Consider the following 114551-nt stretch of genomic DNA (forward strand, 5'->3'; position numbering starts at 1 on the left):
TGCGCAGGGGCACCCAAGCAGCGTCAGCGCCGTCGTCGACTTCTACGGCGTGTCTTCGCTGGTGGACATCCCGCCAATAGTCACCCCGGACGGGCTCTTTCCCCCTTCCTTGACTGCCGCTGTCCCGCCGGGAATGTCGCTGCAGCCCGAGCAGATGCTGGTGGGCGGGTCGGACGACCCGAAACTGCTGGCCGCGGCCAGCCCCGTCATCTACGTATCGGCGGATGCCGCCCCGTTCCTCCTGGTCCACGGCGATTCGGATGGACTGGTCCCGCACTCGCAGACCGAGCTTCTGGCCGCCGCGCTCGCTGGCGCCGGCGTGGAACATGACGTCATGACCATCACGGGCGGCGACCACTGCTTCTTCGGCGCCGAGGACCAGCTGGATACCATCCTGGCCACAGCCGTTGACTACTTCTCACGGAAGTTGGGAACACCATGACACCCCGCACAAAACCAGACGTGGCTTCCCCCGACGCCACCCCGGCCGGCCCACAGGGGGAGGCCGCCGCCGGTTTCGCTGAGTACCTGGCCAGCCCGGAAGGACCGCAGTTCCTTAACCCGGACGCCCTGCGCTCACCCGGGCCGGACGTCCCCATCCGCGCCGTGACGGCCGACGGCCGGCACGGGCCGGTGGCCATCCGGATCTACGGGGAACCAGCCGGCGCGGACAGCCCCGCCCTCGTGTGGCTGCACGGCGGCGGATTCGTCAGCGGCAGCGTGGATAGCCCGGAGTCGGATTACCTGGCGCGGGTGTTCGCGAACCAGGGCACGCCGGTGCTGTCCGTGGACTACCGGCTGGCCCGCGACGGCGTGTCCTTCCCCATCCCGCACGACGACGCCCTGGCCGGCTGGTTTTGGGCCCGGAAGAACGCCGAAAGCCTGGGGCTGGATCCGGACCTGCTCTGCCTGGGCGGTGCCGGTGCCGGTGGCAACCTGGCGGTGGGCGCCGCGCTCTACCTGATTGACGCCGGAAAGCCGCTGCCCGCCAAGCTCCTGCTGGCCTACCCCTTCCTGCACGCGGAACTCCCGCCGCCGGCCGGGGGACTGGATCAGCGGGTCATGGCCGGGCTGCCCCGGCACCTGCGGTTCACCGTGGAGGACTGCATCCGGACGGCCGAGAACTACGTGGGCGGCCCCGTCAGCATGGCATCGTCCTATGCGATGCCCGGCTACGCGGACCCTGCCGGACTGCCGCCCACGGCCTTGCTCGCCTGCGAGTACGACGACGCCCGCGGCTCCACAGAGCTGTTTGCTGCTGAGCTGGAACGCGCAGGGGTTCCGGTGTCCTGCTTCCTCGCCCAGGGCGCGGTCCACGGCCACCTCAACCACACCGCCGGCCTGCCGGAAGGGCAGGCGGCCCTGGATTTCCTGGCGGGTGAGCTGCTGGCAGTCCGGCGGGCGTAACGCTTCCGGCGTCCGCTGGTGCTGCCGGCACCTGGCTTACCCGGGGTTGGCCGCGCCGTCGTTGACGGAAGCATGGCTGCTGGACCAGATGTCACCCATCTCCTCGGTGGACTGCTCCACAATTCGGCTCATGGCGGCATGCGCGGCGGCTGCCTGGCCCCGCTGGATGGCGCTGGCCACATCCACGTGCATCTGCAGTGCCTCATGGTCCGGAAGATGGGGCATCAGGCCGTGCTGGGTCCGCCCCGCCAGCACTTCCGCCACGAGTTTATGCAGCTGCGAAAACATCAGGTTGCCGGAGGCGTTGAGGACAGCGGCATGGAATTCGATGTCCAGGCGCAGGAAATCCTCCTGGTCTCCCCGCTGCCCGGCGGCCCAAAGCCGGGCTGCCATGGAAACAAGGTCGCTGGCCTGGTCGAGTGAAGCGCGCTCGGCCGCGAGCCGGGCGGCCTGCGGCTCAATGGCGCCGCGCAGTTCATTCAGGGACCGCAACTGCTCCAGCCGCTTGGCCGAGGCCAGCCGCCACCGGATCACCTGGGGGTCATAGAGGTTCCAGCTGGCTTCCGGCTGAACCACCGTTCCCAGTCGGCGGCGCGATTCCAGCATGCCCATCGACGACAGGACACGGGTGGCCTCCCGGATCACGGAGCGGGACACCTTGTGCTGCGCCTCCAGCTCATCCAAGCGCAGGATCGAATTCGGGGCCAGCGTTCCCTCGGCAATGGCGAGCCCCAGGTTCTCGACCAGCGATGAATGCAGGTCTGGGGACAACGCCGCCTTTGGGATGGTCATGAATAAATCATATGGGGGCATGGCAAGGTCTTGTATATGTCTGCCTTATTTGTTTATGCTCGCTGAACACAACAGACGTAACGAGGCGTCTGTCACCCGCCCGCGAAGCTGCGGGCCTGAAGGCAAAGGAAGTCGTAATGAAGCGGCATTCAATTGTGAAGTACGCGGCAATTGCCGCAGCGATGTCGCTGGGGCTGACCGCCTGCAGCGGCGGCGGAGGCGGCAGCGACCAGGCCAAGCAGTCCGGCACCGTCCGTGTCACCCTGGCCAACCACGTGTGGACCGAGGGCATCAAGGCCGCGATTCCGGAATTCGAGAAGTCCAGCGGGCTCAAGGTGGAGCTGACCCAGCTCGGCGAGGACCAGCTCTCCGACCAGTACAACGTCAAGCTCAACGCAGGCAGCGACGAGATCGACGTGATGATGTACCGCCCGCTGCAGGAAGGCAAGGCTTTTGCCAAGAACGCTTACCTTGCGGACCTGACCAAGAACGTCTCATCGGACTCGGGCTGGGACTGGAAGGATTACCAGGAGGGCCCGGTCAAGGCCACCACCGTTGACGGCAAGGTGGTTGGTGTTCCGATCATCACCGAGCGCGAAGTCCTGTACTACCGCAAGGACCTGCTGCAGGCCGCAGGCCTCCAGGTCCCCAAGACCATGGAGGAACTGGAAGCGGCGGCCAAGGCCATCAAGGCGTCCTCCCCTGACACCGCAGGCTTCGTGGCCCGCACCGGCAAGTCCGCCGCGGTGACCCAGTTCTCCAGCTTCCTGTACAGCTTTGGCGGCGACTTCATGGACTCCAGCGGCAAGGCCACTGTCAACACCGACGCCGCCAAGAAGGCCTACGCCTACTACGGCGGCCTGATCCGCAACTACGGTCCCGCCAACGTCAGCACGGACATGAGCTGGCCGGAGGCGATGGCCATCTTCACCCAGGGCGGTGCCGCCTTCTACACGGAGGCAGATTCGCTCTACAAGAACGCCACCGACCCCGCCAAGTCCAAGGTTGCGGACAAGGTTGGATTCGCTGCGCTGCCTGCCGGTCCCGCCGGTTCCAAGCCGTACAACATCCCCTCCTGGGCGCTGGGCGTGAACCAGAACTCCAGCAACCAGGACAACGCCTGGAAGTTCATCCAGTGGGCAACCAGCAAGGAACGCACCCTGGCAGCCCAGAAGGCCGGCGTCCCGGGCCCGCGCACCTCCGTCTGGTCCAACCCTGACGGAACCTCCACCTACCCGAAGGACCTTGCCGACGCGATCTCCGCCAGCGCCAAGAACGGCGTGGGCCACGACCGGCCCGAGGTTGTCACCGTAGGCAAGGCACGCGAAATCGTGGGCGCCCCGATTGTCGCCACCATCACCGGCGGGGACGCCGCCGCAGCGGCAAACGACGCCCAGACTGCTTTCCAGACCTTCCTGGACAGCGAAAAGAAGTAGGACACCGGGCGCCTATCGCGCACCAACATCCCGCCGGGACGGCCCATGGCCGTCCCGGCGCGGCCCACTTCACCCCCAAACTCCTTAGGTGAACCATGTCTGTATTGAACCCTCCCCGCAGCGCCCGCACCCGCCGGCCCGGTGGCCCCGCCGGTGCCGGGGGGAACTTTTCCGCCTGGGCCAACCGGCACCGAAAGTGGCTCTTCGCGGCACCGGCAATGATCTTCGTCGGCGTCCTGATCATCTTTCCGCTGGCCTGGACCGTGTACCTCAGCCTCACCGACTCCCAGGGATCCGTGCGGGCCGCAACGGAGTTCATCGGGCTGCAGAACTACATCACGGTCCTCAGCGATACCGAGCGTTTCTGGCCCGCCGTGGGCCGCACCCTTTCCTTCACCGGCGTCGCCCTGGCCTTCGAAGTGGTGCTGGGCATGGGCGTGGCGCTGCTTCTGTGGCGGCCCTTCCGGGGTGAAAAGTGGGTCCGGGTGGCCATCCTGCTGCCGCTCGTGGCCACGCCCGTAGCGGTGGGCATGATGTGGCGGCTGATCTTCGATCCCAACATCGGCTTCGTCAACCAGCTCCTGGGCATGGTGGGCATTCCGCCCCAGCCGTGGCTGTCCGGCCAGGACACCGCCCTGGGCACCACCATCTTCATGGACGTGTGGCAGTGGACCCCCATGGTGGTCCTGATCCTGCTGGCCGGGCTGACCTCGCTGTCCGACGAACCGGACGAGGCCGCCCGCGTGGACGGCGCCAACGCCTTCCAGCGGTTCTTCTACATCACGCTGCCCCTCATGATGCCCACCGTGATCGTGGCCATCCTGCTGCGCGGCATCGATGCGCTGAAGACCTTCGACATCCTTTACGCCACCAAGGGCAAGGGCGGCGGCTCGTTCCACGAAGTGGAGACGCTGAACGTCTACGCCTACGGACTCAGCTTCGACTACAACCAGTACGGGCTTTCCTCGGCGGTGCTGATCCTGTTCTTCATGATCATCATCGGCTCCATGTGGCTGCTCACCATGCGCAAGAAAGCGGTAAGCAAATGACCGTCATGACAGATTCCGCCGCCACCGCCGCGGACCGCCGGCCCCCGCGCCGCCGCAAGCCCCTGGCCACGCGCGCCTACAAGGTGTTCCGGGTCGTCGCCCTCATCCTTGTGGTGCTGTTCCTGCTTGCGCCGCTCTTCTGGATGCTGCTGGCATCGCTGAAGACCAACGTGGATATCTACGACACCGGCAAGGCGTTCCTGTTCTCGCCCACCATCGAGAACTACGCCAACGTGCTGCAGCGCAACAACTACTTCGTGTTCATCTTCAACAGCTTCTGGGTTGCCTTCGTCTCCACCGCGCTGTCAATCGTCCTCGGCGTCCCGGCTGCCTACGCCATGAGCCGGTTCACCATGCACCGCTCGGCGCTGGTGGTCCTGATGGCCCGGGTCATTCCCGGCGTCTCACTCCTGGTGCCTTGGTACTACGTCTTCTCCAACCTGCGGATGGTGGGGAAGTTCGAGGTGCTGATCCTCAGCCACATGTTCGTGGCCCTCCCGCTGATCGTGTACATCATGATGAGCTACTTCGACTCGCTGCCCCTGGAGCTGGAGGAATCAGCCGAAGTGGACGGGCTTACGCCGATCGGTGCGTTCCGGCTGATCACGCTTCCGCTGGCGGTGTCCGGCATCGCCACAGCCGGCATCCTGTCCTTTATCTTCTCCTGGAACAACTTCATGTTCGCGCTGGTGCTCTCCGGCTCCAAGACCAAGACCCTGCCGGTGGCGATCTTCGACTTCGTCTCCTACGCCAGCATCGACTGGGGCGGGCTGATGGCCGCGGCGACTGTTGTCACCATCCCCATCATGATCATTGCGCTCTTCACGCAGAAGTACATCGTCTCCGGCCTGACCGCCGGCGCCACCAAGGGTTAGGACCGCGGCGTGACCGTCATCAGCCGGATCGAAACATTCCTTGTTCCACCCCGCTGGCTCTTTGTCCGGGTCGAGACCGAAAGCGGCATCGTGGGGTGGGGCGAGGCCACCTGCGAGGGACGCAGCGAGACGGTGCGCGCCGCCGTCGGGCAACTCTCGGAGCTGCTCATCGGACGGGACGCCCTCCGGATCGAAGACCACTGGCAGGTGATGACCAAGGGGTCCTTCTACCGGGGCGGACCCATCCTTGCCAGTGCCGTCTCCGGCCTGGACCAGGCGCTGTGGGACATCGCGGGCAAGCACTTCAACACTCCGGTGCACCAGCTGCTGGGCGGCCACGTCCGCGACCGCATCCGGATGTACGGCTGGGTGGGCGGCGACGAGCCGAACGAGGTGGCGGACCAGATCAGCGCCCAGCTGGACGTGGGCCTCACTGCCGTCAAAATGAACGCCAGCGGACGGATGAGCCCGGTGGCGTCGGTGGCAGAGATCGACGGCGTCATCCGCCGTGTTGCCGCGGCCCGGCAGGTCCTGGGCGACCACCGGGACGTCGCCGTTGACTTCCACGGCCGGTTCAGCCTGGCCAACGCCAGGCGGGTGGCCCCCTTGCTGGAACCCTTCCGGCCCTTCTTCCTCGAAGAGCCCGTGGTGCCGGAAAACACCCACCTGCTCCGGGAATTCACCGCGTCCACCACCACCCCGGTGTCCACGGGGGAGCGGCTGTACAGCCGGCAGGAGTTCCTGCCGGCGCTGCAGGCGGGCATCGCGGTGGCCCAGCCGGACCTCTCCCATGCCGGCGGCATCACCGAGGTCCGGAAGATCGCGGCCCTGGCCGAGGTCTACGAAGTCCAGCTGGCACCGCACTGCCCGCTGGGACCGCTGGCGCTGGCCGCCTGCCTCCAGGTGGGCTTCGCCACGCCCAACTTCCTCATCCAGGAACAAAGCATCGGCATCCACTACAACCAGGGCGCCGAAGTCCTGGACTACGTGGTGGACAAGACGCCGTTCAAGTTCGTAAACGGCCACATCGAGCGTCTCACCGGGCCCGGACTGGGCGTCGAAATCGACGAGGCCGTGGTGCGGGCAGCGGACAAGCGCGGCCATGCCTGGCGCGGACCTGTGTGGCGCCACCCCGACGGATCCTTCGCAGAATGGTGAATCCCATGACATCCCAAAATCCAGCCGTCACCTCCGCCGGCCTGCTGGCCGGCATCCGGCAGTCGCGGCTTGTCGGCATTGTCCGCGGGAACGACGGCGGTGCTGCCGCCAAGGCGGCGCTGGCCGCCATGGAGGTAGGCTTCCGGTACGTGGAGATCGCCCTCACCACGCCCAACGCGCTGGAGGCAATCCGCGAGGTCCGCGCGGCTGCGCCGGCCGGCTGCCTGGTGGGCGCCGGCACCGTCCTGAGCGAGGCCGACGTCGAACACGTCACCGCTGCCGGCGGCCAGTTCATCGTCACCCCCTCCCTTGCCCCCTCCATCAGCGAGGCGGCCAGTGCCGGCATCCCGGTCCTGGCCGGCGCGCTGACCCCCACCGAGGCCTATGAGGCGATGGAACGCGGTGCCACCGCCATCAAGCTTTTCCCGGCATCGATCGGCGGGCCCGGCTACCTGAAGGCAGTCCGCGATCCCTTCCCGGACATCCCCTTCATCGCCGTGGGCGGCGTGGGCCTCGGCGAGGCGGCCGGGTACTGGGAAGCCGGGGCGATCGCCGTCGGCCTGGGCGGTCCGCTGTTCGGCAGCGCAGCCTCCGGCGGCGACCTCACGGAAATGCGGGAACGTGCCCGCAGCTTCGTGGCCCTTGCGGCCGAATTTGCTGCCCGTGCCGGAACCGGGACCCCTTCATGAGCGTTTGCCTGCTGACCTTCGGCGAGTCCATGGTCTCACTCCGCGCCGGCGGCCCCCTGGCGAACGGCGGCACCCTGAACATGCAGGTGGCGGGGGCAGAATCGAACGTTGCCATCGGCGTCGCACGGCTTGGCCACAGCGCTGCCTGGGCCGGGGCAGTGGGCGCGGACCCGCACGGCGAGTTCATCGTGAAGCAACTGCGCGGCGAAGGCGTCCAGCTGAACCACACCGTGCATGCGGACCGGAGCACCGGGGTGATGTTCCTGGAGCAGCGCACCGCCGACCTCAGCCGGGCTTTCTACTACCGCGCCGGATCGGCGGGAGCCACCATCTCCCGCGGCCAGGTTGCTGCGGCCCTGGATGGCGGAACACGGATCCTCCACCTGACCGGCATCACCCCGGCACTCAGTCCAGAAGCGCGGGACGCGGTGGAGTACGCCGCGGAACGGGCAGCGGCTGAAGGCGTGGTGGTCTCCCTGGACGTGAACTACCGGAGCAAGCTTTGGTCCCGGGACCAGGCGGGAGCCGTGCTCGGCCCCCTGGCCCGGCACGCCACCATCGTCATAGCGTCCGACGACGAACTCGACCTCGTTGCCGTCCCGCGGGATGGGAGCGGGGAGGCCACGTCCCCGGCCGATGAGGCCCGTGCGGCCGTGCACCTGTTGGAGCTGGGGGTCAGCGAGGTGGTGGTGAAGCGCGGCGCCGCGGGGGCCGCGGTCCATACAGCCGACGGCCTTCTTGAAGCTCCGGCCATCCCGGTGACGTGCGTGGACACTGTGGGGGCCGGGGACGCGTTCACCGCCGGTTACCTTTCCGCCCTGCTCGACGGCGAAGACGTCGCCGGCCGACTCAAGCGCGGCATCCTCGCCGGTGCTTTCGCCGTCAGCACCCGCGGTGACTGGGAGGGCCTGCCCCGCCGCGAAGAACTTGCGCTGCTCGACGCAGCCCGGGGCAGCACCCAGCGCTGACACCTTTGTCCCACCCCAACGGGAAATTCCCATCAACCCAAAGCCCCTACCCGAAAGCCAGCTGTGAAGATTATTGCCGCGGAAGTGTTTGTGACCAGCCCCACCCGGAACTTCGTGACCCTCCGGATCACGACTGAGGATGGTGTGACCGGGATTGGTGATGCCACCCTGAACGGCCGCGAGCTGGCTGTGGCCGCCTACCTGAAGGAACATGTGGCGCAGTTGCTCATTGGCAAGGATCCGCACCGGATTGAGGATACGTGGCAGTTCCTGTACCGGAGTGCGTATTGGCGGCGGGGTCCGGTGACGATGGCGGCGATCGCTGCGGTGGATATGGCGTTGTGGGATATCAAGGGCAAGGTGGCCGGGTTGCCGGTGTACCAGTTGCTCGGTGGTGCGTCGCGGAACGGGTTGCGGGCGTATGGGCATGCTTCGGGTGCGGATATTGAGTCGTTGTTTGATTCGGTGCGGGAGCATCTGGAGTTGGGGTACAAGTCGATCCGGATCCAGACGGCGATCCCGGGGATCAAGGCCGTGTATGGGGTGGCGGCGCAGGCGCAGGCGTCGGGGGAGCGGTATGACTATGAGCCGGCCGGGCGGGGTGCGTTCCCGCAGGAGGAGGACTGGGATACCCGGGCGTATCTGCGGCACCTGCCCACGGTCTTCGAGGCGGTGCGGAACGAGTTCGGCCCGGAGATCCCGTTGCTGCATGACGGGCATCACCGGATGACGCCGATCCAGGCGGCGAAGCTGGGCAAGGCGCTGGAGCCGTATGACTTGTTCTGGCTGGAGGACTGCACGCCGGCGGAGAACCAGGAGGGGCTGCGCCTGGTGCGGCAGCACACCACCACGCCGTTGGCGATCGGGGAGATCTTCAATACGGTGTTTGACTTCCAGACGCTGATCAAGGAGCAGTTGATTGATTATGTGCGGGCGGCGTCCACGCATTTCGGTGGGATCAGTCCGTTGAAGAAGGTGATGGATTTCGCGGCGCAGTACCAGATCAAGTCCGGTTTCCACGGTCCGACCGATATTTCCCCGGTGGGCTTCGCGGCGCAGCTGCACGTGGGGTTGGCGATCCATAACTACGGGATCCAGGAGTACATGCAGCACTCGGCCAAGACCAACGAGGTCTTCGAGCAGTCCATGACGTTCGTGGATGGGTACCTGCACCCGGGCGACAAACCGGGCATCGGCGTCGAATTCAACGAAGAAGCCGCCGCGGCCTACCCCTACCAGCAGGCCTACCTGCCCTACAACCGCCTCGTCGACGGCACCGTCCACGACTGGTAAGACCGCCACGACTGGTAAGGACCGCCACGACGCGTGAGGCTGGCCACGACCTGCAAGCCGCTGCTTGCGGGGGCGCCCTAACCCTTGAGCCGGAAGGCCCGGCTCTCCCCGGCGAGTTCGGGGGCGAGCCGGGCTACCGTCTCCTCCGCGTAGGAGGCAGCCCTCTCCATCAGTGAGTTGTAGAGGGTGACGAAAATCCGGCGCGCCTCGAACAGTGGAAAATCGTGGGGCAACAGGTCCGGAGGCAAGCCCGGGTCCTCCCAGGGGAAAGCGCGCCACGCATCCATCACCTCGGTCCTCAGCCGGAAGGCCTCCTCCCCGCTCAGGCGCTGGGCGTCAAGTGTCTGGGCCTTCCCACGGTAGGCATCGATAAAGGGTGCGTACTGCCCGCGGAGTTCGTCCAGGTCCCAGGCCTCGATCAACGGCCGGCCGCGTAGTTCCTCCTCAGGCGTGCGGAAGATGGCATAGTTGTCCACGCCCAGATGCCGGCAGGAGTCCTCCAGATCCTGCACCGTGTCCCACGCGGAAACCCAGACCGCGCCGTACAGCGGAGCGAAACCAAGCCACTTGAGCCGGCTGCGGAGCAGGTCACGCACCTCCCTGGAACTCTCGGGAACGGTGAAGGCCATGACAGTCCACATTCTGTCCCACCGGCGGTCCTCGGAACCGAAACCACTGACCTGGCCCACACCCACGTCGAGGCGGGCCTGGGCTTCCGGCGTGAAGCGGTAACGGGACGTTCGTCCCGCGCTCGACTGTTCCAGCACCCCGCGTCCGGCCAGGCGGCTCAGCGCCGTAGAGGCGGCCGACGCGCTGACGCCCAGTGCTCCCGCCAGGGCCACGATCAGTCGTGAGGGCAGCCATCCGGTGTACTCCCGCCAATAGTCCGCCATCATCGTCACCACCAGGTGCTGGGAAGCGGATCCCTTCAACGGCCGCGGGAAATTGACCTGCTCGGCGGCAACGCGGTGTGCGGCGGGGTCGCCGGAGTGGACGTGGAGGTTGCTGGTCACGGTCCATCTTCTCAGGAGGAGAGGGAACGGCAAATTGAACCTTGCAGTTTTCTTGACGGCCGTTGCGATAAGCGCATAATATCTATCCAAGTGATCCGGCCCACCCCCCGCGCCGGTAGCTTTTCCCGCCGCAGGAGCGAGTCAGGCCCTGCTTCAAAACTTTCCAGGAGATCCGCAATGACCGCAGGTCCCGGTCCGCTGACGCCGTTGTCACCGGACACCGTTTCCGTCCCCGCCACAGCTTCCAAGGGCAACGCCAACGCCCGCCGTGCCGCTGCCGCAAGCTTCATTGGCAGCACCCTCGAGTACTACGACTTCTTCATCTACGGCTCTGCTTCGGCGTTGATATTCAACAAAATCTTCTTTCCCGGCATCGACCCATCCCTGGGCATGGTCCTTTCCATGGCCACGATCGGCATCGGCTACGTGGTGCGGCCCCTGGCCGCCGGCGTGATTGGCCACTTTGGTGACCGCATAGGCCGCCGCCAGATGCTGGTCCTGACCCTGGTCCTCATGGGAGTCGCCACGTTCCTGATCGGCTGCCTTCCGCCCGTGTCGGTGATCGGCGCCGCCGCCCCGATCCTGCTGGTACTCCTGCGCGCACTGCAGGGGGCTTCGGCCGCCGGCGAGTCCGTGGGTGCCGTGACCATGACCATGGAACACGCCCCTACCCACAGGAGGGCCTTCTACGCCAGCTGGGTCAACACGGGAGCGGTGGCCGGCATCATGCTGGCGTCGCTCGCGTTCCTTGCGGTATCGCTGCTGCCGCAGGACGATTTGCTCGCATGGGGATGGCGCCTGCCGTTCCTTGCCAGCATCCTGGTTGTCGTGGTGGGCCTGTACATCAGGCTCCGCCTCCCGGAATCGGAAGTGTTCGAGGCCGCCAAGGAATCTGCGGGCGCCCAGGAACTGCCCATCAAGGTGGTCCTGCGCGACCATTGGGCCACCATCCTCAAGGTGATCCTGTTCGGTCTCTGGAGCGTCGTTTCCTCGGTGTTCGCGGCCTTCGGTCTTGCCTACGCCGGCAAGCTCGGAGTCCCCGCGGCCGTCATGCTCACCGTCACTATCGTCACCGCGGCCCTGGGCATCGTCGTCCAGCCGTACGCAGGCATCCTGGCCGACCGGATCGGACGTAAACCGGTGTTCATCACCGGCAACATCGTCTGCGCGGCGTCGGTGTTCGCGTTCTTCTGGTCGATCAGCGCCGGCTCCATCCCGCTGATCTTTGCCACGGCCATCCTCTTCATGACCGTCGGCTACGGCATGGTCAACCCGCTTGGCCCATCCATGACCGCGGAAATGTTCGAAACCAGGATCCGCTACACCGGAGCTGCCACTGCCTCCCAGCTGGGGCTCGTCGTCACCGGCTTTGCTCCCGCCATTGCCGCCGCCATCGTCCAGCCCGGCCCTGACGGGTGGCTGCCCGTTGCCTTTTTCACGGCCGCCTGCTGCCTCGTCTCCGCCGTCGTGACCGCCGTGTGGGTCAAGGAGACCTACCGGACCCGGACCGAAGACCTCGGCAAGCAACCCGCCTCCGCGGCCTAGCACCCCCACCCAAACGAAAGGCACCCACGTGCGCTACCTTGTCGTCGTCGACGGCGATGTTGAAGCAACCATGACCGACGGAACCATCCTCCGGTCCACCGTCTACCGGCCGGACGCGCCGGATGAAACCTTCCCGGTGCTGCTCACGCGCACGCCCTACGGGCGGGACCTGGCGGTCAACTCGGCGTACTTCAATCCGCTGACCGTTGCGGCGGCCGGGTACGTGGTGGTGATGCAGGACTGCCGCGGCAGGTTCGGCTCGGACGGCAGGTTTGAGCCTTCGGTCAATGAAGCGTCCGACGGCGCCACAACAGTGGAGTGGGCCGCGCGCCTTCCGTGGTCCAACGGCAGGGTGGGCATGTGGGGCCGGTCCTACTTCGCGGAAACCCAGTGGCGTGCCGCCCGGTACGCTCCGGCCGGGCTCAAGGCCCTGGCGCCGGGGGTCTCGGCGGGCGGCAACGCCAACAACGGTGCGCTGTACAGGGGCGGTGCCCATGAGCTGGGCAGCCGCCTGGCCTGGGGGCACGCCTCGATTTCCCTGAATGAACTGATGCGGGAACATGCTGACGATCCCGAGCGGCGCGCGAAGGAGCTCCAGGAATGGCTTGCCCTGGACACTGGATTTGCCGATGGTTCCTGCTACGGAGTCCTCCCGCTGCGGGACCTGGAACCCAGGCTGGGCACCTTCCTTCGCAACGAGGTCACCCCGTCCGCGGGGGAGGGGCCGGGGAGTGATTTCTGCCGGTTGTGGGATGCCGCTTCCGATGCGGCGGTGCCGCTGCCAACGCTGCACATCGGCGGCTGGTTCGATATCTTCGCCCCGAACACGCTGGACCAGTACCGCCGCCAGGCGGTCCTCAGCAAGACCTTCCCCGGCATTGAACCCCGCCTCATCCTTGGCCCCTGGACACACACCAACCTCACGGGCGGGTACCCGGACATCCACTTCGGCGCAGCCGCGTCCTCCGGCATCGTCGATGGCCGCGGAGATCTGTCGTCCCTCCACACGGCCTGGTTCGACGCCGTCCTCAAGGAGGACGGAGCGGCCATCGCCGCGGTCCCCAAGGTGCTGCTGTATTTCCTGGGCGAGAACCGCTGGCGCGGCTTTGATGAACTGCCGGTTCCCGCCGGGCAGAGGTCGTGGTTCCTTTCCGCCGAGGGGGACCTGCTGGACCAGGCGGGTGTGGACGGAAACGTTGAGTACGCCTACGACCCCCTGGATCCCGTGCCCACTACGGGCGGGGCCACCATGCTCGCCGGCGCCTTTCCCGCGGGTCCGGCGCGGCAGGACGCCGTCGAGGCGCGCACCGACGTCGCCGTCTTCACCACGGAGCCCTTCACCGAAACCACCACCATCTTCGGTGCCGTCACCGCCACCTTGTTTGCATCTTCCAGTGCCGTGGACACGGACTGGGTGGTCCGGCTTTGCAGGGTGTCAGCGGACGGGGTTTCCCTGGGGATTGCCGACGGGATCGTCCGGGCGTCCTGGCGCGACGCGTACGCCGGTACCGGGCTCTTCGAGGAAGGGCATCCGCCGTCTCCCATCGAGCCAGGCCAGGTCTACGAGTACACCATCAGCCTTTGGGAGACGGCTCTGACTCTCGCCCCGGGGGAGCGCCTGCGCGTCCAGGTCACGTCGAGCTGCCACCCGCGCTGGGACCGCAACCTCAACACCGGCAAACTGGCCTACGAATCGGGAGTTGCCGTAACCGCCAACCAGCGCATCCATGTGGGCGCCTCCCACCCCAGCCGCCTGACAGTGGGCCTGCTGTGAGCGCACCTTTACGGCCGCGCCTGGAGTTCCTGACGGAGCTGAACGTAACGGTGGAAACACCCATTGATGTTGGGCCCGCCCCCACCGGCCACCGCAGGATCATACCGATCACCGGCGGAACGATGACGGGGCCCGCCCTCCGCGGCACGGTGCTGCCCGGCGGCGCGGATTTCCAGACCCTGCACAGCCCGGAACTCACCGAGCTTGATGCCCGCTACGTTGTCGAGGCGGAGGACGGGGCATTGATCCACGTGCACAACAGCGCCGTCCGGCACGGCTCAGCGGCCGATATCGCACGGCTGAACCGCGGTGAACCAGTGGATCCGGCCGCCATCTACTTCCGGTGTTCACTCCGGTTCTCCACGGCGTCCAGGGAATGGTCGTGGCTCAACCACGTGGTTGCCGTCGGTACCGGCGAGCGGTACCAGGACGCAGTGAGGATCGCCGTCTTCATCGTCCGCTGACGCCGTTACGGAAGGGTTGTCGTCCCCGGGCTCCATTCCTGCTCCGCGCCCCACAGCGGTTTCCCGAATGCACCCCGGCGGGGATGGCAGGCAGATGCGTGTGGACTAAACACGCCACCTGGCAAGGGCTTCCCGTTGACCCCGCCGTCACCCGGTGTGAGGATGGCGCCATGAATGAGGTTTCGGCCTTTTATACCGGCCCCGGTCAGCTTTTGGCGGCCATCAGTTCTGCCCTGGATGCGGCCGGCGTGGACCGTTCGGCGCTGCGGCCGGCCGACCTCGGTGCTGTCGACGAATTCCATATCCGTGGACGCAGGGCGACGCTGGAAATCATCGAAGCGCTCGGCCTTACTGCAGATTCCCAAGTGCTCGATCTCGGAAGCGGATTGGGCGGCCCCGCCCGGACGCTCGCCGAGATGACGGGGTGCACGGTGACAGGGGTGGACCTGACACCGGAGTTCTGCCAGGTAGCGACGGCGCTTTCGGAGTGGACAGGCTTGTCCGGCCGCACCCGCTTCCACGTTGGGGACGCCACAGCCACCGGCCTTCCGGACGAGTCTGTGGATGCTGCGATGACAGTGCATGTGGCGATGAACATCCCGGACAAGCACGCGCTGTATGCCGAGGCCTTCCGGGTCCTGCGGCCGGCCGGCAGGTTGGTGGTTTACGACGTGCTGCAGGGTGAAGGCGGGGAGGTGCATTACCCGGTGCCGTGGGCCGCTGACCCCTCAACGAGCTTTCCCGCGACCCTGGAGGACATGCGCCGTCTCCTCCCTTCGGCAGGTTTCGACGTCATCTCGGAGGTCGACTCCTCGGACGAAAGCCTTTCCTGGTTCCAGCACATGCGTGCCAAAATCCAGCGGGAAGGGCCAGCACCGGTGACCTTCGCGACCTTCCTTGGCGACAGCTTCGCACAGATGGCAGCCAACCAGGTGGCCAACCTCGCCGAGCGGCGCATCCGGACGGTCATGTTCGTGTGCTCGCGGCCGTGACTTGCGTGCGGGGCTCTGGCGCCCGGGTCTCATAGGTTCCGGCGGCCTTCAGCCTTTACTCGTAGCCGTGTGGTGCGGGGCTCCAGCCTTTGTGCGGTCCCTCGAAACCCTAGGGTTTCGAGGCAACTTTGTGTGTAGCGTATAGGGCACCCCGGGTTCTGTTGATCGAAGCAACACCCCAAACCAGGGAGTTCCTTCGATGTGTCAACAGTTCGATTCGCCCACCGGTGTCAGGTTTCTTGCTCTCATCAAGGAAGGCAAGAGTTTCAGACAATCAGTACGGGTGACCGGGATAGGTAAGGAGACCGGTTACCGGTGGCTGCGTGATGAGTACCTCCGATTCCGCAGCAAAGGCCTCAACCACGCAGCAGCCCAGGTCGAACTGGGATTCACCTCACGCAATGCCGAGAAATGGAACGAACGCTTCCTGAGAAGCTCCGGGCGCCATCACTTCCAAGTCGACCCAGCTGTTGAGGAAGCGTTCTGGTCCTCATACTCCACCGGCATGAGCGTATTGGCTGCTGCAACATCGGCAGGCGTAAAGCACACGACAGGGTACCGGTGGGTCTACCGTCGTTTCATCGCTCTGCGAAGTGGACTTCCGCTGGCAGAGGTTGTCGATGCGTTACGACTGTCCCCGGGGACAACCGTTAGATGGGAAGCCCAACGGAGAAAAGAACTGGAAGCCGAAAAAGCACGCCTGCTGAAAGCCGAGCGGGACGCAATCCGGACCGCGAGAATCGTCGCCGAGAGGGTTGCAGCTCCTTTGTCTCCAGCACAAAAGCGACGCGCGTTACGGGAGACACGATATTGGGAGTTGGTGAGCTCCGGTGCTTCCAATGCTGCCGCCTGCAGGATGTTGGGCATGAGCAGGGTTATCGGGACAAGGCTTCGGAACCAGAGAGCGCAACAGCCACGGGCCAGCCTCAAACCACCATCGGGCAGGTACTTGTGCCTGCGCGAAAGGCTTCAAATGGCGGACCTGCTCCGCATGGGATGTTCTCTACGGCAAATTGGGAGGGATCTGGGGAGGCATGCCTCGACCATCAAACGGGAGCTTGACCGGCACCGTGATCCCCGTGGGCGCTACTTGCCCCATATCGCCGATCACGAAGCGCGCAGCCAGCGACGTCGGCCGAGGGAGCGGAAATTGCACGCTAATCCACGCCTGCACGCAATGGTGCAAACAAAGCTAACCAGCCACTGGTCCCCGGAGCAGATCTGCGGGTGGTTGGCGCTGGAATTTCCCGCTGAACCTGGCCTGAGGCTCTGCCCGGAGACAATCTACCAGGCACTATTGTTCGGCGACCATGGCGGGCTAAGAACGGCTGGCAAGCCACGGCTGCGCACAGGGCGAAAGATCCGTAAGCACCGGTGGCGGACAGGATCCGGCCACGGATCGGTCGTGAAGAACATGACCATGATTAGTGAAAGACCGCCCGAGGTCGAGACCAAAGAAGAGGCCGGCCACTGGGAAGGTGACCTCATCGTGGGGGTTGGTTCCGCATCCGCTATGGTCACCTTACGGGAACGAAAGACCCACTACGGAATCATCATCAACCTCCCGCACGGACACACCGCAGCGCAGACCAACCAAGCGATCATCGCTGCCTTCTCAGCCTTGCCGGCTCACCTGAAGCAGACACTGACCTGGGATCAAGGCGTGGAAATGGCCCGTCATCAGGAATTAGCGGCCGCTACCGGACTGCGGATCTACTTCGCGGAGCGGTCCAGCCCCTGGCAACGCGGCGCGAATGAGAACTTTAATGGCCTCGCGCGCCAATACTTCCCAAAGGGTACGGATCTCTCCGTCCATTCAGAGGACCACGTCAAACAGGTCTGCGTAGAGCTGAACAGCAGGCCACGCAAAAGCCTCGGCTACCTCACTCCGGCAGCAATCTTTCAATTCTCGAAGGACGGATAGGCTCCCACGCCAAGAGCCTCCAGCTGCCGACTGGTGACGCCTCTCCCGCGTCCCGTCAGTCTGCCCCTATCCTCCGGTTCACAACGTGGGCTGCAGTGGCAGCATTCTTCAGTAGATCTTCAAGGCGGTTCCTAAAAGACTGTTCTGCGCCGAAGAACGTTCGGTCCGTCAAACGCCACCCGAAAGTGTCAAAAGCGCGTGCCTGAAGCTTGCACCCGTCATCGATTGCTGTCGCCGTAATCTCCAGGGCAACTGGAAGGACTTTCTCACTCGAAAGGAGGTTACCGAGGATCCTATAAACCCAACTAGAACCAGCATGGATACGTACTGCACCGCCATCGATTTCAACCTTCGCGCGTGACTTAGCGCATGATCTCGCAATGGCTTCGATGGCGGCCTTGGCGCCCAAGGGGGATCGCCAGTGCTCAGTTATCTCCACGATTGGTTTTCCCTTGAAACCATCAGCGCCCACGACAACGCCCCCTTCATTGCGGAAGGACGTGTTCTTTGGACGTCCCGGTACCGAATTTACAGGCGATCTTTCTAATAAGGGATAACCTCTTTGCGCAGCCTATCCAGGAGGCCGTTCTACAGCTCCCTTCGTACTCTCGTAGACTTCAACCACAGGGCGATAGAGCCCGAAAGTAGCCCGTTGTTGCGTCGACCACTTGAATCCGCCGCACCTCCACCGGGCAGTTTTGCGGGCGGGTCTTACGGGAATCTGGGAACCCTTGAACGCCGGGAATTTTGACGCGGGCTATTGGGCCTTGAATGGCGGTCGGTGGAGGACCGGCTAACGGGCGCCTCCAACCGCTTTCCCGATTGTGAGAAGGTCGGCGAGGTGCTCATGGACATCAAGTTGGATTTTCCGACAACGGAGATCTAGCGAGGAGCATTTCTTCCGATATAGAGAAGATGTCCCGCAGTCCCGAGGAGGCTGGGGTCCGTTGCGGTGGCCTTCAAGACTTCGAGTGTCGAAACGTAGGCGTCGGGGTCTTCGCTTCTGAGGTTTTCGATTTGGTCTTCCAACCCTGTGGCGAACCCATGGGTGGACGCGACGATCTCTGTTATCAGCCCTGCTTCCTCGAAGGACTTTGCGGCCTTGGATGGTTCCACACCGTATCCTTCGGTGAAGCGGCCAGGAATGGGATTGTCGTAGGTGCCGCGGCTGAGTAGTGCTTCCACGAAGGACGCTTCGGCCATTCTGTGTCGTTCATCCCGGATAGAGAGGGTCCGGCGTAGCAGGGCGTACTTGGACATTAGAGCAACGGCGATTGTTCCCCCGGGCATGGTGACGCGCATGAGCTCCTCAAGAGCCTTCCGCCGGTCGGCTGCAGAGGTTAGGTGATAGAACGGGCCCAGAGCGATTGTCGAATCAAAGGTGTTGTCCGACCAACGGGAAAGATCGCGGACATCCGCCTCAACGATTTCCCGGATCCGATCTTCACCGAACTCCGCCCGCGCTATGTCGAGGAGGTTAGGCGAAAGGTCTGCCAATGTGGCTTGATAGCCCATGTCGCATAGCCAGCGGCTGTAGCGGCCAGGGCCCCCGCCAATATCCAGTACACGCCCCGATTCCGGCATTGTCTTCGCTAGAAAGTGAGTGGTGAGTTCAAACTCAATGCGGCCCTGGGGCGTCTCTAGCCGCTCCCACTCTCGCCGATCGAAACTCGCGTAATAGCCTCTTGTTCCCCCAAGGTCAGTCATCCGCCGATTATGGCATGCAGAGTTGTCGGCCGATTGAGATGAATCCGTTTGCCGGGAAGAAGAACCTTGTCTTCTGATCCTCTCTAGGAACAGATTGCAATGATCTTGCGGTTAGTCAATGTATTTCCAGGAGTCCGGTGGACGATCCCTCACCGAACATCGCTCACTCGTCCTTCTCAGCCTCCGCATGACTCTTAAGTGAGGGGGTCGGCCCGCCCGTCTCCTCCGGCACGTCGCTTCGGGCTTGACCGTCCTGAACGAAAGTAATCCTAATTTGGCTCCCCCGCTCAAGGAACGACCCGGCAGACGGATCTTGGGAAGTCACCCAGAACAGCCCTGGCCACGTACGCGAACGGAGCCCCGGCCCGTCAGGGTCCCCGGACGCGAGACCAAACCCAATGTTCGCCGCCATCTCTTGGGCAATGTGCACAGGCTGCCCAACCAGATCGGGAACAGCCAGCTTCTGACGATCATCCATCTCTGCAACTCCTTTGAGCCTGACCAGCTAGAACGGTGAAACCAACCTTCTTCGTCACCAAAATACTGCCGGTGGTAAGGCGGGCCTGGCCAACCCGATTTCTTGGTTCCAAAAGCGCGCTGGGTGCCCTTTGGAGGATCCTTCAGCGGACGCTCGGATGACGTGTACTGCATAGGCGGTGACTAGGCGGCTCTGCCGTGGGGACCCGGCGTTTGACGGGAGGCGTCAGGGGATTCTGAGTCGTCCGAAACCTCGTCGAAGAAACGTCGGGGTCGTGGTAGCCACAGCGGGACGATGAGAATTACAGAAATCCAGGCAGCTGCCTACTCCGCCGCGCCCCACAGCGCCTTGCGCAGCAGCCGCTTCAATTCCTGCGACTCCCCGTCGGAAAGCCCGGCCAGCTGGTTCAGCTCGGCCGCGTCCATGGCGGTGCGGGCCTTCGCGTGCATCTTCCGCCCCTCGGCAGTGGAGACGATGATCTTGGCGCGCCGGTCCTGCTTCCCCTGCGCCCGCTCCACCAGTCCGCGGCGTTCCAGGTCGTCCACCAGCGTGACCACCTGGCTCGGGTCCAGGCTGAGGAAGTCGGCAAGCTCCCGCTGCGTCGGCTCCAGCCCGCTGCACGCCAGTGTCAGGACCGAGAAGGAGCGCTCCCGCAGGCCGAAGTCGGCCAGTGCCTTGTTGTTCAGGACCGAGCCTGCGGCATGCAGCTTCGCCAGCAGCAGTCCCACGTCACTGCCGATCCTGGCTGCCGCAAGGCGCGGGGTCTGAACGTCTGTGCCCAAGGTGGCCATCACAACTCCGGTACTGGTAAAAAACAATCGTTGACTTTTTCAATGATCCGTAATTTCATTGAATCCAACAAGGATCTCACACCGCAGTGGGACCAGCCCAACGGCTTCGGCCGGCGCATGCGAAGGAGCAGGCCATGAGCTTGAACGGCAAAGTTGCAATCGTCACCGGGAGCGGGCAGGGCCTCGGCCTCGCCTACGCAAGGGAACTGGCCCGCCAGGGTGCCGCCGTCGTTATCAATGACGTCAACGCTGAAACCGCCGCGCAGGCTGTGGCCCGGATCGAGGCCGACGGAGGCCGGGCCACCGCTGTGGTGGTTCCGGTGGGAACCACGGACGCGGCCAAGGCCCTGGTGGCCGGCGCCGTCGACGCGTTCGGGCGGCTGGACATCCTGGTCACCAACGCCGGGATCCTGCGGGACAAGTCCCTGCTGAAGATGACTGACGAGGACTTCGACCTGGTCATCAACGTGCACCTCAAGGGCACCTTCACCTGCGTCCGGGAGGCGTTTGGCTACTTCAAGGAAAACAACGTGCAGGGCCGCATCATCACCATCGGTTCCCCCACGGGCCAGCGCGGCAACTTCGGCCAGACCAACTATGCTGCGGCGAAGGCCGGGATCGTGGGCATGGTCCGCACCTGGGCGCTGGAAATGAAGAAGGCGGGCGTGACGGTCAACAGCGTCATTCCGGTGGCCGCCACCGCCATGACCAAGACCGTGCCGTACTTCCAGAAGGCAGTGGAGGCGGACGAGCGTGGCGAGGCCATGCCGTCATTCTTCCGCCATGACCTCGGCTTTGGAACGGCCGACGACGTCTCCGGACTGGTTGCCTTCCTCGCCTCCGACGAGGCAGCCAACATCACCGGCCAGGCCATCGGCGCCGGCGGTGACCGTCTGCAGGTCTGGACCCACCCGGAAGCGGCCACCACGGAATACCGCGACGGCGGCTGGACCTATGAGGCCCTGCTGGACAACGTCGGCCAGCTGTTCAACCGGGACACGCTGCAGGGCTACGGCGAGGAATTCCTGCTGCTGCCTGCAGAACTGCAGCCCGAACCGGTCCAGGCGCGCTGATCATGGCAGACCGTTACGAACTGGGCGTCGACCCCGCCAAACTCGAGGCGATCGACATGCACGTACACCTCGAGGTGGACAGCTGCGGGCACGGGTCGCTGCCTGAGGCATTGACCGAAGCATCGGCCAAGTACTTCAAGGCTGAAGACCGCACCCCGTCCCTGGACCGCATCGCCGAGGTCTACCGCGGACTGAACATGGCCGCCGTCGTCTTCACCGTGGACGCCCGCACCCAGCTCAAGCATGAGCCCAACAGCATCCCCGAACTCATCGCCGGCGCCGCCCGGAACAACGACGTACTGATTCCGTTCGGCAGTGTCGACCCGCGCACGGGTGAGGACGCCATCGCCGGGGCCAAGCACCAGGCGGTGGAGCTCGGTGCCCGCGGCTTCAAGTTCCATCCGTCCCTCCAGGGCTTCGACCCCTCGAACGAGCGCTTCTACCCCCTGTGGGGGACGCTCCAGGAACTGGGCCTGCCCGCCATCTTCCATACCGGCCAAAACGGCATGGGAGCGGGCCTGCCCGGCGGGTATGGCATCAAGCTCGCTTACTCCAACCCGTTGCTGCTGGACGCCGTGGCCGCCGATTTCCCGGGCCTGCAGATCATCATGGCCCACCCGTCGGTGCCGTGGCAGGACGAGGCAAACTCCATCGCCACGCACAAGGCCAACGTCTTCATCGACCTCTCCGGCTGGTCGCCCAAGTACTTCCCGGAGTCGCTGGTCAAGGCCTCCAACTCCTACCTTCAGGACAAGGTGCTGTTTGGCACCGACTTCCCGCTGATCACCCCGCAGAAATGGCTGGGAGCGTTCGCCGACCTCCCGCTGAAGGACGAGGTCCGGCCCAAGATCCTCAAGGACAACGCGGTCCGCCTGCTCGGGCTGGGCGGCTGACATGGGCACGCTGACGACGGCGGATGCCGCCCTGGGTGCCCGGCTTTACGAAGCAGCGGATTGGTACGACGCCGAGTCCCTGCTCACGCTCGAGGAGCGCCAGGTCATGTCCCGGCTGCGGTCATTCCTGGACGCGGAAGCCAGGCCGCTCCTGGCCGAGTACTGGGAACGCGGCGAGTTTCCCGAACAGCTGGCGCGGCCGCTGATCGACCTGGACCTGATGGAACCGGCCGGGCTCACGGCGGACGGACCCGCACGGGGCATCTACCAGGGCTTCCGGATCTTTGAACTTGCCCGCACCGACGCGTCCCTGGCCACCTGGTATACCGCCCAGGCCGGCCTGTTCCGGACGGCCATCCGCGTGGGTGCCTCGGCGGAACAGCAGGCCGAATGGATGCCCAGGGTCATCGACTTCTCGCTCAAGGGCGTCTTCTCGCTGACCGAACCCGGGTCCGGTTCGGACATCGCCGGCGGACTGTCCACCACCGCCCGGCGGCAGGCTGACGGCAGCTGGGTCCTTGACGGCGCCAAGCGCTGGATCGGGGGCGCAGCCACCGCGGACGTCCTGGCCGTGTTTGCCCGGGACGCCGCGGACGGGCAGGTCAAGGCCTTCCTCCTGGACCGCGCCGCGGACGGAATCACGCTGGAAAAGATCCACGGAAAGACGTCGCTCAGGATGATGCAGAACGCCCACATCACCCTCACCGGTGTCCGCGTCCCTGAGTCGATGCGCCTGCAGAACGTGAACTCCTTCAGGGACGTCGCGGCAATGCTCCGGGCCATGCGCTCGGATGTGGCCTGGATCGCCACCGGCATCGCCGCCGGCGCGTTCGAGGCCGCGCTGGCCTACGTCAACGAACGCCGGCAGTTCGGACGCACCCTTGGTTCCTTCCAGCTGGTCCAGGAAAAACTGGCCCGCATGCTGGGGAACGTCACCTCCGCCCTGTCCCTGGTGGTCCGGCTTACCGAGCAGCAGGCCAAAGGCATCTACCGTGACCAGGACTCTGCTTTGGCAAAGATGCAGACGTCCCTTTTCATGCGTGACACCGTAGCCCTTGCCCGCGAGGTGGTGGGCGGCAACGGCATCACGCTGGCCACGGATGTGGCCCGCTTCCACGCCGACGCCGAAGCCGTCTACTCCTACGAGGGCACCCACGAGATCAACGCCCTCATCATCGGCCGCGCCCTCACGGGCGAAAGCGCCTTCACCCGCTGAACCACCCACCCGCTGAACCTAACTTCCACACCCAACAAACAACTCCCAGGAGGCAACGATGCCCAATCTCGTCGTCGATTTCGACACCCTGCTCACCCTGTCCGGCAAGGACCTCGGCACCACCGACTACCGCCAGATCACCCAGGAACAAATCAACCTCTTCGCCGACGCCACCGACGACCAGCAGTGGATCCACACCGACCCCGAACGCGCCAAGGACGGCCCGTTCGGCGCCCCCATCGCCCATGGCTTCCTCACCCTGTCGCTGATCATCCCGTTCTGGGGCGAGCTGTTCGACGTGGACGGCGTCACCACCAAGGTCAACTACGGCCTGGACAAAGTCCGCTTCACCTCCCCGGTGACGGTCGGCTCCAAGGTCCGCATGCAGGCCACCATCGCCGAGGTCACCGAGGTCAAGGGCGGCGCCCAGATCAAGGTCAACGCCACCATCGAAATCGAAGGCCAGGAACGCCCCGCCGTCGTCGCCGAATTCCTCGCCCGCTTCTACAAGTAGGCCGCGCTACCAGCAGTAACCCCTTCACCACGACGGCGGCACCACACGGAGCCGCCTCTTCAGGCAACCCCAAAATCCCCTTCCCTCCGTACCCCATTCCCCAAACCCTAGGAACAGCCATGTCCGGACACACCACGCTCGCACCCGCGGGCACGGCCGCCAAGCGCAAGGAAGCGCGCACGGTCATCCTGTCCAGCTATCTGGGCAGCACCATCGAGTTCTACGACTTCCTGCTGTACGCCACGGCCGCAGCAGTAGCTTTCCCCAAGGTCTTCTTCGCCGGCACGGACGAATGGGTGGGCGTGGTGGCGGCCTACGCCACCTTCGCCGCCGGGTACTTGGCCAGGCCGCTGGGCGGCATCATCTTCGGCCACTTCGGTGACAAGGTGGGCCGCAAGGGAATGCTGATCATCTCCATGGCCATGATGGGCATCGCCTCCACCCTCATCGGCCTGATTCCCGGCGCCGGCGTCATCGGGCCGTGGGGCGCCGTGATCCTGGTGCTCCTGCGCGTCTGCCAGGGCATCGCCGTCGGCGGTGAATGGGGCGGTGCCGCGCTCATGGCCCTGGAGCACGCCGACCCCAGGCGGCGCGGTTTCGCCGCCTCCTTCGTCAACGCCGGCGCCCCCACCGGCGCCGTGCTGGGCACCGTGGTGATGGGCATCTTCTCGGCATTGCCGCAGGACGCGTTCCTGGCCTGGGGGTGGCGGGTGCCGTTCCTGCTGTCCTTCGTGCTGCTGATCGTGGGCATGTTTGTCCGCCTGCGGGTCTCGGAGAGCCCCATCTTCGCCGAGGCCGTGGCCAAGGAAGAGGCCCAGGCAACCACCAAGCGCAAGATCCCGCTGCTTGAGGTGCTGCGCCGGCCCAAGGCCCTGATCATGATCATGTTCGCCGGCGCCGCCGGGTTCGGGCTGCAGGTGGTACTGCCCACGTTCTCAGTGACGTATGCCGTGTCCAAGGGGGCGCCGCAGCAGGGCGTGCTTTACGCCTTCGCCGGAGCCTCGGCCATCTCCATCATCTTCGTCCTCCTGGGCGGCCGCCTGTCCGACCGTTTTGGCCGCAGGCCCGTGATGATTGCCGGACTGGCCCTGTTCATCGCCTACCTTTTCCCCATGTTCGGCATGCTGGGCTCCGGCAACGTCGGGCTTGTCTTCGTGGCCTTTACCGTGGCACTGGTCCTGCACTCATCCCTGTACGGGCCGCTGGCAGCCTTCGTCTCCGAACAGTTCGGCACCACGTCCCGCTACACCGGCGCTGCGGTCGGCTACCAGCTGGCCACCCTGATCGGGGCGGGTTTCACCCCCGGCATCCTGGCCGGGCTCTACAAGGACTCCGGCCAGAGCATCGTTCCCGTGGTGGTGTTCCTGTCCGTCATGGCCCTCGTCTCGATTGTCTTCATCGCCCTGACGCGCGAGTCTAAGAACAACGACCTCACCACGGTCCGTTAGGAGAACCATGGACAACAACGGAGTTGGATCCTGGCTGCACCGCCGCCGCCGGAAGTCAGGCGCCAAGGCAGCCATCCTGTCCGGAGCCCGCACGCTGAGCTATGAAGAGTTGGCCGACAGGACCGACCGCCTGGCCAGCGCGCTCCGGGACAGGGGAGTGGCAAAGGGCGACCGGGTGGCCTACCTGGGCGAGAACCACCCTTCCTTCGTGGAAACGTTCTTTGCCTGCGGTCTGCTCGGTGCCATCTTCGTGCCGCTCAACACCCGGCTGGCTCCGCCGGAACTGCAGTTCCAGCTGCAGGATTCCGGGGCCCGGCTCCTGGTCAACGCCGGCGCCCTGGGGGCGTCTGCCGCTGCTGCCCTGGAAGGTACGGGCGTCACCCACCGGCTGGTTGTAGCGGCCGACGGCGGGACTGAACCTTCCGCCGGCACCTCACCCGCCGCCGTCGTTCCCTGTGAGGTGGCACCCTACGAGGAGGCGCTGCAGGCTGCGGCACCGGATCCCGCCGACGTGCCGGTGGGGCACGATGACGCGGCGATGATCCTCTACACCTCCGGCACCACGGGCAAGCCCAAGGGTGCCCTGCTGACCCACGGGAACATCACGTGGAACTGCATCAACACCATCGTGGACATGGACCTGAACCGAAACGATGTGGCGCTGATGATCTCGCCGCTGTTCCATGTGGCGTCGCTGGACATGGGCCTGCTGCCGATGCTGCTGAAGGGTGCCACCGTGGTGCTTGAGGCGAAGTTCGATCCCGCCAGGGTCCTGGAACTCATCCAGGAGCACAAGGTGACCACCCTTAACGGCGTGCCCACCACGTTCCAGCTCCTCTGCGAGCATCCGGGATGGGCCGCGGCGGACGTCAGCTCCCTGGACAAGCTCACCTGCGGCGGCTCCGCCATCCCCCGCCGCGTCCTGGATGCGTACGAGGACCGCGGCATCGGCTTCACCAGCTGCTACGGCATGACCGAAACAGCGCCGGGCGCCACCATGCTTCCAGTCGACAGGTCCCGGGACAAAGCGGGCTCGGCAGGCCTGCCGCACTTCTTCACGGACGTCCGGATCGCCGACCCGATGGGCGGTGCAGTGGACCCGGGCGGGGTGGGGGAGATCCAGATCTCCGGCCCCAATGTGATCAAGGAGTACTGGAACCGGCCGGAGGCCACCGCCGCCAGCTACGCGGACGGGGCCTGGTTCCGCTCCGGGGACATGGGCTACCGGGACCAGGAAGGCTTCCTGTTCGTCTCGGACCGGCTCAAGGACATGATCATCTCCGGCGGGGAAAACATCTACCCGGCCGAGGTGGAAGCCGTGATCGCGGAGCACAGGGCTGTCAGCAGCGTGGCGGTCATCGGGGTTAGCGATGACAAATGGGGCGAGGTTCCCCAGGCCATCGTGACCCTGCGGGAGGGCGAATCGCTGACGGAGGAGCAGCTGCGCAGCTTCCTGGACGGCCGGCTGGCCCGGTACAAGATTCCCAAGTCGCTGGTGGTGGTGGCGGACATGCCCCGCACGGCCAGCGGCAAGATCCGCAAGATGGAGCTCCGCAAGCAGCTCTGAGCACCAAAACGGGGCAGGTGCCCGCTGGCCCGTATGGTTCCGCCGTTGTTACCGTTCACGGTCATCAATTGGCGGAACCATACCAGCCGGTGACAGCATGGTTGGATGCTTGAGGCAACTAAATCCCATAATTCCCCGGACGGGACACCCGTCAACCCTGCGCTGCAAGCGGAGAGCAAGATCGCCCGCATCGCGGTGACGATGTTCCCCATCCTGGTGGTGGCCGCAGGTGTCATCGGCTTCCTGCTCCCCGGGGTCTTCAAACCCATGGCGCCCAGCGTGCCCTACCTGCTGGGCATCATCATGTTCTGCATGGGCCTGACCCTGACTCCGCCGGACTTCGCCGCCGTGGCCAAGCGTCCGTGGGCGGTGGCACTGGGCATCGTTGCCCACTACATCATCATGCCCGGGGCCGGCTGGCTGATCGCCGGCGCCCTCAACCTCGAGCCCGAGCTGGCCGTCGGCGTCATCCTGGTGGGATGCGCACCCTCCGGTACGGCCTCCAACGTGATGGCGTTCCTGGCCAAGGGCGACGTTGCCCTCTCGGTGGCGGTGGCATCCGTCTCCACCCTGATCGCCCCGATCGTAACCCCGCTGCTGGTCCTGTTCCTGGCCGGTTCCTACCTTCAGATCGACGCCGCCGGCATGGTCCTGGACATCGTCAAGACCGTGCTGCTGCCGGTGGTGGCAGGCCTGCTCGCCCGGCTCTTCCTCAAGAAGCTCGTCGCAAAGGTGCTGCCCGCACTGCCGTGGGCGTCCGCCGTCGTGATCTCCCTGATCGTGGCCATCGTGGTGGCCGGCAGCGCCGGCAAGATCATCGGGGCCGGCGCCATTGTGTTCCTTGCCGTGGTGCTGCACAACGGCTTTGGCCTGGGCCTGGGCTACCTCGCCGGCAAAATCGGACGCCTGGACGACAAGGCGCGCCGAGCCCTCGCCTTCGAGGTGGGCATGCAGAACTCCGGCCTGGCGGCGACCCTGGCCACCGCCCACTTCAGCCCGCTGGCGGCGCTCCCGTCCGCCGTCTTCTCCCTGTGGCACAACATTTCCGGCGCCATCGTGGCTGCCTGGCTCGCCCGGCGCCCGCTGCAGGAAAAGCAGGCCTGACCAGCGCCGTCACGCTCCACGGCCCGGAAGCCGGCCTGTTTCCATCCGTACTTCGTGGGTACAGGACCGGGTAGGGACAACGTCGTTCCCGATGTTGCCTGCCGGTTCCGGACAGGAGATGGACAGATGGCTCGGATTGACCGAATAGCTGAACCATGGGGGACAAGGACACCGTACGGCAGTGGCGGTGAGTGGCCGGTCAGGGTGGACACCCACCTGGCCGAAGGGGTGGCCCCGGAGGACGTGGACAGGTGGGTCCAGACGGCGTCCCTCCTGCACTCCAACGGCGACGCCATGGACATCGCGGTCAAGGACAACCGCATTGTCGGGGTGCGCGGCCGGGCTGTGGACCGCGTCAACCACGGCCGGCTGGGACCGAAGGACCTGTACGGCTGGCAGGCGAACGCGTCAGCCGACCGGCTAACCACGCCCCTGATCCGCGAGGGCGGAAAGCTGGTGGAAACCGACTGGGACACGGCCATGCAGCGCGTGGTGGACCGTTCCAAGGCGCTGCTGGCCGAACAGGGCCCCAGCGCCATTGGCTTTTACACCACGGGCCAGCTCTTTTCCGAGGAGTACTACACCTTGGGGACCCTGGCGCACGGCGGCATCGGCACCAATCACGTGGACGGAAACACCCGCCTGTGCACTGCCACTGCCGGAGAGGCGCTGAAGGAATCATTCGGCTGCGACGGCCAGCCCGGCTCCTACACGGACGTGGACCACGCGGACGTGATCGCCCTCTACGGGCACAACGTGGCGGAAACCCAGACCGTCCTCTGGACCAGGATGCTGGACCGCCTGGCCGGACCCAACCCGCCCAAGATCATCTGCGTGGATCCCCGCCTCACCCCCGTGGCCAAGGCGGCCACCCTGCATCTGGCGCCACGGCCGGGCACCAACGTGGCCCTGATGAATGGGATCCTGCACGACATCATCGCCAACGGCTGGGTGGACCACGAGTACATCAAGGCCCACACGGTGGGGTTCCCGGAGCTCGAAAAAGAGGTCAGGAACTACCCGCCCGCACTGGTGGCGGAGATCTGCGGCGTCCCGGCGGAGCAGATCTCCGAAGCCGCCCGTATCATCGGCCACGCCGAGCGGCTGCTGTCCACGGTGCTTCAGGGTTTCTACCAGTCCAACCAGGCCACCGCCGCCGCTGTCCAGGTCAACAACATCAACATCATCCGCGGCATGCTGGGCAAGCCAGGCTGCGGCATCCTGCAGATGAACGGCCAGCCCACCGCGGAGAACACCCGCGAATGCGGGGCCGACGGCGACCTGGCCGCCTTCCGCAACTGGTCCAACGACGCCCACATCCAGGACCTCGCCAGGGTGTGGAACATCGACCCCATGTCCATCCCGCACTACTCACCGCCAACGCACGTCATGCAGATGATGCGGTACGCGGAGGACGGCTCCATCCGGATGCTGTGGGTCAGCGGCACCAACCCCGCCGTTTCGCTGCCCGAACTGAAGCGGATCCGCAGCATCCTGGAACAGGACCGCCTGTTCCTGGTGGTGCAGGACATCTTCCTGTCCGAGACCGCCCAGCTGGCCGATGTCGTGCTTCCAGCTGCGACCTGGGGCGAAAAGACGGGCACCTTCACCAACGTGGACCGTACCGTCCACCTGTCGGAGAAGGCCGTGGACCCACCCGGTGAGGCCCGGCCCGACCTGGAAATCTTCATCGACTACGCCCACCGGATGGGCCTGCAGGACAGGGACGGGCAGCCGCTGATCAAGTGGCACGATCCAGAGTCCGCCTTCGAAGCGTGGAAGGAATGCACCCGCGGCCGCCCCTGCGACTACACCGGCATCACCTATGACAAGCTGCGCGGCGGCTCCGGCATCCAGTGGCCGTGCAACGAGGAAAACCCGGACGGCACGGAGCGCATCTATGCCGACGGGAAGTTCTGGGCCCACCCGGAGTACTGCGAAACGTACGGCCGCGACCTGATCACCGGGGCGCCCGTGGAGCCGTCCGAATACAAGGCCCTCAACCCGGAGGGCAAGGCCATCATCAAAGCCGCCGAGTACATGCCGCCGCACGAGCTGCCCAGCCGGGACTTCCCGCTCCAGCTCATCACCGGCCGCACGCTCTACCAGTTCCACACCCGCACCAAGACAGGCCGGGCGCCGGAGCTGCAGGCGGCCGCGCCGGACGTCTGGGTGGAGTTGTCAGCGGACGACGCCGGCGCGTACGGGATTGCCGAGGGCGACCTTGCAGAGGTGGAGACACCCCGCGGTTCAGTCCGTGCCAGGGTGCGGATCAGCGGGATCCGGAACGGGGTGCTGTTCCTGCCGTTCCACTACGGCTACTGGGACACCAACGGCGGCCACCGGCCGGACGGCCCGGGCCGGGCGGCCAATGAGCTGACCATCACGGACTGGGACGCCGCCTCCAAGCAGCCCATCTTCAAGACAGCGGCGGCGCGCATTACCCGGGTTTCCGGCGGTGACGGGCCGTCCCTGGCGCCCACCACCACGGCGTCGGCTCCCGTCGGCGACTTCCCGGAAGAGGCCAGGACCAAGGGGACCGCCGCCGCCCTGGCTGACGAAGAAACCGGCACGGCAGGAGGGGCACGATGAAATTCGGGCTTGTACTTCAGGAAATGCACCGCTCCGAGAACGACCTGGCACACCACCTGCTGGTCATCTCGGAGCGCCACAAAGTGGACCACGAGATCTACCATCTGGCCCGTGACCTGGCGCGCTGGTCCCAGCAGCACGTGCGGGACATCGCGGAGATCGGCAGGAACTACGGCCAGGACCTGGACCCGGAGCCGCGCGGCGAAGCGGGGCTGATGGAGACCCTTCGCGAGAAGGGCAGTGAGATGGTGGGCCGGCGTCCGGAAACCGGGATGCTGCTGCTGCGGGACCTCCGGGAGCTGTACCTGATGGCGTGTGGGGTCTCGGCCGACTGGGAGCTGCTGGCCCAGGCTGCCCAGGGAATGAAGGACAAGGACCTGCTGGCCCTGGCCGAAAAGTGCCATCCCCAGACGATCCGCCAGATGAAGTGGGCCAACGGCAAGCTGAAGGAATCCGCCACCCAGGTCCTGGTCAGCTGAGGGGCTGGGTTAGCTGAGGTCCCGGTCAGCTGAGGGGCCTGGTCAGCGGGTTATCCCGCCTCACGGGCTTCCTGCAGGTGAGCCACCAGTGCCTGCATCTGCTGCACCGTCCACGGCAGGTCCTTGCTGAGTTCGGCGCTGTTGTCGCTCCACATGGCGCGGGCGGCCGCCTTGGTGCCCTCGCTGCTGTGGAACCGGGAGCCCAGCTCATCCCAGCGGCGCACCAGCTCCCTCGCCTCCGGGCTGTTGGCAGGGACACCGGCGTCCACCTGGCGCAGGCCCTCCTTGACCATCCCGGCCCATTCGGTCCGGGATTCCTCAGTGGCTTCCGGGCCCAGCCGTTTGCGCTGTTCCTCGAGCTCCCGGCGCTGGTCCTCGGTGAAGTAGTTCTCGAACATCGTCATCCTTTCCAAAACGGTCATGAAATAAGCAGGGGCGGCGTCCCCCTGGTTGATGCGGCCCAGCAGGTCCCTGATGGTCCGCTGGAGCTGCCCGAGCTGGAGAGCCTGCCCGTCCAGTGCGTCCAGTTGGCGCTGCAGGAGATCCCGCATGGACTCCGGACTGCCACCCGACCGGTCCAGCACGGCGGCGATCCCGCCCAGCGGCACCCCCAGGCTCCGCAGGGCCCGGATGCTGTAGAGGCGCCTGAGGTCCTGGCCTGTATAGCGGCGGTGGCCTGCCGCGGTCCGGGCGCTTGCCTGGAGCAGCCCGATGCTGTCGTAGTGGTGCAGCGCCCTGACAGTGACCCCCGTGGCCGCGGCCAGTTCGCCAATGCTCCAGCGCGGTTCATCCAGATGTTCCATACCGCCAACGGTAGGACCTGACGCCGCGTCAGGTTCAAGTCCTGGGACGGCGCTCCTTGAACAGACGGCGCTCCTTGAACAGAAGGCGCTGCTCGAACAGAAGGAAGGTGCAGCCGAAGGGGTTTCATTCAGTGAAACCGGCGGCGCGTCCGGAGCCGTCCATGGCCCAGAGTTGAGTCCATGAACGCGGAGCCCGGGATTGGCCCGCTCAAAGGCACACAGGACAGAAACGGCGCGGCATACATGGAGTCAACGATGACGGTACTGCGGATCCAACGGGGGATCGAGTTCGCCCGGCCCCAAAACGCAGTCCCGCTGCTGCTGGACCTCTACCTTCCCGGTACTCCCGGGGAGGGCCCGGACCAGGACGGACGCCCTGCCGTGATCCACTTCCACGGGGGCGGCTGGCGGATGGGTGAGCGCTCCTCGCTGGGGCCCGGGGTGGACGGTTTCGGCCTCAGCCCCATCGAACAGCTGGTGGACGCCGGGTTCGTGGTGGCCTCCGCCGACTACCGCCTGACGGACGTTGCCACCTTCCCTGCCCAGCTGCTGGACGCCAGGGCGGCGGTCCGCTGGCTCCGCGCCCACGCTGCCCACTATGGCGTGGATCCGCGCCGGATCTACGCCTGGGGCGATTCGGCAGGCGGCCACCTGGCCGCGCTCCTCGGCCTGACTGGCGGATCCTCCCAACCGGCCGGCAGCCTGGACGCCGGCACCCTGGACCGCGACGGCAGGGACCAGGTTGCCGCCGTCGTGGCCTGGTACCCGCCCACGGACCTGGAACGCATGGGCGAACAGGCCAGGACGGATGCCATAGCCCGCGCCGATGACCCCGGCTCCCGTGAAGCGCTGTTGATCGGAGCGCAGCCGGCCGACGCCCCGGACAAGGCCAGGGCGGCCAGCCCCCTCACCTATGTGCATCCAGGCGTGCCTCCCTTCCTCCTGATCCACGGAACGGCGGACCGGTTCGTCCCCGTGGAGCAGTCCACCAGCCTCGCCGCAGCGCTGGAAGGTGCCGGTGCAGCCGTCGAACTTCTCCTGCTGGAAGACGCGGACCACATGTGGCAGCTGCCGGACGGCGGCAGCTCGGCGGCCGGGCAGGCAACCGCCGCCACCATTGATTTCCTTTGCCGACAGGCAAAGCAGCACTGATTTCCCCACTTCCTTCGGTGCGCCATGCGCCCGGAACACACCCGAAAGGCACCTCCATGCAGTTCATTGGCATCACGCACCACGGCGAACCCTGGGCAGCAGCGCTCGCCGGTTCCCGCGTCCTCCCGCTGGCACCCGTCGCCGGCTTCTGGACCGACGCGGAAGGCTGGCAGGACAAAGCGGCATCGTTGGTTGCCGGCGCGGCAGAGCATGACGCGTCCGACGCCGGCGCCTGGCTGGAGCGCGGCACCGTCACCGAGGTGCCGCTCGTCCCGGCGTCCGCACGGGTCATCTGCGTGGGCCTGAACTACAAGGCGCACGTGGCGGAAGGCAGCTTCAAGGACCAGGAACTGCCGCCGTACCCCACCCTGTTTGCCCGCTGGACGGCGTCCCTGTCCGTGGGCAACGTCCCGGTTCCCGTCCCGGCCGGCGAGTCGGGACTGGACTGGGAGGGCGAAGTGGCCGCCTACATCGGCCGGCGCGTCGAGTCCGCGGATGAGGTAACAGCTGCCGGCGCCGTCTTTGGTTACTCCACCTTCAACGACATCACCTCCCGCAGGGCCCAGAAACTGACGTCGCAGTGGACCCTGGGCAAGAACGGCGACTTCAGCGGACCCCTTGGTCCACTGGTCAGCCGCGACGAGGTGGGCGACTTGCGGGACGGGCTGCAGGTGCGCACGCGCGTGAACGGAATCGAAGCCCAAAACGGCAACACCCGCGACATGATCTTCTCCGTCCCGGCCATCATCGCGCTCATCAGCCAAACGTTCACCCTGCACCCGGGCGACGTCATTGCCACCGGAACACCGGAAGGCGTGGGGTACGCCCGCACCCCGCAGTGGCTGCTGCAGCCCGGTGACACCGTCGAGGTGGAGATCGAGAAGCTCGGCACCCTGACCACGCCCGTAGGCGATCCCTCCCTCCGGAGCCGTGCCTGATGAGCACGTTCCAGAACGCCGGCCCCGCGGACATCCCGGAGGAGGCGCGGGTCCTGGTTTCCGGCGGCGGCCCCAGCGGGCTGTTCCTGGCCCTGGACCTGGCATCCCGCGGGGTCCCCAGCACCGTCATCGATCCCCGGACCGCCGTGGACCCCACCCGGCCCCGGGCCAAGACCACCAATGCCCGCACCATGACGCACCTGCGCCGGCTGGGCCTTGCCGACGCGCTCCGGAAGGCTTCGCCGCTGCCGGTGGACTACGCCCGGGACGTCATCTTCTGCACCGCGCTCACCGGGCCTTCCGCACATGAACTCCGCCGGTTCCGGCACGCCTTCCAGCTGGTTCCCGGCACCTACGGGCCCCAGCCGGAGTGCGGCCAGCAGGTGCCGCAGCCGGTCCTCGAAGAGGTGCTCCGCGCGGCTGTCGCGGACAACCCGCTGGTCACGTTTGTGACCGGGTGGTCCGTCCAGGAGGTCCAGGAGGTTCAGGGGCCGGGCGCCCGCGGAGACGAAGCCGGCAGCCATCACGCCGGACTTTCCCACGCCGCCGCTCCCGAAGATGCCGCTGATCCGGAAGGCGTGGCAGCCACGGCGCCGTACGCCGTCGTCATCGCCGATGTTTCCGGTACCTGCCGCACCATCCGCGCGAACTACGTTATCGGCGCCGACGGCGGATCCTCTGCGGTGCGCCGCAGCCTGGGGATGCGCCTGGAGGGCGGCTCCGCAGCCCTGTCCAACATCAGCATCCTGTTCCGTTCACGGTCACTGGCCTCCGCCGTCTCGCTGGATCCTGCCGTGCAGTATTGGGTGGTGGGATCGGAGACCTCGGGAATGGTGGGGCCCATGGACCGCACCGACACCTGGTGGGCGATTGTCCAGGGCGTGGATCCGGCCGTGACCGTCACCGCCGCCGATGCTGCCGCGATGGTCCGGGCGCTGGTAGGCACTGAGGTGGACGTCGAAGTGGTGGCCACGGACCCCTGGACGGCCCGCATGCTGCTGGCCCCGGAGTACAGCCGCGGCAACATCTTCCTGGTGGGCGACGCCGCCCACCTCAACCCGCCATGGGGCGGCCACGGCTTCAACACCTGCATCGGCGACGCCGCCAACCTGGCCTGGAAGCTCGCCGCCGCCGTCAACGGCTGGGCAGGCCCCGGCCTCCTGCCCAGCTACGGGGAAGAACGCCGGCCCGTGGCAGCCCGCACCATCCGCGACGCCGCGGAGAACGGCAAGGCCCTGGCGTACCATTTTGCGGATCCGCACCTGGCGCTTGCCGGGACCCGTGGTGACGCTGCGCGCCGGGCTGCCCACGACGCGCTCGCCGTGAAGCAGAGCGAGTTCGACTCCCTGGGCCTGGTCCTGGGCTACTCGTACGCGGAGTCGGCCCTCGTGGTTCCCGACGGCCTGCCAGTCCCGGCCGAAGACCCCATCCGCTACGTACCTTCCGCCAGCCCGGGCGCCCTGCTGCCGCACGCATGGCTGGCGGACGGCACCTCCCTGTACAGCCATCTGGGCACCGGATTCACCTTGCTGGTGGACGCCGGCGCGGCAGGCGCGACCGCGGCTGAAGTCGCCCAGCCGGTGTTGGCGGCCGCCGCCCGAACGGGCGTTCCGGTGACCGTCGCAGTCGTCGGACCTTCCGACGACGGCAGGCCCCTTTCCCACGTGTGGGGCGCCAACGCCGTGCTGGTCCGCCCGGACCAGCACGTGGCCTGGCGCGGAAATTCCGCCCCCGCCGCGGGCGCAGCCCTATCCGTGGCGGCCGGATGGTCGCCCACTTCCCTTGAGAACACCAGGAGTAACCGTGTCGACGCCGTCATTCCGTGATTACCTGTTTCCTCCGGACCACCCGCGCGTGGCGGACATCCGGGGCCTGAACGCCCGCGAGTACGCAGAAGCTGCCAAGACCGACGCGTTCGCCGGGCCCATGATCGAAGGCTGGCAGAAGCTGTACCCGCAGCCCTTCACCGGCATCACCAGCGACGGCGTGCGCCGGGAAGGCCTGTACCCGCTGGCACCGGCCGGGCCCGGGGAGGAAGCGCCTGCCGCGGAGATGGTGGCCGCGGCCCGCAAGCTGCTGGGCACCGTCACTGCGGACCAGGCGCGGAAGCTCAGCTACGCCGTGGATGCGCCCGAGTGGCAAAGCTGGGCCAACCCCGAATTCATGCAGCACGATACCGGGCTGCGCCTGGATGAGCTGGAACCACCGGTCCGCGACGCTGCCCTGGGCGTGGTGGAAGCAAGCCTGAGCCCGCAGGGGTTTGAGCTGGTGCGGAACCTGATGCGCATCAACGGGTTCCTGGGCGACCTGGTGGAGCTGCCGCTGCTCATGAACGAGTTCAGCTACAACTTTGCCCTCTACGGCGAACCGTCCGAGACCGAACCGTGGGGGTGGCAGCTCTTCGGCCACCACGCGGCGCTGAACTGCCTGGTGGCGGGGACGCAGCTGGTGGTGTCGCCAGTGTTCATGGGCGCCGAACCGGACATGATCGACGCCGGCCCGCACCGGGGCGTGAAGGTGTTCAAGGAGCGCATCGCCCTGGCCCGGCAGCTGATGGGCGCGCTGCCCCCCCAGCTCCGGGCTGGCGCCACCGTCTACGCGTCGATGGTGGACGCGGCCATGCCCGAAGGCCGCCTCCACCCGGGCGACGAGCGGCACCTTGGCGGGTGCTTCCAGGATAACCGGGTGATCCCCTGTGAGGGCATCCCCGTGCGGGATATGCCCCCGGAGGCCCGGGAACTGCTGGACGCGGTGGTGGATGACTTCATCGCCTACCTGCCGGACGGGCCCCGCGCCGCGCGGCGCCGGGAGATCCAGCAGCACTACGGTGAATCGTTCTTCAGCTGGATCGGCGGCTGGGAGGGGGAGGAAGCCTTCTACTTCCGCCTGCAAAGCCCTGTGGTGGTGCTGGAACTGGACCACCACACCGGCGTGTTCCTCAGCAACGACGAACCTGCCCCGTTCCACATGCACACCGTGGTCCGCACCCCCAACGGCAACGACTACGGCCGCGAACTGGTCAGGCAATACCCATCGGCTGCTCCGTAACTGCCGTTTTTGAGTGTCCGGAACGGCCGCTACGGAGCAATGGATTGATGACAAAGCCAGGGCCCGGATTTCCTTTCGGAAGTCCGGGCCCTGGCCTTGGGAGCAGCGGTTAGGGGATGTCCAGTGCCGCGCGGCGCTGGGGCGGCGGCCCCACCACGGTCAGGTCCATTTCGGCCTGGGCGCGGCCGAAACCTTCCAGGTCCATGTAGGGTTCGCCGCCCTCGGTGTACATGTAGTCCTCGGTGGGCTGGTTGAAGTACTCGAAGAACCCGTTGAACACGGACGGCGTCAGGAACCCCACCATCTGGGTGTTGTGGGCATCAAACGCGAACGAGTGGATGGTTCCCGCGGGGGCGTGCACAAAGTCTCCCTTGGTCAGCAGCATTTCCCGGCCGTTGGCGTACAGCCACATCCGGCCCTCGGTGCACAGGAAGTTTTCCGTGTGCTGTGAGTGGAAGTGCAGCGGGATGTAGGGGGACTTGGCGCCCTTGGTGTGCACGGCGAAGTAGCTCGAACCGGTGTTGGCCGGCCGGGACAGGTAGGTGAACATGGTCTGGTAGCTGACCAGTCGCTCACCCTCCCCGGCACTCAGGAAGTAGGGGCTCTGGGCAGGCGGGAGGCCGGCGTCGTTCTTGAACGACGGCGCCACGCGCTGGACGTCGGGGAAGGTGATGCCGAACTCGGCGCCCACCTCGGCCTGCTCCTGCAGGCTGGCCTTGTGTCCGGCGCGCACCGGCGGGACGTGCGAATCAATGGGCGTTCCCACCCGCTCGTAGTACTTTTCGCCGCCGCCGGGCGTCATCCAGTTCAGGAACCGGGTGTAGTGGCTTGCCATCCGGTAGGCGTGCGGGGTGTTCGGCGGGATGACCACCGAGTCTCCGGGGGTGAGGATCCTGCTCTCGCCGGGCAGCCAGACGTGCAGGATTCCGTCGAAGACGTAGAGGGTCTTGTGTTCGATGCTGTGGCTGACAAAGGGGGATTCGGCCCCCATTCCGCCGGAGATGTAGGCCGCGCTGAAGATGCCGCCCGTATCGGCGGCGCGGGCGATGACCGTTACTAACTGGCCGTTGATTTCGTAGCGCGCGCCCTCGCCCGACGCCATGTAATACGGGACTGCCTCTCCGGGCAGCACGTTGGCCGCCGGGAGCTGCTTGTTCATTTCCTCAACGCTGAGGGACATGGTTTCCTTCTTTCCAGTCGGCCGGCCTTTGCCGGAGCGTGACCTACATCATGGCTGTCCATCGCTCCGGCCACGAGTGCAGATTCCAATGGTTGGAAACCGAACGCTGCCGGCCGTCGTGCCCCTGCTAGCCCTCACATTCCTTGCAGTACTTCTTGCCATCCTTCTCGCGCGCCAACTGGCTGCGGTGGTGGACCAGGAAGCAGGACATACAGGTGAATTCGTCTGCCTGCACCGGGACCACCTGAATGAGGAGTTCCTCGTTGGAGAGGTCCGCGCCGGGCAGCTCGAAGCTGTCCGCCAGGTCCGTTTCGTCCATGTCGGGAGCTGCCTCCCGGCGGCCGGACTTATCGGACTTCAGCTCCTCCAGGGCGACGTTCGGCTCTTCCTCGGGCGTGACCCGTGGAGCGTCGTAGTCAACTGACATGTGGTGTGTTCTCCTGTCCAGCTGCTGATGTCCAGATTGTTCTGGACAGATCGACAACGCCGGACGCGGGCAACAAATTCCCGTGCCCCGGCATCCGGCGCCGCCCCGGCATGCGGGGCTGCCCCGGCATGCGGCGCGTGCGGCGGCCATGCACGGCGACGCTCACCGGAAGTCAGTCCCCGCCAGGCCGGCACAGGCGTCCCACAGCCGCCGCCGCGCCTCCGGGTCAGAACCCATGCCGGGGGTGGGAAGCTCTTTCCGGCCTGCCCACAGCTTGCCGGTCAGCACCGCCGTCTCGGGTGAGGTTGCCAGCCAGAGCGGCGTGTCGGCAGCCTTCTCTGCCGACTTTCCCAGGGTGTTCGTGATCCACCGGAACGGGCCGCCCACGTCCTGCAACAGCCCCGTGTTCTTCACCAGTCCGGGATGGACGGCGTTGACCACCACCCCTGTTCCACGCAGCCTGGCGGCGAATTCCTGGGTCAGGAGGACCCGGCCCAGCATGGTGGGCGGCGTGGAACGGAGGAAGCTGTATTTCCCCTTCGCCGTCTGCAGGTCATCGAACGGGATCCGGACATTGCCGTACTTGGACGCGATGTTGATGACGCGCGACGGCAGGGCGGCGGACGCACCCTTCCTGAGATCGTCCAGCAGGAGCCCGGTGACCAGGTAGTAGGACATCACGTTGGTGGCGAAGGTGAGCTCCAGCCCTTCGGCAGTTTCAAGGCGTTCCTTGCGGAACACGCCGGCCGCGTTCACCAGCACATGCAAGCTGCCATGACGGGAGCGGAACCCGTCCACGGCAGAGCGGATCGAAGACTGCAGTGACAGGTCGCAGGCCAGCGGCTCAAGCTCCGCGCCCGGAACGCGGGTCCGGATATCGGCCATCGCCGCCTGGGCACGCGCCACGGTCCGGCCCACCACCACGACAGTTGCGCCTTCGCGGGCAAGGCCGGCAGCCACTGCCCGCCCGATCCCACCGGTGGCACCGGTCACCAACGCAATACGCCCGTTCAACCGTGCCATGCCCATCGCCTCCACATCGCCAGCAGTTGCCGGCACTATCCCAGCACTTATTGGGGCGGCGGGCCAGGGTCTTCCGGACCGGACTCAGGTGCCCGGGCCGTTACGGTGCAGCGATGCCCCTGGTCAGCTTGCGGATCCCGTCGTGCTTCGGGCCGGTGGCCGCGGCCGTTGAAGTTTTGGTTGGCGTGCTGCAGCCAGCCGGAGCGGCCCTGGCGACAGGAAGACCTCTTAGTGGTTGGCTGTTGGTGCCGTCATTAAGAGGTCTTCACTTGTTCACAACTGAATCAACGTTGTGGGACGTTCAGCGAGTCCGTGATCATCTCAAGGGAGATATCCCGTCATCCCGCTTTTGGGTCTAACCAGCGAGGCCGCGGGCAGCTGAGCTTGGGGACATGGCCGCGGCCGTGAGGACGGACGTTTCCCGTTCGCTCTGCTGCACCTCGTCGAGCTCCTTGAGGGTGTACTTTTTGGTCTCCTTGGCGGTCAGGGCTGAGGCTCCGGCCAGGACCATGAACCCGAGCGCGACCATGGACGGTCCGACCCAATCTTTCAGGTCGGGGCCAGCGAGGGCTGTCGAGAGAACGGGGCCGATGACGCCCGAGATGGCGAAGCCGACCTGAGTCCCAAGGGCGAGTCCGGAGACGCGCAGGCGGCCGGGGAACATCTCCGCGAAGAATGACGGCCAGGACGCGTTCACCATTGAGTAGAAGAGGGAGTAGTTGATGATGCCGAACAGGAAGATCAGCGACCAGTTCCCGGTCGTGATTGACCACAGGTAGGGGACCATCGTGACGCCCACGCCGCCCGTTGCGATGAGGAACATCGTTTTGCGGCCGATCTTGTCCACAAGGAATCCTGCCAGGGGCGTGATGCCGAGCGCGATCACGGCCGAGACTGTGGTCGTCAGGAGCATGGTCGGCTTATCCAGCTTGTAGCCGGCGGTACCGAATGCCACCGAGAAGGTCTGCATCATGTAGCTCGTGCCCGCGATGAGGGCACAAAACACGATCCGCAGCACCGCACGCCAGTGGAAGCGCAGAAGGTGCCGGAGGGGAGCAACGTTCACCTTGGCGGCCTGGGCCTTTACGAACTCCGGCGGCTCCTCAATGTGGCGGCGGATCAGGTAGGCGGCGACGACTACGAGGGCGGAGGCCCAGAACGGCAGCCGCCAACCCCAGCTCAGCAACTGCTCCGAGGGCATGGCGGCGATCGGGATGAAGACCAGCAGAGTGAGCAGCGTGCCCGAGGAGGAACCCAAAGTGGTGAAGCTCGCGAGGAACCCGCGCCGGCCTTCGGAAGCATGCTCCAGGCTCATGGTGATGGCACTGGGCTGCTCGCCGGAAAGGCACAGTCCCTGGATGACGCGGATCAGCACGAGCAGGACTGGAGCAAGAGGCCCGATTTGGGCGTATGTGGGGAGGCACCCGATCAGGAAGGTGCAGCCGCCGATGCCGAACAGCGTGATCATCATGACGAACTTGCGGCCGCGACGATCGCCCAGCGGCCCCAGGATGAGGGAGCCGAGGGGGCGCACCGCGTAGCCGACCGCGAAGGTGATCATGGCGAGCAGTACGCTGAGGCCCTGGGGCAGCTCGGGTGAAAAGAAGAGCACGTTCAGAACCAGCGCCGACGAGGTGCCGTACACCGCGAAGTCGTAGTACTCCAACGTCGTACCGATCCAGGCCGCGATTGCGGCCTTGACCGGGGTCTTCCTGGGAAGTGTGGTTTCTGTCATTTCGTCTCCGTGGGTGATGGGTGAACACCGGTTGCCGCTAAACCTGGGCTCTCGGAAAGAGATCTTGAGTGGAATGTCCTGTTGGTCCTGCTGTGAGCTCTCTCGCAAATCGTGTTTACGGCTTTGCGGACCGGCCTCAAACATCAAGTTAACGTTTGCGGTATGGGTCACACAAAGTCGGCTTTTATGTACCTACATAGCGATTTGTTATGGCTTGGAGTCGAAGGACCGGAGACCTTGGACAACACGGAAGCTCGCCGTGGAACGGGGATGGGAGGGCGGAAGGCCCGCCGGCCCGCCGGCCGGGGATCAGGCGGGACCATTACTGCGGCTGGGCCACACGCAAGCCGACGCCCCTGGTCATTTTGCGGATTTCGTCGGACTTAAGCCCGCTTGCCCCGGCAAGTTGGTAGTCGTCAAGGAGCCGGGATTTCCTGGCCAGGGCCAGAACCTGCGTTCGTTGTTCTTCCGCGTCGTTCCGGGCGCCTTCTGCTGCCGCCAGCTCTGAAGCCAATCCCGCAATGAGGTGAAGATGCCCGCTCCGGGTTTGGCCGGACGGGTACAGCTCGCCGCGTGCCAGCGCGGCAGACCGGATACTTGCTGCAGGCTGTCCGGCGGCCTTCGCGACGGCGGCAACCTTCACGCCATCGCACACGGCCTGGGCAAGGCAATCACCCAACTCGGCGGTGAGGGCACGTACCCTGCTGGACCGAAGTGCGAGGGTCGTCCTCAGCTGGGCCAGCATGGCCAGGACTTGTTGGGCTCGGGCCGTGGCGGGGTCCGGCTTCGGGACGCCGCGGTACCGGTACGCTGCCGCGCCGGCCGCGCCCGTGCCGGTCCTGGCTGAACGCGGAGGTATCCGATCGTGAATTTTTCTGCCGGGCACCTCTGCTCCTCGTCTCCGTTGGTGTTCGCCTGCCCGCGCGGCTTCCCGCCGGCAGGCATAAACCTCCTGCGGTGCAGCCCGTCGGACGTGGAGGCGTCGCGGGGGCCGGCGGTGTGCCTTCATTGGGCCCGTTATCCACCCTGCAGGTTACGCCCCGGTCAAACCGGCAGGGCAATACCGAAAGTACTTGGAGCAATAGGCGAAAGTTCTAGGTGCTCCGTCATAAGGGCTGCTTATCTGTCCACGCACTTTAGGTCTTATCCAAGGGGGCGGCTCCTTCCCTAGGCTCAAATGAACCACCCCCATCCGTACCGGAAGCCTGGAAGACACCATGCCTGAATTCGTGCCCGCATCACGCGTAACCCGTATCAAATCCTCACCCAGCGTTGCCGCGGCGGCCCGTGTCCGGGAGCTCAAGGCCGAGGGCCGCCGGATCCTGGACCTGACGGTCGGCGAGCCGGACTTCGACACGCCCCAGCACATCAAGGACGCTGCCGTCGCGGCCATCGACCGTGGTGAAACCAAGTACACATCGGTCACCGGGACGCCGGAACTGCAAAAGGCCATCCTGCAGACGCTGCACCGCAAAACAGGGCAGCAGTACACCGCCGGCGAAATCACCATCGGGGGAGGCGGCAAGCAGGTCATCTTCACCGCGTTCATGGCCACCCTCGATCCGGGCGACGAAGTTGTCATTCCAGCGCCGTACTGGGTCTCCTACCCGGACATGGTGCTCGCCAACGAAGGCACCCCCGTCATCGTTTCCTGTGGTGAGGACACCGGTTTCAAACTAACCCCCGAGGCACTGGCAGGCGCACTGACGGAGCACACCAAGTGGGTCATCCTCAACACGCCCTCCAACCCCACCGGAGCGGTCTACTCCCGCCAAGAACTGGCAGGCCTGGCCGCCGTCCTCAAGGACCACCCTGACGTCTATGTCCTCACCGATGAGATCTACGACGAGATCCACTTCGGCGAAGAGCCCATAACGGGTCTCGTGGCCGTTGCCCCTGAGCTTAAGGACCGCGTGCTGGTCACCAACGGGGTCTCCAAGGCCTACGCGATGACCGGATGGCGGCTGGGTTACGCCGGCGGCCCGGCGCCCCTGGTGGCTGCCATTAACAAGCTGCAGTCCCAAATGTCCTCCTGCCCGTCCTCGATCAGCCAGGCGGCTGCCGCCGCGGCACTCACGGGAGACCATGCGTTCGTCCGCGAAAGCGTGGAGGTGTACCGCGAACGGCGTGATGCGGCAGTCGCCGGGCTTAACGCGGTCAATGGCCTGCAGTGCGCGACGCCGGAAGGCGCCTTTTACGCGTACGTCAACTGCGCCGGGGTCATCGGCAAGACGACACCCGACGGCAGGCGGATCAGCAACGACGAGGACTTCACGTTGTATCTCCTGGAAGCGGCGTCCGTTGCCGTCATCCAGGGTTCGGCGTACGGACTAAGCCCCTACTTCCGGATTTCCTATGCCACCGGCCTGCCGGTGATCGAGGATTCCATCGCTGCCATCGAAAAGGCCGTCAGGGCGCTGGCCTGACCCAATCACTGCTTTGCCCACGCTTTCTACAAAACAGGAGCACCTCATGATCCATGTCAAAACAAAATTCGACCGCCCTTCCGAAGATGCCGTTCAGCGGCTCTCCAAGTTCTCCTCTGCCACAGTGCATGAAGCCCAGGGCCGCAAAGGTGCGTTGAGTTCGAAGATCAAGCCGATTGACCGCAGCATGTCCTTCTGCGGCCCGGCCGTTACCGTGGTCTGTGCACCGCGGGACAACCTGATGCTTCAGGTGGCCATTCACTACGCCAAGCAGGGCGACGTTGTCCTGGTGGCAGCCGGTGAGTACGAGGAAGCCGGGACATTCGGCGATGTGCTGGGCAACGCCATGAAGGCGAAAGGCCTGGCGGGTATGGTTACGGATTCAGGCGTCCGCGACACCAAGGACCTGATTGAACTCGGATTGCCGGTGTTCTCCGGCAGTGTCTGCATCAAGGGGACCGTCAAGGAAACCATTGGCCCGATCAACCATCCCCTGGTGTTCGGCGGCGAAATTGTCTACCCGGGCGATGTCCTGCTGGGTGATGCCGACGGTGTGGTGGTGGTCCGCAAGGATGAGATCGAGGAAGTCATCAGGCTGTCGCAGGCACGCGTGGACGCTGAGGACGACCTCATCCGCCGCTACAAGGAGGGTGGCACCACCATCGAGTTGTGCAAGCTGACCGAGGTCCTGAAGGCAAAGGGGCTGCTGGTGGAAGACGCCGAATTGGAGCCCGCGCTGTAGCTCACACCGATGGGGTTAAACCACAGAGGCCCGGAGTTCCTTCTGGAACTCCGGGCCTTCTGTTGGCCGCCGGCGGGGCGGTGGTTCAAGCCACCTCAGTTGATCCCGGGAAGAAGGTACGCAGGCGGCCCCACCTGGGAGTCGTCCAGGTACCACATGGTGGATCCCCGCTTGCCCGGCGGCATCATGCTGCCCTCGAAGACAAACACCGGATCCGAGGCAGCGCCGTCCTCGGCCCGCCAGAAACCATTGGTGGGGCAATGCGAACCGGTGCTGGCCTTAAGCTGGATCCTTCGTTCCGAGGATTTCCGGTATTGCAGGCTGGTGATCTTTTTCATGCTGGGCTCCAAGGGAATCATTTGTGCCGGGTAAACGCCGTTGGCGAACCTTTATGGCTTTTATCCTAGGACGCAGCAAATTCCATGGATAAGACTTATGGAGCGTGACCTGATAAGGGCCGCTTATGATGCGCCCGCGCCAGCTGAGGGTGTTCCGCTGGAAAGCGGCTGGTATTTGCTGCGCAGCATTTCCTGGAGCATTTCCTTCAGCACCAGCAGAACGGCGGAACCGGCCTCAGAGAGCGGTTCGTGGTCCGGAGTGCACAGCGCGATCTTGCACTGGAGTGCAGGCCCGGTGATCCGCAGGACCCGGAAGTCCTCCTCATGGAACAGGGCATCCGCGGCCGACTTTGGCAGGATGGTCGCACCCAGGTCGCTGCGCAGCAGCCTGGTCAGGGACGGCACCGATTCCACTTCCCCCACCAGGTGCAGCGTGAGGCCCTTGCTGTCGAAGCCCGCCTCCACCACCTGGCGGAGGGTGTGGATCCGTTCGGGCAGGAACAGGCCCAGCGTGGCCGCCGCTTCCAGGGCGATGGTGCCGGCCCCGGGATCCACCGGAAGCTCCCGCGCGGCGTTGACCACCAGGTACAGGTCCTCGACGATGAGGGTGGTGAATTGCACACCCCGGATGGGCCCCGGTTCATAGATGAGGGCCATGTCCAGCCGCCCGTTCTTGATGGCCTCGCTGAGTACGCCGCCGTATATCTCGGTCAGGTGCAGCACGATGTCGGGGTAGCGCCGCCCTACTTCGCGGATAATCCGCGGGGTAAGGCTTGAGGCCATGCTGTAGGGAGCGATTGCTATGGAGACGCGCCCGGAAGGTGCCGCTCCTGAAGCTGCCACATCGATCCTTGCCTGCTCCACTTGGCGCAGGATGGTTTGGGCGTGCCGGTAGAGGGTATGGCCGGCCGCCGTGGGCTCCACGCCCTGCTTGCTCCGGATCAGGAGCCGCTGCTTCAGCTCCGTTTCCAGGGCCGACACCTGCTGGCTCAGCGCCGGCTGGGCGACGTGGAGGGCGGCGGCCGCCTTGGTGATGCTTCCTGAGTCGACGATCTTCACGAAGTACGCCAGCTTCCGGGTGTCCATAGCGCTCCTCTTTTCCAGCCGGGGACGGCACAGCCTGCGGGGTCATACGTTGGCGCTATGGCGGGACAGGCAATACGTCTTTGTGTGATCCGAGTCTCGGGCATAGGTTAATTGCAGATGACTTTTCCAATGACCAGATCATTCTATCCCGGCCCAAGCCATCGCCGGTTTTGATGCCGGCATATGTTTTGTGCATAAGCAGGAAAAAATTTGTTGGAAAAGCCAGTCTTGTTGTTACGAAATAAGGGCCGCTTGAATTTTTCGGGGTCGCCAATAGCGCCCCTAAAGGTCATAACTGTTCCCTATAGCGTGATACCGCATTCGTCTTTGTGTGGCTCCAATCCCGATGCCACACTGATTTACACCCGCAGCACCAGCAGAGGAAGGCCCGCAATGCCCACAGTTGATCTCGTAGCGGATCTTGGTGAAGGTTTTGGCGCCTACTCGATCGGCGACGACAACGCCCTCCTGGAAATCGTCTCCAGCGCCAACATCGCCTGCGGCTTCCACGCGGGGGACCCTGACATCATGGACGCCACCGTGGCTGAATGTGTCAGGACGGGAGTCGGCATCGGCGCCCACCCGAGCTTCCCGGATCTTCGCGGCTTCGGCCGCCGGGCCATGGACCTCACGGCTGACGAAGTCCGCAACGATGTGCTCTACCAGCTGGGTGCCCTGTCGGCGTTTGCCGCCTACCACGGCGGTACCGTCTCCCACCTGGCTCCCCACGGCCGCCTGGGCAACCTGGTGGCCACCCGCGCGGACTACGCCCGAGCCGTAGCAGATGCCGCCGCCCGGGTGGACCCGAAGCTGATCATCCTGGCGCAGGACGGTGAACTCGCCACTGCGGCGGCGGAGCGCGGCCTGCGGGTGGCCATCGTTGGCATCGCGGACCGCGCCTACCAGGATGACGGTACTCTGGTGCCGCGCAGCCGGCCCGGCGCCGTGATCCACGACCCTTCCGTCATTGTCCGGCGCACTGTGCGGATGGTGACCGAAGGACTCATCGAAACAGTCTCCGGCAGCGACATCGCCATCCATGCCGACACGGTGCTGCTCCACGGCGACAATCCGGGCGCCGTCGAACTTGCCCGCCTGGTTCGCAGCGAACTGATCGCCGCAGGCGTCACCATTGCCCCGTTGGCACAAGTGCTCGCCGCAAAGCAAAAGGTTTCCTGACCATGGCCGCCCCAACGACAACCAGCCGGACAACGCTGGACATCTACGAGTCAGGCGACGCCGCCCTGCGTGTGGTGGCACAGGCCGGTGACGCAGAAGCCAACTGGGCCACGGTCCACTCCCTGGCCGGCTGGCTGGCGACCGCCGGCGTCGAAGGCATCCATGGCGCCGTTCCCACCTACGACTCCGTCCTGGTCGAATTCGACCCCTACCTCACCTCCGCCCGCCAGGTCAGGGCGTTCATCCTCCTGGGGATGCGCCAGCTGGACTTTGTTGGCACCACCCTGCGCGAGCCGCGCCGCTTCGAGGTGCCGGTCGTGTACGGGGGCAGCTACGGGCCGGACCTGGAAAGCGTGGCAGAACACCAGGGCCTGGATGTCCAGCACGTTATCGCCCGGCACACGGCCAAGACCTACGTCATCCGCTGCCTCGGAGCGCCGGCAGGCTCGCCCATGATGGACGGACCAGACTTCCCGGTCCCCGTCCCCAGGCTCAAGGACCCGCGGCTGTCCGTACCCGCCGGTGCAGTATCCGTGGCCGGACGCCAAGCCGTGATCGCGCCCGCCGTCGCACCAGGAGGATGGTGCGTCATCGGCCAGACCCCCCTGACGGTCCTGGACGCAGCACGCGAACCCCTGGTGCCCTACGTCCCCGGCGATGAACTGCGCTTCTACCGCATTCCCGCGGAGGACTTCGGAAAGTATGAGGGGCAGTTCCTGGAGGCCCGGCCATGACCGGGTCACTTGTCGTCCTTCAGCCCGGACACTCCGTCGTCACCGATCTTGGCCGGACGAAGGGTCCTGCATTCGGACTTCCCGTCAACGGCGCCCTGGACCAGTTTTCGGCCAAGGCCGCGAACATCCTGGCCGGCAACGGGGACAACGATCCGCTGCTGGAACTAACCGCCCTGGACTTCAGGATGCGCGCCACCACGGACCTGCTGATCGCCGTGACCGGCGCGCCGCTGGACCTCTCGGTGGGCGGCCGCGACTGCCCCCAGTGGGAGCCCGTCTCCGTACGGGCCGGCGAAACAGTGACGGTCCGCGGAATCCGCACCGGTCTCCGGGCCTACATCGCCGTCCGCGGATCCTTCACTGTCCCCACGCTGCTGGGCAGTTGCGCACCGGACACGGTCGTGGGCTTCGGACTGAAACTTGTTGAGGGCACCCGGCTTGCAACGCAAAAGACCACCGCGCCCCTCACTCAGCCATACTTCGGCTTGCCCCTGTTCCGGCTGGGGCTGGCAAAGCCGGAATTCACCACCCACCCGGTCATCGACGTCACCGACGGGCCGGACGTAGCCGAATTCGGCGACACCGCAGACCTGCTTTTCACCACGCAGTACACCGTGAGCCCCCGAAGCAACCACATCGGACTCCGGCTCGGCGGCGCACTTCCCGAACGCCAACTCACCTCCGAGGTCCTCTCCCGCGGTGTCCCGGTGGGGGCCATCGAGGTTCCGTCCCGGGACGAACTGCTGGTCCTGCACCGGGGACGCGGCGTTACGGCGGGCTATCCGGTCATGGGGGTCGTCACAAGCCGCTCCCTGGATGTCCTGGCACAGTCCAGGCCCGGACACACCGTCACCTTCAGAAAGACAACCGTGGCTGAAGCAACAGCCATGCACCGCACAGCCTGCCTGGAGCTGGACAGACTCCGGAACACCGTGAACACAGTCTTCGGACTCCTGGGGGTCGGCGCCGGCCAGCGCTGGCACGAACTCAGCCCGGCGTCAGGAGCCTGAACATCATGAATGCCCGTCCCACCGCCCGGGACCGCACCCACAAACCGCTACGCGATCCCTAACCCCCTGCCAACCACTACGCCCAGCCCATCGCCGGACCTAAGAGCCCCGCCATTTACCACTTATTGGAGTCCCTGTGCCTTTTTCCGACTACACCACAGCCCTCGTCACCGGAGCGTCCACCGGCATGGGCGCGGCCATCGCCGAACGTCTCGCCAAGCGCGGATTGACCGTGCACGCGGTGGCCCGCAACGAGGAACGCCTCGCCGAACTGGCCGACCGCACGGGAGCAGTCCCGCATGTGGTGGACCTGACCGACACCGCCGCCCTGGCCGGCGTCGTCCGCGACCTCAAGGTGGACGTCCTGGTGAACTGCGCCGGGGTCTCCCGGACCGGCAACATCCTGGACTCCTCCGAGCAGGACATCGACGAACTCATCGACGTCAACCTCCGCGGCCTGCTGCAGCTCACCCGGCTGGTGCTGCCCGGCATGGTGGAGCGGGACCTGGGCCACGTGGTCAACATCAGTTCGATCGCCGGGCTCTACAACTTCTACGGCCACACCGCGTACCACGCCACCAAGGCCGCCGTGCACCAGATCTCCCGGCAGTTGCGCAACGACACGGTCGGCAAGCGCATCCGCGTCACCGAAATCTGCCCCGGCCGGGTGGAGACCGAAATCTTCGGCCGCAACCTGGGCGGCAGCCCCGAGGCCATGGAAGAAGCCTGGCAGACCTACTACGAGGGCTACGAGTCGCTCACCACCGACGACATCGTCAATGCCCTTGATTACGCCATTGAAACCCCGCGCCACGTGAATGTGGGCATGCTCGAGCTCATGCCCACCTTCCAGGTCCCCGGCGGACTGACCTTCGACCGCCGCGACGCATAACGATCCGCCCGCAGCACCTTCCCACCAACCGATAGGCCTTCAACGATGCAGCACGTGCAAACCGTCAGTTTCCCCGAACCCCAGCTCCTGGCCGATTTGTCCCCGCTCCCGGAGGGACTGACGGGAGTGGTGTGGGACATGCAGGGGGCCCCTGACGAGGCCCACGGAAGCATCGACGGGGTCATCCTGCCGTACCTCAATGCCGGCGCGGTCCTGGCGAACCTTGGCAAGGTCCCGGACCTGAAGTTCGTGCAAACTCAGTCAACAGGGTTCGACGGCGTCCGCGAGGCAGCGGGTCCGGCCGCCGCCGTGGCAAACGCCTCGGGCGTCCATGCAGCTGCCACCGCGGAGCTGGCCGTTGGCCTCATCCTCGCCAAGCTCCGCGGCATCGACCAGGCCGCCCGCGATCAACAGGCCGAACGCTGGAACCCGCAACGCCGCCAGTCGCTGGCCGACCGGAAGGTCCTGCTGCTGGGCATCGGCGGAATCGGGAAGGAGCTGGCCCGCCGCCTGGAGCCCTTCGAAGTCACACTGACCCGGGTGGGAAGCGCCGCACGGACCGATGCGGACGGCCAGGTCCATGGTCCGGATGAACTCGTGGCGCTCGCCGCCGGCCACGACATCCTGGTCTCCGTCCTTCCCCTCACCGAGGCGACCCACCACCTGGTGGGAGCCAAGGTCCTGGCCGCCCTGCCGGACGGCGCCCTGGTGGTCAACGTCGGCCGCGGCGCCGTGATCGACACCGACGCCCTAACGGCTGAAGTGGTGTCCGGCCGCCTGCACTGCGCCATCGACGTTGTCGACCCCGAACCGCTGCCCGCCGGCCACCCGCTCTGGTCGTCGGAGAACGCCCTCATCACCCCCCACGTTGGCGGCAACGCCTCAGCGTTCGAACCACGGATCCTGAAACTCCTGAAACGGCAGCTTGAGGCCCTCGCCGTCGGCGAAACCCCGGTCAACCTGGTGCAGCAGGGACCGTTCGCATGAGCTCACTGTTTGACCTCACCGGCCGCGTCGCATTGGTCACCGGCTCCAGCCGCGGCATCGGCTCGTCACTCGCCCGGGCACTGGCCGACGCCGGTGCCACGGTTGTGCTGAATGGCATCAACCCGGAGCGGCTCAAGGAAGCCGAAGCCGCGCTCGCCGCCGACTTCCCGGCCGGCCGCATCGCCAGCATCGCGTTTGACGTCACCGACGGCGAGGCGGCAGCCCGCAGCATCGCGTGGATCGAAGAGCACGTGGGTCCGTTGGAGATTCTGGTGAACAACGCCGGGATCCAGCACCGGGTGCCGATGCTGGACCTTGAGGTGGCGGATTGGGAGCGGGTCATTTCCACGGACCTGACCAGTGCGTTCCTGGTGGGGCGGGAGGCGGCCCGGCACATGATTCCGCGCGGCCGGGGCAAGATCATCAACATCTGCTCGGTGCAGACGGACCTGGCCCGCCCCACTATCGCCCCGTATGTTGCCGCCAAGGGCGGGCTGCGGAACCTCACCCGGGCCATGACGGCCGAGTGGGCCGCTTCCGGCCTGCAGGTCAACGGGATCGCGCCGGGGTATATCCACACCGAGATGACGCAGAACCTGGTGGACGACGAACAGTTCAATACCTGGATCCTGGGCCGCACCCCGGCCCACCGCTGGGGCACGCCGAAGGACCTGGCCGGGCCCGTGGTCTGGCTGGCCTCGGACGGGTCGGACTTCGTGAACGGCCAGACCATTTTCATCGACGGCGGAATGACGGTGGTGGTCTGATGCCCGCGAACACACCCGTCCAGCCAGGCCCCAACACGCTGCCCGCCTCCGGGCCGGCCGTGGTGGCCCACGCCGCCGGGGACCTCCGGATCGATGAGGTCCCGCTGGCCCTGCCGGCGGATGACCAGGCCGTCGTCGAGGTCTTGTACGGCGGCATCTGCGGCTCGGACCTGCATTACTGGCTGCACGGCGCGGCCGGGGAATCCATCCTGAAGGCACCCCTGGTCCTGGGCCACGAAATCTCCGGCGTGGTGGTCCGCGCCGCCGCCAACGGCCAGGGACCGCAGCCCGGAACCGCCGTCGCCGTCCACCCCGCCACCCCGGGACCCGGCGCGGCCAGGTACCCCGCGGACCGGCCCAACCTCTCACCCGGCTGCACCTACCTGGGCAGTGCCGCCCGCTACCCGCATACCGACGGCGCCTTCAGCCGGTACGTGAACCTGCCCGTCCGGATGCTGCGGGCCCTGCCCGAGGGCATCGACCTGCGCACGGCCGCCCTGGTCGAACCCGCGTCCGTGGCCTGGCACGCGGTCTCCCGCGCCGGGGACGTGGCAGGGAAGACCGCGCTGGTGATCGGGTCCGGCCCCATCGGTGCCCTCGCTGTCGCGGTCCTCAAACGCGCCGGTGCAGCGCACATCACCGCTGTGGACCTCCATCCCAAGCCGCTGGAGATCGCCAAGGCCGTCGGCGCGGACCAGGTCATCAACGCCGCAGACACGGAAGCGATCGCCGCCGTGGAGGCGGACGTGGTGATCGAATCCTCCGGCAACCACCACGGACTGGCCTCCGCCATCCGCGGCGCGGTGCGGGGCGGGACCGTGGTAATGGTGGGGCTGCTGCCCACCGGCATGCAGCCGCTACCCATCTCGCTGGCCATCACCCGCGAACTGGACCTCAAGGGCTCCTTCCGCTTCAACGACGAAATCGACGAGGTCATCGCGGCGCTTGCCGACGGGTCACTGCACATCGACCCCGTCATCACCCACCAATACCCCGTGGAGGACGCCCTGCACGCCTTCGAGGTGGCCAAGGACTCCACCAGTTCCGGCAAAGTCCTCCTCAGCTTCGACGGGAACGGGGAGGAACGGTGAACGCCCCGTTGCCGCCCCTGGTGGTGATGGGCGTGTCCGGCTCGGGGAAATCCACCATGGGCTCCCTGCTGGGCCTGCGTCTGGACATGCCATTCTTCGATGGCGACGATTTCCATCCGGCCGCCAACAAGCAGAAAATGGGCGCCGGCAAACCGCTCACGGACGTTGACAGGGAGCCCTGGCTTGGCACGCTGGGGGAGCTGCTCGCAGGAAAGGCCGACGGCGTCACAACAGTCCCGCCTATCGTCGCCTGCTCAGCGTTGAAGCGCCGCTACCGGGACCTGCTGCGCAGCGCAGCGCCGGATGTTGTCTTCATCCACCTGACCGGAAGCGCGGGCACCATTGGCGCGCGGATGGAAGCCCGCGCCCACGAGTTCATGCCGCGGACCCTGCTGGAATCCCAGTTCGCAGCCTTGGAGGAACTGGACGAGGACGAGGCCCACCTCCTGGCCGATATCACCGAGCCCCCGGAACTCCTGGTGGAACGGCTGGCCACGGAGCTCCAGGCCGTGTCCGCTAAGGCGGTCCGCACCGCCTGATTCACAAACGGGTGTTCCGCCCTTGTGGTGGTAGTAGGTAGACTGGCCTACCTACTACCACCGCAAGGAGCCCCATGCCTGTGTCACGCGCTTCGGCGACCAGCCGCCGCCCCGCCCGGGTGCTGCTGCTTGAAGCGGCAGCGCGCCTTTTCTATGCCCAGGGGGTGGCCGCCACGGGGATCGACACCATCACTGCCGAGGCGGGCGTTGCCAAAAAAAGCCTCTACAACAACTTCACGTCCAAAGCGGACCTCGTGGCCGCCTACCTGGAAGCACGGCGTGAGGAGTGGCTCGGCCTTTACCGGACGCGGCTGGAAAAGGCCGGGACCCCGTCGGAGCAGGCACTGGCGGTCTTCGACGCCTACCTGGACCACGCAAATGCCGCCTACCAGCACGGATTCCGCGGCTGCGGGCTGCTCAACGCGGCGGCTGAACTGCCCGCAGGGGACCCCGGGCGGACTGCAGTGCGGCTCCACAAGGAGGAAGTGCAGGAACTCCTGGCCCGGCACGTCACGGCACTGTTGCCCGGGAGGGAGGGGCAGGCGCCTGCCGTTGCCGCCCACTTGGCCTTCCTCCTCGAAGGTGCCATGGCCAGGGCAGGCCTGGAGGGCGGCGACGTGCCGCTGCGGCAAGCCCGGGCCATCGCCGGGCAACTGCTGGACGACCTGTGAACAACAAGCCAAACCATCAGCAGGCCCAGCCCTGGGGAGCGCTCTCCATAGTGGCGGCATCCATCCTCTGGGGAACCACCGGAACAGCGGCCACCTTCGCGCCCGCCGTGAGCCCACTGGCCATCGGCGCGGTGGCAATGGGGCTGGGCGGACTGATGCAGGCACTGTACGCCGCACGGCACATTGCCGTTCAGTCGGGCAGCCTGCTTGCGCGATGGCGCCTGGTATCCCTCGGTGCCGTGGCGGTTGCTGTCTACCCCCTGGCCTTCTACAGTTCCATGCGCCTCTCCGGAGTGGCCGTGGGTACGGTGGTTTCCATCGGTTCAGCTCCGGTAGCGGCCGCCCTGATCGAACGTTTCGCGGACGGGAAGCCGCTGAGCCGACGCTGGATTCTCGGGGCGCTGCTGGGAATTGGCGGCGCAGCCCTGCTGTCCCTTGCCGGGCACTCGCCGGCAGCACCCGCACACGGGGCTGCTGGCGCCGGGGCTGATTCCTGGAACTCGACTTCCTTGACTTTGACTTCCTTGGCGCCGACGGCGGGAATCCTGCTGGGGCTGCTGGCCGGAACTACTTATGCTCTGTACTCCTGGGCGGCACACCGGCTGACCGGTGACGGGGTCTCTTCACGGGCGGCCATGGGCGCCGTTTTCGGACTCGGCGGGCTCCTCCTGGTGCCTGTCCTTGCCGCAACGGGACGCCCGCTGCTGGAGTCCTGGACCAGCGTCAGCGTCGGCGCCTACATGGCGGCGGTCCCCATGTTTGCCGGGTACCTGCTGTTCGGGTGGGGCCTGGCCCGGGTAGGGGCGAGCACGGCCACCGGCATCTCGCTGCTCGAAACCGTGGTGGCCGCCGTCCTGGCCGTGCTCGTGGTGGGAGAACGGCTCCCAGCACTTGCCTGGCTTGGCGCCGCCGTCGTCCTGGCAAGCATGTTCATCCTGGCGCCGCGGCGGCAAACTGCTGCGGCACCCGGGGGCCGCGCAGGTGCACCACCACGGCCATCAGCCGGTGGTCTGCCGGCCGCCGCTCCGGGCCAGCACCGTGGGACCGAGCAGCAGGCAGGCGCCCAGCCCCAGCAACAGAATCCCTAGCACCACCGCACCGGGAGCCGGCAGCCCGGCCCCCGCGATAATGAGCACCACACCAATCAGTGCCGCCGCCATGCCCGGGAACAGGCCTGCGGGGAGACGGCGTGCCGGATAGCCGGACAGCAGTTCCATGGCCAGGTGGGGATCGTCCGCGATCAGCCCCAGTTCCAGCTCCTTGAGCAGGCGTCGCTCCTCATCGGACATTGGCATGGCAGGCCCCGGCTTCCTTGGGCGGCGGTATCGGTATCGACCGTAGGAGCCTTCAACCGGTTAGTCAATAGTCCGGGGTCCGGGCTGGAAGCCGCCTACCGGCGTCGTAATTCCGCGAACTCGATGGACGGCACGATTGCGCCCGCGTCCCGCTCCACAAAGTTGGTTCCCGGCGGCACCAGGTCGTCGATGGCATCCAGTACGGTCTCGCCAAGCTGGACATCCGCCGCGCGCAGGTACGCCCGGAGGTGTTCCTCGCTGCGCGGGCCGATGATCACGCTGCTGATGGCGGGATGGGTCAGGGCAAACCCCACGGCCAGGTCCACCAGGGACATTTCCAGCTTGTCCGCCAGCCGGGCCAGCGAGTCCGCGGCCAGCAGCTTCCGCTCGCTGGATGGCCCGGAGATGTCGTACCGGCCGGACAGTGTGTGGACCCGGGTGGGCGGCTTGCCCGATTCGAGGACGAAGCTGCCGGACAGCCAACCGCCCGCCAGTGGGCCGTAGGCAAGCACGCCCAGGCCATACTGCTGGGCGATGGGCAGGACGTCCCGCTCGTTGCCGCGGACCAGCATGGAGTACGGAACCTGGTTGCCCAGCGGCGGGATCAGATGGTTTGTGGTGGCCAGCCACTGGGCCTCCACCAGCTGGGCCGGCGTGAACACCGAGGTCCCGTAATACAGGATCTTGCCCTGGCGGATCAGGTCGTTGAGGGTGGTGATGGTCTCCAGGACGTCGGTGTTGTAGTCCGGCCGGTGCGCCTGGTACAGGTCGATGCGGTCCGTCTGCAGGCGCCGGAGGCTGCCCTCCACGGCCTGGGTGATCCAGCGCCGCGAGTTCCCGGAGTGCGCCGGGTTGGGGCTCATCTGGCCGTGGAACTTGGTGGCCAGGAAGACATCGTCCCGGCGGCCGCGGAGGGCCCGGCCCACCACCTGTTCGGACTCACCCTGGGAGTAGACATCAGCGGTGTCGATTGCGGTGATGCCGGCGTCCAGGGCTTCATGGATGATCCGGATGCTCTCGTCCGCGCCGGTGGGGGCGCCCTGGGAGCTGCCGTTCCCCTCGCCGAAGTTCATGGTGCCAAGGGTGAGGGGACTGATGGGGGTTCCCGACCGTCCGAACACCCGCAGTTCGCTCAGGCTCATCTGCGGCCTCCTCCATTCAGTTGCCGTGCCTTGGATCGTCACGAGGCTACACAGATTCGGCAGGCCGCCACAGATTCCCGCCTTAGTCCTTCTCTTTTCGTCGTACGGAGTAACCGGCGCCCCGCAAATGACGTTTTGTGGCGCGCACGCGGCACTCCATAGCGCCTATATTGAGGGATGGGCTCCTCCAATAGTGACGACCAGTTCGTCCAGTTGCATGACATCATCATGGGCAGCGGCAATGTTGCTGATTTCCTGACTGAGCTGTCCTCTGTTGCAGCCTCCGCCGTCAGCGAGGACGCGGGCGTGTTCGTCGAGTGCGGCGTGACCCTCCAGCGCCGCAAACGCAGTGCCACCATTGCGGGCAGCAGTGAACGCGCCGTTGTCCTGGACAAGCTGGAGCAGGTCCTGGGTGAAGGTCCGTGCATTGCGGCGCTGGAGGCCATGACGCCCGTCATCCTTTCCAATGTGGAGACCGATACCCGCTGGCCCAAGTACCAGAAGTTGCTGGCCGAGAACGGCTGCCGCAGCGTCCTGGGCGTCCCGCTTGCCCTGGACGGGCACCAGTCCGCCGCGTTGAATTTTTTCGCTTCGGAACCGGACGTGTTCGCTGACGAAGTCGTTCGCAGGGCTGAGGGGTTTGCTGACCTCGCGGGCCGCGCATTGAGGCTGGCACTGCGGATCGCCGACGCCCAGAACCTGGCGGACGACCTGAGGGCCGCAATGGCCAACCGCACCACGATCGACCTGGCGTGCGGGGTGATCATGGCCCAGAACCGGTGCAGCCAGGATGAAGCCATGGCCCTGCTCACCAAGGCGTCCAGCCACCGGAACCAGAAGCTGCGGGACCTGGCAGCGGGAGTCATCGGCCGGGTCAGCGACGGAGCCGTGACCACGCACTTCGATCCGTAACGTCCACCTCCGGAACCCGTCCTGATCCGCCTGGATGCCGTCCCGGTTTCGCCTCCGCGCCGCCCTGCAATAATCTGAACCAACGGTTGTGCACGGGGGTGTCAGCGCCCGGTACAACAGCACTGTAAGTTCCGGGACCATCACAGACGAGGCGGACACCCATGACGGCTTCAGACCAGCAGCACGCACCAGGCCCAGCGATCCCAGCAGGCCCTCCCGCCGCTGCGGCCGGGCCAGTCGATCCGCACCTGCTGCAGCAGCTGGCCGACGCGCATGGTGTGGGTACGTCCTTCCAGGGCTGGGATGGGCTGCCGCATTCCGTTGCCCAGGAGACGCTGGTCAAGGTGCTGGCAGCCCTCGGTGTTGAGGCACACACCAACAGTCACATTGAGGCTGCCCTGGCCGAAGCCGAACTGGCGCCGTGGCGGCGGATGCTGCCGCCCGCCGTCGTCATTAAGCAGGGCGAACCGGCCCAAGTGCCGGTCCACGTGCGCGACGGCGCCACCGCGCGCCTGACCGTCACCTTGGAAGCTGGAACCGAACAGCGCGAAGCGGTCCAGCAGGATGTCTGGGTCCAGCCCCGGGAGGTGGACGGCGTCTCCACGGGACGTGCCACCTTCGCGCTTCCCCAGGACCTGCCCTTGGGCTGGCACACGCTGCACGTCGAGTCGGAGGGCGCTACGGCCAGCGCCGCCCTGGTGGTAACCCCTGCGCGGCTGGCCACGGCAAAGCCGCTGGAGGAACGCCGCGGCTGGGGGCTGGCCACGCAGCTGTATTCGGTCCGCTCAAAGCGGTCGTGGGGCATCGGCGACTTTGCGGACCTGGCGGACCTGGCCGCGATCAGTGGTGCGCGCGGCGCCGACTACGTGCTGGTCAACCCGCTGCACGCGGCCGAGCCGGTACCGCCGGTCCAGCCGTCGCCCTACTCGCCGTCCACCCGCCGGTTCTTCAATCCGCTGTACATCCGCATCGAGGCCATTCCCGAGCTGGCATACCTCCGGCCGCGGAAACGTGCGGCGCTGGAAAAGCTGCACGAGGAAGTGGCAGGGCTGAACCGGGAAGGCACCCGCCTCGACCGCAATGCCGTGTACGCGGCCAAGCTGCAGGCGCTGGAAATGCTTTATCACACGCGCCGTTCACCGGCCCGGCAGGCCGCCTTCGATGAGTTCTGCCGCAGCTCCGGCCGCGGCCTGGAGGACTTCGCGCTCTGGTCAGCCATCCGCGAGGACCTGGCGCCGGACGACCCCCTTTGGACAGACCCGGAGTGCGCCATCGGAACACCGGAAGCCGAAGCCCTCCGGGAGAAGCTGGCGGACCGGATCGGGTTCCACCGCTGGCTGCAGTGGATCTGCGACGAGCAGCTCGAGAACGCCCAGAGGGCCGCGCTCCGGTCGGGGATGCGGCTGGGCGTGGTGCACGACCTTGCAGTAGGCGTGGACCACAGCAGTGCCGACGCCTGGACGCTGCGCGGCGTGCTGACCCCGAACACCAGCGTGGGCGCACCTCCTGACATGTACAACCAGCAGGGGCAGGACTGGGGCCAGCCCCCATGGCACCCCGCACGCCTGGCCGAGGCCGGATATGAACCGTTCCGCAACATGCTGGCCAACGTGCTCAGGCATGCCGGCGGCATCCGCGTGGACCACATCCTGGGACTCTTCCGGCTGTGGTGGATCCCCATGGGGAACGCTCCGGGGGATGGCGCCTACGTCCGCTACGACCACGAGGCCCTGATCGGCATCCTCGCGCTCGAGGCGCACCGCGCCGGTGCCGTGGTGATCGGGGAGGACCTGGGCACTTTCGAGCCCTGGGTGCGTGACTACCTTGCGGCCCGGGGGATCCTGGGCACGTCCATCCTGTGGTTTGAGTACGACGGCGATTCGCCCCTTGCGCCCGAAAAGTACCGCACGCAGGCGCTCGCCAGCGTCAACACCCACGACCTGCCACCCACCGCCGGCTACCTTGCCGGGGACCATGTGGGGCTCCGGAGCCGGCTGGGGCTGCTGGAACGGTCCGAGCAGGAGGAGCGCGCGGAGCACAACGCGTCTTTGGAGAAGATGTTCGCCCTGCTGCGCGAGCGCGGGTACCTCTCCGAGGGTGCCGCCGGCGGCGTGGAGGGGCAGCCGTCCGAGGAGCACACCATCGAGGCGCTGCACCTGCTGCTGGCCCAGGCGCCGTCGGTCCTGCTCGGCGTGGCCCTGGTGGATGCGGTGGGGGAGCGGAGGGTCCAGAACCAGCCCGGAACCACAGAAGCCCTGTACCCCAACTGGCAGGTGCCCCTGGGGGGGCCGGACGGCAAACCCGTCTACCTTGATGACCTCCCCGCCAACAAGCGGTTCAACTCGCTGCTCGCGGCGGTGGAGGGAGCCCTGCGCCGGGCCTAAGCGGCTCTCAAGGCAACAGGCCCCGCCGCTTTTGTAAGCGGCGGGGCCTGTTGCCGTAGTTGCTTTGCCTGGTTTGCCTTGTTCGGCGGGTGAACTAGTTAGCGGCGATCACATGGGTGAAGTGGTCGTACCGGAAGGTGACCGGGCCGCCGTCGTGCTCAAACACTATGTTGGCACCCGGGGAAGCGCCGCCGGCCCCATAACTGATGTCCCAGCTGCGGTTCAGGGCCGCCTTGAACTCGTAGCTTCCCGCAGGAAGGTCCGGAACGGACAGCTTCCACACGAGGTCTGCCGGGTCCAGCACCAATTGCGCCTGGTTACAGGACGGCTCCCAGTCCGAGGCGCAGCCCAGCTCGCTGTCCATGCTTCCGGCTGCCGCCACGGCGGCCGGCTGCTGCGAGGCGTAGACGGCGCTGAGCAGGTGGGTGCTGTTGTCATAACGGAAGGTCACCGGGCCGCCGGGATGGTCCAGCACGATGTTCTGCCCGTTTAGCTGGCCGTCGGCGCCGTAGTTTTCGTCCCAGCCGCCGTTGAGCGCTGCCTTGTATTCGTACTTCCCGGCCGGCAGGTCCACGGTCAGCCGCCAAATGCGGTCCGCCGGGTCCAACACCATCCGGGCCTGGCTGCAGCCTGGATCCCATTGTGCGCTGCAGCCCATCGCCTGGTTCAGTGATCCGGCCACCGTGACCGAGTCGGGCTGCGGGGCCTGGCCCACCGTGACAGTCCTGGTTTCGCTGGTGACGTTGTAGCCGGTGCCGGTCATGGCCGCCCGATATTGGACCTTGGTGCCGTCCGCCAGCCCGGTCACGTCGTCGGTTGCTGAGTAGACGGGCGAGGACGAGTCCGTGCCCACCGCGGTCCAGACCCCGCCGCCAACACTGCGCTCGAAGGACACCACGTGGCTGGCCTTCTCCGGGTCAGCGGTGGCGCTGAGCTCAACCTTGCCTTCCACGCTGCTGCCCTCCGCAGGCTTCTGCAGGGTCAGCACGGGCGCGGGTACGGCCGCGGAGCGGCTTTGGCTGGTGGCGGAATGCCCGCCGTTGTCCAGAACGGTGGCGCGGTACTCCAGCGGTGTGCCGGCATCCAGCGCCGCGACGTCGTGGAAAACCTGGTACGGAGCGGTGTCGTCCGTGCCGATCGGCTGCCACGCGCCGCTCGCCGTCCGGGCTTCAAAGGTGACCTCGTAGAACGAAGCACCGTCGACGTCGGCCGTTACGTTGATGCGTCCGTTGTCACCAGGCGCGGCGGCCGGCTGCCGGAGGGCGACGGCGGGAGCCTCCTTGGAGTGCGGAATGCGGCCCGAGGATTCGTAGACGACGGCGGAAAGCGGCGGCACGGTCACGGTCAGTTTGGCGTCGTCAGAGGTTTTGGCTTCATCGGCGCCTTCGCCGTAAACGCGCATGTAGCTGCGCTTGGCGATGTAGGTGGGGACTTCCACCGTCTGTGTCTGGGTGCTGTTGTTCAGTGCCACCACGTATTCGCGCTGGTCCTTGGCATCGGTGCGGGAGAAGGCGTAGATGCCCGGCCCGTCAGCGGCGTAGCGGTGCTGGTGTGCGCCATTCCGCAGTGCCGGGTGCTCCTTGGTGAGGGCTGCAAGCTCCCGGATTTTGGCGTAAAGCGGGTGGCTTGGGTTGAAGTTGTCCGTGGCGTGGGTGGCGTCCGTGCCCAGCAGGTCGTCGTCCAGGTAGTCCGGGACTTTGCTGGCGAAGAGGGTCTGGCGGGCATCCTGGTCGCCGCCCGGGCCGGTGAAGCCCTGTTCGTCGCCGTAGTACACCACCGGGTTGCCGCGGGAGAAGTACATCAGCTCGTGGGCCAGCTCGTCGCGTGCCACCTTCTCGGCATCGCCTGCGGCGGGGTTGTCCTGGGCGATAAAGCTGCCGATGCGGCCCATGTCGTGGTTGCCCAGGAACGTGGGCAACTCATAGACGTTGGAATCGGCGTCGGTGTACCAGTCGTCACCGGCGAAGAATTCCTGGAGCGCCTTGGCGTCCTGGCTCTTGGAGGCAAAGTTGCGGGCGGCATCCTGGAAGGGGAAGTCCAGCACGGCCTGCATCTTGTTGCGGGTGGTGAACTGGGAAGTGAAGCTCTTGGTGGTGTCGAAGACCTCGCCGAACATGAAGAACTCGTCCTTGCCGTGCTCCTTGGCGTAGCTGAGGACGTTGGGGCCGAATTCCTGCCAGAACTCGTTGTTCACGTGCTTCATGGTGTCGATCCGGAAACCGTCCACGCCAAAGTCGCCGATCCAGGACTTATAGATGTCCTCCATGCCGTGCACCACGGCGGGGTTTTCGGTGAAGAGGTCATCGAGGCCGAAGAAGTCGCCGTACATGGAGTCCTCACCCGTGAAGGTGGTGTCGCCGCGGTTGTGGTACAGCGTGGGGTCGTTCAGCCAGGCGGGAACCTTGAGGTTTTCTTCGCCCGGTGCCAGGACCGGCTTGTAGGGGAATGACGTGTTGGCGTCCAGCCGGGGGAAGGTTCCGGTGCCGGCGTAGTCGCGGTCGTCGAACGCTTCGCCGGAGGCTGTCTTGTAAGGGACTGCGTCCTTTGAGATGTAGCCTTTCCGGTTGCCCTCCTGGTAGCCGATGACGTCGGCCGTGTGGTTGGTGATGATGTCGAAATAGACCTTCATGCCGCGGGCGTGGGCCTCGTCGATCAGGGCCTTGAGCTCACCGTTGGTGCCCAGGTGGGGGTCGATCTGGGTGAAGTCGGTGACCCAGTAGCCGTGGTAGCCGGCCGACTTGTCCTCGGGCTGGACCGCCTTGTTCTTGAAGCTGGGGGTCAGCCAGATGGATGTGGTGCCCAGGCCCTGGATGTAGTCGATCCTGCTGCGCAGGCCGGCCAGGTCGCCGCCGTTGTAGAAGCCCTTCCTGGTGGGATCGAAGCCGGAGACCATGGGATCCGGCCCCAGGCCGCCCTGGTCATTGGCGGTGCTGCCGTTGCTGAACCGGTCTGCCATGACGAAGTAGAAGTTCTCGTCCGTCACGGGACCGCGGAGCGAATGCAGGGCGGTGGAGGATCCCTGGCCCTGGGCGCCGGGATTCTTGGAGCCTGAATCCTTGAGGCCCACCGCGGCATGGGCCGGGAGGACTGCTGCGGAAACGGCTACCGCGGCGGCAAGGAGGCCGGCCGCCGACCTCGCCGTGATTGCCCGGCCCGGGGCCCGGCGGCGGGTTGTGGGGTGCTGTGTTCCTGCGGGCTTTGCCTGCAGTTGGGCGCGTGGGGGCGCGCCGGGAGGGGTGCGGAATAACAAGGGTGAGACCTTCCTGGGAAGCAGCGCTGCTGTACAGGCTTGCCGTTGACAAGGGATGCGGCAGGAGGGTTCGAAGGACAGCATGCAGACCTGTGAACCAAGTCACAACTGTAAGCGCTTGCACTGAATTACTCCAGCGTCTGGGGAAGAGTAAGGGGAGGAAGCCGTAGCGGGCATCGCAGTTAGCCGGCGGACACCAAGGCAGTGGGAGAGGGGGTGCGAAGATCATGAAGCACGGGGCCGGGGAGCCCGGTGACGGGATCCAGTTCAAACGTGGCAATGTTGTCCGACCGTTCGTGGGCCACGTGCAGCCAGCTGCCCCGGACCATGTGGTGCCGCGGCCAGTCCCCGCCGCTGTCGAAGTCCTTGACGGGGATCAGTTCGGTGCCGCCGGCTGCTACTTCCAGGACGCTGAGGAGGTTGGATCCACGCACGCCGGCGTAGGCGAAGTTCCCCTGCGGGCCAAGGCAGATTTCGGCGGCCGAATCACCGTCCTGGCTGCCGCCCGCAGTTGCAGGTCCGCGGAATATCAGCTCATAGGTGCCGGCCTCGGGCCGGACCACGAAGACCTCCACGGAGTACTCCGACACAATGAAGACGTTGCCCGTGGGGTGCTCCACCATGTGCCGGGGACCGGTGCCGCAGGGGAGGACCACCTCGTGGTCGGCTACCAGGCCGGTGCCCGGCTCATAGGTCCAAATGCGGAGGGTGTCGTGGCCCAGATCGGTCGTCATGATGCGCCCGTCGCGCAGCATCAGGCTGGCATGGGCGCGGCTCGGCCTGGGGCTGCCGGGGAAAAGGCCGGCGTGGGGGTCAACCGACGGTGCCGCGGGGAACCGTGCCGTCATGCCGCCGTCGTCATCCAGCTCGTAGAGCAGGACCTGCCCGTCACCCCAGCATGCAGCGGTGACAAACCGGCCGTCCGGGTCCACGGCGACGTGGCAGGTGGCCTCTCCGGCAGGCTCCGGTGCCCCGGACAGTTCCAGCGCAAAGTCACCCCGTCGGCGGTAGGCCTGAACCATTTTGCGCTGCTCCGCCGCTGCGTAAACTAACGGCAGCGTCGGGTGCACGGCCAGGAACGACGGCGACTGTGCCTGGACTGCCGTGCCCAACCATTCAAGGCTTCCGTCCTGATGCTCCCGCACGGCCCCGATGCCATTGGCGCGGCCGCCGCCGTCGGGGGTGTAGGTGCCGATCCAAAGAATGTTGCTGGCTGTTCCCGTGGTCATTAACCCATCCTGCCAAGAGTTGGCATCCATTCCCGAGCACACGGCCACCTATTAGCATGGGATTTCCAGCAGCGGACGAAGGAGGTGGATCCCATTACCGCAGTCACAGTTTTGGGTATTCCCGTTCGGTGCCGTCCGGAGAGCTTGGCCTAGCCGCCATGGGGACGCCCGTCTTCCCACCGAAAGGCGTTGCTGTGCCCCCTCTCGACTCACGGACTGCCGGCAGTCCTGCCCCGTCGCCGGTCTTCGAAGGCATTGTCTCCGCATTGCGGTCCGCCGGCTGCGTTTTCGCGGAGGAAGAGGCCCGCCTGCTGCTGGCGGAGGCCTCACTTCCCGGCGACTTAGCGCGAAATGTCCGGCGCAGGGTGGAAGGCGTCCCCTTGGAACTCATCCTGGGCTGGGCGGAATTTGCGGGCCGGCGCATTCTGGTGGAGCCCGGTGTCTTCGTGCCGCGCCGCCGTACCGGGCTGCTGGTAAATGAGGCCCTCGCCCTGCTGCCGGCGACGTGGCCGGAGGGGCCCCGGCGGAAGCCCGCTGTTGTAGTGGACCTCTGCTGCGGGTCCGGAGCCGTGGGAGCGGCCATTGCTCATGAGGCGCCATGGGCGGAGGTGCATGCGGCGGACATCGATCCTGTGGCCGTCCGGTGCGCCAGGCGGAACGTCGGGCCCGTGGGCGGCCAGGTTCACGCGGGGGACCTGTTCGATGCCCTGCCGCGTGAACTGCGTGGCCGCGTCCGGGTGCTGGTGGTCAATGCTCCCTACGTGCCCACGGAGGCAATCCGCACCATGCCCCCCGAAGCGCGGCTGTACGAACCTGCCGCATCCCTCGATGGCGGTCCTGATGGACTGGACTTCCACCGACGCGTCGCCGCCGGGGGCATCGGATGGCTGGCTCCCGGCGGGCACCTGATCATCGAAACCAGCCAGCGGCAGGCATCCGGCACCTCCGCGATCCTGGCCGCCGCCGGGTTCGGCACCCGGACAGTCCATTCGGAGGAAGTGGACGGCACCGTGGTCGTGGGGCGCGTGGCGGCAGGGACCCACTAACCCCGTCCTCCCGCTCCCCAATATCTTGCCTGCCGCCTGGAGGATCGAGCCAACCAGGCCCAGCAGCCGTGGACCGCACGTAACGGTCCTTCTGAACCGTCCGGAAAACCCCAGGACCGGCCCGTCTGCGTTATCTATTCGTCTTGGGGTTGGGGTGGTGGTGGTTTGAAGTAGTGGTTTTGTTGGGGTTTTTGGATGGGGTCGATGTGGGGTGGGGGGATGAAGGTTGGGGTGTGGTTGGTGGTGGTGATGGTCCATTGTTCTTTGTGGATGAGGTGGTGGTGGTGGCTGCAGAGCAGGACGCCGTTGTTGATGGTGGTGGGTCCGCCGTGTGACCAGTAGGTGATGTGGTGGGCTTCGCACCAGGGTGCGGGGATGGTGCAGTTGGGGAAGGCGCAGCCTTGGTCGCGGGTGGTGAGGGCGGTGCGTTGGGCGGGGGTGAAGAGGCGGGTTTTGCGGCCGAGGTCGAGGATTTCGCCGTGGGTGCCCAGGAGCGCGGGGATGATGTCGGCGTCGCAGGCGATTTTGCGCAGGGTGGTGGCGGCGACGGGTCCGGTGAACGCGAAAGCCCCGGTCCCTGCCTCTGTCCCTGTGCCTGTCTGTGTCCCTGGTGGTGCGGGTCTTCCCGGCCGTTCTCCTGTCGCTGTTGCTGTGGTGTGGGTGGGGAAGAGGTCCCGGTAGTGGATGGTGGCGATGATTTGGGGTTTGTTGCCGCCGGCGGTGGGCAGGGTGTTGGTGGCGAGTGCGGTTTTGGTGGCGGTGATGATGCCGTCGAGTTGTTTTTGGGCGCGGGTGCGCCTGTCCAGGTCAGGCGGGGCCGGCTGGGCGGTGTGGTCGGTTGCGTTGTTCGCCGTTGCGATGGTCCCGGTGCCGGTGGTTGGGGTGGTAGTGCCGGTGCCGGTGCTGGTGTTTGGGGTGGTGGTGCGGGGGTTGGTGGCGGTGTTCATGACGGTGAGGAGGTGTTCGTATTGGTCGGTGGTGGCGAAGATTTCGAGGTGGTGCAGGCCGTGGCGTGGTTTGCGGATGAAGGCGCCTTGCGTGTGGCGGAGGGCTTCTTCGGTGGGTTCGGTGCCGTCGGCGTCGATGGTGTCGGTCCAGCGTTGGGCCAGGCGGGTGAGGAAGTCGGGGTCGGTGCTGGTGGCGGCGGTGGTGAGGTGGTGTTCGATCCGGTCCAGGGTGTCCGGGGTGGTGTGGTGTTGGAGCCGGTCCAGGGTGGCGGTGATGAGGGTCGCGGCGTAGGAGGACACGGCCGGTGCCTGGAGGCTCCCGGTGGGCGGTTGCGTGGTGGTCCCGTCAGTGGCGGGGTGGGGGGTTAGGGCGGTGGCGAGGTGGGGCCGGGTTGGTGGGAGTGGTTGGCCGGTGAGGCTGGTGCGGGGCAGGGTGTGCTGGGCGAGGGTGAGGCGGCGGCGTGCTTCGCGGATGGGGATGCGGAGCCTGAGGCGGAGGAACTCCGCCGTGTTGCGGCAGCCGTCATCGGCAGGGGAGGGCGGGGCCAGGGGTCTGCGGGCTGCTGTGGTCCTGGCCGTGGCCTGGGTGATGGCCTGGGTGCGGGTCCGGTCCACAGTCAGGGCTGAGATGAGTTGCAGATACTCCACGGTGCGGGCAAGGTTCTCGACCCGGGCGGCGTAATCGGCGGCCTCGACATAGGTGGCAGTGGCCAGCACGCCCGGGGCGGCCAGGGCGGCGGTGGCGAGTCCTTCGGCAAGTTCCCCGAGCGTGGCAGGTGTCCGCGGGATGGGCGGAGGCGCGGACAGCTTCGCAGCCGGGTTTTCAGCCGCGGGTACAGGCCAACGGGGGCTGGATCCGTCAAGGCGGGATCCGTCAGGGCTGGATCCCTCACCGCCGGGGACGGCACGAAGGCGGGCCGGACTCACCACCCGGCTGTCGGCGTCGTCAGCGTTCCCGCCGAACAACCCGCCGTACAACCCATCCAGCTGCTCCCCAATGGCCTCCATAACCCAACTCTGCCAGCCACCACCGACAATCAAGAGCCCCCAAAACCCCTATGTGGATAACCTAGGCACGGTGTACGTGCAAGCCTGGTTAAACGCTGCCGGCCGCCGCGTCCCCCAAGGATCGCGACGGCCGGCAAGGCGATTCAGTTGTAGCACAAAGCCCGCATCTTCCCATGTCATACGCACTTCCATGCGTAATGATGAGGGCGGAAGCGGGAATCAGGCCTTTGTGCCCGTCCCGTCGGACGTACCAAGGTTGGTGGTGTCCGGGTGCGTGCTGTGGGCCGGGATGTGGTCTTCGCCCAGGCTGGTGGCATCGCTCCCCACGGAAGAGGCGGTGGGAGTACCTGTGGAAGGCCCGGATGACTGGCTTCCGCTGGAGCTGCCCTCCCGGTGCATCGCAGAGCCAATGACCGTGCCTGCCCGGCGTGCGGCTTCACCCAACTGGTCCGCAACCTCGGGAGCCTTTTCCTTGATGGCCTCGGTGGCCACGGATACCTTGTCCTGGACCGGCTTGCTGTCCCAGATGCCGGCTGCCCGGGCCTTGAGCTTGTCATAGGCGGCACGGCCTGACCGCGAGCCGAGGACATAACCTACAGCAACGCCTACACCCAAAAGAAGCTTGTTTTTCACGATGAACTCCTGCTCTGCGAGAAGGTTGTCAGTCCCGGCCGGCGTATCGGGCGCCCGTTACCGGAGAAAAAGAAAGCCGGCCTGGGGATGGTGTCCCCAGGCCGGCTTCCTGGCTTGCCCGTACAGTTATCCGCGGGCGCTTCGCTTGGTGACCATGCCGTAGATGGCAAGGACGATCAGCGAGCCGACGATCGCCAGCAGCCACGTCTGGATCGAGAAGAACTCCTGCAGTCCGCTGCCGAAGATCATTCCACCCAGCCAGCCACCGAGGAAGGCGCCAACGACGCCCAGGATCAAGGTGATGACCCAGCCGCCACCCTGCCTGCCCGGGAGGATCGCCTTAGCGATCGCACCAGCAATAAGTCCGAGAATCAGAAATGCAATAAATCCCATTTGTTGCTCTCTTCCTGCTTAGAGGAGGCCTCCGGGTTCCGGAGGCACTTCATCCTTCTGCCCCAATAGTAATCATGCTTACTATCTATTTGCCAACCCCGTTTTTGGAAAAAGGTGCAGTTCAGGCGTGTTTTAGTGCCCGGTTTTGTCCGAGTCGTTGCCCGCACCGGGGCCCTCGTCGAGGATCGATAATTCCGCTAGATCCTGCGGGTCCAGGGCGAAATCGAACACGTCCAAATTCTCTGCCATCCGCTCCGGGGAAGCGGTCTTGGGAATCGTTACCAATCCGTTTTGTATGTGCCACCGAAGGACCAGTTGGCCGGGTGTTTTTCCATGCTTTTCCGCCAACTGGGTAAGGATGGGAGCACCCAATAAGCCGGCGCCCGATCCGCCAAGCGGGCTGTAGGATTCCGTGACAATCCCGTGGCGTGCGTGGAATTCACGTTCTGCGGTTCGGGTGATTGCGGGGCTGAGCTGGATCTGGTTCACCGCCGGAACCACATCAGTCTCCGCCATCAGCCGTTCCAGGTGCGCGGGCTTGAAGTTGGACACCCCGATGGACCGGACTTTCCCCTGTGCCTGCAGCCGTTCGAACGTCTGCCACGTGGAGACATACTGGTCCCGTCCCGGCAGCGGCCAGTGGATCAGCAGCAGGTCCACATAATCCAGCCCCAGGCGCTTCAGGGATCCATCCAGGCCCGCCACAGCGCGGTCGTGGCCCTGGAATTCCCCGTCCAGCTTGGTGGTAATGAAGAGTTCGCTCCGGTCCACCCCGCTGGCGCGGATGCCGTTGCCCACGCCGCGTTCGTTGCCGTACTTCACGGCGGTGTCGATGTGCCGGTAGCCGGCTTCCACGGCGTGTACGACGGCGGCAGCCACCTGTTCGTCGTCCAGCGGCCAGGTGCCAAGCCCCAGTTGCGGAATCCTGTTGCCATCATTGAGGTCGATGAGGGGTGCAAGTGTCATGCCATCAGTCTGCCCTCCCACGGCCGTTCCTGTCCCTAGGCGGGGTCCTCAGCCAGCTTCCGCTTCAAAATCTTCCCGCTGGGCCCCAGTGGGAGTTCGGAAAGAATCCTGATCACCCGAGGGTACTTGTACGCCGCGAGCTGGTTGCTGGCGAAATCCATCAGCTCCGTGTCGCTGACGGTTGCCCCGGCATCCAGCACGATCGCCGCTGCGATTTCCTGCCCGTGGACGTCATCGGGGATGCCGTAGACGGCAGCACTCACCACAGCCGGGTGGGTCAGCAGGATTTCCTCCACTTCCCTGGGATAGACGTTGTATCCGTTGCGGATGATCATGTCCTTCTTGCGGTCCACGATGGTGAGGTAGCCGTCGTCGTCCTTCGTCCCCAGGTCACCGGTACGGAACCAGCCGTCCACCACCGCCTCCGCCGTTGCCTCCGGCCGGTTCAGGTACCCCTTCATCAGCAGGTGCCCGCGGATGACGAGTTCACCGAGTTCCCCGTTGGGCAGCAGCTCAATGCTCTCCACCGTCTCCGGGCGGGCGATTTCGATGTCGACGCCCCAGATCGGGATCCCGATCGTTCCGGGCCGCGGCGCCGTGCCCACATGGTTGAAGGCCGCCACCGGGGAGGTCTCCGTCAGGCCGTAGCCTTCATGGATTTCCACCCCGAAGACGTCGCGGAACTTGTCCATGACGGCCAGTGGAAGCGATGCTCCGCCGGAGATGCCGTAGCGGAGCGCCGTGGGCCGGTCCGGCACGGTCTTGGCGGCTTCCAGGAGCGCCACATACATCGTCGGTACGCCCAGGAAGATGTTGACGTTGTGCCGTGCCAGCAGCTTCAGGGCGTCCTCGCCGCTGAAGCGCGGCATAAGCACGATGGTGGCCCCGGCGCGCAGTCCGGTGTTGAGGACCACGGTCTGTCCGAAGGTGTGGAAGAGCGGCAGTCCGCCGAAGAGGACGTCGCCAGGCCGGAAGTCCATCACGCTGGTCAGCAGGACACTGGTCTGTTCCACCAGGGCGAAGTGCGTGCCCAGCGCGCCCTTCGGTTTACCGGTGGTGCCCGAGGTGTACAGGATGGTGGCTGTATCCGACGGGCGGCACGGCTCATACGTCCGGATCGGCTCGGTGCGGGCGGCCTCCGCTTCCAGTCGGCGGAACCCGCCGTCGTCGGGAGCCATCACGGTCAGCACGTCAATGCCGTTGGCCGCCGCGCCGGCGGCCCCCTCCGCCAGCAGGGGAGCGGCGCAGACCAGCAGCTTGGAACCGCTGTCCTGGAGGACGTACTCGATTTCGCGTGCCTTCAGCAGGGCATGCACCGGGACAACGATGGCGCCGAGCGACAGGATGGCGTAGTACACCCGGGCGAAGTCCGGGACGTTGGGGATCAGGACGGCGACGGCGTCTCCCGGGCCGATGCCGCGGGCCCGCAGGGCTCCGGCGTAGGCCCGGGTCTGGCTCCAGAGGTCGGCGTAGCTGACCTGGTCCTCCCCAACGACGAGGGCAATGCTGTCCGGAGTCCTTTTGGCTGATTCAGCCAGGACGGCTGCGACGGAGATGGTGGCGAAGCCGTCGGCGGAGTGGGTATTGGTCATGGCCTGCTTCTTCGGTGGGAGGGTCATGCTTTGAGGATGAGGGCGTCGCCCTGTCCGCCGCCGCCGCAGAGGGCCACGACGCCGGTGCCACCGCCGCGGCGCTTCAGCGCCAGCGCCTGGTGCAGCACCAGGCGTGCGCCCGAGGCGCCAACGGGGTGGCCCAGGGCGATGGCACCGCCTTCGGCGTTCACGGCTTCGGGGTCGATGCCCAGGTCGTTGGCGGACTGGATGAGGACCGAGGCGAACGCCTCGTTGATTTCCACCAGGTCCAGTTCCTGGACCGTGAGCCCCTCGTCCTTGAGGGCGCGTTCGATGGCCCGGGCAGGCTGGGAGTGCAGGGATCCGTCCGGTCCCGCCGTCTGGCCGTGTGCTCCGATCTCGGCGATCCACTCCAGCCCTGCGGCAATGGCGGCCGCCTTGCTGGCGATGACCAGGGCTGCGGCGCCGTCGGAGAGGGGAGACGATGAGCCGGCGGTGATGGTGGCCGTCTCCTCCTTGGAGAACGCAGGGCGGAGCTGCGCCAGTGATTCTGCCGTGGTTTCCGGACGGATGCCCTCATCGTGTTCAAGCGTCACGGCAGGGCCCTTCCGCTGGGGCACCTGGATGGGGGCGATTTCCTCGGCCAGCACCCCGGCGGCCCGGGCCGCTTCGGCGCGCTGGTGGGAGCGGGCCGCCACGGCGTCCTGCCCGGCACGGGTGATCCCGCGCTCGGCGTTGCCGGCGTCGGTGGCCTCGCCCATCAGCTTGCCGCTCACGGGGTCCTGCAGCCCGTCGTGGTTCAGGGAGTCGAGCATGGGAGCGTCGCCGATGACGACGCCGGCGCGAAGCCCGGGGACCAGGTGCGGTGCGTTGGTCATTGACTCCTGGCCGGCGGCGACAATGAAGTCCGCTTCCCCCGTGCGGATCATGCGGGCGGCGTCGATCACGGCCGTGAGGCCGGACAGGCAGAGCTTGTTGATGGTGATCGTGGGAACGTCCCAGCCGATTCCGGCGGCCAGGCTGGCCTGCCGGGCGGGGCCTTGCCCGGCACCGGCCTGGATGACCTGCCCCACGATGACGGCGCCGATCTGCTCCGGGGCAACGCCTGTCCGTTCGAGGGCCGCCCGGATGGCGTGGGCGCCGAGTTGGCTGGAGGAGAAGGGCGTGAGCCCGCCGCGGAACCGCCCGAACGGGGTTCGGGCGCCGCCCAGGATGACGGGGATGTTGGCGTTCTGGTTCAAGAACAGTCCTTTCGGGGATGCGGGGCGGAGATCAGGCGAAGGCGGACATGCCGGTGATGCCCCGGCCGATGATCAGGGCCTGCACAGTCTCGGTGCCTTCGTAGGTGTGGATGGCTTCGATGTCGGCCAGGTGCCGGGCCACGCGGTTTTCCAGCAGGATGCCGTTGCCGCCCAGCAGGTCGCGCGCATTGGACGCTATGCCCCGGGCGGTCCGGGTGCAGGTGTACTTGGCCAGCGACGCCTGCTCCGGGGTGAGTAATCCGGCGTCGTCCAGCCGTGTCATCTGCACCACCATCAGTTGCATGGTGGCCAGTTCGCTGAGCATCCGGGCCAGCCGTTCCTGCACGATCTGGGAGGCGGCCAGCGGCCGCCCGAACTGCTTGCGCTGCCTGGCGTACTGCACGGCGGTCTCGTAGCAGGCGGTGGCGTGCCCGACGGCGGACCAGGCCACGCCCAGGCGGGTGGCCAGGAGGACGCGGGCTGTGTCCTTGAAGGTCCGGGCGCCCGGCAGGACGTTCCCTTCCGGGACAAAGACGTTTTCCAGCCTGATATGGGCCTGCCAAATGGCGCGCAGGGCCAGCTTGCCCTCGATCTTGGTGGCGGTGTAGCCGGGGGAGTCCTGCGGGACCAGGTAGCCATGGACCTGGCCGTCGTCGCCGCGGGCCCACACAACGGTGACGCCACCTACGGAGCCGTTGCCAATCCACTTCTTTTCGCCGTTGAGCAGGAAACCACCGTCGGTACGGGTCGCCGTGCTTTCCAGGGCCACCGAGTCGGAGCCGTGGGTGGGCTCCGTCAGGGCAAAAGCGGCGTACTCGCTGCCCCTGGCGATCGGCGGGAGCCAGCGCTCCCGCTGCGCGGCTGATCCGCATTCCGCCACGGACCGCAGGGCCAGGCCGCCCTGGACGGCGATCATCGTGGCCACGGAGCCGTCCCCGCGGCTGATTTCCATGTTCACCAGCCCGGCGGCCATGCTGCTCATCGGCGCGAAACCGTCAACCGGCACGCCGTCCCGCAGCAGGTCCAGTTCGCCAAGGCGCCGGAGGAGGTGCAGGGGGTACTCGCCCCGCTCCCAGTAGCCGTCGATGACGGGGAGGACCTCATCCTGGACGAAGCGGCGGGCCCGGTCCCAGTACGCGCGGTCCTCATCGCCAATGCGGGTGAAAACGGATGCGGGGTCAGTCCCGAGGGCCTCGGTCAGAAAGTAGTCCGGCTCCACGGTGCCTGCAGGAAAGCCTGCGGGGCTTTCGGTGCGGCCGGACACGTCGGTGGGCGACGTCGTCGTCATTAATCTGCATCCTTTGAATCAGTGGCGGGAAGCATGTGGCTTGCACCACACCGACCAAGGATGCCTTGAAACTCAGTTCCACGTCAAGAAACTGGGTACCACGGAGGGGTGCAGCGGACTAGGGAAGGGCGTCGAGGACGGCCTGGGCGATCGCCTCCCTGCCGGCCTGGCCCGGGAGAACGGTGACGACGACGGTCGGCGCGGGTTGGGCGGTGGCGGCGGCACCAAGGAGTGCAGGCCGGAACGTTTCTGAGAGGGCACGAAGTTCGGCCGCGAGGGCTGCAGCCCTTTCCCGGTCCCCATCGTCGGTTTCCCCGGCGCCGGGCGAGGCGCGCAACCACTGCCGCAGGAAGGCGTTGTGCACGGCCACCACGGCTGCGGCGAAGGCCACGGCCTTGTATCCGCTCCGCTGGTCCTCCGGCAGCCTGTCGTTCAAGTATTTCAGGAATGCCCGCTCGTACCGGTGCGACGTGACCAGTTCGCGGTCCCTGAGGGCCGGAACCGCCTGCAGCAGTCCATACCGGGCCCGGGACGTATCGCGGTTCCGCATATGGTGTTCGAAGACCAGCAGTGCCGCGTCCGCGACGGCGGCCAGGGGCTCGAGCCTGGATTCCGCGAGCCGGTCATTCACCTGGCGCAGGATCCGTTCGTGGTCGGCGAAGACCACGTCCTCCTTTGACCCGAAGCGTCGGAAGAACGTGCTCCGGCTCATGCCCGAGGCCTCGGCAAGCTCCTCAACGGACGTTGCATCGAAACCCTGCGAGGCCAGGAGCGCGATGGCGGCGGCGACAGGCTTATCGACGGGCTGTTCGGAAGGGGGCAACGTCATGCGCCGAAATTAGCACAGCCGGCAGGCATCGCTGGCCCGCCGCTGGATGCGGCGGCCCCAGCGATATCGGCGACGCAGGCTCAGGCGCCCTGGCGGGACCAGCTGGTGAGCTTGTCCGAAAGCTGCATATAGGCTTCGTCCACCTGCTGCAGCTCCGGGTGGCTGTCGTACCAGTCCACAATTTCCCGGGCCCCGTCCGCGAACGGGATGGTTGCGGTGTAGTCCGGGACCAGGGACTTGATCTTGGTGTTGTCAAAGACCACTGAATGGGACCGGTCGCCCAGGAGGTTGGAACCGAGTTCCTGGTCATGGGCGGCGATGGTCTCGGACGCCACGTGCACCAGTTCCGGCTCCCGGATCCCAGCTGCCCGGGCGAACAGCCGGTAGATCTGGTTCCAGGGCAGGTACTCGTCAGAGGTGATGGTGTAGCTCTCGCCCACCGCTTGCGGCCTTCCGAGCAGCCCGACGAACGCCTTGGCGAAGTCCTTGCTGTGCGTCAGCGTCCACAGCGAGGTGCCGTCGCCGTGGACCATGACGGGGAGGCCGCTGCGCATCCGGTGGATGTCCGTCCAGCCGCCCACCATGGCGATCTTGGTGCGGTCGTAGGTATGCGACGGCCGGATGACTGTCAGGGGGAAGTCCTGCTCCCGGTAGGTCCGGAAAAGCAGTTCCTCGCACGCGATCTTGTCCCGGGAGTACTGCCAGAAGGGGTTCTTCAACGGCGTCGACTCCAGGATAGGCAGCCTGGTGGGCGGCTTCTGGTACGCGGAGGCGGAACTGATGAAGACGAACTGGCCAGTCCGCTCCCGGAACAGGTCCATGCTTGTTTGCGCCTGGTCCGGGGTGTAGGAGATGAAGTCCGCGACGGCGTCGAACTCCCTGCCTCCCAGGACCTCCCGGACCGACGCCGCATCCCGGACGTCCGCGTGCAGCACTTCGGTCCCGTCTGTGACCGGCCGGGTGGACCGGCCCCGGTTCAGGATGGTCAGCCGGTGGCCGAGCTCGACGGCCCGTTCCGCCGCCGCGGTGCTGATGACGCCGGTGCCGCCGATGAAGAGGATGCTCCGCGGCGCCACCGTATCGGCAACAGGCGGGGTTACCACGCGTAGTCTTCCGGCGCCGTGCGGTGTCCCGGGAAGATGTCGTCCAGCCGCTTGAGCGCGTCGTCATCGAGGGAGACGTCCAGGGCGCGGATGGCGGCGTCCAGCTGTTCCTGGGTGCGCGGGCCGACGATCGGGGCGGTCACGGCAGGCTGGTGCAGGAGCCACGCCAGGGCAACGTCGCCGGGCTCATGGCCCAGTCCATCGGCGAAGTCCTCGTACTGGCGGATCTGGTCCTGGTGCTTCTTCAGGGTTTCGGCCGCCCGTCCTTCGGTCCGCCGCACGCCCTGGCGTTCCTTCTTCAGCACACCGCCCAGCAGCCCGCCCTGCAGGGGCGACCAGGGGATCAAGCCAAGGCCATATTGCTGTGCCGCCGGGATGACTTCAAGTTCCACCTGGCGCATGAACAGGTTGTAGATGGACTGCTCGCTGACCAGGCCGGTGTAGTTCCGGCGGCGGGCTGCTTCCTGGGCCTGGGCGATGTGCCAGCCGGCAAAATTGCTGCTGCCCGAGTAGAGGATCTTCCCCTGCTGGACGGCAACTTCGATGGCCTGCCAGATCTCGTCCCATGGCGTGTCACGGTCAATGTGGTGGAACTGGTACACGTCGATGTAGTCGGTCTGCAACCGCTTGAGGCTCGCATCCAGGGCCCTGCGGATGTTCAGTGCCGAGAGCTTGGATTCATTGGGCCGGTCCGTCATGGTGCCGTAGAGCTTGGTGGCCAAGACGGTGTGCTCGCGGCGCTCGCCGCCCTTGGCGAACCAGCGCCCAATAATTTCCTCGGTCCAGCCGCGGTGGTCTGCCCCGCCGTAGACGTTGGCGGTGTCAAAGAAGTTGATGCCGGACCCGTGCGCGGAGTCCATGATGCTGTGGGCGTCCGCTTCCTCCGTCTGAGGCCCGAAGTTCATGGTGCCCAGGCAGAGGCGGGAAACTTTCAGGCCGGAGCGGCCAAGGTGCGTGTACTGCATGGAAAATCCTTTCGGTGGCGGAGCGTTCCGGCGGCTGGGTTGCCGGACGCTACATCTGGGTGAAGGCGGCGACGGCGGGATCGGACCCGATGCGGGCACCGGACTCCAGTGCCGTGATGGCGGCCAGTTCGTCCTGGGAAAGCTGCAGGGACGAGGCTGCGAAGTTTTCCCGGATCCTGTCCGGGTTCGCCGACTTGGGAATGACGATGTTTCCGCCGGCAAGGTGCCAGGCGAGCACAACCTGGGCTGCCGTGGCGTTGTGGGCATTGGCGATTGCCGTGACGGCGTTTCCGTTCAGGTCCCCGCCCTGCCCCAGCGGACTGTAGGCCTCCACCGCGATGCCCAGGCCCCGGCACTTGGCTGCGAGGTCCGCCTGCTGGTAGCTGGGGTGCAGTTCGATCTGGTTGACGGCCGGAACGGTTTCAGCCGACTCCAGCAGTGTGTCGAGGTGGTCGGAGAGGAAGTTGGAGACGCCGATGGCGCGGATTTCCTTGTTCTCGTACAACCGCTCCATCTCCTTCCAGGCCTGGACGAAGAGCCCCTGTGAGGGGACCGGCCAGTGGATGAGGTAGAGGTCGATGAAGTCCAGGCCCAGTGCCTTGCGGCTGTTCTGGAACGCTTCCTGCGCCCGGCCCTGCTCGCCGTTGCGGAGTTTGGTGGTGACGAAGATGTCCTCACGTGCTATCCCGGTGGCGGCAAGTGCCGCCCCCACCCCTGCCTCGTTGCGGTAGGCCGCGGCGGTGTCAATGTGGCGGTAGCCCGCTTCCAGCGCGTCCTCCACGGTCCGCTGGGTGTCCTCCGGAGGGACCTGGAAGACGCCGAAGCCAAGCTGCGGGATGGTGACGCCATTATTCAGGGTCAGGTTCGGGGTCAGCTCTGACATGGTGTGCTCCTTGGAAAGTCTGGTGCTGGGATTTAGGGCCGGGTGGGGCGGGGGTATGACGCCGTCCAGAAAGCGGTTTCCACCGGCTCACTCCCGAGCCTATGCACTTTTCGCCATCAAGTCAGCAGGCAAGGCTGTTCCTGTTTTTCCTAGGACTGCCAGTCCTACCTTCGTTGTAGAGGAGGGCAGTCATCGCAGGCAGAATGGTCTGCATGGGTCAAAGCGCGGAGTTCGGAAAGTTCCTCAAAGCCATGCGGTCCCGGTTGAGCCCGGACGTTGCCGGAACGGGTCCCAGCACCGGGGCCCGAAGGGTTCCGGGGCTGCGGCGGGAGGAGGTGGCGCGGCTTGCCGGCGTCAGCACCGACTATTACGTGCGGCTGGAGCAGGGGCGGAACATCCACCCCTCGCGGACGGTCCTGGATGCAGTGGGCAGGGCGCTGCGCCTGGACAGCAGCGAACACGCGCACATGCTGGACCTGCTGGAGAACTGCGCCGGCGCTCCCCGCGAACCCGGCGCGAACACTGCGCAGGGTGTCCGCCCGGCGCTGCGCCAGCTCCTCGACGCCGTGGGGGAGGTGCCCGCGATGGTGCTGGGCCGGCGCAGCGATGTCCTTGCAGGCAACCGGATGGCCTTCCTGTTGTTCACGGACTTCCCGGCACTGCCGCCCGCGGAGCGGAACCTCACCCGCTGGACCATCCTGGACCCCGCAGCCCGGGAACTGTTCAGGGACTGGAAGACGGTCGCGGCGGAGGCCACGGGATCCCTTCGGCTGGACGTGGGACGGCACCCCAACGACCCCCAGGCCAGCCACCTGGTGGGCGAGCTCGCGGTCCACAGTGAACACTTCCGCCAGTGGTGGGCCGGGCACCGGGTGGCCACCCGCTCGGCCGGCACCGTCCGGCTGCACCATCCCGCGGTAGGGGACTTGGAGCTGAACTTCGAAAACCTTGTCCTGCCGGAGGATCCTGACCAGACGCTGCGGGTGTACTCCGCGCGGCCGGGATCGCCGTCGTCGGACGCCCTTGCCCTGCTGGGCAGCCTTGGCGCGGGGACGGACGTCCGCCCGGGCCGCGACCCCGCGGCGGTGGGCGAAAGCGGAGAAGCGGGCTGAAAGCCGCCGTGCTCCTGTACATTCGTCCAGCGAAGGGCGGTGATTCTGGCCAGCCGCCCATTGGCCGTTGACCAGGCGTTTCCTAGGGTGGGAGTACACGTTTTCCCTGCCCAGTCTTCACACCCAGGATGGTCTCAACGATGAAACGCATCGCCCTGCTGAAGGAGCGCCAGGCGTCCGCCGGCGCCGCTTCCACCGCCACCGGTTCGCACTGCCCGGTTTCGGGTCTTTGGAGCCCGGACCTCGATCCGCACACGGTCCTGTCCTTCTTTGAGGGCCACGTTTTCCCCGCGTTCGACGGCGTCCCAACAGTCTGGCGGCGGCGCAGCCAGGGCACAGCGAACTAGGGCGCCTTAAAGCAGAACTGACCCGCAGTCACCGTCGTTAAAACCAGGTTTTGCGACGATGGCTGCGGGTCAGTTGCTTAAGTCAGTGCTCTTCCAGGCGGAAGCCAATCTTGATGGTGACCTGCCAGTCTGCGATCTTCCCGTCCTCCAGGTGGCCGCGGACCTCCTTGACCTCAAACCAGTCAAGGTTCCGCAGGGTCTGGGATGCCTTGGCAATACCGTTGCGGACGGCGTCATCCACGCCCTGGGTGGAGGTGCCGACAATTTCAGAAATGCTGTACGTGTGGTTGGACAACTTCGCTCCTCGTGATCATCGTTGCTCCCGGTTGCGGGCCGTCCCTGAAGCCTAGTGGGACTGCGGGAGCGTTGAACAGACCCTGTCCGCGCGCCGGCTACTTGGCTTCCAGCACCAGTTGCTTCAGGTCGTCGAGGGTTTGCTGCATGTGGGCGTCCATGGCCTGGCGTGACCGGGCTGCATCGCGGGACTCCAGGGCCTCGGCAATGTTCTGGTGATGGCCGATGGCGTGCTCCTGGATTGCCGGAACGGCAGAGGTCTCAGTCCGGCGCTTTTCCAGCACGCGGTGCAGCGGCTCGAACAGGACCGATACGAAGACGTTCCCGGATGCGTGCAGGATGACGTCATGGAAGGCCAGGTCTGCCTCCACGAAGGCCGCGACGTCGTTGATGCTGTGGGCGGCCTTCATTGCCGCGATGTAGTTGAAGAGGGCCTTGATGTCCTCCTCGGCGATCCGTCCGGCCGCAAGCTCGCAGGCTCCCGTTTCGAGCATCCGGCGGAGTTCGATGAGCTGGATGGAGGCGTCTGCATCATTTTTGCCCTCGGACGCGGCCCGGAGCACGGCTTCCAGCGAAGCCCAGCGGCTCAACGGGTTGACGAATGTTCCCCGGCCCCGCTCCACGCTCAGGATGCGTTGGGCCTGCAGCGTCTTCATGGCTTCGCGGACGGTCATTCGGCTGACCTCGTGGCGGGCACTCAGTTCGTGCTCGCCGGGAACGGTGGAACCGGGTGGAAACTCGCCTTCGATGATGCGGTCCAGCAGTTCGTCCGCCACCACGCCTACCAGTGACTTCCGTGCCATGTTGCCCCCCGATCCCTGTGCCCGGCCGACGCCTGGCGGATATGTCAGACAAGTGTACTTGCGCGTCCGTATGCCGTGTGCCACACTAACATTCAAATGCAAGATGTCAGACATCTTACAGTTACCCTTACATCAGGATCCGTCCGCCCGGATCGCTACACAACGGAGTGCACTGTGACGCTTGAAGCAGACGTTCTGGCCGCCTACCCGGCTGACATGGAGATCCCCGCCGGGCTGGTTGCCGGCGCGCTGGCCGCTTCCAACGCGGAGGTTCCCCGTGTCCTGGTAGTGCTCGACGACGACCCCACCGGCACGCAGTCCGTGGCGGACCTGCCCGTTCTCACCCGCTGGGACGTGGAGGACTTCACCTGGGCCTTCGGCCAGGACAAGCCCGCCGTCTACGTCCTCACGAACACCCGCAGCCTCGACCCGGCAGAGGCCGCGGCCCGCAACGGCGAAGTGGTCCGGAACGCCCTGGCAGCAGCAGGTTCCGGCCTGCGCCTAGGCTTCGTCAGCCGCAGCGACTCCACCCTCCGGGGCCACTACCCGCTGGAACCGGACGTCATCGCAGCCACTGTTGCAGCAGTGAGCGGGGAAAAGACCGACGGCGTTGTCCTGGTTCCCGCATTCCCCGACGCCGGCCGGCTCACCATCGGCGGCGTCCACTACATGCGCGGCACTGGTGACGCCAAGGGCACCCTGGTCCCCGTCTCCGAGACCGAGTTCGCCAGGGACGCCTCCTTCGGCTTCAGCACATCCGTCATGGCCGACTACGTGGCGGAAAAGTCGCAGGGCAGGTTCCCCGCAGACTCCGTGATCGTCCTGGACCTGAACATCATCCGTGCAGGCGCCGCCGCGCAGGACCCGGCCATCTCCGCCAAGGCCATTGCCGATGCCATCGAGCCGGCCACCGACTCCACGCCCATCGTGGCCGACATCGTCACCGAGAACGACTTCCGGGCACTGGCCCTGGGCCTTGAAGAAGCGGAACGCCGCGGCAAGAACCTCCTCTACCGCGTCGGCCCCCCATTCGTCCGCGGCCGCATCGGCCAGGAAATCCGCACCGCGCTCACGGCCGAAGAGGCCTATGCCGGCAACACCCCGTCAGAGGCGGGCGGCCTGATCGTGGTGGGCTCGCATGTTGGCCTCACCACCCGGCAGCTGAACGTCCTCACGGCCCAGCACAGCTCCGCGCGCATCATCGAGATCGACGTCGAAAAGCTCCTCGGCGCCGAACCGGACGCCAAGGCGCACCTGGACCAGACGGTGGACGCCGTCGTCGACGCCCTCCGCGCCGGTGACGTCATCGTCCACACCAGCCGCCTGCTCATCAAGACGGACGACCCCGCCGAGAGCCTGCGGATCGCCCGGACCGTCTCCGCCGCCGTCGTGGACGTGGTCAACCGGACCCTGAAGACCTTCCCTCCGCGGTTCGTCATCGCCAAGGGCGGCATCACCTCCTCCGACGTCGCGGCCCACGGCCTGGAAATCCGCCACGCCATTGTCCGCGGCCCCATGCTGCCCGGCATCGTCAGCCTCTGGGAACCGGTGGACGGACCTGCCAAGGGCATCCCGTACATCGTGTTCGCCGGCAACGTTGGCGACGACGACTCCCTGGCCCAGGTCACCCGCAAACTCAGCAACACCTTCTGATCCCCACCCGGCACGAACCCTGATTCCCGCAAGAATTCAATGGAGAACACCATGACCAGCAATTACACCGTCACCGTCCTGGGCCTTGGCGCCATGGGCCTGCCCATGGCCACCCGCCTGGCATCCCAGCTGACCGTCCACGGCTTCGACATCGCCGAGCCCCGCCTCAAGTTGGCGGAAGAAGCCGGCATCGCCACCTTCACCACGGCACGCGAAGCCGCCAAGGGCGCCAACGCAGTCCTCCTGGCCGTCCGCAACGGCGAACAGCTCAACGACGTCCTCTTCGGCGAGAACGGCGTGGCCTCCGTTCTCGAGCCGGGCGCCGTCGTGATCCTCGGCAGCACCGTGGGCACGGACGCCATTCCCGCCACCGTGGCCAAGCTGGCCGAATACGGCGTGGACCTGGTGGACGCCCCGCTGTCCGGCGGACCCAAACGCGCCGGCGAAGGTGACCTGTTGATCGTCGTGGGCGCTTCCCCCGAAGCCCGCGAGAAGGCCGCCCCGGCCCTGGACCTGCTGGCCTCCACGCTCACGGTGGTGGGCGACAACCCCGGCGACGGCCAGGCCCTGAAGACCGTCAACCAGCTCCTGTGCGGCGTCCACATCGCCGCCGCGGCCGAGGCCCTGGCCCTGGCCGACGCGCTGGGACTGGACCAGGCCAAGACCCTCGCCGCCCTGGAGGCCGGCGCCGCAGGTTCCTTCATGCTCTCCAACCGTGGCCCCCGCATCCTTGAGGCCTACGACGAGGACGGCGCCGAGGTCCTGTCCCGCCTGGACATCTTCGTCAAGGACATGGGCATCGTGGGCAAGGCCACCCGTGCCGCCGGCCTGGCAGCCCCCGTTGCCGCCGCCGCCGAGCAGCTCTACCTCCTGGGCCAGGCCCAGGGCCTCGCCGCCGCCGATGACTCCGCCGTCATCAAGGTCGTTGCGCCCACAAAGCGCACCAAGTAGGCCCACCCGGCAGTAGGCCCTCAAACGGTGCGACGACGGCGGTCCCCCCTCCGCCGTCGTCGTACCTCCCAGCGCTGTCGGCTTTGTTCCGCAGCGTTCCATCCCCGCCGTAAGACCTGATGCCCGTCTGCCCCGGACGGCACGTCAAAGGAGACATTTTCCCGTGAACCACCTCATGACCCCGCTGATACAGCGGGCGGCCGACGCCCCGGCCATCAAGCCCGCCGTTGAGCTGGGCACCCCGGTACTGCTCACCATCGCGGCGGTGGGCATTGCCATCCTGCTGGTGATGATCATCCGCTTCAAGATCCAGGCCTTCGTGGCCCTGCTTACCGTCAGCATCCTGGTTGCCGTGGCTGCCACCATCCCGCTGCAGGACATCTTCACGGTGGTGTCCGGCGGCGTGGGCAGCACCATGGGCAAGGTGGCCATCCTGATTGCGCTTGGCGCCGTGCTGGGCCGGATGATCGAGGTGTCCGGCGGCGTCCAGTCCCTCGCGGACCACTTCACCCGCAAGCTGGGCGCCAGGCGGGTGGCCGTAGCGCTCACCGCCGTCGGCTTCCTGGTGGCCATCCCCGTCTTCTTCGAAGTCGGCATCATCGTGCTGGTGCCCATCGTGTACGCGTTCGCGAAGATCGCCAAGGTCCACCCGGTCAAGTTCGGCCTGCCCATGGCCGGCATCATGCTCGCTATCCATGTGGCAGTCCCGCCGCACCCCGGGATTGTGGCCGGTGCGGGCGTGCTGGGTGCCGACATCGGACTCATCGCCCTGATCTCACTGCTGATCTGCATCCCGCTGGGCTTCCTGTCCTACTGGGTTGCCGCCATCATGAACCGCAAGGACTACGAACTGCTGCCGGCCGTCAAGGCCCAGGTGGAGGAGTTCGGCTCCGACTCGCTGGTCAAGGTGGGCCACGACGGCCCCGGTGCCGCCGCCATCGCACCTCCCCGGCCGGCCCTGATCATCTTCCTGATTGCCGCGCCCATCGTGCAGATCCTCCTGGGTACCGCCGGCACCCTCATCCTCCCCAAGTCCCACCCCCTGTATGGCCTGGCGGCCTTCGTTGGCAACCCCTTCCTGGCGCTGCTGGTGGCAGTAGCGCTGTCCTTCTTCCTGCTGGCCGTCCGCCGCGGCTGGTCCTTCAAGGAAACCGGTGAAATCTTCGAAGGCTCCCTGCCTCCCATCGCCTCCATCCTGATGGTGGTGGCCGCCGGCGGCGTGTTCGGCAACGTGCTGCAGGTTTCAGGTATCGGTTCGGCGCTCTCCAAGACCCTGGACACCCTGGGCGTACCCCTGCTGCTCCTTGGCTTCATCATTTCGCTGGCGCTGCGTGCGGCCCAGGGTTCAGCCACGGTGGCCATCGTGACCACCACCGGCCTGTTGTCCGCAGCGGTCAGCGGCGGCGGCTACAGCCCGGCGCAGATCGCCGTGATCGTGATCGCCATCGGCTTCGGCGCCCTGGGCCTGTCCCACGTGACGGACGCCGGCTTCTGGGTTGTGGTCCGATACTACGGGCTCACCGTTTCCGACGGCCTGAAGACCTGGACCGTGCTGACCACCGTCCTGGGCCTGGCCGGCTTCGCGCTGACCTTTGTGGCCTGGATCCTGGTGGGAGGACTGGGCGCCTGATGCAGACCCGACTGGACCACCTGGTCACCTCCGCCCTGCAGCAGGGTTCCGCGGTACCCGCTTTCACCTGCTACGACTTCACCACCGCGCTGGCCGTGGTGGGCGCCGCAGAGGAATCCGGCCGGGGCGTAATCCTGCTGGTGGCACCCAAAACCGCCGCCACCGCGAACGGACTCCGGCTCATCGCGGCGCTGCGCGGCCTGGCCGACGCTGCCGCGGTGCCTGTCGCGGTGCAGCTCGACCACGCCTCCGACCTCAAGGTCATGGCCGACGCCGTCGCGGCAGGGGCGGATTCCGTCCTCGCCGACGGTTCATCCCTTCCGTATGAGGAGAACATCTCACTTGTCCGGGCGGCCCGGGCCCTGCTGGGCGCCGACGTGGTGCTGGAAGCGGAACTGGGCGGCCTTGCAGGCGACGAGGACCGTGCCTTCTCGGCCGAGCAGCCGGCCGGCCAGTCCGGCGTGGACGTGGCAGGACTGACGGACTCGGCGCAGGTGGAGGACTTCGTAGCCCGCACCGGTGCGGAACTGCTGGCAGTGGCCGTTGGAAATGTCCACGGCAAGTACAAGGGTGAGCCGCGGCTGCGCTGGGACGTGCTGCAGGACATCGCGGCGCGGGTCCACATTCCGCTGGTCCTGCACGGCGCCTCCGGCATCCCCTCCGGGGAGCTCGTCAAGGCTGCGGCCATGAACGTGGGCAAGGTCAACTTCAACACCGAGCTCCGGACCGGGGTGCTGGCCACCCTCCAGGACCAGCTTCCCGCCCACCGCGCGGACGGGGAGAACCTGCAGGGCCTGCTGGCCACCTGGAACCGGTCGGCCAAGGGCTTTGCCGCCACCACGCTGGCCACGCTGGCACGCTGACGTCGCAGCAGGCGCCGCCGCTGGATTGGCGGACCCCACAGGGAGGCTAGGATCAAGCAATGGTCCTGGTCTCCCTTCTTTTTGCCTTCCTCGCCGGCGCGTTGCACGTCTTCATCTTCACCATGGAGTCGCTGACCTGGACACGTCCTGCCACCTGGAAGCGCTTCGGCCTGGCCTCCCAGTCCGATGCCGAGACCACCAGGCCCATGGCCTACAACCAGGGCTTCTACAACCTGTTCCTGGCCATCGGAGCATTCATCGGCATAGGACTCGTGGCGCTTGGCGGCCCGGGATCGGCGCAGGACGTGGCAGGGTGGACGCTCATCTTCAGCTGCTGCGGCTCCATGCTGCTGGCGGCCGCCGTCCTGGCCTTGACCGGGCGAAAGTACCTCCGCGCCGCCCTGACGCAGGGCACCACACCGTTGGTCGCCGTCGTGCTGGGACTCCTGGCAACGCTGCAGTAAGGATCCACAACCGGCTTAAGTCCTTAAATCCGCGCGGCCGCCGGGGGCACAATGGTGGCATGGGCAGCGTCAAGTCCTTATAGGCCCCCATGGGAAGCGCCGGGACGCGGGGGACAGTAACCGGAACGGACACGGCAGACCGTGATCCGGCCATCGACCTTGTCCGCCTGGTCTGCCTGGTCCTGGTGGTGGTGGGGCACTCCATGATGGTCAGCCCGGTCCTGCACCCTGATGGGACCGTGACCACCGAGAACACCCTGGCCGAGCAGGACTGGTTCGAGCCCGTCATCTGGATCTTCATGGTGATGCCTCTGTTCTTCGTCACCGGCGGCATCACGGGCCTGCAATCCTGGCGCCGGCTCAAGGCAGGCGGCGGGACGGCGGCCCAGTTCATCCGTGCGCGCCTCCTGCGGCTGGTCCGCCCGGCCACGGCGCTGCTGGCAACCATGGTGGCGGGCCTGTCCGCGGCAGCCGCGCTGGGCGTGGACCGGCAGGTGGTCCAACTCGTGGCCACCGGGGCGGGCATGCCGTTGTGGTTCCTGGCAGCCTACCTCGCGGCGCAGTTGAACATTCCAGTCCTGGCGGCGCTCCACCACCGCGCGCCCTGGCTGACCCTTGCGCTGCTGGCCGGCCTGGTGGTTGCCGTGGACTGCTTCAGGGGGGCGTTGCCGGACCTTGCCAATGTCAACCTGGTGTTCGTGTGGTGCGCCGTACAGCAGCTGGGTTTCCTGGCCGCCGATGGCTACCTGGCCCCGCTCTCCCGCTCCGGACTTGTGGGCGTCGCGGTGGCGGCACATCTGCTGCTGGGGCTGGTGACGGGGCTGGGCCTGTACCGCGGCAACATGCTGGTCAACCTCAACCCGCCCAACCTGACCCTGGTGATCCTGGGCGTTTCCCAGCTGGCGGTGATGGAACTGGCGCGGCCCGTCCTGGCACCCCTCGCCGGGATCCGCTGGATCGCCCGGCTCCTGCAGCTGGCGGGTGCCAGGTCGCTGACGGTCTACCTGTGGCACCTGCCCCTGTTGGGCGCCATGTCCGGGTTGCTGCTCCTGACGCCGGTCCCCAAACCGTCGTCCGGTACCGCTGGATGGTGGTGGTCGCGCCCGCTGGTGGTCCTTGCGCTGGTCCTCCTGCTCCTGCCGGCGACCGCAGCCTTTGGCCGCCTGGAGGAACGGACGACGGCGCCCCAGGCCTTCCGCTGCAGGCCCGCCGCCGCCGGGGCCGCCGTCGTGGTGGTCTTTATTCCCGTGGCGGACGCCGCCCTCAACGGCCTCTCACTGGGCCTGCTGGCAGCGGGTACCGTGTGTTTCACCGTGGCGATCCTCCTGCTGGGCGGTTTGCCGCTGCGGCGGCGGAGAGCCGTCCCCGGGGGCCGGAAGCGGGGTCCGGGGAAGAGGGGCCCAAGGGGCATTGCCAGCGGCGTGAAGTAGTGCCAGTGTCGAACCATGACCGAGAACACCGCGTCCACGGAGGACACCTTCACCGCCAATGTCTCGCTGCAGCGCAATGACGCCGAGCACCGGTATGAGCTTCTGGTGGATGGAAGGCTGGCTGTCAAGGCCTTCTTCCGCGACCTTCCCGGGCACATCGACTTCACCCACACCGAGACCGGTGAGGAGTTTGAAGGCCAGGGCCTTGGCAAGGTCCTGGCGCATTTTGCCCTGGACGACGTGGTGGCCACCGGGAAGCGCATCATTCCGCACTGCCCGTTCATCTCCAGCTACCTCCGCAAGCACGAAGGCTACGGCCAATTCGTCGACTGGCCGGAACGCTGAGCGGAACTAGCTGGCCAGGGCCTGGTCGGTGACGGGCATGGCGGCGCCGGGATCGTCGATGGTGAAGCCGCAGGCGCACCGGTAGGTGACTACGCTCTCCGGGACGGACCCGGGCCGCATGGCAACGATGGAGTTCCCGTCGACGTAAACGGGCTCCCGGACCGGCATCTCCGCATGGTCTACGCGCTGCATCGGCATACGGCAGTGCATGCGGGAATTCAGGGTCATGAGCAGCCCAGCGTCCACGGGTACGGGTACGGTGGTGGCCAAGAGCTGCCCAGCTGCCTCGCTGCGTTCCCCAAACGCCGTCAGCTGGTTTTCCGGTGCGGTGGTCATTATGTTCTTCCTTGGGCTTTTCACGGAACCGCCGGCGTTGGCAGCCCCGCCGCGAACTGCTTGCGGAGGTTCATCTACGCCATAAGCAAAGCATGCTTACTAAATAATGCACAAGTCAGGGCCGCCCATACAGTGGTTGTCCATCCCGTGGTTAGGCTTGCAGCATGACGCCTACCACCTCCCGAACCACAGCACTCGTCACCGGGGCCAGCGCCGGGCTCGGCCACGAATTCGCCAGGCAGCTTGCCGCCCAGGGGCATGACCTGGTCCTGGTGGCGCGCAACGCGTCGCGGCTGGCGGAAACAGCAGAGGACCTCCGTCGCCGGTACGGAATCACGGCTGAGGTGCTTCCCGCAGACCTGACGGACGATGACGACGTTGCCGCCGTCGTCGAACGCCTGGAAGACACCAGCCGCCCGGTGGGAATCCTGGTGAACAACGCAGGGATCGGCCTGCTGCACAACTTCGAGGACAACCACGCGGCAGAGGAGAAGAAGCACCTGAAGCTGCACACGGAAACGGCCATGGTGCTGACACATGCGGCGCTCAAAGGCATGCTGGAGCGCGGGCAGGGCAGGATCATCAACGTGGCCAGCGTGGCGGCGTTCCTGCCGCGCGGCACGTATTCGGCGGCCAAGGCCTGGCTGGTGAGCTTCAGCCGGTGGGCCAACCTGGCTTACCGCAGCCGGGGCATCAAGGTCACGGCGGTCTGCCCCGGCTTCACCCACACCGAGTTCCACGACCGGATGGGGATGGACAAGTCCGTGGCCCCGTCCTGGACGTGGCTGCGGGCGGATCGGGTGGTCCGTGAAGGGCTGGCGGACAACGAGCGCGGCAAGGCCGTGTCCATCCCGTCCAAGCGCTACAAGGTGGTGGCAGCGGTGGCCAAGGTTGCTCCGGCGCGGCTAATGGCGGGGCCGGCGCGGAAACCGAAGTAGCGCCGGGAACGCGGCAGGCGTGCGGGCGCCGGGGCGGCGGACAGCCACCACCACCAGGATCCCCAGCAGTGCGCCCACCAGCGTTTCCACCGCTCGCTCAAGGATCAGGACCTGCGGTTCGGCAGGGAAGGCCAGCTGGGTCATCAGCAGAATCACCGGCGTGAACCAGACCATCGCCAAGCCATAGTGCCGGGTCATGAACAGCTCGGTGGCGAACTGGAAGAGGATGACCAGCAGGGCCAGCACCGTGGCGTGGTGCGCCGGCTCCTCAAAGGCGGGGTAGAGCGCAGCGAGCGCCCAGGGGCCCGGAAGAATGACGACGGCGGTAACCGCCAGGCCAAGGAACGTCCCCACGATGCGGTGGACACCGCGCCGGACGCTGCTGGGCAAGTCTGCGCCGGCGAGCGGTACGGCGGCTGCGGCCATCGCCCAGTGCGGGTGGCCGCTGCCGCTGATGACCCCCACGGTCCCGGCAGCACCGACGGCCAGGACGTACCTGGCAGCGTGGACGGCCAGCTCGCGCCGTCCCGCCGATGAGCGGGCCGGCACGCCCCTGGTGGCGCCGGGTTTCCAGGCCCTCCGGCGCATCCAGCCGCTGAAGCCGATCAGTATGGAGAAGAGCGCGGACCCGCCCGCGATGAGTATGGCGGCGTACCAGGGGACTGTGGTGGGAACGGAGGCGCAGGCACCCAGGGCAAGGATGCCGAAGAAGGGCCCGTTCGGTTTCAGGTGTACCCGGTCCGAGTACACTGAGCCCACTCCAGCCAGCGTGGCTTCCACCGCCACCAGCCACCAAGAGTGGATGTGGTTGATGGACAGCGTCACCCCCACGGCTACCCCGGTGAGCAGCACCAGGGCGGCCTGGCCCTGATGCCGGAGCCGCAGCTGGTGGGGTTCTGACCGGCCGTACATGCCGGTCAATGCGCCGAACACGGCGTAGATCATGAGGTCGGTCCGGCCCGCGGCCAGCAGGAGCAGCGACGGGACCGCCACGCTGAGGGCCACGCGCAGGGCGGCAAGATGGTCGTTGTTGGCAGGTTCAAGCCGGTGCAGCGCGCGGACCTGTTCCATGACGCGCTTCATTTTCCCGACCTGTCCTGTCCTGTTGTCCTGCAGCGGGCCCGGGGCCTTTGGGAACGTACCACCGGCACCGGCCGGAGTCATATTGCCGGCAGTCACACTTGGACATCCGGCAGGAACGCCAAGGCCCGTCCGGCGTGCTTCCCCCAAGGAAACACGCGGGACGGGCCTGTGAGCGTGGGCTACAAGAGTGCCCGGGCGGCCGGCGGGATTATGCTCCCGCCGGAACCTTCCGGCCAGCCTGGGCGTCGATGCCGTCCTGGGTTTCAAACGGCAGTTCGTCCAGGTCGATCAGCGGGTTCTCATCCTGGGTGGCCACCAGTTCCTTCGCCTCCGCCTGGGTGTCCACGCTGGGCATGGAGCCCGGCAGGGGACGGTTGGCGGATTCCTTCAGGAAGTAGATGGCGATGGCGCCCACCAGGGAGGTTGCCATGAGGTAGTAGGCAGGCATCATGTCGTTGCCCGTGGCGCTGATCAGGGCTGCCACGATGAACGGCGTGGTCCCGCCGAAGATGGCCACGGCGAAGTTGTAGGCAATGCCCATGGCTCCGTAGCGGCTGGACGTGGGGAACTGTGCCGGCAGGGCCGAGGCCAGGTTGGCCACGTAGAAGGTCACCGGGAAGGCAATCAGCGAAAGCCCTGCAAGGGTGGACCAGATCTGCCCAATGCCGATCAGCATGAATGCCGGAACAGCCAGGACGATGGTGCTCACGGCGCCGATCCATAGCACCGGGCGGCGGCCGATCCGGTCGGACAGCTTGCCGGTCAGCGGGATGCACAGGCTCATGACCACCAGCACCGGAATGGTGAGCAGCGTGCCGTGGACTTCGTCGTAGCCCTTGGACTCCGTCAGGTAGGTGGGCATGTAGGAGGTGAGGGCGTAACCGGCGGTGTTGGCAGCGGCCACCACCACCATGGCAACGATGATGGGGCGCCAGTAGGCCTTGACGATGCCCACAGGTCCCTTGGCCGTCGCGGTGTCTCCGGCGGATGCATTCTTGGCGTTCTCTTCCTGGGCATCAAGGGTTGCCTGGAACTGCGGCGATTCCTCGATCTTGCTCCGGAAATAGACGGCGATCAGGCCCAGCGGACCTGCCACCAGGAACGGAATGCGCCATCCCCAGTCCTCCATGGTGTCCTGGCCAAGCGTGAGCTGCAGGACGGAAACCAGGGCGGCGCCAATAGCGAAGCCGAGGTAGCTGCCCAGGTCCAGGAAGCTGGCGAAGAAGCCGCGGCGCTTGTCAGCCGCGTATTCGCTCACGAACGTGGTGGCACCGGCATACTCGCCGCCGGTGGAAAAGCCCTGGACGACCTTTAGGAGCACCAGCAGCGCGGCGGCCCACAGCCCGATCTGTGCGTACCCGGGCAGGAGGCCGACGGCGAAGGTGCTTGCCGCCATGATCATCAGCGTGGTGGCCAGGATCTTTTGGCGGCCCACCTTGTCGCCCAGCCAGCCGAAGATGACGCCGCCCAGGGGGCGGGCGATGAAGGTGGCGGCGAAGGTTCCCAGCAGGAACAGCGTCTGGGTGGTGGGGTCGGACTCGGGAAGGAATACCGGCCCCATGGTGGTGATGAGGTAGCCGAAGACGCCTACGTCGTACCATTCCATGGTGTTGCCAACAATGGTTCCGCCGAGCGCCTTTTTGAGCATGGGCTGGTCCACCACGTTGACATCTGATTCCTTGAGCCGGCGGCGCGGCAGCAGCCTGGGCTTCTTGGCAGCCACGGGGGCTGCCAGGTCTGTTCCGCTGGCGTTCCTGGCGCCTGCTGGAGAGTCGGTCCTGCTTCGGTCTGTGGGCATTTGGGCAACTCCTATGGAGGTCATTTGCTTGCGACTTGTAGCTGCCCCGCTCTGGGCAGGCCTTCAATTTTACGGGATTTCTGTAGCGCGTCGGCAGTTCAATGGCGTAGAGTCCGCCCTTTTGGGCCACTCCAGGGGTGGATTCCGCAATTTTTTGTGCCGTGTTTTCCCGCGCCATTACTGGGAAGCACGCTGATCAACGGCGGTGTTACCAAAAATTTTCCGTCCGGAACCGTTTCAGGTCCCATTTTTGGGTGATGGCGGCCGCGAAAGTGATCGGGGCCACGGCGTTTGGAGGGGGTTCACAGGACCCCGTGGCATGCCTATGGTAGAGCGATGAACACACCTCTTTCCGGGTAACAGTCCGCGCGCGCCCGGACGCTTTTCGTTGGCGTTTCGTTTCAAGGAAGAACGAAGGAAAGAAGGGAAGAACCACAATGGGTGAACAGTCCAACCAGTTCCATATCAACCCCGAGGTGGCGGACCACCTTGCGGCGGCCATGGATGCGCCGATGGCCCCGGGCCCCGCGGTCATGGGCACCGGCCCGATGGAGCAGCAAAGTGGATGGCCGGACGGCTACGGGAAGCGCCGGCATCCCAAGGACCGGGCTGCCGGCCATGGCCGGATGGGACATGAGGCGGCCGTGACCGCCGTCCACCGCACCGGCCGGCCGCAGATGCCGCACTCCTCGTAACCGGCACCTAAAGTAACCGGCACCTAAAACCGCCGTCGACCCGCAAATTACCTGGCGCCCCCGAAATCTGGCGGGCGCCAGGTAATTTGCGCGTCGTGGGGTGGTTGGCGCGTCGAAAACCCGGGTCAGGCTTCCCGAACCACTTCGGCCGGGTCCTTGTCCACGCGCCAGCCGCGCCACCGGGGATGCCGCAGCTTGCCCGGCCCGGTCCATTCGCCGTAGGTCACCTCGCCCACGAGTTCCGGCGAGACCCAGTGGGCGTCGGCGGCGTCGGGGCGGGGGACGTCATGGAACGGCGACGTCTTCCGGCCAAGCCGCTCCACCGTCTGCCGCAGTTCCGTGAGTTCGCGCATGCTGAAACCGCTGCCCACCCTGCCGACGTATTGCAGCTTGTCGCCGTCGGGAATTCCCACCAGCAGCGACCCCACCGTGTCCTGGCGTCCGCCCTTTCCCGGCCGCCAGCCGCCCACCACCACTTCCTGGGTCTGTTCTGTCTTGAGCTTGATCCACGTCCGGGTCCGCTGGCCGCTCACGTAGCGGCTGTCCGTCCGCTTGGCCATGATTCCTTCCAGCCCAAGCTCCTGCGCGCTTTCCATGAGGAGGTCCACAGGTTCGTCCAGCACCATGGAGAGTTCCACGGGGCAGCCGGACGGGCGGAAGAATTCCTCCAGCCGGCGCCGCCGGGTGCTGAGCGGCTTGCGCCGGAGGTCTTCTCCGTTGTCGAAGAGCAGGTCGAACAGCATCAGCTGGACCGGGATGGTGGTGCGGGCTTTGGCGACGTCGGCGGCCCGGGTCAGCTTCATCCGTCCCTGCAGCAGGCCGAAGTCGGGTTTCCCGCCGGGCCCGACGGCGATGATCTCACCGTCCGCCACGAAAGGGTGCTCCGGCCAGCAGGCCCGGTCCGTGAACTCGGGATAGGTGCGGCTGACGTCGTTGCCGTTGCGGGAGAAGATCCGGACCCTCTCCCGGTCTGCCACCAGGATGGCCCGGACGCCGTCCCATTTGAGCTCGTACTGCCATGCGCTGCCCTGCAGGTCACTGGTGTTCCCGGAGGTGGCCATCATGGGCTGGTATTCCAGTGGGTCTGCGGGAGCGCCGTTGGCAGGGTCCACAGTTTCAGCAGGCGCGGCGGCCGGTGCAGGGTCCACTGCGCCTGCTTCCTGCGACGGCTCCGTCGCTGCCGGGGCCGCGTGCCGCCGTCGTCCGCCTTGATGCTCCTGGTCCATCAGGTGGACCAGCCACTGGCTCTCGGCGTCCTTGCCCTGTCCGCGGCCCGTATGGATAAGCGCGATCTTCCTGGTCCCGCCAAGGCCGCCGCCCTCCGACCCGGTCAGGGTGACGATGACTTCCTTTCCGTTGATCCACTTGTGCAGTTCGTACGTGCCGGTGTCCCAGATGGTCATGACGCCCGCCCCGTACTGTCCCTTGGGGATTGTGCCGTGGAAGGTGAGGTAGTCCATGGGATGGTCCTCGGTCTGGACCGCCAGGTTGTTCTTGGCCCCGGACTCCGGAATGCCCTTGGGCAGGGCCCACGACACCAGGACACCCTCGTGTTCCAGCCGGAGGTCGTAGTGCAGCCGGCTGGCGTGGTGCTCCTGGATCACAAAGCTGTTGCCACCGGCGGGGATGCCCGCGAAGGGTTCAGGCGTTGCCTTGGGATCGCGCATGGAACGGTACCTGCCCAGGCGGGGATCGCCGTCGTGGGATGCCTCCCCCTGGCCGGGGCCGCCGTCGGGAGTGCCGTCAGCGCCTTCCGCAGCGCCGGCTGCGGCACGGGCCCCGGCATTGACGACGGCGGCGAAAGGGTCCTTGCCGTCGCGCACCCGGCGCAGGACCTCCTGGTAGTCCAGGTGCTTGAGCCCCTGGGATGCGATTTCCCGCCAGGTCCGTGGTGCGGCCACCAGGGGCGTGGGCCGGCCCCGCAGTGAGTAGGGGACCACGGTGGTCTTCGCGGCGTTGTTCTGGCTCCAGTCCACCAGTACCTTTCCCGCACGGAGCGACTTCTTCATGTCGCTGACGGCGAGGTCCGGGTGGTCCGCTTCAAGGGCCCGGGCCAGTTCCCGGGCGAAAGCGGAGATCTGCTCAGAGGTCTGCGTCCCGTCCAGCGCCGCGTAGAGGTGGATGCCCTTGCTGCCGCTGGTGACCGGCACCGGGTCCAGGCCCACATCCTGCAGGATGGACCGCGCCAGGAGGGCCACCTCGCGGCATTCGGGCAGCCCGGCCCCTTCGCCCGGGTCCAGGTCGAGCACCAGCCGGTCCGGGTTGAGTTGGTTGCCATGCGAATCCACCCGCCACTGCGGTACGTGGATTTCGATCGAGTTGATCTGGCCGAACCAGGTCAGGGTGGCGGCGTCGTTGACCAACGGGTAGTAGATGGTCCGGTCCTTGTGGGTGATCGCCGCCCTCGGCAGCCAGCCCGGCGCTGACTCCTCCAGGTCCTTCTGGAAAAACACCTCACCCGGCTTGTCCGCGGTGCCCACGCCGTTGACCCACCGCTTGCGCGTGGCGGGACGGTTGGCCGCCGCCGGGATCAGGACGTGGGCCACCGCGGCGTAGTAGGCCAGCACGTCCGCCTTGGTGGTACCGGTCTCCGGATAGATGATTTTGTCCAGGTTGGTCAGCGTCAGTTCGCGCCCCGCTACCCGGACACGTTCCCTACTCCCGGCCACGGGGCTTCACCTCCGGCCCGCTCTGATGTTGACTGTATGAATGAGAGCCATCTGGAAAGGTGCCATCGCGTTCGGGCTGGTCAACGTGCCCGTCAAGGTCTACAGCGCCACTGAGGATCATGACATCAGTCTGCACCAGGTTCACAATGCCGACGGCGGCAGGATCCGTTACCAGCGCCGGTGCGAAGTGTGCGGCGAGGTGGTGGACTACTCGGACATCGAGAAGGCGTTCGAGGAGGACGGCCGCACGGTGGTCCTGTCCAAGGATGAGCTCAAGTCCATTCCCGCGGAGAACAGCCACGAGATCGAGGTGGTGCAGTTCGTTCCGTCTGAGCAGCTCGAACCCATGATGTTCGAGAAGAGCTACTACCTGGAGCCGGACTCCAAGTCGCCCAAGGCCTACGTGCTGCTCCGCCGGGCCCTGGAGGACACGGACCGGGTGGCCATCGTCCAGTTCGCGCTGCGGGAGAAAACCCGGCTGGGGGCCCTGCGGATCAAGGACGACGTGCTGGTGCTGCAGTCCCTTCTCTGGCCCGACGAGGTACGGGAGGCGAACTTTCCCGCCTTGGACGCCGACATCAGGATCTCCGCCCAGGAACGGGACATGTCCGCGGCGCTGGTGGAGTCCATGGCTGCCGATTTCGACCCCACGTCCTTCACCGACGAGTACCAGGTGCAGCTCCGCCAGCTCATCGAGGCCAAGCTCGAACAGGGTGAATCGCTGGACACGGAGGAGACCTTCGGCGTCGAAGCCGGTGAGGGCGGCAAGGGCGAGGTCATCGACCTGATGGAGGCCCTCAAGCGGAGCCTGGACAGGAAGCGTGGCGGCGGCGAGGCCGCTGCCACGGGGACTTCCGACGACGAAGCAGATACCGGGGAGGAGGAGGCCGAGCCCGCCAAACCGGCGCGGAAAGCGTCCGCGAAGTCCCCGGCTCCGAAAACCGCTGCCGCCAAGTCGAGCGCAGCCAAATCGACGGCTTCCAAGTCAACGGCCGCCAAATCGGGTGCAGCCAAATCAACCGCCTCCAAATCAACAGCGTCTAAATCAGCGGCCAAGTCCACGGACACCAAGTCCACTGGAACCAAGACCGCAGAAAAGCCTGCGGCCAAGGCCACCAGGGCGCGCAAGCCTGCCTGACCCGGGCGCCCAGCCGCAATCCTGCCTTTACAGCGGCCTGTATCGCGTCCACAATGAGTCGCATCGCAGCCTCCGCTGTGCCAACAGTGTGCTGTCGCCCATTTTGAACGGACACGTAGAGGGGCACGGACATGGACAACCAGACCGACGTGATGGACGCTGACCGGGAGCTGAAGAAGAAGCACCGGGCCATGTGGGCGTCAGGTGACTACCCGGCCCTCGCCGATGAGATGCTCCTGGAACTGGGCGCCGTCCTCGTCGAAGCCTCCGGTATCAGGCCGCGCCAGCGGGTCCTCGACGTGGCGGCAGGAACCGGCAATGCAGCCATTCCCGCAGCCATGATGGGTGCCAAAGTGGTGGCCAGCGACCTCACCCCCGAGCTTTTCGAGGCAGGGCGCCGGGAAGCCGCAAACCGCGGCGTCAGCCTGGAGTGGCAGGAAGGCGACGCCGAAGCCCTGCCCTTCGGCGATGCAGAGTTCGACGCTGTGATGTCCTGCATCGGCGTCATGTTCGCGCCGCACCACCAGGCGGCGGCCGACGAGTTGCTCCGGGTGTGCAAGCCGGGAGGGTCCATAGGGCTGCTGTGCTGGACGCCGGAAGGGTTCATCGGGCAGATGTTTACCGCGATGAAGCCGTTCGCTCCACCGCCCCCGCCGGGTGCGCAGCCGGCGCCGCTGTGGGGGAGCGAGGAGCATGTCCGCGAACTGTTGGGCGACAGGGTTACCGAAATCCATACCCGCAAGCAGAACCTGGCGGTCAAGAGCTTCCACCAGCCCGCGGACTTCGTCAGGTACTTCAAGTCCCATTATGGCCCCATGATCTCCGTGTACAAATCACTGGGCGAGGACCAGGACAAGGTCAAGGCACTGGACCAGGCCCTCACGGAGCTGGCGGACTCGTTCGGCGACGCCCACGGTGATGTGCCCTTCCAGATGGAATGGGAGTACCTGCTCTTCACGGCCAGGAAAGCCTGAGCCATGGCGGAGAACCATGTGGCAACGTCCGCCACCACCATCAACGCAAGTCCTGGGCGGGTGTGGGAGGTGATCACGGACCCGGCTGCCGTAAAGGAGTTCATGTTCGGGACCACGCTGGAGACCGACTGGAACGTTGGAAGCCCCATCACCTGGCAGGGCGAGTGGGAAGGAAAGGCGTACCAGGACAAAGGCGAAATCCTGGCGGTTGAACCGGGACGGAAACTGGTCCACACCCATTTCAGCCCGTTGTCCGGCCAGGAGGACGAGCCGGACAACTACCACACACTCGAATGGACGCTCGAGGACCAGGGCGGCGCCACCCGGCTGACACTGGCCCAGGACAGGAACCCCACCGAGGAAGCCGCCGCGCACTCGAAAGCCATGTGGGACAAGCTCCTGGCCGACGTCAAGGCGCTCGCTGAACGCCGCTGACCCGCCCGCCCTTGGAACCAACGCTTAACCGGGGTGCCCAACGCTTAAAAGCCAAGCGGCCGCCGTCGGATGTTCTTCCAATGGGGGAACATCCGACGGCGGCCGCCGGCTTGTGTGCTGCCCTCAGGCAGCGTGGCTGCTGCTAGGCGTCGTGGTCCGTTTCCAGGATCTGCACCAGGTGGTCCAGCGCATCGTCCGCACCGGCACCTTCGGCGCGGAGCACCACCACGTCGCCGTGCGACGCGCCCAGGCTCATAAGGGACAGGATGCTGGCGGCGTCCATCGCCTCGTCGACCGGCTCGCCTTCACGGGCGATGGTGATGTCCAGGTCGTACTCGCCGGCTGCCTCTGCAAAGATGGCGGCGGGGCGGGCGTGCAGGCCCACGCGGCTGGCGACGGTTGCGGTGCGTTCTGGCATTGTTGCTCCTTTAGTCTTTCGGCGTGCTGAGGGTTCAGCGGCCGGTGGGGTATGCGGCTAAGCCGGTTCAGACGGTTACGGGAACCGGTTCAACCGTATCAACGGTCTTCTTGACTGCCCAGCGCTTCAGGGCGATGACCGACAGCGCGGTGATCACCGTGCCGACGGCGATTGAGACGACGAACATCAGGAAGTTGTCGATGGCGAAGAACACGAAGAGTCCGCCGTGGGGTGCTTTGGACCCGACGCCCGCCGCCATCGAGATGGCTCCGGTCACGGCCCCGCCCAGCATGCTGGCGGGGATGACGCGCAGCGGGTCGGCTGCGGCGAAGGGGATTGCACCTTCGGAGATGAAGGAGGCCCCCAGCAGCCAGGCGGCCTTGCCGTTTTCCTGCTCAGCCAGGCTGAAGAGCTTCTTGTTCAGGACGGTGGAGGCCAGTGCCATGGCCAGCGGGGGAACCATGCCGGACGCCATGACGGCTGCCATGATCTGCCACGGTGCCTGGTTGTCCATGGTTGCTGCACCCAGGCCGGCGACGGCGAAGGAGTAGGCAACCTTGTTGACCGGTCCGCCGAGGTCGAAGCACATCATCAGGCCCAGGATTACGCCCAGGGCGATGGCGCCGGCGCCGGTCAGGCCCGACAGCCACGCGTTCAGGCCCTTGGTGATGGCCACGATCGGTCCGCCAAGGATGACGAACATCAGGCCGGAAGCCACCAGGGATGCCAGCAGCGGGATGATGACCACCGGCATCAGGCCGCGCAGCCACCGGGCCACCTGCAGGCGGCCCACCACGTGGGCGATGTAACCGGCGAGCAGGCCGCCGACGATACCGCCGAGGAAGCCGGCTCCCATGAATCCGGCCACTGCACCGGCAACGAAGCCGGGGGCGATACCCGGACGGTCAGCGATCGCGTAGGCGATGTAGCCGGCCAGCGCCGGGACCAGGAAGCCCAGTGAAAGCGCACCGATCTTGAACAGCACCGCGCCCAGGTAGGCGCCCAGCGGGCCCCAGGCGTTGTCAGGGAACTCGGTGGGCAGGTTGAAGAGGCTGTTCTGGACCACTATGTTGTCTGCGTACTTGGTGATCAGGTAGCCGCCCATGAGGAAGCCGAGGGCGATCAGGAGGCCACCACCTGCCACGAACGGAATCATGTAGCTGACACCGGTGAGCAGGGCCTTCTTGAGCTTCTGCCCGATGTGCTCGCCCTTTTCCTCAGCCTCGTGCTCGGCCTGCTCCTCAGCCCCGAAGTGCGGGACGCGCCGGGCATTGGGGTTGTCGGCTGCGGCGAGCGCTTCCTGGACCATCTTGTCCGGCTCGTCGATGCCGCGCTTCACGGGGGCGTTGATGACGGGCTTGCCGGCGAAGCGCTCCTTGCCGCGCACGTCAACGTCCACGGCGAAGATCACGGCGTCCGCCGCGGCGATGACGGCGGGGTCCAGCGCCTTGGCGCCGGAGGAACCCTGGGTTTCCACCTGCAGGTCCACGCCTGCTTCCCTGGCGGCTGCCACGAGGGAATCGGCCGCCATGTAGGTGTGTGCGATGCCGGTGGGGCATGCGGTGACGGCGACGAGGCGCTTCGGGCCCTTGCCGGCGGAACCTGCCGATGCCCCTGCGGGCGCACCGGCAGCAGCCGGGGAACCGGTTGAACCGACGCCGGCGCCAACCGGGACTGCGTCAGCGGGGGCGGGTGCGGCGTGTGCGGCCGGCTTGTCAGCCAGTGCGCCTTCGACCAGTTCCACAATCTCCGTTTCCGATGAAGCGTTGCGGAGGGCTGCGGTGAAGTCCTTCTTGATCAGGGACCGTGCCAGCTTGGACAGCAGCTTCAGGTGCTCCTGGTCCGCGCCGTCCGGAGCGGCAATGAAGAACACCAGGTCTGCCGGTCCGTCCTTGGCGCCGAAGTCCACCTTCGGGTTGAGCCGGGCCATGGCCAGGGTGGGCACGGTGACCGCTGCAGAGCGGCAGTGCGGGATGGCGATGCCGCCGGGGATTCCGGTGGCCGTCTTCTGCTCGCGGGCGAAGGCGTCTGCGAACAGGCCTTCGACTTCTGAGGCGCGTCCGGCGGCAGCTACCTTGCTTGCCAGATGCCGGATCACCGTTTCGGGGGCATTGCCCAGGTTCTGGTCGAGCTCGACCAGTTCCGTGGTGATGAGCTGGGTCACTGTCAATCCTTTCGAAGGGCCGTGATGGTTACGGCATCCGGGGTGGTTTGGTTTACTGCCGGAACAGTGGAACCCGGCAGGGAGGCAGCGGCGGCACCATGGGCCACCGCCTGGCGAAGGCAGTCGGCCGGGGCGGCGCCCCGGCCGTGGGCAAGCAGGTAGCCGGCAAGAGCGGAATCGCCCGCGCCAACCGTGCTGACCGCGGCGACCGGCGGGTGCGTGGCCAGCCACGCGCCGTCGGCCGTAACAAGGACAGCTCCCTTGGAACCGAGAGTTGCCAGCACAGCACCCACACCGGAACGTACGACGGCGGCTGCGGCGGCCGCGGCAGCAGCCGGGTCCGCTTCCAGTTCGTCACCGGAGGCCGGGGCGAAGCCGGCGGCTGCGGCCAGCTCCGCCAGTTCCTCGGCATTGGGCTTGAGGAGGTCCGGTTTCCCGGAACCTGTGGTTGTTCCGCCGCCGGTGCCTGGTCCGCCGCTGGTTCCGGCGTCAGAGGCGCCGTTGCCAGTCAACGCGGCGGCCAGGGGCGCCCCGGAGGAGTCGACGGCGATCAGCGGCGCAGTGCCGTTGCCCGCCTCCCGGATCCGCCGGGCCACCGTGGCGTAGAAGTTGTCCGGGAATCCAGGCGGCAGCGAGCCGGCCAGGACCACCCAGCTGGCACCGCGGGAGCTTTCCAGCAGCAGCTTGACGAGGGCTTCCTGCTGGTCGGCGGCCAGGACGGGGCCGGGTTCGTTGATCTTGGTGGTCACGCCGCCGGGCTCGGTGAGCGCCACGTTGGTGCGCAGCGGCTCATCGATGGGGAGCGAGACGAAGGGAACTGCGCTTTCACGCAGGCCGGCGAGGACGGGATCGCTGTCCGCCCCGGGGAGGACGGCAAGCGACTCCAGGCCGGAAGCCACCAGTGCACGGGAGACGTTGACGCCCTTGCCGCCGGACTCCTGGCGGACGGAGACGGCGCGCTGCACCTCACCCCTTTCCAGCGGGCCCGGGAGGGCGACGGTCCGGTCAAGGCTGGGGTTGGCCGTGAAGGTGATGATCATGCGACCACCACGTCTACGCCGGCATCTTCCAGGGCGGCTGCGAGCTCAGGTCCGGGTTCACTGTCTGTGATCAAGGTGTCCAGATCTTTCAGGGAGGCGAACTGGACCAGGGTTTCCGTGTCCAGCTTGGAGGAGTCGGCCAGCACCACAATGCGGCGTGCCGACTGGACGAAGGCTGCCTTGACGGCTGCTTCTTCAGGATCGGGAGTGCTGACACCAAAAGTGGCGTGGATGCCATTGGTGCCGATGAACGCTAGGTCGGGGCGGATGCGGGCGGCGGCGTTCACGGTTGCCTGCCCCACGGCCACCTGGGTGATTCCGCGGACCCGGCCGCCCAGGATCTGCAGGGCAACGCCGGGAACGTTGGAGAGCTTGCTGGCGATGGGGACGGCGTGGGTGATGACCACCAGTTCGTGGTGGGGTCCGTTCCCGTCGGAAGGTTCGACGGCGGTGCGCCGCGCCAGCATGTCTGCCAGCACCTCGGTGGTGGTGCCGCCGTCCATGAGGACGCTGGCGGACGAGTTCCGGGGGATCAGGGCCAGGGCGGCTTCGGCAATCCGGATTTTTTGGTCCGGCCGCTGGATGGCCCGGTCAGTAACGCTTTCCTCGGTGGTGCTGAAGCGGTCTGCCGCTACCGCGCCGCCGTGGACACGGCGGACAGTGCCGGCATTTTCCAGGGCTGCAAGGTCCCGGCGGACTGTTTCGGTGGTGATACTGAAGCGCTCAGCCAGCAGGGTCACACTGACCCGGCCACTGCCGGCGACAAGCTCGGCAATCTTTTGCTGGCGCTCCTCGGCGAACACGTACCCTCCGTTGCGTAGGTCCTGCTGTTTCTGTTGCCTTGCGGGTTCCCGACATCGACGTGACTGGCATCACATCGATGTTGAGTTACTTGACTTTATCTTTGCTTCTGTTGGTTTGTCAATGGAAACCAACATGAAACAATATTTGCGTTTCTTGGGGGACGTTGCCGGGAATGGCGAAAGCCAGGCTGGACAGGTTCTGTCCAGCCCGGCTTTCCGGGTTTTCATCGACGCCTCTCCGGGCACCTGCCCCGAATTGCGCCTTGCTTAGACGCCGCCGTCGCGGCTTTCGTGCCGCGTGATGCGCTCGCCGGTATTGGGGTCAATGACGGAGCGGGACTCGCTCACGCGGCGGCTGCGGCCGGGGGAAGCGAGGATGAGCGAAGCGATCAGTCCGATCACGCCCACGGCCATCAGGATGTAGCCCACCAGCTGCTGGTCCACGAATGGAATCAGCCCTGGAGCAACGGCCCAGGCAAGGATGGCGCCGAGGGCGATGAGGAAGATTGACGAGCCGATTCTCATGACTTGCTCCTTAGGGCCGCGTCCTGCGCGGCGCTGGTAGGGCCTGACGGAAAGGTGGTGCGTACACTTCGAAAGCTAAGCCTGCTGTCTGTCAAGCGTCACGCTACCTCCCTGTGATTCCGGATTCAACGACCCGCCCGGGACGGCGCGGTTCCATGGCTAGGCTTGTCCGGTGGAAACAGTTGTGTGGTCCAGGCCGGAAGGGCAACGCGCCGGCACTCCCTTACTGGTGATGATGCATGGATACGGGACGGACGAGTCGCGGATGGTGCGCCTGTTCGAGTACCTGCCGCAGGAGTTCACCTTCGCGGCGCTGCGGGCCCCCATGCCCATCGGCGACCACTGGGGCTGGTTCCTGCTCGACTACTTCCTGGCCAACGACTTTGCGGACGTCATCTCGGCCGCCAACGCGGTGCACGCCTGGATCAGTTCCGTCAAGGACCGGCACAGCAGCGTCAGCCTCATGGGGTACTCCCAGGGCATGGCCATGGCCAGCACCCTCCTGCGGCTGCATCCCGAAGACTATAAGGCCGTCGTGGGGCTGTCCGGCTTCGTACTCAACAACGAGCTCCTCTCCGTGATGGATTCGTTCGAGGCCAAGCCGCCGTTCTTCTGGGGCCGGGACAAGGCGGACCTGGTAATTAACGAAGACGCCGTTGCCTACACCGCCGAATGGCTCGAAAAGAACACGCTGTTGACTGCCCGCACCTACCCGGGGATGGGGCACGCCATGTCCAAGGCGGAAATGGTGGACGTCAGCGCCTTCCTGCGCCATTACGTGCTGCGCTGACCCCTATGCTGCTGCATGGCCGTGGGCAGTTGTGTGAACGGCTAAAAAAACATTTGCAAGTCAAATTTGCAAGCGCTTACACTCGTCTACGGCCATGATCGGTCCTGCAGTGGGCGGGCAAGGAAGCGATGCTGTGCGCAAATGCGCCGGCAGCACCTTCCTTCAGGCTGTCCCGGCAGGGCCGGTAGTCCGCAACCCGAGAGGACACCGCACTGCTGATGACACAACAAACTGCAGCTGATACCGCCGCCTGGACCGGCGCGGCAGCAATCCTGTTTGACCTGGACGGGGTGCTGACGCCCACGGCCACTGTGCATGAGCGTGCCTGGCAGGAACTGTTCGACGGATACCTGGCCTCGCAGCCGGGGGTCTCCGGTTACAGCGAAAGCGACTACTTCGACCACATCGACGGCAAGCCCCGCTTTGACGGAGTGCGCGACTTCCTGGCCTCCCGGGGACTCACGCTGCCGGAAGGCCCGCTGGATGACGACCCTTCCAACGACACGGTCCAGGGCCTGGGCAACCGGAAGAACGCCATCTTCAACGACATCGTGAGCGCCGGCGTCGAACCGTTCGAAGGCTCCGTGCGCTTCCTCCAGGCTGCGCTTGAGCGCGGACTCAAGGTCGCCGTCGTCTCCTCCTCCCGCAATGCCCCCGCCGTCCTGAAGGCCGCCGGACTCAGCCACCATTTCGCCGTCGTAGTGGACGGGGTGGTGGCCGCAGAGCGTGGCCTCCCCGGAAAGCCAAGCCCGGCCACCTACGAATACGCAGCCAAGCTGCTGGACCTGTCCAGCTCCGGGTGCGTGGTGGTGGAAGACGCCGTGTCCGGCGTGCAGGCCGGACACGCGGGATCGTTCCACTCGGTCATTGGCGTGGACCGGGGCGCAGGGCGGCAGACGCTGCTCGATGCCGGAGCCACCCTGGTGGTCAACGACCTCCAGGAACTTCTTCCCTAAACCCGCCGCCAGAAACCCCGTTGCCTTCCCCCGGGCAACCCCTGCTGCTTCCCCGGCAGCACCAATTCGAATACCGCATTCCCCCGAATATTCCGTGCCGGCCCGCCCGCCCGCACGGCATCGCCAAAAGGACCCCGACCATGGCACTGATCACCGCGGACCGCGAACGGTTCCCCGACACCCCCTGGCAGCTCGTTGAAACGCGCCATGAATCCGAAAACGCGGGAACGCTTGAGACCCTGTTTGCCCTGGGCAACGGGCACCTGGGCATCCGGGGTGCCCATTGGGCTGCGGCCGACGCCGAACTCCCGGGCAGCTTCATCAACGGGCTGCACGAAATCTGGGACATCAAGCACGCCGAGAATGCGTTTGGGTTCGCCCGGACGGGGCAGCGCATCCTCTACATCCCGGACGCCAACAACTTCACCGTGGTGGTGGACGGGGAAAGCCTGAGCCTGGCCGAATCCGAGGTCGTCGACTACCGGCGCAGCATCGACTTCTGCACCGGCATCTACGAATGCCGCATCACCTGGCAATGCCGGTCCGGCGCCGTGGTGACCACCACGGAACGGCGGGCCGTTGGCTTCGCCTCCCGCGGCAGCCTTGGTATTTCGCTTGACGTTGCCACGGACCGCCAGGTCTCCCTGGACGTCACCTCCTCCGTCATCAACCGGCAGGACCAGCCGGTGGAAGACCACTCCGTGCATGATCCGCGCCGCGCCGGCCGCCACGCCGGGCGCGTGCTTTTGCCCGTGCGGCTCGACGGCGGCGATGGCTCCCTGCGCCTGTCCTGGGAGGCCTCCGAATCAAAGCAGCGCGTGGGGATCGCGGTTGACCACTGGACGTCCCCCGGGCACCAGCCGTTCGAGACTCTGGTGGACCAGGACGACAGCAGCGTCCGGTACGTCCTGGCAGTGGATGCCGCCGAGCCGTTCCGGCTGGAAAAGAGCGTCAGCTACGCCGCCGGCCGCATGGTGCAGGACCCTGACGTCGACGCAGCTGCAGTGGCCGAAGAGGCGCTGCGCCCGGTGAATGACATCTTTGCCGAGAGCGAAGCCCATTTCCGCGGCTACTGGGCCACATCGGACATTGTGGTTGAGGGCGGCGGGGCCGGCCTGCAGCAGGCTATCCGGTGGAACCTGTTCCAGCTGGCGCAGGCCACCGCGCGCGCCGATGTTGCCGGCATCCCTGCCAAGGGCGTGACGGGCTCGGGTTACGAGGGGCACTACTTCTGGGACCAGGAAGTGTACCTGTTGCCGTACCTCACCTACACCAATCCCGACGGCGCCCGGCAGGTTTTGGAGTTCCGCCACGGCATGCTGCCCGAAGCCAAGATCCGCGCCAAGGAGCTGAGCGTTGACGGTGCCCTCTTCCCGTGGCGCACTATCAACGGGCTCGAGGCCAGCGCCTATTACGCCGCCGGCACTGCGCAGTTCCACATCGCGGCCGCCATCGCCTTTGCCACCAACAGGTACCTCTGGGCCACCGGCGACGCCGCCTTCCGGGAAGGAATGGGTGCGGAGCTGCTGATCGAGACCGCCCGGATGTGGATCTCCCTGGGCTTCTTCGGCAAGGACGGCCTCTTCCATATCCACGGCGTCACCGGCCCTGATGAGTACACGGCCGTGGTGAACGACAACCTGTACACAAACGTGATGGCCCGCTTCAACCTGCGTGCCGCCGCCGCGCTTGAGCATGCCGAAATCACCAACGAAGAGCGCCAGATGTGGGAAGCCGCGGCCAGCCGGATGCAGCTTCCGTTCGACGAGCGGATGCAGGTGCACTCCCAGGACAATGACTTCATGACCCTGGAGGCCTGGGACTGGACCACGCCGCGGTCCAAGTATCCGCTGCTCCTGCACTTCCACCCGCTGGTGATTTACCGCCACCAGGTCCTCAAGCAGGCCGACACGGTGCTTGCCATGTTCCTGCAGTGGCAGGATTTCACGGCGGAGGAAAAGCAGCGCGCCTTTGACTTCTACGATCCCATCACTACGGGCGACTCCACCCTGTCCGCCTGCGTCCAGGGCATCATGGCCGCCGAGGTGGGCTACTTCAAGGAGGCCCTGGACCACTTCACCAACGCCGTGTTCATCGACCTCGACGACACCCACGGCAACACCATCGACGGCGTGCATATCGCGTCCACAGGCGGCGTATGGAGTTCCCTGGTGTGCGGTTTCGCCGGACTGCGCGACCAGGGCCCGGTCCCGTTTTTCGATCCGCGCCTGCCTGGACAGTGGGAAGGGCTTGCCTTCCACCTGAAGATCCGCGGCCGCCTGCTGCTGGTCCGGCTTTCTGCCGACGCCATTACGCTCACGGTCCAGGAGGGCGAACCCCTGGAGGTGGACGTCCGCGGCCAGCGGTTGATGGTCACGGGCCAGCCCGTGCAGGTGCACCTGGAGCGCATCCCGGAGCCGGAGCCCACAGTCTTCCCGAGCGGACCTCCGACGGCGAGCATTCCCGTGGTGCGCGGCAGAAGCTAGGTTCGCGGGTGCGTGCAGGGGCTCCTTAGCCTGCCAGGAGGGTGGCGGCTTCCTGGCGGGTGGTGCCGGAGTCCTGGATGCCGTCGGCGATGTGGGCGAGTTCGGCGGGGATGTCGCGGCCTTTTTTGCGCATGGCGGTGGCCCAGAGCCGGCCGGCGCGGTAGGAGGAGCGGACCAGGGGGCCGGACATGACGCCGAGGAAGCCGATTTCCTGGGCTTCGTGCTGGAGGTCCACGAATTCCTGGGGTTTGACCCAGCGGTCCACGGGCAGGTGCCGCTCGCTGGGGCGCAGGTACTGGGTGATGGTGATCAGGTCGCAGCCGGCGGCGTGGAGGTCGCGGAGTGCTTCGCTGATTTCTTCGCGGGTTTCGCCCATGCCCAGGATGAGGTTGGACTTGGTGACCATGCCCAGGTTCCGGCCCTGGGTGATGACGTCCAGGGAGCGGTCGTAGCGGAACGCGGGGCGGATCCGCTTGAAGATCCGGGGCACGGTTTCGACGTTGTGCGCGAAGACCTCGGGGGCGGAGTCGCAGATGGCCTTGATGTGCTCGGGTTTGCCGGAGAAGTCCGGGATGAGCAGTTCCACGCCGGTGCCGGGGTTCAGTTCGTGGATTTTGCGGACGGTTTCGGCGTAGAGCCAGACGCCTTCGTCTTCCAGGTCGTCGCGGGCGACGCCGGTGACGGTGGCGTAGCGCAGCTGCATGGATTGGACGGAGCGGGCCACCTTGGTGGGTTCGAACCGGTCCAGGGGTGAGGGTTTGCCGGTGTCGATCTGGCAGAAGTCGCAGCGGCGGGTGCATTCGGAGCCGCCGATCAGGAAGGTGGCTTCCTTGTCTTCCCAGCATTCGAAGATGTTGGGGCAGCCGGCCTCTTCGCAGACGGTGTGCAGGCCTTCCTTTTTCACCAGGTTCTTCAGGCCGACGAATTCCGGGCCCATCTGGACCTTGGCCTTGATCCACTCCGGTTTGCGTTCCACCGGGACCGCAGCGTTGCGCTGCTCAATCCGCAGCATCTTCCGGCCTTCAGGTGCCAATGTCATGGTTGTTTCCTTTGCTTGCTTGGGGATTCGCGGCAGGTTGTTGCCGGTCAGCATTCGACGACGTTGACGGCGAGGCCGCCCATGGCGGTTTCCTTGTATTTGGAGGACATGTCCTTGCCGGTTTCGCGCATGGTGATGATGACTTCGTCCAGGGACACGCGGTGGGTGCCGTCGCCCCAGAGCGCCATTTTCGCGGCGTTGATCGCTTTCGCGGCCGCGATCGCGTTCCGTTCGATGCAGGGGACCTGGACCAGCCCGCCGATCGGGTCGCAGGTCAGGCCCAGGTTGTGTTCCATCGCGATTTCCGCGGCGTTCTCCACCTGCGCCGGGGTCCCGCCCATGACCTCGGCCAGGCCCGCGGCCGCCATCGAGGACGCCGACCCCACCTCGCCCTGGCAGCCGACCTCGGCCCCGGAGATCGAGGCCTGTTCCTTGTACAGCACCCCCACCGCGCCCGCGGCCAGCAGGAACCGCACCACCACAGCGTCCCGGTCCTCCTGGGTGGCCTTGTCCATGCCCGGGGCGAAATGCAGGGCGTAGAACAGCACCGCGGGGATGATCCCGGCCGCCCCGTTCGTCGGGGCGGTGACCACCCGCCCGCCGGAGGCGTTCTCCTCATTCACCGCCAACGCCACCAAATTAACCCACTCCTGCCAATACCTGGCATCGAACGGGCCCGCGTCCCACGCCGCATCCGTCTCCTCGACCGGGCCGCCCGCGGATTCCTTCTTCAACCGGTCGTACCAGTCAGGGGCGCGGCGGCGGACCTTCAACCCGCCCGGCAGCACCCCTTCCCGCCTCAACGAGGCGCCCACGCAGCCCTCCATCACCGACCAGATCTGCAGCAGCCCCGCCCGGATCTGCTCCTCGTCCCGGGAGACTTTTTCGTTCACGAGCATCACATCGGCGATGCCCAACCCGGTCACCGCGCAGTGCCCCAGCAACTCCGCCGCGGTCCGGAACGGCAGCGGCAGCTCCTGTTTGGACGCGTCCAGTTCCTGCTGCGCCGCGTCCTCCTCGCCCTCCCGGACGATGAACCCGCCACCCACCGAGAAAAACGTCGCCGCATGCAGCACCCCACCGGCCGCATCAGTGACCGTGAACGTCATCCCGTTCGTGTGCCGCGGCAACACCGTCAACGGCCGCAGCACCATATCCTTCACCCCGTACGGCAAGGCCACAGCACCGGCCAGGTTCAGGACCCCGGTCTCCGCGATCGAGGCCAGCCGCTCCTCCACCTCGGCGGGCAGGATCAACTCCGGATAGAACCCCTCCAACCCCAACAAAACGGCGGTCATCGTCCCATGCCCATGACCCGTCGCCGCCAACGACCCATACAAATCAACCCGCAACCCCGCCACATCACCCAGGACACCCAGGCCCTTGAGCTCCTCAGCGAACACCGCAGCAGCCCGCATCGGCCCCACAGTATGCGAAGACGAAGGCCCAATCCCGATCGAAAACAGGTCAAAGACTCCGACTGCCATAACTAAATCCTTACTGAAACTGTGGTTCGGTTGGTGTGGCCGGGCTGGGGTGGGCGGGCAGGACATCCTCTGCGTGCTCGGTCGCGAAGACGCCCGCTAAGCGGACGTGACGCTCCCTTGGACGCACGCTGCCGGATGCCCCGCCCACTCCGAGGGTCTGTCACCAAGGCGACATGCCCACGAGGGGCCGGCGGAGCCGGACTTTTCGAAAGCCTGCTCCCCACCGTCTCCCTAACCTCGCAAGCTCGGCCAGGGAACCCTGACGGCGTGGGCCCAAGCACGGTGAAAATGTCCGGTCCGCCGGGCCCGTTAGCGATCACGATCCCTCAGGACAGAGGTGCCACGCCCGGGTAGAGCGGGTGCGCCGAAGCCAGGACCTCGACGCGGTGACGCAGACCGGAGAGGTCGGCGTCGGCGTCGGCGATCAAAGCTTGGGCGATGATGTCCGCAACCTCGCGGAAGGCGTCCTCGCCGAACCCGCGGGTGGCCAGTGCGGGCGTGCCGATGCGCAGGCCTGAGGTGACCATCGGCGGGCGGGGGTCGAAGGGAACGGCGTTGCGGTTGACGGTGATGTCAATGGCGGCGAGCCGGTCTTCGGCCTGCTGCCCGTCGAGGTCGCAGTTGCGCAGGTCAACGAGGACCAGGTGCACGTCGGTGCCGCCCGAGATCACGCTGATGCCCTTGGCGGTGACGTCCGGCTGGACCAGGCGTTCCGCCAGGAGGCGGGCACCGGCAAGGACTCGCTCCTGCCGCTCGCGGAACTCTTCGGACGCTGCGATCTTGAACGCCACGGCCTTGCCGGCGATCACGTGTTCCAGCGGGCCACCCTGCTGACCGGGAAACACAGCCGAGTTGATCTTCTTGGCGATGTCGGCGTCGTTGGTCAGGATGATGCCGCCGCGCGGACCGGCCAGGGTCTTGTGCGTGGTGGACGTGGTGACGTGGGCGTGCGGCACCGGCGACGGGTGCAGCCCGGCCGCCACCAGTCCGGCGAAGTGCGCCATATCCACCATCAGGTAGGCCCCCACGGAGTCGGCGATCCGGCGGAATTCTGCGAAGTCCAGCTGGCGGGCGTAAGCGGACCAGCCGGCCACGATCAGCTGAGGCTTGTGCTCCTGGGCCAGCCGTTCCACCTCTGCCATGTCGATGGTGTGGGTGTCCTCGCGGACCTGGTACGGGACCACGTTGTAGAGCCTGCCGGAGAAGTTGATCCGCATGCCGTGGGTCAGGTGGCCGCCGTGCGCCAGGTTGAGGCCCATGATGGTGTCGCCGGGCTTGATCAGGGCGTGCATGACGGAGGCGTTGGCCTGTGCACCGGAGTGTGGTTGGACGTTGGCGAACCCGGCGCCGAAGAGGTCCTTGACCCGGTCGATGGCGAGTTGCTCGATGACGTCCACGTGCTCGCAGCCGCCGTAGTAGCGCTTGCCGGGGTAGCCTTCGGCGTACTTGTTGGTCAGGACCGAGCCCTGGGCCTGCATGACCGCAGCGGCCGTGTGGTTCTCGGACGCGATCATCTCCAGGCCGTCGCGCTGGCGGCCAAGCTCGTCGTCAATCTTCGCGGCAACCTCAGGGTCCAGGACGGACAGGTCGGCGTTCAGGCTTGGGGAGGCCACCTGCTCGAAGGCGCCCACTTCTGCCGGGGCGCTCACAGCTCGCCGCCGTTTGCTGCGGCGTATTCCTCTGCCGACATGAGCGGGCCTTCCTCGGTAACGGCCACCTTGAAGAGCCAGCCCGCACCGTAGGGATCGCTGTTGATCAGGGCGGGGTCCGTGACCACGCCGTCGTTGATCTCGGTGACCTCACCGGTCACGGGGGCGTAGAGGTCGGAGACGGATTTGGTGGATTCCACCTCGCCGCAGGTCTCGCCGGCCGTCACGGTGGAGCCGACCTCGGGGAGGTCCACGTACACGATGTCGCCCAGGGCGTCGGCAGCAACGGCGGAAATCCCGATCCCCGCTGGGCCGGATCCGTCAACAGCAACCCACTCGTGCTCGGCGGAGTACTTCAGTTCAGAAACAACTTTGCTCATTGTCTACTTTCCTTCTCTTCAAAACCTGTGGTGGTTGGGCGAAATCGATTTACTTCTGGCGCTTGTAAAAGGGGAGGGGGACGACTTCGAAGCGCTCGGGCTTGCCGCGGAGGTCGATGTCCAGGACGGTCCCGACTTCAGCAAATTCGACGTCGACGTAGGCCATGGCGATGGGGTATCCGAGGGTGGGGGAGGGCTGGCCGGAGGTTACTTCGCCCACCAGGGTGCCGTCCTTGAGGACGGGGTAATGGGCGCGGGCAGCGCGGCGTCCGGCACCCTTGAGGCCCACCAGCTTCTGCCCGATGCTTGAACCGACTCCTGCGGCCTTGATGGCGGCCAGGGCGTCCTTGCCTACGAAGCCGCTCTCCTTCGCCAGCGACACCACGGGGCCCAGACCGGCCGCGTAGGCGTTGACGTGGCGGGAGAGTTCGTTGCCGTAGAGCGGCATCCCGGCTTCGAGGCGGAGCGAGTCGCGTGCGGCCAGTCCGGCTGGAACCAGGCCGGAGCCTTCGCCGGCCTGGAGCAGGGCCTCCCACAGTGCGGGGGCGTCCAGGTTGGGAACGTAGATCTCGAAGCCGTCCTCGCCGGTGTAGCCGGTCCGGGCCACGAGCAGGTCCTGGACCGTACCGTTGACGGCGATGCCCACCTCGACGGCGGCGTAGTACTTGAGCCCGGTGAGCAGTGCGTGCTGTTCGGCCGGGACCAGCGTCAGGAGGATCGCTTCGGAATTCGGTCCCTGGACGGCGATCAGCGAGGTGTTGGCGGAGGCGTCCTCCACAGTGACGTCGAAGGCGGCGGCGCGTTCCAGCAGTTCCTTGGCCACCACTGCGGCGTTGCCCGCGTTGGGCACCACCAGGTACCTGTCCACGCCCTCTTCGGGGGATGGCCGGCGGTAGGTGATGAGGTCGTCGATGATGCCGCCATCGGCGTTGCAGATCAGCGAGTACTTTGCCTTGCCCACGGCCACCGCGGACAGTTTGCCGGCAAGGGCGTAGTCCAGGAAGGCGGCGGCGTCGGGGCCGGTCACCCAGACCTCGCCCATGTGGGAGAGGTCGAACAGGCCGGCCGCCCTGCGCACGGCATGGTGTTCCGCGAGTTCAGACTCGTACTTGAGCGGCATCTGCCACCCGCCGAAGTCCGTGAACGAGGCCCCGGCCTTCTTGTGCTGCTCGAAAAGAGCGGTGTAGTTCTCAGTCATTGGAAGTCCTCAGTTCTCAAATTCGGCTGTGCTGTCCTCGAACGCTTCGAGGGGCGGGCAGGAGCAGACCAGGTTCCGGTCGCCGGCGGCGCCGTCGATCCGGCCGACGGGCGGGAAATACTTGTCCTGGCGGAGCGAGGCAACGGGGAAGGCCGCCTGCTCCCGCGGGTAGGCGCGGTCCCAGCCAGAGCTGACGACGGCGGCGGCCGTGTGGGGTGCGTTGCGCACCGGGGATGCCTCCAGGGTGATGTCGCCGCTGGCCACCTGGTCGATTTCCTTGCGGATGCTGATCATGGCCTCGATGAAGCGGTCGATCTCGGCCAGGTCCTCGGACTCGGTGGGCTCCACCATCAGCGTGCCCGCGACAGGGAACGAAAGGGTGGGGGCGTGGAAACCGAAGTCGATCAGCCGCTTGGCCACGTCCTCGGCCGTGACTCCCGTCTTCGCCGTGAGTTCGCGCAGGTCCAGGATGCACTCGTGCGCCACCAGCCCGCCTTCACCGGTGTACAGGACCGGGAAGTATTCGTTCAGGCGGGACGCGACGTAGTTGGCCGCCAGCAGCGCGGACTTGGTGGCCTCGGTCAGGCCCTCACCGCCCATCAGCTTCACGTAGGCCCAGGAAATCGGCAGCACGCCGGCCGAACCGAACCGGGACGCCGAGATCGCCACACCGTGCCCGGCTTCGTGCGCCGCCTTGTTCGCGTCGCCCGGCATGAACGGTGCCAGGTGCGCCTTGGCGGCAACGGGCCCGACGCCGGGTCCCCCGCCGCCGTGCGGGATGCAGAAGGTCTTGTGCAGGTTCAGGTGGGACACGTCCCCGCCGAACTGGCCCGGCTGGGCCAGCCCTACCAGGGCGTTGAGATTGGCGCCGTCAACGTACACCTGGCCGCCCGCGGCGTGGATCGCGTCGCACACCTCGCGGACATCGGAGTCGTACACGCCGTGGGTGGAGGGGTAGGTGATCATGATGCAGGACAGGACGTCCTTGTTGGCCTCGATCTTGGCCGTCAGGTCGTCGTGGTCGATGGTGCCGTCGGCAGCCGTGGCCACGACGACCACCTTCATGCCCGCGAGCACGGCGGAGGCGGCGTTGGTGCCGTGCGCCGAGGCCGGGATCAGGCAGACGTTGCGCTGCTGCTCGCCCCGGGAATGGTGGTAGCCGCGGATCGCGAGCAGCCCGGCGAGTTCGCCCTGCGAGCCCGCGTTGGGCTGGATGGACACCTGGTCATACCCGGTGATCTCGGCGAGGTCCGCTTCCAGGCCGGCGATGAGTTCGCGCCAGCCTTCGGTCTGGGAGTCCGGGGCGAACGGGTGGATCGAGGCGAACTCCGGCCAGGAAATGGCTTCCATCTCGGCCGTGGCGTTCAGCTTCATGGTGCATGAACCCAGCGGGATCATGGTGCGGTCCAGCGCCAGGTCGCGGTCCGAGAGCTTGCGGATGTAACGCAGCAGCTGGGTTTCAGACCGGTGCGTGTTGAAGACCGGGTGCTGCAGGTAGGCCGAGGTGCGCACAATGGTGTCGGGCAGTTCGAATCCCTGGGCGTCACCCACCGGACCGGCGCCAAAGGCGACGGCGACGGCGGAAAGTGTTGCCGCCGTCGTCGTCTCATCAACGGAGACGCCCACCGTGTCCGGATCGATGAAGCGCAGGTTGATGCCGCGGGCTTCAGCGGCGGTGATCACCTTGGCGGCCTTGCCCGGAACGCGGACGGTGAGGGTGTCGAAGAAGGAGTCCGTGACCAGTTCGCGGCCCAGTGACGTGAGTGCTGTTGCCAGGACCCTGGCCTTGTGGTGGACGGTCTCTGCGATCGCCTTCAGGCCGTCGGGGCCGTGGTAAACGGCGTAGAAGGAGGACACGATGGCCAGCAGCGCCTGGGCGGTGCAGATGTTGGACGTGGCCTTCTCGCGGCGGATGTGCTGCTCGCGGGTCTGCAGGGCCAACCGGTAGGCAGGCGTGCCGGCGTTGTCCTTGGAGACGCCCACGATCCTGCCCGGGAGGGTACGTTCCATTCCCTTTTGGACGGCCATGTAGGCGGCGTGCGGCCCCCCAAAGAACAGCGGCACGCCAAAACGCTGGGTGGAGCCGACGGCAATGTCCGCGCCCTGCTCGCCCGGAGGGGTGATCAGTGTCAGGGCCAGCAGGTCCGCAGCCACGGTGACCAGCGCGCCGCGCTCCTTGGCTTCGGCGATGACGGCGGACTGGTCCCAGACGCGGCCGGAGACGCCGGGCTGCTGCAGGACGACGCCGTTGATGTCGCCGTCGGGCAGGCCCTTGGACAGGTCGGCGACCTCCACCTCGAAGCCGAGCGCCTCCGCCCGGCCCAGCACGATGGCGATGGTCTGGGGGAGGCAGTCGGCGTCGAGCACCGTCTTGCCGTCCTTCGCTGCCTTGGACTTGTTGGCGCGGCGCATCAGCAGCACGGCCTCGGCCACCGCCGTTGCCTCGTCCAGCAAGGAAGCGTTGGCTACCGGGAGCGCCGTCAGGTCCTGCACCATGGTCTGGAAGTTCAGCAGCGCCTCAAGCCGGCCCTGGGAAATCTCCGGCTGGTAGGGCGTGTAGGCGG

The 114551-nt window shown here is 66.4% G+C and carries 103 protein-coding genes (2 of these 103 only partly in view); 59 read left to right on the plus strand and 44 right to left on the minus strand.

Features of this window, described 5'->3' with window-relative positions:
* Both LDO86_RS01635 and LDO86_RS01640 read left to right on the plus strand, forming a co-directional pair.
* Positions 1–442, plus strand: the final stretch of a protein-coding gene (locus LDO86_RS01635) for an alpha/beta hydrolase (protein ID WP_018770865.1). Its footprint begins 581 nt before the window's first position; the window shows 442 of its 1023 coding nt (coding positions 582–1023); its start codon lies off the left edge, out of view; the stop codon is at positions 440–442.
* 20 nt (positions 443–462) lie between these two features.
* Positions 463–1407: an alpha/beta hydrolase gene (locus LDO86_RS01640; RefSeq protein WP_223993459.1), complete on the plus strand. Its 945-nt coding sequence runs from the start codon at positions 463–465 to the stop codon at positions 1405–1407.
* Between the two features lie 36 nt (positions 1408–1443).
* On the opposite strand, the gene LDO86_RS01645 is transcribed toward LDO86_RS01640, so the two are convergent.
* Positions 1444–2199: an FCD domain-containing protein gene (locus LDO86_RS01645; protein WP_018770863.1), complete on the minus strand. Its 756-nt coding sequence runs from the start codon at positions 2197–2199 to the stop codon at positions 1444–1446.
* A 137-nt stretch (positions 2200–2336) separates the two neighbouring features.
* On the opposite strand from LDO86_RS01645, the gene LDO86_RS01650 reads away from it, so the two are divergent.
* The 7 genes from LDO86_RS01650 (at position 2337) to manD (ending at position 9667) form a co-directional block, all read left to right on the plus strand.
* Complete coding sequence (locus LDO86_RS01650; RefSeq protein WP_018770862.1) at positions 2337–3635, plus strand: sugar ABC transporter substrate-binding protein; 1299 nt, start codon at positions 2337–2339, stop codon at positions 3633–3635.
* A 95-nt stretch (positions 3636–3730) separates the two neighbouring features.
* Positions 3731–4684 carry a sugar ABC transporter permease gene (locus LDO86_RS01655; RefSeq protein ID WP_186447807.1) on the plus strand — a complete coding sequence of 318 codons (954 nt, stop codon included), beginning with the start codon at positions 3731–3733 and terminating at the stop codon, positions 4682–4684.
* Entirely contained in the window at positions 4681–5559 is an 879-nt protein-coding gene (locus tag LDO86_RS01660) for a carbohydrate ABC transporter permease (RefSeq protein ID WP_018770860.1), read from the plus strand. Before LDO86_RS01655 ends, LDO86_RS01660 begins: the two co-directional genes overlap by 4 nt.
* Positions 5560–5568: 9 nt before the next feature.
* On the plus strand, positions 5569–6717 hold the full coding sequence (dgoD, locus tag LDO86_RS01665) for a galactonate dehydratase (RefSeq protein ID WP_018770859.1): 1149 nt from the start codon (positions 5569–5571) through the stop codon (positions 6715–6717).
* Between the two features lie 5 nt (positions 6718–6722).
* Positions 6723–7406 carry a bifunctional 4-hydroxy-2-oxoglutarate aldolase/2-dehydro-3-deoxy-phosphogluconate aldolase gene (locus LDO86_RS01670; RefSeq protein ID WP_051081422.1) on the plus strand — a complete coding sequence of 228 codons (684 nt, stop codon included), beginning with the start codon at positions 6723–6725 and terminating at the stop codon, positions 7404–7406.
* Entirely contained in the window at positions 7403–8374 is a 972-nt protein-coding gene (locus tag LDO86_RS01675) for a sugar kinase (protein ID WP_018770857.1), read from the plus strand. Before LDO86_RS01670 ends, LDO86_RS01675 begins: the two co-directional genes overlap by 4 nt.
* A gap of 63 nt (positions 8375–8437) precedes the next feature.
* Complete coding sequence (manD, locus tag LDO86_RS01680) at positions 8438–9667, plus strand: D-mannonate dehydratase ManD (RefSeq protein WP_224084214.1); 1230 nt, start codon at positions 8438–8440, stop codon at positions 9665–9667.
* Between the two features lie 77 nt (positions 9668–9744).
* Here manD and LDO86_RS01685 read toward each other — a convergent pair whose 3' ends face one another.
* Positions 9745–10680: a PaaX family transcriptional regulator C-terminal domain-containing protein gene (locus tag LDO86_RS01685; protein ID WP_018772238.1), complete on the minus strand. Its 936-nt coding sequence runs from the start codon at positions 10678–10680 to the stop codon at positions 9745–9747.
* Positions 10681–10857: 177 nt separating this feature from the next.
* Between LDO86_RS01685 and LDO86_RS01690 the strand changes: the two genes are divergently transcribed.
* From LDO86_RS01690 to LDO86_RS01710, 5 genes are all read left to right on the plus strand, one after another.
* Positions 10858–12225, plus strand: a complete 1368-nt coding sequence (locus tag LDO86_RS01690; RefSeq protein ID WP_018772239.1) for an MFS transporter — start codon at positions 10858–10860, stop codon at positions 12223–12225.
* Positions 12226–12253: 28 nt separating this feature from the next.
* The gene (locus LDO86_RS01695; RefSeq protein WP_018772240.1) at positions 12254–13999 is read left to right on the plus strand and encodes a CocE/NonD family hydrolase; all 1746 of its coding nucleotides are present in this window, start codon (positions 12254–12256) and stop codon (positions 13997–13999) included.
* The gene (locus LDO86_RS01700) at positions 13996–14463 is read left to right on the plus strand and encodes a DUF3237 domain-containing protein (RefSeq protein WP_018772241.1); all 468 of its coding nucleotides are present in this window, start codon (positions 13996–13998) and stop codon (positions 14461–14463) included. Before LDO86_RS01695 ends, LDO86_RS01700 begins: the two co-directional genes overlap by 4 nt.
* A 170-nt stretch (positions 14464–14633) precedes the next feature.
* Complete coding sequence (locus LDO86_RS01705) at positions 14634–15455, plus strand: class I SAM-dependent methyltransferase (protein ID WP_018772242.1); 822 nt, start codon at positions 14634–14636, stop codon at positions 15453–15455.
* Between the two features lie 865 nt (positions 15456–16320).
* Complete coding sequence (locus tag LDO86_RS01710) at positions 16321–17379, plus strand: IS30 family transposase (protein WP_224084501.1); 1059 nt, start codon at positions 16321–16323, stop codon at positions 17377–17379.
* Positions 17380–18261: 882 nt separating this feature from the next.
* Here the strand turns inward: LDO86_RS01710 and LDO86_RS01715 are convergent.
* Positions 18262–19086, minus strand: a complete 825-nt coding sequence (locus tag LDO86_RS01715; protein WP_018772166.1) for a class I SAM-dependent methyltransferase — start codon at positions 19084–19086, stop codon at positions 18262–18264.
* 801 nt (positions 19087–19887) lie between these two features.
* Positions 19888–20355: a MarR family winged helix-turn-helix transcriptional regulator gene (locus LDO86_RS01725; RefSeq protein ID WP_018772164.1), complete on the minus strand. Its 468-nt coding sequence runs from the start codon at positions 20353–20355 to the stop codon at positions 19888–19890.
* Positions 20356–20489: 134 nt separating this feature from the next.
* Between LDO86_RS01725 and LDO86_RS01730 the strand changes: the two genes are divergently transcribed.
* From LDO86_RS01730 to LDO86_RS01770, 9 genes are all read left to right on the plus strand, one after another.
* Positions 20490–21428: an SDR family NAD(P)-dependent oxidoreductase gene (locus LDO86_RS01730; RefSeq protein ID WP_018772163.1), complete on the plus strand. Its 939-nt coding sequence runs from the start codon at positions 20490–20492 to the stop codon at positions 21426–21428.
* Positions 21429–21430: 2 nt separating this feature from the next.
* Positions 21431–22321 carry a 4-hydroxyphenyl-beta-ketoacyl-CoA hydrolase gene (locus LDO86_RS01735; protein ID WP_018772162.1) on the plus strand — a complete coding sequence of 297 codons (891 nt, stop codon included), beginning with the start codon at positions 21431–21433 and terminating at the stop codon, positions 22319–22321.
* Position 22322: 1 nt separating this feature from the next.
* Positions 22323–23537 carry an acyl-CoA dehydrogenase family protein gene (locus LDO86_RS01740; protein WP_224084215.1) on the plus strand — a complete coding sequence of 405 codons (1215 nt, stop codon included), beginning with the start codon at positions 22323–22325 and terminating at the stop codon, positions 23535–23537.
* Positions 23538–23595: 58 nt separating this feature from the next.
* Positions 23596–24051, plus strand: a complete 456-nt coding sequence (locus tag LDO86_RS01745; RefSeq protein ID WP_018772160.1) for a MaoC family dehydratase — start codon at positions 23596–23598, stop codon at positions 24049–24051.
* A 119-nt stretch (positions 24052–24170) separates the two neighbouring features.
* Positions 24171–25499: an MFS transporter gene (locus LDO86_RS01750; protein ID WP_224084216.1), complete on the plus strand. Its 1329-nt coding sequence runs from the start codon at positions 24171–24173 to the stop codon at positions 25497–25499.
* Positions 25500–25506: 7 nt separating this feature from the next.
* Positions 25507–27066, plus strand: a complete 1560-nt coding sequence (locus LDO86_RS01755) for a long-chain fatty acid--CoA ligase (RefSeq protein WP_018772158.1) — start codon at positions 25507–25509, stop codon at positions 27064–27066.
* Between the two features lie 105 nt (positions 27067–27171).
* Complete coding sequence (locus tag LDO86_RS01760) at positions 27172–28170, plus strand: bile acid:sodium symporter family protein (RefSeq protein WP_018772157.1); 999 nt, start codon at positions 27172–27174, stop codon at positions 28168–28170.
* Positions 28171–28296: 126 nt separating this feature from the next.
* On the plus strand, positions 28297–30762 hold the full coding sequence (locus LDO86_RS01765) for a nitrate reductase (protein ID WP_043425691.1): 2466 nt from the start codon (positions 28297–28299) through the stop codon (positions 30760–30762).
* The gene (locus LDO86_RS01770) at positions 30759–31241 is read left to right on the plus strand and encodes a hypothetical protein (protein WP_018772155.1); all 483 of its coding nucleotides are present in this window, start codon (positions 30759–30761) and stop codon (positions 31239–31241) included. The genes LDO86_RS01765 and LDO86_RS01770 overlap by 4 nt, the downstream gene beginning before the upstream one ends.
* A 50-nt stretch (positions 31242–31291) precedes the next feature.
* On the opposite strand, the gene LDO86_RS01775 is transcribed toward LDO86_RS01770, so the two are convergent.
* Positions 31292–32044, minus strand: coding sequence for a MerR family transcriptional regulator (locus LDO86_RS01775; protein WP_018772154.1), 753 nt, complete (start codon positions 32042–32044; stop codon positions 31292–31294).
* Positions 32045–32299: 255 nt separating this feature from the next.
* On the opposite strand from LDO86_RS01775, the gene LDO86_RS01780 reads away from it, so the two are divergent.
* From LDO86_RS01780 to LDO86_RS01795, 4 genes are read left to right on the plus strand one after another with little or no spacing between them, the layout of a single operon-like run.
* Positions 32300–33196, plus strand: a complete 897-nt coding sequence (locus tag LDO86_RS01780; protein WP_018772153.1) for an alpha/beta hydrolase — start codon at positions 32300–32302, stop codon at positions 33194–33196.
* Positions 33197–33252: 56 nt separating this feature from the next.
* Positions 33253–34134, plus strand: coding sequence for a fumarylacetoacetate hydrolase family protein (locus LDO86_RS01785; protein ID WP_018772152.1), 882 nt, complete (start codon positions 33253–33255; stop codon positions 34132–34134).
* Positions 34134–35960 (plus strand): FAD-dependent monooxygenase, encoded by a 1827-nt coding sequence (locus tag LDO86_RS01790; RefSeq protein WP_018772151.1) that lies wholly within the window; start codon positions 34134–34136, stop codon positions 35958–35960. Before LDO86_RS01785 ends, LDO86_RS01790 begins: the two co-directional genes overlap by 1 nt.
* Complete coding sequence (locus LDO86_RS01795; RefSeq protein ID WP_018772150.1) at positions 35938–37182, plus strand: DUF3500 domain-containing protein; 1245 nt, start codon at positions 35938–35940, stop codon at positions 37180–37182. Before LDO86_RS01790 ends, LDO86_RS01795 begins: the two co-directional genes overlap by 23 nt.
* Before the next feature lie 109 nt (positions 37183–37291).
* Here LDO86_RS01795 and LDO86_RS01800 read toward each other — a convergent pair whose 3' ends face one another.
* From LDO86_RS01800 to LDO86_RS01820, 5 genes are all read right to left on the minus strand, one after another.
* Positions 37292–38362, minus strand: coding sequence for a quercetin 2,3-dioxygenase (locus tag LDO86_RS01800; RefSeq protein ID WP_018772149.1), 1071 nt, complete (start codon positions 38360–38362; stop codon positions 37292–37294).
* Between the two features lie 127 nt (positions 38363–38489).
* On the minus strand, positions 38490–38789 hold the full coding sequence (locus LDO86_RS01805; RefSeq protein WP_018772148.1) for a DUF4193 domain-containing protein: 300 nt from the start codon (positions 38787–38789) through the stop codon (positions 38490–38492).
* 162 nt (positions 38790–38951) lie between these two features.
* A complete protein-coding gene (locus tag LDO86_RS01810; RefSeq protein ID WP_224084217.1) occupies positions 38952–39812 on the minus strand; it encodes an SDR family NAD(P)-dependent oxidoreductase in 861 nt (286 codons plus the stop codon).
* A gap of 355 nt (positions 39813–40167) precedes the next feature.
* Complete coding sequence (locus tag LDO86_RS01815) at positions 40168–41547, minus strand: MFS transporter (protein WP_056388237.1); 1380 nt, start codon at positions 41545–41547, stop codon at positions 40168–40170.
* Between the two features lie 322 nt (positions 41548–41869).
* Positions 41870–42433 carry a hypothetical protein gene (locus LDO86_RS01820; RefSeq protein WP_224084218.1) on the minus strand — a complete coding sequence of 188 codons (564 nt, stop codon included), beginning with the start codon at positions 42431–42433 and terminating at the stop codon, positions 41870–41872.
* Between the two features lie 331 nt (positions 42434–42764).
* Here LDO86_RS01820 and LDO86_RS01825 point away from each other — a divergent pair, with 331 nt between their 5' ends.
* Positions 42765–43973: an aspartate transaminase gene (locus LDO86_RS01825; RefSeq protein ID WP_018772099.1), complete on the plus strand. Its 1209-nt coding sequence runs from the start codon at positions 42765–42767 to the stop codon at positions 43971–43973.
* A gap of 46 nt (positions 43974–44019) precedes the next feature.
* Complete coding sequence (locus tag LDO86_RS01830; protein WP_018772098.1) at positions 44020–44715, plus strand: 4-carboxy-4-hydroxy-2-oxoadipate aldolase/oxaloacetate decarboxylase; 696 nt, start codon at positions 44020–44022, stop codon at positions 44713–44715.
* A 95-nt stretch (positions 44716–44810) separates the two neighbouring features.
* Here the strand turns inward: LDO86_RS01830 and LDO86_RS01835 are convergent, their stop codons facing one another.
* Both LDO86_RS01835 and nac read right to left on the minus strand, forming a co-directional pair.
* On the minus strand, positions 44811–45053 hold the full coding sequence (locus LDO86_RS01835; RefSeq protein WP_026266203.1) for a hypothetical protein: 243 nt from the start codon (positions 45051–45053) through the stop codon (positions 44811–44813).
* A 123-nt stretch (positions 45054–45176) separates the two neighbouring features.
* Positions 45177–46139 (minus strand): nitrogen assimilation transcriptional regulator NAC, encoded by a 963-nt coding sequence (nac, locus tag LDO86_RS01840; RefSeq protein ID WP_018772096.1) that lies wholly within the window; start codon positions 46137–46139, stop codon positions 45177–45179.
* A 393-nt stretch (positions 46140–46532) separates the two neighbouring features.
* On the opposite strand from nac, the gene LDO86_RS01845 reads away from it, so the two are divergent.
* The 10 genes from LDO86_RS01845 to LDO86_RS01890 all read left to right on the plus strand — a co-directional run bounded on the left by LDO86_RS01845 (position 46533) and on the right by LDO86_RS01890 (position 55097).
* Positions 46533–47318: a 5-oxoprolinase subunit PxpA gene (locus LDO86_RS01845; protein WP_018772095.1), complete on the plus strand. Its 786-nt coding sequence runs from the start codon at positions 46533–46535 to the stop codon at positions 47316–47318.
* A gap of 2 nt (positions 47319–47320) precedes the next feature.
* On the plus strand, positions 47321–48052 hold the full coding sequence (locus LDO86_RS01850) for a carboxyltransferase domain-containing protein (protein WP_018772094.1): 732 nt from the start codon (positions 47321–47323) through the stop codon (positions 48050–48052).
* Entirely contained in the window at positions 48049–49062 is a 1014-nt protein-coding gene (locus LDO86_RS01855) for a biotin-dependent carboxyltransferase family protein (RefSeq protein ID WP_018772093.1), read from the plus strand. Before LDO86_RS01850 ends, LDO86_RS01855 begins: the two co-directional genes overlap by 4 nt.
* 136 nt (positions 49063–49198) lie before the next feature.
* Positions 49199–49954 carry an SDR family oxidoreductase gene (locus tag LDO86_RS01860; RefSeq protein ID WP_018763292.1) on the plus strand — a complete coding sequence of 252 codons (756 nt, stop codon included), beginning with the start codon at positions 49199–49201 and terminating at the stop codon, positions 49952–49954.
* Between the two features lie 45 nt (positions 49955–49999).
* Complete coding sequence (locus LDO86_RS01865) at positions 50000–50941, plus strand: 2-hydroxyacid dehydrogenase (RefSeq protein ID WP_018772092.1); 942 nt, start codon at positions 50000–50002, stop codon at positions 50939–50941.
* Positions 50938–51708, plus strand: coding sequence for an SDR family oxidoreductase (locus tag LDO86_RS01870; RefSeq protein WP_018772091.1), 771 nt, complete (start codon positions 50938–50940; stop codon positions 51706–51708). The genes LDO86_RS01865 and LDO86_RS01870 overlap by 4 nt, the downstream gene beginning before the upstream one ends.
* Positions 51708–52799 (plus strand): L-idonate 5-dehydrogenase, encoded by a 1092-nt coding sequence (locus tag LDO86_RS01875; RefSeq protein WP_018772090.1) that lies wholly within the window; start codon positions 51708–51710, stop codon positions 52797–52799. Before LDO86_RS01870 ends, LDO86_RS01875 begins: the two co-directional genes overlap by 1 nt.
* Positions 52796–53338 carry a gluconokinase gene (locus LDO86_RS01880; RefSeq protein ID WP_018772089.1) on the plus strand — a complete coding sequence of 181 codons (543 nt, stop codon included), beginning with the start codon at positions 52796–52798 and terminating at the stop codon, positions 53336–53338. Before LDO86_RS01875 ends, LDO86_RS01880 begins: the two co-directional genes overlap by 4 nt.
* 74 nt (positions 53339–53412) lie before the next feature.
* The gene (locus LDO86_RS01885) at positions 53413–54009 is read left to right on the plus strand and encodes a TetR/AcrR family transcriptional regulator (RefSeq protein ID WP_018772088.1); all 597 of its coding nucleotides are present in this window, start codon (positions 53413–53415) and stop codon (positions 54007–54009) included.
* The gene (locus tag LDO86_RS01890) at positions 54006–55097 is read left to right on the plus strand and encodes a DMT family transporter (RefSeq protein WP_018772087.1); all 1092 of its coding nucleotides are present in this window, start codon (positions 54006–54008) and stop codon (positions 55095–55097) included. Before LDO86_RS01885 ends, LDO86_RS01890 begins: the two co-directional genes overlap by 4 nt.
* Here LDO86_RS01890 and LDO86_RS01895 read toward each other — a convergent pair.
* Positions 55008–55304 (minus strand): DUF3040 domain-containing protein, encoded by a 297-nt coding sequence (locus LDO86_RS01895; protein WP_224084219.1) that lies wholly within the window; start codon positions 55302–55304, stop codon positions 55008–55010. The genes LDO86_RS01890 and LDO86_RS01895 overlap by 90 nt on opposite strands.
* Positions 55305–55399: 95 nt before the next feature.
* Positions 55400–56446 carry an aldo/keto reductase gene (locus LDO86_RS01900; protein WP_018772086.1) on the minus strand — a complete coding sequence of 349 codons (1047 nt, stop codon included), beginning with the start codon at positions 56444–56446 and terminating at the stop codon, positions 55400–55402.
* A gap of 177 nt (positions 56447–56623) precedes the next feature.
* On the opposite strand from LDO86_RS01900, the gene LDO86_RS01905 reads away from it, so the two are divergent.
* Entirely contained in the window at positions 56624–57358 is a 735-nt protein-coding gene (locus tag LDO86_RS01905; protein WP_018772085.1) for a GAF and ANTAR domain-containing protein, read from the plus strand.
* Positions 57359–57519: 161 nt separating this feature from the next.
* Positions 57520–59742 (plus strand): 4-alpha-glucanotransferase, encoded by a 2223-nt coding sequence (malQ, locus tag LDO86_RS01910; protein WP_043425676.1) that lies wholly within the window; start codon positions 57520–57522, stop codon positions 59740–59742.
* A gap of 94 nt (positions 59743–59836) precedes the next feature.
* On the opposite strand, the gene LDO86_RS01915 is transcribed toward malQ, so the two are convergent.
* Together LDO86_RS01915 and LDO86_RS01920 are read right to left on the minus strand one after the other, a co-directional pair.
* Positions 59837–62992, minus strand: a complete 3156-nt coding sequence (locus LDO86_RS01915; protein ID WP_018772082.1) for an alpha-amylase family glycosyl hydrolase — start codon at positions 62990–62992, stop codon at positions 59837–59839.
* Positions 62993–63174: 182 nt separating this feature from the next.
* A complete protein-coding gene (locus LDO86_RS01920) occupies positions 63175–64221 on the minus strand; it encodes a beta-propeller fold lactonase family protein (protein ID WP_018772081.1) in 1047 nt (348 codons plus the stop codon).
* Positions 64222–64415: 194 nt separating this feature from the next.
* Between LDO86_RS01920 and LDO86_RS01925 the strand changes: the two genes are divergently transcribed.
* Positions 64416–65267 carry a putative protein N(5)-glutamine methyltransferase gene (locus LDO86_RS01925; RefSeq protein ID WP_223993537.1) on the plus strand — a complete coding sequence of 284 codons (852 nt, stop codon included), beginning with the start codon at positions 64416–64418 and terminating at the stop codon, positions 65265–65267.
* 134 nt (positions 65268–65401) lie between these two features.
* Here the strand turns inward: LDO86_RS01925 and LDO86_RS01930 are convergent, their stop codons facing one another.
* From LDO86_RS01930 to LDO86_RS01980, 11 genes are all read right to left on the minus strand, one after another.
* Positions 65402–67222, minus strand: a complete 1821-nt coding sequence (locus LDO86_RS01930) for an HNH endonuclease signature motif containing protein (protein WP_224084220.1) — start codon at positions 67220–67222, stop codon at positions 65402–65404.
* A gap of 219 nt (positions 67223–67441) precedes the next feature.
* Positions 67442–67855 carry a hypothetical protein gene (locus tag LDO86_RS01935; RefSeq protein WP_018769626.1) on the minus strand — a complete coding sequence of 138 codons (414 nt, stop codon included), beginning with the start codon at positions 67853–67855 and terminating at the stop codon, positions 67442–67444.
* Between the two features lie 126 nt (positions 67856–67981).
* Positions 67982–68248 (minus strand): GlsB/YeaQ/YmgE family stress response membrane protein, encoded by a 267-nt coding sequence (locus LDO86_RS01940; RefSeq protein WP_018769627.1) that lies wholly within the window; start codon positions 68246–68248, stop codon positions 67982–67984.
* A 132-nt stretch (positions 68249–68380) separates the two neighbouring features.
* Complete coding sequence (locus LDO86_RS01945; protein WP_018769628.1) at positions 68381–69214, minus strand: aldo/keto reductase; 834 nt, start codon at positions 69212–69214, stop codon at positions 68381–68383.
* Between the two features lie 35 nt (positions 69215–69249).
* Positions 69250–70806 carry a long-chain fatty acid--CoA ligase gene (locus tag LDO86_RS01950; protein WP_018769629.1) on the minus strand — a complete coding sequence of 519 codons (1557 nt, stop codon included), beginning with the start codon at positions 70804–70806 and terminating at the stop codon, positions 69250–69252.
* A 23-nt stretch (positions 70807–70829) separates the two neighbouring features.
* Positions 70830–72026 (minus strand): acetyl-CoA C-acetyltransferase, encoded by a 1197-nt coding sequence (locus LDO86_RS01955; RefSeq protein WP_018769630.1) that lies wholly within the window; start codon positions 72024–72026, stop codon positions 70830–70832.
* Positions 72027–72057: 31 nt separating this feature from the next.
* Positions 72058–73314, minus strand: a complete 1257-nt coding sequence (locus tag LDO86_RS01960; protein WP_018769631.1) for an acyl-CoA dehydrogenase family protein — start codon at positions 73312–73314, stop codon at positions 72058–72060.
* A 118-nt stretch (positions 73315–73432) separates the two neighbouring features.
* Positions 73433–74143: a TetR/AcrR family transcriptional regulator gene (locus LDO86_RS01965; RefSeq protein WP_026265827.1), complete on the minus strand. Its 711-nt coding sequence runs from the start codon at positions 74141–74143 to the stop codon at positions 73433–73435.
* Positions 74144–74223: 80 nt separating this feature from the next.
* A complete protein-coding gene (locus tag LDO86_RS01970; RefSeq protein WP_018769633.1) occupies positions 74224–75246 on the minus strand; it encodes an SDR family oxidoreductase in 1023 nt (340 codons plus the stop codon).
* A complete protein-coding gene (locus tag LDO86_RS01975; protein WP_018769634.1) occupies positions 75240–76211 on the minus strand; it encodes an aldo/keto reductase in 972 nt (323 codons plus the stop codon). The genes LDO86_RS01970 and LDO86_RS01975 overlap by 7 nt, the downstream gene beginning before the upstream one ends.
* A 49-nt stretch (positions 76212–76260) precedes the next feature.
* Positions 76261–77094, minus strand: a complete 834-nt coding sequence (locus LDO86_RS01980) for an aldo/keto reductase (RefSeq protein WP_018769635.1) — start codon at positions 77092–77094, stop codon at positions 76261–76263.
* A gap of 212 nt (positions 77095–77306) precedes the next feature.
* Here LDO86_RS01980 and LDO86_RS01985 point away from each other — a divergent pair, with 212 nt between their 5' ends.
* Entirely contained in the window at positions 77307–78206 is a 900-nt protein-coding gene (locus tag LDO86_RS01985; RefSeq protein WP_026265828.1) for a helix-turn-helix transcriptional regulator, read from the plus strand.
* A gap of 140 nt (positions 78207–78346) precedes the next feature.
* Positions 78347–78553: a hypothetical protein gene (locus LDO86_RS01990; protein ID WP_018769637.1), complete on the plus strand. Its 207-nt coding sequence runs from the start codon at positions 78347–78349 to the stop codon at positions 78551–78553.
* An 82-nt stretch (positions 78554–78635) separates the two neighbouring features.
* Here the strand turns inward: LDO86_RS01990 and LDO86_RS01995 are convergent, their stop codons facing one another.
* Positions 78636–78848, minus strand: coding sequence for a dodecin (locus LDO86_RS01995; protein WP_018769638.1), 213 nt, complete (start codon positions 78846–78848; stop codon positions 78636–78638).
* 97 nt (positions 78849–78945) lie between these two features.
* Positions 78946–79650: a FadR/GntR family transcriptional regulator gene (locus tag LDO86_RS02000; RefSeq protein ID WP_018769639.1), complete on the minus strand. Its 705-nt coding sequence runs from the start codon at positions 79648–79650 to the stop codon at positions 78946–78948.
* 174 nt (positions 79651–79824) lie between these two features.
* Between LDO86_RS02000 and LDO86_RS02005 the strand changes: the two genes are divergently transcribed.
* From LDO86_RS02005 to LDO86_RS02035, 7 genes are all read left to right on the plus strand, one after another.
* Positions 79825–81303, plus strand: a complete 1479-nt coding sequence (locus LDO86_RS02005; protein ID WP_018769640.1) for a four-carbon acid sugar kinase family protein — start codon at positions 79825–79827, stop codon at positions 81301–81303.
* 51 nt (positions 81304–81354) lie between these two features.
* Positions 81355–82254 (plus strand): NAD(P)-dependent oxidoreductase, encoded by a 900-nt coding sequence (locus tag LDO86_RS02010; RefSeq protein ID WP_018769641.1) that lies wholly within the window; start codon positions 81355–81357, stop codon positions 82252–82254.
* 163 nt (positions 82255–82417) lie between these two features.
* Complete coding sequence (locus LDO86_RS02015; protein ID WP_224084221.1) at positions 82418–83884, plus strand: GntP family transporter; 1467 nt, start codon at positions 82418–82420, stop codon at positions 83882–83884.
* Positions 83884–84747: a class II fructose-bisphosphate aldolase gene (locus LDO86_RS02020; protein WP_134166060.1), complete on the plus strand. Its 864-nt coding sequence runs from the start codon at positions 83884–83886 to the stop codon at positions 84745–84747. Before LDO86_RS02015 ends, LDO86_RS02020 begins: the two co-directional genes overlap by 1 nt.
* Before the next feature lie 59 nt (positions 84748–84806).
* Positions 84807–85211 carry a DUF1304 domain-containing protein gene (locus LDO86_RS02025; protein ID WP_224084222.1) on the plus strand — a complete coding sequence of 135 codons (405 nt, stop codon included), beginning with the start codon at positions 84807–84809 and terminating at the stop codon, positions 85209–85211.
* An 89-nt stretch (positions 85212–85300) separates the two neighbouring features.
* A complete protein-coding gene (locus tag LDO86_RS02030; protein WP_224084223.1) occupies positions 85301–86641 on the plus strand; it encodes an acyltransferase in 1341 nt (446 codons plus the stop codon).
* A 15-nt stretch (positions 86642–86656) separates the two neighbouring features.
* Positions 86657–86986, plus strand: a complete 330-nt coding sequence (locus LDO86_RS02035) for a GNAT family N-acetyltransferase (protein ID WP_018769646.1) — start codon at positions 86657–86659, stop codon at positions 86984–86986.
* 6 nt (positions 86987–86992) lie between these two features.
* On the opposite strand, the gene LDO86_RS02040 is transcribed toward LDO86_RS02035, so the two are convergent.
* Positions 86993–87322, minus strand: coding sequence for a hypothetical protein (locus tag LDO86_RS02040; RefSeq protein WP_224084224.1), 330 nt, complete (start codon positions 87320–87322; stop codon positions 86993–86995).
* Between the two features lie 164 nt (positions 87323–87486).
* On the opposite strand from LDO86_RS02040, the gene LDO86_RS02045 reads away from it, so the two are divergent.
* Positions 87487–88260, plus strand: coding sequence for an SDR family oxidoreductase (locus LDO86_RS02045; RefSeq protein ID WP_018769648.1), 774 nt, complete (start codon positions 87487–87489; stop codon positions 88258–88260).
* Here the strand turns inward: LDO86_RS02045 and LDO86_RS02050 are convergent.
* Together LDO86_RS02050 and LDO86_RS02055 are read right to left on the minus strand one after the other, a co-directional pair.
* Positions 88228–89343, minus strand: coding sequence for an FUSC family protein (locus tag LDO86_RS02050; RefSeq protein WP_224084225.1), 1116 nt, complete (start codon positions 89341–89343; stop codon positions 88228–88230). The genes LDO86_RS02045 and LDO86_RS02050 overlap by 33 nt on opposite strands.
* Positions 89344–89551: 208 nt before the next feature.
* Positions 89552–91141 carry an MFS transporter gene (locus tag LDO86_RS02055; protein ID WP_018769650.1) on the minus strand — a complete coding sequence of 530 codons (1590 nt, stop codon included), beginning with the start codon at positions 91139–91141 and terminating at the stop codon, positions 89552–89554.
* A gap of 437 nt (positions 91142–91578) precedes the next feature.
* On the opposite strand from LDO86_RS02055, the gene LDO86_RS02060 reads away from it, so the two are divergent.
* On the plus strand, positions 91579–91836 hold the full coding sequence (locus LDO86_RS02060; protein ID WP_224084226.1) for a hypothetical protein: 258 nt from the start codon (positions 91579–91581) through the stop codon (positions 91834–91836).
* Between the two features lie 125 nt (positions 91837–91961).
* Here LDO86_RS02060 and LDO86_RS02065 read toward each other — a convergent pair whose 3' ends face one another.
* On the minus strand, positions 91962–94505 hold the full coding sequence (locus tag LDO86_RS02065) for an ATP-dependent DNA ligase (RefSeq protein ID WP_224084227.1): 2544 nt from the start codon (positions 94503–94505) through the stop codon (positions 91962–91964).
* 40 nt (positions 94506–94545) lie between these two features.
* Here LDO86_RS02065 and LDO86_RS02070 point away from each other — a divergent pair, with 40 nt between their 5' ends.
* From LDO86_RS02070 to LDO86_RS02080, 3 genes are all read left to right on the plus strand, one after another.
* The gene (locus tag LDO86_RS02070; RefSeq protein ID WP_056391040.1) at positions 94546–95643 is read left to right on the plus strand and encodes a Ku protein; all 1098 of its coding nucleotides are present in this window, start codon (positions 94546–94548) and stop codon (positions 95641–95643) included.
* Positions 95644–95774: 131 nt separating this feature from the next.
* Positions 95775–96617, plus strand: coding sequence for a class I SAM-dependent methyltransferase (locus tag LDO86_RS02075; protein ID WP_018769654.1), 843 nt, complete (start codon positions 95775–95777; stop codon positions 96615–96617).
* A 3-nt stretch (positions 96618–96620) separates the two neighbouring features.
* The gene (locus tag LDO86_RS02080) at positions 96621–97052 is read left to right on the plus strand and encodes an SRPBCC domain-containing protein (protein ID WP_056391037.1); all 432 of its coding nucleotides are present in this window, start codon (positions 96621–96623) and stop codon (positions 97050–97052) included.
* 142 nt (positions 97053–97194) lie between these two features.
* Here LDO86_RS02080 and LDO86_RS02085 read toward each other — a convergent pair whose 3' ends face one another.
* From LDO86_RS02085 to LDO86_RS02105, 5 genes are all read right to left on the minus strand, one after another.
* Positions 97195–97470, minus strand: coding sequence for an HPr family phosphocarrier protein (locus LDO86_RS02085; RefSeq protein ID WP_018769656.1), 276 nt, complete (start codon positions 97468–97470; stop codon positions 97195–97197).
* 67 nt (positions 97471–97537) lie between these two features.
* Entirely contained in the window at positions 97538–99634 is a 2097-nt protein-coding gene (locus LDO86_RS02090; protein WP_056391033.1) for a fructose-specific PTS transporter subunit EIIC, read from the minus strand.
* Between the two features lie 2 nt (positions 99635–99636).
* Positions 99637–100674, minus strand: coding sequence for a PfkB family carbohydrate kinase (locus LDO86_RS02095; protein ID WP_224084228.1), 1038 nt, complete (start codon positions 100672–100674; stop codon positions 99637–99639).
* Positions 100671–101477 (minus strand): DeoR/GlpR family DNA-binding transcription regulator, encoded by an 807-nt coding sequence (locus tag LDO86_RS02100; RefSeq protein ID WP_134166074.1) that lies wholly within the window; start codon positions 101475–101477, stop codon positions 100671–100673. Before LDO86_RS02100 ends, LDO86_RS02095 begins: the two co-directional genes overlap by 4 nt.
* A 267-nt stretch (positions 101478–101744) precedes the next feature.
* On the minus strand, positions 101745–102002 hold the full coding sequence (locus LDO86_RS02105; protein ID WP_018769660.1) for a DUF6458 family protein: 258 nt from the start codon (positions 102000–102002) through the stop codon (positions 101745–101747).
* Between the two features lie 172 nt (positions 102003–102174).
* On the opposite strand from LDO86_RS02105, the gene LDO86_RS02110 reads away from it, so the two are divergent.
* The 3 genes from LDO86_RS02110 to LDO86_RS02120 all read left to right on the plus strand — a co-directional run bounded on the left by LDO86_RS02110 (position 102175) and on the right by LDO86_RS02120 (position 106234).
* Positions 102175–102792: a phospholipase gene (locus tag LDO86_RS02110; RefSeq protein WP_056391027.1), complete on the plus strand. Its 618-nt coding sequence runs from the start codon at positions 102175–102177 to the stop codon at positions 102790–102792.
* A 218-nt stretch (positions 102793–103010) separates the two neighbouring features.
* Positions 103011–103748, plus strand: a complete 738-nt coding sequence (locus LDO86_RS02115) for an HAD-IA family hydrolase (RefSeq protein ID WP_223993567.1) — start codon at positions 103011–103013, stop codon at positions 103746–103748.
* Between the two features lie 140 nt (positions 103749–103888).
* Positions 103889–106234, plus strand: coding sequence for a glycosyl hydrolase family 65 protein (locus LDO86_RS02120; RefSeq protein ID WP_224084229.1), 2346 nt, complete (start codon positions 103889–103891; stop codon positions 106232–106234).
* Positions 106235–106259: 25 nt separating this feature from the next.
* On the opposite strand, the gene lipA is transcribed toward LDO86_RS02120, so the two are convergent.
* From lipA to gcvP, 6 genes are all read right to left on the minus strand, one after another.
* Positions 106260–107273: a lipoyl synthase gene (lipA, locus tag LDO86_RS02125; RefSeq protein WP_223993568.1), complete on the minus strand. Its 1014-nt coding sequence runs from the start codon at positions 107271–107273 to the stop codon at positions 106260–106262.
* A gap of 47 nt (positions 107274–107320) precedes the next feature.
* A complete protein-coding gene (locus LDO86_RS02130) occupies positions 107321–108760 on the minus strand; it encodes an L-serine ammonia-lyase (RefSeq protein WP_224084230.1) in 1440 nt (479 codons plus the stop codon).
* 326 nt (positions 108761–109086) lie between these two features.
* Positions 109087–110409 (minus strand): serine hydroxymethyltransferase, encoded by a 1323-nt coding sequence (gene glyA / locus LDO86_RS02135; RefSeq protein WP_276572211.1) that lies wholly within the window; start codon positions 110407–110409, stop codon positions 109087–109089.
* Positions 110406–110789, minus strand: a complete 384-nt coding sequence (gene gcvH, locus LDO86_RS02140) for a glycine cleavage system protein GcvH (protein WP_018772259.1) — start codon at positions 110787–110789, stop codon at positions 110406–110408. Before gcvH ends, glyA begins: the two co-directional genes overlap by 4 nt.
* A 49-nt stretch (positions 110790–110838) precedes the next feature.
* The gene (gcvT, locus tag LDO86_RS02145; protein WP_224084231.1) at positions 110839–111987 is read right to left on the minus strand and encodes a glycine cleavage system aminomethyltransferase GcvT; all 1149 of its coding nucleotides are present in this window, start codon (positions 111985–111987) and stop codon (positions 110839–110841) included.
* 9 nt (positions 111988–111996) lie between these two features.
* A protein-coding gene (gene gcvP / locus LDO86_RS02150) for an aminomethyl-transferring glycine dehydrogenase (protein WP_224084232.1) crosses the window boundary here: on the minus strand, positions 111997–114551 show its 3' portion. The gene runs 319 nt beyond the window's last position; 2555 of the gene's 2874 nt are visible here — the last part of the coding sequence; its start codon lies off the right edge, out of view — the gene reads right to left on this strand; the stop codon is at positions 111997–111999.

The organism is Arthrobacter sp. StoSoilB19 (genome assembly GCF_019977275.1).
In the GTDB taxonomy this organism is placed as follows: Bacteria; Actinomycetota; Actinomycetes; order Actinomycetales; family Micrococcaceae; genus Arthrobacter.

Coding starts and splice junctions, on each gene's coding strand:
- LDO86_RS01645 (WP_018770863.1), bottom strand. CDS start 2,199: ATGACCATCCCAAAGGCGGCGTTGTCCCCAGACCTGCATTCATCGCTG.
- LDO86_RS01650 (WP_018770862.1), top strand. CDS start 2,337: ATGAAGCGGCATTCAATTGTGAAGTACGCGGCAATTGCCGCAGCGATG.
- LDO86_RS01655 (WP_186447807.1), top strand. CDS start 3,731: ATGTCTGTATTGAACCCTCCCCGCAGCGCCCGCACCCGCCGGCCCGGT.
- LDO86_RS01660 (WP_018770860.1), top strand. CDS start 4,681: ATGACCGTCATGACAGATTCCGCCGCCACCGCCGCGGACCGCCGGCCC.
- LDO86_RS01670 (WP_051081422.1), top strand. CDS start 6,723: ATGACATCCCAAAATCCAGCCGTCACCTCCGCCGGCCTGCTGGCCGGC.
- LDO86_RS01675 (WP_018770857.1), top strand. CDS start 7,403: ATGAGCGTTTGCCTGCTGACCTTCGGCGAGTCCATGGTCTCACTCCGC.
- LDO86_RS01690 (WP_018772239.1), top strand. CDS start 10,858: ATGACCGCAGGTCCCGGTCCGCTGACGCCGTTGTCACCGGACACCGTT.
- LDO86_RS01705 (WP_018772242.1), top strand. CDS start 14,634: ATGAATGAGGTTTCGGCCTTTTATACCGGCCCCGGTCAGCTTTTGGCG.
- LDO86_RS01710 (WP_224084501.1), top strand. CDS start 16,321: ATGAGCAGGGTTATCGGGACAAGGCTTCGGAACCAGAGAGCGCAACAG.
- LDO86_RS01715 (WP_018772166.1), bottom strand. CDS start 19,086: ATGACTGACCTTGGGGGAACAAGAGGCTATTACGCGAGTTTCGATCGG.
- LDO86_RS01725 (WP_018772164.1), bottom strand. CDS start 20,355: ATGGCCACCTTGGGCACAGACGTTCAGACCCCGCGCCTTGCGGCAGCC.
- LDO86_RS01730 (WP_018772163.1), top strand. CDS start 20,490: ATGAGCTTGAACGGCAAAGTTGCAATCGTCACCGGGAGCGGGCAGGGC.
- LDO86_RS01735 (WP_018772162.1), top strand. CDS start 21,431: ATGGCAGACCGTTACGAACTGGGCGTCGACCCCGCCAAACTCGAGGCG.
- LDO86_RS01740 (WP_224084215.1), top strand. CDS start 22,323: ATGGGCACGCTGACGACGGCGGATGCCGCCCTGGGTGCCCGGCTTTAC.
- LDO86_RS01745 (WP_018772160.1), top strand. CDS start 23,596: ATGCCCAATCTCGTCGTCGATTTCGACACCCTGCTCACCCTGTCCGGC.
- LDO86_RS01750 (WP_224084216.1), top strand. CDS start 24,171: ATGTCCGGACACACCACGCTCGCACCCGCGGGCACGGCCGCCAAGCGC.
- LDO86_RS01755 (WP_018772158.1), top strand. CDS start 25,507: ATGGACAACAACGGAGTTGGATCCTGGCTGCACCGCCGCCGCCGGAAG.
- LDO86_RS01760 (WP_018772157.1), top strand. CDS start 27,172: ATGCTTGAGGCAACTAAATCCCATAATTCCCCGGACGGGACACCCGTC.
- LDO86_RS01765 (WP_043425691.1), top strand. CDS start 28,297: ATGGCTCGGATTGACCGAATAGCTGAACCATGGGGGACAAGGACACCG.
- LDO86_RS01770 (WP_018772155.1), top strand. CDS start 30,759: ATGAAATTCGGGCTTGTACTTCAGGAAATGCACCGCTCCGAGAACGAC.
- LDO86_RS01775 (WP_018772154.1), bottom strand. CDS start 32,044: ATGGAACATCTGGATGAACCGCGCTGGAGCATTGGCGAACTGGCCGCG.
- LDO86_RS01780 (WP_018772153.1), top strand. CDS start 32,300: ATGACGGTACTGCGGATCCAACGGGGGATCGAGTTCGCCCGGCCCCAA.
- LDO86_RS01785 (WP_018772152.1), top strand. CDS start 33,253: ATGCAGTTCATTGGCATCACGCACCACGGCGAACCCTGGGCAGCAGCG.
- LDO86_RS01790 (WP_018772151.1), top strand. CDS start 34,134: ATGAGCACGTTCCAGAACGCCGGCCCCGCGGACATCCCGGAGGAGGCG.
- LDO86_RS01800 (WP_018772149.1), bottom strand. CDS start 38,362: ATGTCCCTCAGCGTTGAGGAAATGAACAAGCAGCTCCCGGCGGCCAAC.
- LDO86_RS01805 (WP_018772148.1), bottom strand. CDS start 38,789: ATGTCAGTTGACTACGACGCTCCACGGGTCACGCCCGAGGAAGAGCCG.
- LDO86_RS01810 (WP_224084217.1), bottom strand. CDS start 39,812: ATGGCACGGTTGAACGGGCGTATTGCGTTGGTGACCGGTGCCACCGGT.
- LDO86_RS01815 (WP_056388237.1), bottom strand. CDS start 41,547: ATGACAGAAACCACACTTCCCAGGAAGACCCCGGTCAAGGCCGCAATC.
- LDO86_RS01825 (WP_018772099.1), top strand. CDS start 42,765: ATGCCTGAATTCGTGCCCGCATCACGCGTAACCCGTATCAAATCCTCA.
- LDO86_RS01830 (WP_018772098.1), top strand. CDS start 44,020: ATGATCCATGTCAAAACAAAATTCGACCGCCCTTCCGAAGATGCCGTT.
- LDO86_RS01835 (WP_026266203.1), bottom strand. CDS start 45,053: ATGAAAAAGATCACCAGCCTGCAATACCGGAAATCCTCGGAACGAAGG.
- nac (WP_018772096.1), bottom strand. CDS start 46,139: ATGGACACCCGGAAGCTGGCGTACTTCGTGAAGATCGTCGACTCAGGA.
- LDO86_RS01845 (WP_018772095.1), top strand. CDS start 46,533: ATGCCCACAGTTGATCTCGTAGCGGATCTTGGTGAAGGTTTTGGCGCC.
- LDO86_RS01850 (WP_018772094.1), top strand. CDS start 47,321: ATGGCCGCCCCAACGACAACCAGCCGGACAACGCTGGACATCTACGAG.
- LDO86_RS01855 (WP_018772093.1), top strand. CDS start 48,049: ATGACCGGGTCACTTGTCGTCCTTCAGCCCGGACACTCCGTCGTCACC.
- LDO86_RS01865 (WP_018772092.1), top strand. CDS start 50,000: ATGCAGCACGTGCAAACCGTCAGTTTCCCCGAACCCCAGCTCCTGGCC.
- LDO86_RS01870 (WP_018772091.1), top strand. CDS start 50,938: ATGAGCTCACTGTTTGACCTCACCGGCCGCGTCGCATTGGTCACCGGC.
- LDO86_RS01875 (WP_018772090.1), top strand. CDS start 51,708: ATGCCCGCGAACACACCCGTCCAGCCAGGCCCCAACACGCTGCCCGCC.
- LDO86_RS01885 (WP_018772088.1), top strand. CDS start 53,413: ATGCCTGTGTCACGCGCTTCGGCGACCAGCCGCCGCCCCGCCCGGGTG.
- LDO86_RS01895 (WP_224084219.1), bottom strand. CDS start 55,304: ATGCCAATGTCCGATGAGGAGCGACGCCTGCTCAAGGAGCTGGAACTG.
- LDO86_RS01900 (WP_018772086.1), bottom strand. CDS start 56,446: ATGAGCCTGAGCGAACTGCGGGTGTTCGGACGGTCGGGAACCCCCATC.
- LDO86_RS01905 (WP_018772085.1), top strand. CDS start 56,624: ATGGGCTCCTCCAATAGTGACGACCAGTTCGTCCAGTTGCATGACATC.
- malQ (WP_043425676.1), top strand. CDS start 57,520: ATGACGGCTTCAGACCAGCAGCACGCACCAGGCCCAGCGATCCCAGCA.
- LDO86_RS01920 (WP_018772081.1), bottom strand. CDS start 64,221: ATGACCACGGGAACAGCCAGCAACATTCTTTGGATCGGCACCTACACC.
- LDO86_RS01930 (WP_224084220.1), bottom strand. CDS start 67,222: ATGGAGGCCATTGGGGAGCAGCTGGATGGGTTGTACGGCGGGTTGTTC.
- LDO86_RS01940 (WP_018769627.1), bottom strand. CDS start 68,248: ATGGGATTTATTGCATTTCTGATTCTCGGACTTATTGCTGGTGCGATC.
- LDO86_RS01945 (WP_018769628.1), bottom strand. CDS start 69,214: ATGACACTTGCACCCCTCATCGACCTCAATGATGGCAACAGGATTCCG.
- LDO86_RS01950 (WP_018769629.1), bottom strand. CDS start 70,806: ATGACCAATACCCACTCCGCCGACGGCTTCGCCACCATCTCCGTCGCA.
- LDO86_RS01960 (WP_018769631.1), bottom strand. CDS start 73,314: ATGACGACGACGTCGCCCACCGACGTGTCCGGCCGCACCGAAAGCCCC.
- LDO86_RS01965 (WP_026265827.1), bottom strand. CDS start 74,143: ATGACGTTGCCCCCTTCCGAACAGCCCGTCGATAAGCCTGTCGCCGCC.
- LDO86_RS01975 (WP_018769634.1), bottom strand. CDS start 76,211: ATGCAGTACACGCACCTTGGCCGCTCCGGCCTGAAAGTTTCCCGCCTC.
- LDO86_RS01980 (WP_018769635.1), bottom strand. CDS start 77,094: ATGTCAGAGCTGACCCCGAACCTGACCCTGAATAATGGCGTCACCATC.
- LDO86_RS01985 (WP_026265828.1), top strand. CDS start 77,307: ATGGGTCAAAGCGCGGAGTTCGGAAAGTTCCTCAAAGCCATGCGGTCC.
- LDO86_RS01990 (WP_018769637.1), top strand. CDS start 78,347: ATGAAACGCATCGCCCTGCTGAAGGAGCGCCAGGCGTCCGCCGGCGCC.
- LDO86_RS02000 (WP_018769639.1), bottom strand. CDS start 79,650: ATGGCACGGAAGTCACTGGTAGGCGTGGTGGCGGACGAACTGCTGGAC.
- LDO86_RS02010 (WP_018769641.1), top strand. CDS start 81,355: ATGACCAGCAATTACACCGTCACCGTCCTGGGCCTTGGCGCCATGGGC.
- LDO86_RS02020 (WP_134166060.1), top strand. CDS start 83,884: ATGCAGACCCGACTGGACCACCTGGTCACCTCCGCCCTGCAGCAGGGT.
- LDO86_RS02025 (WP_224084222.1), top strand. CDS start 84,807: ATGGTCCTGGTCTCCCTTCTTTTTGCCTTCCTCGCCGGCGCGTTGCAC.
- LDO86_RS02030 (WP_224084223.1), top strand. CDS start 85,301: ATGGGAAGCGCCGGGACGCGGGGGACAGTAACCGGAACGGACACGGCA.
- LDO86_RS02035 (WP_018769646.1), top strand. CDS start 86,657: ATGACCGAGAACACCGCGTCCACGGAGGACACCTTCACCGCCAATGTC.
- LDO86_RS02040 (WP_224084224.1), bottom strand. CDS start 87,322: ATGACCACCGCACCGGAAAACCAGCTGACGGCGTTTGGGGAACGCAGC.
- LDO86_RS02045 (WP_018769648.1), top strand. CDS start 87,487: ATGACGCCTACCACCTCCCGAACCACAGCACTCGTCACCGGGGCCAGC.
- LDO86_RS02050 (WP_224084225.1), bottom strand. CDS start 89,343: ATGAAGCGCGTCATGGAACAGGTCCGCGCGCTGCACCGGCTTGAACCT.
- LDO86_RS02055 (WP_018769650.1), bottom strand. CDS start 91,141: ATGCCCACAGACCGAAGCAGGACCGACTCTCCAGCAGGCGCCAGGAAC.
- LDO86_RS02060 (WP_224084226.1), top strand. CDS start 91,579: ATGGGTGAACAGTCCAACCAGTTCCATATCAACCCCGAGGTGGCGGAC.
- LDO86_RS02070 (WP_056391040.1), top strand. CDS start 94,546: ATGAGAGCCATCTGGAAAGGTGCCATCGCGTTCGGGCTGGTCAACGTG.
- LDO86_RS02075 (WP_018769654.1), top strand. CDS start 95,775: ATGGACAACCAGACCGACGTGATGGACGCTGACCGGGAGCTGAAGAAG.
- LDO86_RS02080 (WP_056391037.1), top strand. CDS start 96,621: ATGGCGGAGAACCATGTGGCAACGTCCGCCACCACCATCAACGCAAGT.
- LDO86_RS02085 (WP_018769656.1), bottom strand. CDS start 97,470: ATGCCAGAACGCACCGCAACCGTCGCCAGCCGCGTGGGCCTGCACGCC.
- LDO86_RS02095 (WP_224084228.1), bottom strand. CDS start 100,674: ATGATCATCACCTTCACGGCCAACCCCAGCCTTGACCGGACCGTCGCC.
- LDO86_RS02105 (WP_018769660.1), bottom strand. CDS start 102,002: ATGAGAATCGGCTCGTCAATCTTCCTCATCGCCCTCGGCGCCATCCTT.
- LDO86_RS02115 (WP_223993567.1), top strand. CDS start 103,011: ATGACACAACAAACTGCAGCTGATACCGCCGCCTGGACCGGCGCGGCA.
- LDO86_RS02120 (WP_224084229.1), top strand. CDS start 103,889: ATGGCACTGATCACCGCGGACCGCGAACGGTTCCCCGACACCCCCTGG.
- lipA (WP_223993568.1), bottom strand. CDS start 107,273: ATGACATTGGCACCTGAAGGCCGGAAGATGCTGCGGATTGAGCAGCGC.
- LDO86_RS02130 (WP_224084230.1), bottom strand. CDS start 108,760: ATGGCAGTCGGAGTCTTTGACCTGTTTTCGATCGGGATTGGGCCTTCG.
- gcvH (WP_018772259.1), bottom strand. CDS start 110,789: ATGAGCAAAGTTGTTTCTGAACTGAAGTACTCCGCCGAGCACGAGTGG.
- gcvT (WP_224084231.1), bottom strand. CDS start 111,987: ATGACTGAGAACTACACCGCTCTTTTCGAGCAGCACAAGAAGGCCGGG.